The organism is Williamsia sp. Y853 (assembly GCF_056786495.1).
The window spans coordinates 2,231,777-2,344,429 of sequence record NZ_JBXCJC010000001.1; the positions used below are offsets into that span (position 1 = coordinate 2,231,777).

110 protein-coding genes, 1 pseudogene and 1 riboswitch (2 of these 112 only partly in view) are annotated in these 112,653 nt (G+C 64.5%); of the genes and pseudogenes, 68 read left to right on the plus strand and 43 right to left on the minus strand.

Annotation, left to right across the window (positions count from 1 at the left end):
• The 9 genes from AC1TPF_RS10155 to AC1TPF_RS10195 form a co-directional block, all read left to right on the plus strand.
• Nucleotides 1–705, plus strand: the 3' portion of a protein-coding gene (locus tag AC1TPF_RS10155; protein WP_482143693.1) for an SDR family NAD(P)-dependent oxidoreductase. It extends 63 nt beyond the left edge of the window; only the last 705 of its 768 coding nucleotides appear in the window; its start codon lies off the left edge, out of view; its stop codon occupies nt 703–705.
• A 185-nt stretch (nt 706–890) separates the two neighbouring features.
• The gene (betT, locus tag AC1TPF_RS10160) at nt 891–3,059 is read left to right on the plus strand and encodes a choline BCCT transporter BetT (RefSeq protein WP_482143695.1); all 2,169 of its coding nucleotides are present in this window, start codon (nt 891–893) and stop codon (nt 3,057–3,059) included.
• On the plus strand, nt 3,056–4,564 hold the full coding sequence (locus AC1TPF_RS10165) for an aldehyde dehydrogenase family protein (protein ID WP_482135260.1): 1,509 nt from the start codon (nt 3,056–3,058) through the stop codon (nt 4,562–4,564). Before betT ends, AC1TPF_RS10165 begins: the two co-directional genes overlap by 4 nt.
• Nucleotides 4,561–6,132 (plus strand): GMC family oxidoreductase, encoded by a 1,572-nt coding sequence (locus AC1TPF_RS10170; RefSeq protein ID WP_482143696.1) that lies wholly within the window; start codon nt 4,561–4,563, stop codon nt 6,130–6,132. The genes AC1TPF_RS10165 and AC1TPF_RS10170 overlap by 4 nt, the downstream gene beginning before the upstream one ends.
• A 365-nt stretch (nt 6,133–6,497) precedes the next feature.
• The gene (locus tag AC1TPF_RS10175) at nt 6,498–7,589 is read left to right on the plus strand and encodes an NAD(P)H-dependent amine dehydrogenase family protein (protein WP_482135258.1); all 1,092 of its coding nucleotides are present in this window, start codon (nt 6,498–6,500) and stop codon (nt 7,587–7,589) included.
• Nucleotides 7,590–7,656: 67 nt separating this feature from the next.
• Nucleotides 7,657–8,220 carry a type 1 glutamine amidotransferase domain-containing protein gene (locus AC1TPF_RS10180; RefSeq protein WP_482143698.1) on the plus strand — a complete coding sequence of 188 codons (564 nt, stop codon included), beginning with the start codon at nt 7,657–7,659 and terminating at the stop codon, nt 8,218–8,220.
• A gap of 53 nt (nt 8,221–8,273) precedes the next feature.
• Nucleotides 8,274–9,134: an SDR family NAD(P)-dependent oxidoreductase gene (locus tag AC1TPF_RS10185; RefSeq protein WP_482143699.1), complete on the plus strand. Its 861-nt coding sequence runs from the start codon at nt 8,274–8,276 to the stop codon at nt 9,132–9,134.
• Between the two features lie 64 nt (nt 9,135–9,198).
• Nucleotides 9,199–9,834: an LON peptidase substrate-binding domain-containing protein gene (locus AC1TPF_RS10190; RefSeq protein WP_482135255.1), complete on the plus strand. Its 636-nt coding sequence runs from the start codon at nt 9,199–9,201 to the stop codon at nt 9,832–9,834.
• A 68-nt stretch (nt 9,835–9,902) separates the two neighbouring features.
• Nucleotides 9,903–10,277, plus strand: a complete 375-nt coding sequence (locus AC1TPF_RS10195; protein ID WP_482137227.1) for a hypothetical protein — start codon at nt 9,903–9,905, stop codon at nt 10,275–10,277.
• Between the two features lie 7 nt (nt 10,278–10,284).
• Here the strand turns inward: AC1TPF_RS10195 and AC1TPF_RS10200 are convergent, their stop codons facing one another.
• Together AC1TPF_RS10200 and AC1TPF_RS10205 are read right to left on the minus strand one after the other, a co-directional pair.
• Complete coding sequence (locus AC1TPF_RS10200; protein WP_482143701.1) at nt 10,285–10,848, minus strand: DUF4190 domain-containing protein; 564 nt, start codon at nt 10,846–10,848, stop codon at nt 10,285–10,287.
• Between the two features lie 80 nt (nt 10,849–10,928).
• Nucleotides 10,929–11,642 carry a hypothetical protein gene (locus tag AC1TPF_RS10205; RefSeq protein ID WP_482143702.1) on the minus strand — a complete coding sequence of 238 codons (714 nt, stop codon included), beginning with the start codon at nt 11,640–11,642 and terminating at the stop codon, nt 10,929–10,931.
• Between the two features lie 18 nt (nt 11,643–11,660).
• Between AC1TPF_RS10205 and trhO the strand changes: the two genes are divergently transcribed.
• Together trhO and AC1TPF_RS10215 are read left to right on the plus strand one after the other, a co-directional pair.
• Entirely contained in the window at nt 11,661–12,518 is an 858-nt protein-coding gene (trhO, locus tag AC1TPF_RS10210; protein ID WP_482143704.1) for an oxygen-dependent tRNA uridine(34) hydroxylase TrhO, read from the plus strand.
• A 7-nt stretch (nt 12,519–12,525) separates the two neighbouring features.
• Entirely contained in the window at nt 12,526–13,557 is a 1,032-nt protein-coding gene (locus AC1TPF_RS10215) for a CobW family GTP-binding protein (RefSeq protein ID WP_482143706.1), read from the plus strand.
• A gap of 19 nt (nt 13,558–13,576) precedes the next feature.
• On the opposite strand, the gene AC1TPF_RS10220 is transcribed toward AC1TPF_RS10215, so the two are convergent.
• Nucleotides 13,577–14,539 carry a zinc-binding dehydrogenase gene (locus tag AC1TPF_RS10220; RefSeq protein WP_482143707.1) on the minus strand — a complete coding sequence of 321 codons (963 nt, stop codon included), beginning with the start codon at nt 14,537–14,539 and terminating at the stop codon, nt 13,577–13,579.
• A 99-nt stretch (nt 14,540–14,638) separates the two neighbouring features.
• On the opposite strand from AC1TPF_RS10220, the gene AC1TPF_RS10225 reads away from it, so the two are divergent.
• The 3 genes from AC1TPF_RS10225 (at nt 14,639) to AC1TPF_RS10235 (ending at nt 17,783) form a co-directional block, all read left to right on the plus strand.
• Nucleotides 14,639–15,253, plus strand: coding sequence for a TetR/AcrR family transcriptional regulator (locus AC1TPF_RS10225; protein WP_482143709.1), 615 nt, complete (start codon nt 14,639–14,641; stop codon nt 15,251–15,253).
• A 246-nt stretch (nt 15,254–15,499) separates the two neighbouring features.
• Nucleotides 15,500–16,804 (plus strand): N-acetylmuramoyl-L-alanine amidase family protein, encoded by a 1,305-nt coding sequence (locus AC1TPF_RS10230; RefSeq protein WP_482143710.1) that lies wholly within the window; start codon nt 15,500–15,502, stop codon nt 16,802–16,804.
• A gap of 28 nt (nt 16,805–16,832) precedes the next feature.
• Complete coding sequence (locus tag AC1TPF_RS10235) at nt 16,833–17,783, plus strand: SDR family oxidoreductase (protein ID WP_482143712.1); 951 nt, start codon at nt 16,833–16,835, stop codon at nt 17,781–17,783.
• On the opposite strand, the gene nadE is transcribed toward AC1TPF_RS10235, so the two are convergent.
• A complete protein-coding gene (nadE, locus tag AC1TPF_RS10240) occupies nt 17,752–18,576 on the minus strand; it encodes an ammonia-dependent NAD(+) synthetase (protein ID WP_482143714.1) in 825 nt (274 codons plus the stop codon). The two genes, AC1TPF_RS10235 and nadE, sit on opposite strands and share 32 nt — an antisense overlap.
• A gap of 6 nt (nt 18,577–18,582) precedes the next feature.
• Here nadE and AC1TPF_RS10245 point away from each other — a divergent pair, with 6 nt between their 5' ends.
• Complete coding sequence (locus AC1TPF_RS10245; RefSeq protein WP_482143715.1) at nt 18,583–19,389, plus strand: fructosamine kinase family protein; 807 nt, start codon at nt 18,583–18,585, stop codon at nt 19,387–19,389.
• A 26-nt stretch (nt 19,390–19,415) separates the two neighbouring features.
• Here AC1TPF_RS10245 and AC1TPF_RS10250 read toward each other — a convergent pair whose 3' ends face one another.
• The 5 genes from AC1TPF_RS10250 to AC1TPF_RS10270 form a co-directional block, all read right to left on the minus strand.
• Entirely contained in the window at nt 19,416–20,363 is a 948-nt protein-coding gene (locus tag AC1TPF_RS10250; protein WP_482135244.1) for a DUF6542 domain-containing protein, read from the minus strand.
• A gap of 60 nt (nt 20,364–20,423) precedes the next feature.
• Nucleotides 20,424–20,963, minus strand: coding sequence for a hypothetical protein (locus AC1TPF_RS10255; RefSeq protein ID WP_482135243.1), 540 nt, complete (start codon nt 20,961–20,963; stop codon nt 20,424–20,426).
• 149 nt (nt 20,964–21,112) lie between these two features.
• On the minus strand, nt 21,113–22,264 hold the full coding sequence (locus AC1TPF_RS10260) for a DNA recombination protein RmuC (protein ID WP_482143716.1): 1,152 nt from the start codon (nt 22,262–22,264) through the stop codon (nt 21,113–21,115).
• Between the two features lie 88 nt (nt 22,265–22,352).
• Nucleotides 22,353–22,874, minus strand: coding sequence for a methylated-DNA--[protein]-cysteine S-methyltransferase (locus AC1TPF_RS10265; RefSeq protein WP_482135241.1), 522 nt, complete (start codon nt 22,872–22,874; stop codon nt 22,353–22,355).
• Nucleotides 22,871–24,388 carry an AlkA N-terminal domain-containing protein gene (locus tag AC1TPF_RS10270; protein ID WP_482143717.1) on the minus strand — a complete coding sequence of 506 codons (1,518 nt, stop codon included), beginning with the start codon at nt 24,386–24,388 and terminating at the stop codon, nt 22,871–22,873. Before AC1TPF_RS10270 ends, AC1TPF_RS10265 begins: the two co-directional genes overlap by 4 nt.
• Nucleotides 24,389–24,597: 209 nt before the next feature.
• On the opposite strand from AC1TPF_RS10270, the gene AC1TPF_RS10275 reads away from it, so the two are divergent.
• From AC1TPF_RS10275 to AC1TPF_RS10300, 6 genes are all read left to right on the plus strand, one after another.
• Complete coding sequence (locus AC1TPF_RS10275; protein WP_482143718.1) at nt 24,598–24,846, plus strand: hypothetical protein; 249 nt, start codon at nt 24,598–24,600, stop codon at nt 24,844–24,846.
• A 181-nt stretch (nt 24,847–25,027) separates the two neighbouring features.
• Entirely contained in the window at nt 25,028–26,254 is a 1,227-nt protein-coding gene (locus tag AC1TPF_RS10280) for an AI-2E family transporter (protein ID WP_482143719.1), read from the plus strand.
• An 84-nt stretch (nt 26,255–26,338) separates the two neighbouring features.
• Nucleotides 26,339–27,418: a redox-regulated ATPase YchF gene (gene ychF / locus AC1TPF_RS10285; RefSeq protein ID WP_482135237.1), complete on the plus strand. Its 1,080-nt coding sequence runs from the start codon at nt 26,339–26,341 to the stop codon at nt 27,416–27,418.
• Nucleotides 27,411–27,767, plus strand: a complete 357-nt coding sequence (locus AC1TPF_RS10290; protein WP_482135236.1) for a zinc ribbon domain-containing protein YjdM — start codon at nt 27,411–27,413, stop codon at nt 27,765–27,767. Before ychF ends, AC1TPF_RS10290 begins: the two co-directional genes overlap by 8 nt.
• A gap of 590 nt (nt 27,768–28,357) precedes the next feature.
• Nucleotides 28,358–28,786: a DUF4260 family protein gene (locus AC1TPF_RS10295; RefSeq protein ID WP_482135235.1), complete on the plus strand. Its 429-nt coding sequence runs from the start codon at nt 28,358–28,360 to the stop codon at nt 28,784–28,786.
• A complete protein-coding gene (locus tag AC1TPF_RS10300; RefSeq protein ID WP_482135234.1) occupies nt 28,779–29,315 on the plus strand; it encodes a TetR/AcrR family transcriptional regulator in 537 nt (178 codons plus the stop codon). Before AC1TPF_RS10295 ends, AC1TPF_RS10300 begins: the two co-directional genes overlap by 8 nt.
• Nucleotides 29,316–29,440: 125 nt before the next feature.
• On the opposite strand, the gene AC1TPF_RS10305 is transcribed toward AC1TPF_RS10300, so the two are convergent.
• Nucleotides 29,441–30,298, minus strand: a complete 858-nt coding sequence (locus AC1TPF_RS10305; protein WP_482135233.1) for an SDR family NAD(P)-dependent oxidoreductase — start codon at nt 30,296–30,298, stop codon at nt 29,441–29,443.
• 103 nt (nt 30,299–30,401) lie between these two features.
• On the opposite strand from AC1TPF_RS10305, the gene AC1TPF_RS10310 reads away from it, so the two are divergent.
• Together AC1TPF_RS10310 and AC1TPF_RS10315 are read left to right on the plus strand one after the other, a co-directional pair.
• Complete coding sequence (locus AC1TPF_RS10310) at nt 30,402–31,028, plus strand: TetR/AcrR family transcriptional regulator (protein WP_482135232.1); 627 nt, start codon at nt 30,402–30,404, stop codon at nt 31,026–31,028.
• Nucleotides 31,029–31,066: 38 nt separating this feature from the next.
• Nucleotides 31,067–31,408, plus strand: a complete 342-nt coding sequence (locus tag AC1TPF_RS10315; RefSeq protein ID WP_482135231.1) for a DUF1801 domain-containing protein — start codon at nt 31,067–31,069, stop codon at nt 31,406–31,408.
• Between the two features lie 39 nt (nt 31,409–31,447).
• On the opposite strand, the gene AC1TPF_RS10320 is transcribed toward AC1TPF_RS10315, so the two are convergent.
• The 3 genes from AC1TPF_RS10320 to AC1TPF_RS10330 form a co-directional block, all read right to left on the minus strand.
• Complete coding sequence (locus AC1TPF_RS10320; protein ID WP_482135230.1) at nt 31,448–32,425, minus strand: pseudouridine synthase; 978 nt, start codon at nt 32,423–32,425, stop codon at nt 31,448–31,450.
• Nucleotides 32,426–32,489: 64 nt separating this feature from the next.
• A complete protein-coding gene (locus tag AC1TPF_RS10325; protein ID WP_482135229.1) occupies nt 32,490–33,575 on the minus strand; it encodes an SDR family oxidoreductase in 1,086 nt (361 codons plus the stop codon).
• A 335-nt stretch (nt 33,576–33,910) separates the two neighbouring features.
• On the minus strand, nt 33,911–35,308 hold the full coding sequence (locus AC1TPF_RS10330) for a cation:dicarboxylate symporter family transporter (RefSeq protein WP_482143721.1): 1,398 nt from the start codon (nt 35,306–35,308) through the stop codon (nt 33,911–33,913).
• Between the two features lie 105 nt (nt 35,309–35,413).
• Here AC1TPF_RS10330 and AC1TPF_RS10335 point away from each other — a divergent pair, with 105 nt between their 5' ends.
• The 5 genes from AC1TPF_RS10335 (at nt 35,414) to AC1TPF_RS10355 (ending at nt 43,222) form a co-directional block, all read left to right on the plus strand.
• Nucleotides 35,414–36,979 (plus strand): sensor histidine kinase, encoded by a 1,566-nt coding sequence (locus tag AC1TPF_RS10335; protein ID WP_482143723.1) that lies wholly within the window; start codon nt 35,414–35,416, stop codon nt 36,977–36,979.
• Nucleotides 36,976–37,668 carry a response regulator gene (locus tag AC1TPF_RS10340; protein ID WP_482143725.1) on the plus strand — a complete coding sequence of 231 codons (693 nt, stop codon included), beginning with the start codon at nt 36,976–36,978 and terminating at the stop codon, nt 37,666–37,668. Before AC1TPF_RS10335 ends, AC1TPF_RS10340 begins: the two co-directional genes overlap by 4 nt.
• A 215-nt stretch (nt 37,669–37,883) precedes the next feature.
• The gene (locus AC1TPF_RS10345) at nt 37,884–39,095 is read left to right on the plus strand and encodes an HNH endonuclease (RefSeq protein WP_482143727.1); all 1,212 of its coding nucleotides are present in this window, start codon (nt 37,884–37,886) and stop codon (nt 39,093–39,095) included.
• Nucleotides 39,096–39,434: 339 nt separating this feature from the next.
• Nucleotides 39,435–41,504, plus strand: a complete 2,070-nt coding sequence (locus AC1TPF_RS10350) for a heavy metal translocating P-type ATPase (RefSeq protein WP_482144076.1) — start codon at nt 39,435–39,437, stop codon at nt 41,502–41,504.
• Between the two features lie 77 nt (nt 41,505–41,581).
• The gene (locus AC1TPF_RS10355) at nt 41,582–43,222 is read left to right on the plus strand and encodes a hypothetical protein (protein WP_482143729.1); all 1,641 of its coding nucleotides are present in this window, start codon (nt 41,582–41,584) and stop codon (nt 43,220–43,222) included.
• A gap of 302 nt (nt 43,223–43,524) precedes the next feature.
• Here AC1TPF_RS10355 and AC1TPF_RS10360 read toward each other — a convergent pair whose 3' ends face one another.
• Together AC1TPF_RS10360 and AC1TPF_RS10365 are read right to left on the minus strand one after the other, a co-directional pair.
• Nucleotides 43,525–43,815, minus strand: coding sequence for a hypothetical protein (locus AC1TPF_RS10360; RefSeq protein WP_482143730.1), 291 nt, complete (start codon nt 43,813–43,815; stop codon nt 43,525–43,527).
• A 142-nt stretch (nt 43,816–43,957) separates the two neighbouring features.
• A complete protein-coding gene (locus AC1TPF_RS10365; protein ID WP_482143731.1) occupies nt 43,958–45,337 on the minus strand; it encodes an NAD(P)-binding protein in 1,380 nt (459 codons plus the stop codon).
• A 357-nt stretch (nt 45,338–45,694) separates the two neighbouring features.
• Between AC1TPF_RS10365 and AC1TPF_RS10370 the strand changes: the two genes are divergently transcribed.
• From AC1TPF_RS10370 to AC1TPF_RS10385, 4 genes are all read left to right on the plus strand, one after another.
• Nucleotides 45,695–45,874: a hypothetical protein gene (locus tag AC1TPF_RS10370; RefSeq protein WP_482143732.1), complete on the plus strand. Its 180-nt coding sequence runs from the start codon at nt 45,695–45,697 to the stop codon at nt 45,872–45,874.
• Nucleotides 45,829–48,120, plus strand: coding sequence for a glycoside hydrolase family 31 protein (locus AC1TPF_RS10375; protein ID WP_482143734.1), 2,292 nt, complete (start codon nt 45,829–45,831; stop codon nt 48,118–48,120). The genes AC1TPF_RS10370 and AC1TPF_RS10375 overlap by 46 nt, the downstream gene beginning before the upstream one ends.
• Before the next feature lie 165 nt (nt 48,121–48,285).
• Complete coding sequence (locus AC1TPF_RS10380; protein ID WP_482135220.1) at nt 48,286–49,533, plus strand: amidohydrolase; 1,248 nt, start codon at nt 48,286–48,288, stop codon at nt 49,531–49,533.
• 19 nt (nt 49,534–49,552) lie between these two features.
• The gene (locus tag AC1TPF_RS10385) at nt 49,553–49,990 is read left to right on the plus strand and encodes a carboxymuconolactone decarboxylase family protein (RefSeq protein WP_482135219.1); all 438 of its coding nucleotides are present in this window, start codon (nt 49,553–49,555) and stop codon (nt 49,988–49,990) included.
• Nucleotides 49,991–50,048: 58 nt separating this feature from the next.
• Here AC1TPF_RS10385 and AC1TPF_RS10390 read toward each other — a convergent pair whose 3' ends face one another.
• From AC1TPF_RS10390 to AC1TPF_RS10400, 3 genes are read right to left on the minus strand one after another with little or no spacing between them, the layout of a single operon-like run.
• Nucleotides 50,049–50,786 (minus strand): DedA family protein, encoded by a 738-nt coding sequence (locus AC1TPF_RS10390; RefSeq protein WP_482143735.1) that lies wholly within the window; start codon nt 50,784–50,786, stop codon nt 50,049–50,051.
• Complete coding sequence (locus AC1TPF_RS10395; protein WP_482143737.1) at nt 50,783–51,655, minus strand: COG4705 family protein; 873 nt, start codon at nt 51,653–51,655, stop codon at nt 50,783–50,785. The genes AC1TPF_RS10390 and AC1TPF_RS10395 overlap by 4 nt, the downstream gene beginning before the upstream one ends.
• Nucleotides 51,639–52,379, minus strand: a complete 741-nt coding sequence (locus tag AC1TPF_RS10400; protein WP_482143738.1) for a phosphatase PAP2 family protein — start codon at nt 52,377–52,379, stop codon at nt 51,639–51,641. Before AC1TPF_RS10400 ends, AC1TPF_RS10395 begins: the two co-directional genes overlap by 17 nt.
• 102 nt (nt 52,380–52,481) lie before the next feature.
• Here AC1TPF_RS10400 and AC1TPF_RS10405 point away from each other — a divergent pair, with 102 nt between their 5' ends.
• A complete protein-coding gene (locus AC1TPF_RS10405; protein ID WP_482143739.1) occupies nt 52,482–53,906 on the plus strand; it encodes a sensor histidine kinase in 1,425 nt (474 codons plus the stop codon).
• Between the two features lie 20 nt (nt 53,907–53,926).
• Entirely contained in the window at nt 53,927–54,604 is a 678-nt protein-coding gene (locus AC1TPF_RS10410; RefSeq protein ID WP_482143741.1) for a response regulator transcription factor, read from the plus strand.
• Between the two features lie 9 nt (nt 54,605–54,613).
• Here AC1TPF_RS10410 and AC1TPF_RS10415 read toward each other — a convergent pair whose 3' ends face one another.
• From AC1TPF_RS10415 to AC1TPF_RS10435, 5 genes are read right to left on the minus strand one after another with little or no spacing between them, the layout of a single operon-like run.
• On the minus strand, nt 54,614–55,288 hold the full coding sequence (locus AC1TPF_RS10415) for a hypothetical protein (RefSeq protein WP_482143742.1): 675 nt from the start codon (nt 55,286–55,288) through the stop codon (nt 54,614–54,616).
• Nucleotides 55,285–55,953 carry a hypothetical protein gene (locus tag AC1TPF_RS10420; protein ID WP_482135212.1) on the minus strand — a complete coding sequence of 223 codons (669 nt, stop codon included), beginning with the start codon at nt 55,951–55,953 and terminating at the stop codon, nt 55,285–55,287. Before AC1TPF_RS10420 ends, AC1TPF_RS10415 begins: the two co-directional genes overlap by 4 nt.
• Nucleotides 55,950–56,741, minus strand: a complete 792-nt coding sequence (locus AC1TPF_RS10425) for an ABC transporter ATP-binding protein (protein WP_482143744.1) — start codon at nt 56,739–56,741, stop codon at nt 55,950–55,952. The genes AC1TPF_RS10420 and AC1TPF_RS10425 overlap by 4 nt, the downstream gene beginning before the upstream one ends.
• Entirely contained in the window at nt 56,734–57,807 is a 1,074-nt protein-coding gene (locus AC1TPF_RS10430; protein WP_482143746.1) for a FecCD family ABC transporter permease, read from the minus strand. The genes AC1TPF_RS10425 and AC1TPF_RS10430 overlap by 8 nt, the downstream gene beginning before the upstream one ends.
• Nucleotides 57,788–58,963 (minus strand): ABC transporter substrate-binding protein, encoded by a 1,176-nt coding sequence (locus AC1TPF_RS10435; protein ID WP_482143748.1) that lies wholly within the window; start codon nt 58,961–58,963, stop codon nt 57,788–57,790. The genes AC1TPF_RS10430 and AC1TPF_RS10435 overlap by 20 nt, the downstream gene beginning before the upstream one ends.
• A gap of 242 nt (nt 58,964–59,205) precedes the next feature.
• Between AC1TPF_RS10435 and AC1TPF_RS10440 the strand changes: the two genes are divergently transcribed.
• Entirely contained in the window at nt 59,206–61,215 is a 2,010-nt protein-coding gene (locus AC1TPF_RS10440) for an MDR family MFS transporter (RefSeq protein ID WP_482143749.1), read from the plus strand.
• A 9-nt stretch (nt 61,216–61,224) separates the two neighbouring features.
• Here the strand turns inward: AC1TPF_RS10440 and AC1TPF_RS10445 are convergent, their stop codons facing one another.
• Nucleotides 61,225–62,637, minus strand: a complete 1,413-nt coding sequence (locus tag AC1TPF_RS10445) for a family 43 glycosylhydrolase (RefSeq protein ID WP_482143751.1) — start codon at nt 62,635–62,637, stop codon at nt 61,225–61,227.
• Between the two features lie 241 nt (nt 62,638–62,878).
• Here AC1TPF_RS10445 and AC1TPF_RS10450 point away from each other — a divergent pair, with 241 nt between their 5' ends.
• On the plus strand, nt 62,879–63,316 hold the full coding sequence (locus tag AC1TPF_RS10450; protein WP_482143753.1) for a hypothetical protein: 438 nt from the start codon (nt 62,879–62,881) through the stop codon (nt 63,314–63,316).
• Here the strand turns inward: AC1TPF_RS10450 and AC1TPF_RS10455 are convergent, their stop codons facing one another.
• Nucleotides 63,317–64,663: a cytochrome P450 gene (locus tag AC1TPF_RS10455; protein WP_482135205.1), complete on the minus strand. Its 1,347-nt coding sequence runs from the start codon at nt 64,661–64,663 to the stop codon at nt 63,317–63,319.
• A gap of 83 nt (nt 64,664–64,746) precedes the next feature.
• On the opposite strand from AC1TPF_RS10455, the gene AC1TPF_RS10460 reads away from it, so the two are divergent.
• Nucleotides 64,747–65,367, plus strand: a complete 621-nt coding sequence (locus AC1TPF_RS10460; protein WP_482135204.1) for a TetR/AcrR family transcriptional regulator — start codon at nt 64,747–64,749, stop codon at nt 65,365–65,367.
• A gap of 25 nt (nt 65,368–65,392) precedes the next feature.
• Here AC1TPF_RS10460 and AC1TPF_RS10465 read toward each other — a convergent pair whose 3' ends face one another.
• Entirely contained in the window at nt 65,393–65,707 is a 315-nt protein-coding gene (locus AC1TPF_RS10465; RefSeq protein WP_482135203.1) for a DMT family transporter, read from the minus strand.
• Between the two features lie 21 nt (nt 65,708–65,728).
• Nucleotides 65,729–65,796: riboswitch (guanidine-III (ykkC-III) riboswitch) on the minus strand.
• Nucleotides 65,797–65,967: 171 nt separating this feature from the next.
• On the opposite strand from AC1TPF_RS10465, the gene AC1TPF_RS10470 reads away from it, so the two are divergent.
• Nucleotides 65,968–66,864: an SDR family NAD(P)-dependent oxidoreductase gene (locus AC1TPF_RS10470; RefSeq protein WP_482143754.1), complete on the plus strand. Its 897-nt coding sequence runs from the start codon at nt 65,968–65,970 to the stop codon at nt 66,862–66,864.
• 35 nt (nt 66,865–66,899) lie between these two features.
• Here the strand turns inward: AC1TPF_RS10470 and AC1TPF_RS10475 are convergent, their stop codons facing one another.
• Nucleotides 66,900–67,472: a TetR/AcrR family transcriptional regulator gene (locus AC1TPF_RS10475; RefSeq protein WP_482135201.1), complete on the minus strand. Its 573-nt coding sequence runs from the start codon at nt 67,470–67,472 to the stop codon at nt 66,900–66,902.
• Between the two features lie 118 nt (nt 67,473–67,590).
• On the opposite strand from AC1TPF_RS10475, the gene AC1TPF_RS10480 reads away from it, so the two are divergent.
• The 3 genes from AC1TPF_RS10480 (at nt 67,591) to AC1TPF_RS10490 (ending at nt 70,489) form a co-directional block, all read left to right on the plus strand.
• On the plus strand, nt 67,591–68,535 hold the full coding sequence (locus tag AC1TPF_RS10480; protein ID WP_482143756.1) for an SDR family NAD(P)-dependent oxidoreductase: 945 nt from the start codon (nt 67,591–67,593) through the stop codon (nt 68,533–68,535).
• Nucleotides 68,532–69,617: an NADH:flavin oxidoreductase/NADH oxidase gene (locus AC1TPF_RS10485; protein ID WP_482143757.1), complete on the plus strand. Its 1,086-nt coding sequence runs from the start codon at nt 68,532–68,534 to the stop codon at nt 69,615–69,617. Before AC1TPF_RS10480 ends, AC1TPF_RS10485 begins: the two co-directional genes overlap by 4 nt.
• A 77-nt stretch (nt 69,618–69,694) precedes the next feature.
• Nucleotides 69,695–70,489, plus strand: coding sequence for a CPBP family intramembrane glutamic endopeptidase (locus AC1TPF_RS10490; protein ID WP_482143759.1), 795 nt, complete (start codon nt 69,695–69,697; stop codon nt 70,487–70,489).
• A 26-nt stretch (nt 70,490–70,515) separates the two neighbouring features.
• On the opposite strand, the gene AC1TPF_RS10495 is transcribed toward AC1TPF_RS10490, so the two are convergent.
• Entirely contained in the window at nt 70,516–70,701 is a 186-nt protein-coding gene (locus AC1TPF_RS10495; RefSeq protein WP_482135197.1) for a YbdD/YjiX family protein, read from the minus strand.
• Complete coding sequence (locus tag AC1TPF_RS10500; RefSeq protein WP_482135196.1) at nt 70,698–72,965, minus strand: carbon starvation CstA family protein; 2,268 nt, start codon at nt 72,963–72,965, stop codon at nt 70,698–70,700. Before AC1TPF_RS10500 ends, AC1TPF_RS10495 begins: the two co-directional genes overlap by 4 nt.
• 262 nt (nt 72,966–73,227) lie before the next feature.
• Here AC1TPF_RS10500 and AC1TPF_RS10505 point away from each other — a divergent pair, with 262 nt between their 5' ends.
• A complete protein-coding gene (locus tag AC1TPF_RS10505) occupies nt 73,228–74,571 on the plus strand; it encodes a WS/DGAT/MGAT family O-acyltransferase (RefSeq protein WP_482143761.1) in 1,344 nt (447 codons plus the stop codon).
• 14 nt (nt 74,572–74,585) lie between these two features.
• On the opposite strand, the gene AC1TPF_RS10510 is transcribed toward AC1TPF_RS10505, so the two are convergent.
• Together AC1TPF_RS10510 and AC1TPF_RS10515 are read right to left on the minus strand one after the other, a co-directional pair.
• Nucleotides 74,586–75,323, minus strand: coding sequence for a hypothetical protein (locus AC1TPF_RS10510; protein ID WP_482135194.1), 738 nt, complete (start codon nt 75,321–75,323; stop codon nt 74,586–74,588).
• A 56-nt stretch (nt 75,324–75,379) separates the two neighbouring features.
• Nucleotides 75,380–75,964 carry an HhH-GPD-type base excision DNA repair protein gene (locus AC1TPF_RS10515; RefSeq protein ID WP_482135193.1) on the minus strand — a complete coding sequence of 195 codons (585 nt, stop codon included), beginning with the start codon at nt 75,962–75,964 and terminating at the stop codon, nt 75,380–75,382.
• A 257-nt stretch (nt 75,965–76,221) separates the two neighbouring features.
• On the opposite strand from AC1TPF_RS10515, the gene AC1TPF_RS10520 reads away from it, so the two are divergent.
• On the plus strand, nt 76,222–77,694 hold the full coding sequence (locus tag AC1TPF_RS10520; protein ID WP_482135192.1) for a sugar porter family MFS transporter: 1,473 nt from the start codon (nt 76,222–76,224) through the stop codon (nt 77,692–77,694).
• Between the two features lie 18 nt (nt 77,695–77,712).
• On the opposite strand, the gene AC1TPF_RS10525 is transcribed toward AC1TPF_RS10520, so the two are convergent.
• The 4 genes from AC1TPF_RS10525 to AC1TPF_RS10540 form a co-directional block, all read right to left on the minus strand.
• Entirely contained in the window at nt 77,713–78,429 is a 717-nt protein-coding gene (locus AC1TPF_RS10525) for a lysoplasmalogenase family protein (protein ID WP_482143763.1), read from the minus strand.
• Between the two features lie 8 nt (nt 78,430–78,437).
• Nucleotides 78,438–79,622: a lipase family protein gene (locus AC1TPF_RS10530; RefSeq protein ID WP_482135190.1), complete on the minus strand. Its 1,185-nt coding sequence runs from the start codon at nt 79,620–79,622 to the stop codon at nt 78,438–78,440.
• A 34-nt stretch (nt 79,623–79,656) separates the two neighbouring features.
• Complete coding sequence (locus AC1TPF_RS10535) at nt 79,657–80,556, minus strand: hypothetical protein (RefSeq protein WP_482143765.1); 900 nt, start codon at nt 80,554–80,556, stop codon at nt 79,657–79,659.
• A gap of 250 nt (nt 80,557–80,806) precedes the next feature.
• Nucleotides 80,807–81,628: an Rv1157c family protein gene (locus AC1TPF_RS10540; RefSeq protein WP_482135188.1), complete on the minus strand. Its 822-nt coding sequence runs from the start codon at nt 81,626–81,628 to the stop codon at nt 80,807–80,809.
• Nucleotides 81,629–82,006: 378 nt separating this feature from the next.
• Between AC1TPF_RS10540 and AC1TPF_RS10545 the strand changes: the two genes are divergently transcribed.
• The 4 genes from AC1TPF_RS10545 to AC1TPF_RS10560 all read left to right on the plus strand — a co-directional run bounded on the left by AC1TPF_RS10545 (nt 82,007) and on the right by AC1TPF_RS10560 (nt 86,146).
• Nucleotides 82,007–83,032: a thiamine ABC transporter substrate-binding protein gene (locus tag AC1TPF_RS10545; RefSeq protein ID WP_482135187.1), complete on the plus strand. Its 1,026-nt coding sequence runs from the start codon at nt 82,007–82,009 to the stop codon at nt 83,030–83,032.
• Between the two features lie 65 nt (nt 83,033–83,097).
• On the plus strand, nt 83,098–84,681 hold the full coding sequence (locus AC1TPF_RS10550) for an ABC transporter permease (RefSeq protein WP_482143766.1): 1,584 nt from the start codon (nt 83,098–83,100) through the stop codon (nt 84,679–84,681).
• Complete coding sequence (locus tag AC1TPF_RS10555) at nt 84,682–85,761, plus strand: ABC transporter ATP-binding protein (protein WP_482143768.1); 1,080 nt, start codon at nt 84,682–84,684, stop codon at nt 85,759–85,761. It abuts the gene before it with no gap.
• Complete coding sequence (locus AC1TPF_RS10560) at nt 85,754–86,146, plus strand: (deoxy)nucleoside triphosphate pyrophosphohydrolase (protein ID WP_482143770.1); 393 nt, start codon at nt 85,754–85,756, stop codon at nt 86,144–86,146. The genes AC1TPF_RS10555 and AC1TPF_RS10560 overlap by 8 nt, the downstream gene beginning before the upstream one ends.
• Before the next feature lie 26 nt (nt 86,147–86,172).
• Here AC1TPF_RS10560 and AC1TPF_RS10565 read toward each other — a convergent pair whose 3' ends face one another.
• Nucleotides 86,173–86,355, minus strand: a complete 183-nt coding sequence (locus AC1TPF_RS10565; protein ID WP_482135183.1) for a hypothetical protein — start codon at nt 86,353–86,355, stop codon at nt 86,173–86,175.
• 174 nt (nt 86,356–86,529) lie between these two features.
• Between AC1TPF_RS10565 and typA the strand changes: the two genes are divergently transcribed.
• The 6 genes and pseudogenes from typA to AC1TPF_RS10595 all read left to right on the plus strand — a co-directional run bounded on the left by typA (nt 86,530) and on the right by AC1TPF_RS10595 (nt 93,929).
• A complete protein-coding gene (gene typA, locus AC1TPF_RS10570; RefSeq protein ID WP_482135182.1) occupies nt 86,530–88,440 on the plus strand; it encodes a translational GTPase TypA in 1,911 nt (636 codons plus the stop codon).
• 105 nt (nt 88,441–88,545) lie between these two features.
• Complete coding sequence (locus AC1TPF_RS10575) at nt 88,546–90,447, plus strand: ABC transporter family substrate-binding protein (RefSeq protein ID WP_482143772.1); 1,902 nt, start codon at nt 88,546–88,548, stop codon at nt 90,445–90,447.
• Between the two features lie 17 nt (nt 90,448–90,464).
• Complete coding sequence (mshB, locus tag AC1TPF_RS10580; RefSeq protein ID WP_482135180.1) at nt 90,465–91,337, plus strand: N-acetyl-1-D-myo-inositol-2-amino-2-deoxy-alpha-D-glucopyranoside deacetylase; 873 nt, start codon at nt 90,465–90,467, stop codon at nt 91,335–91,337.
• Nucleotides 91,337–91,762, plus strand: a complete 426-nt coding sequence (locus AC1TPF_RS10585; protein WP_482135179.1) for a hypothetical protein — start codon at nt 91,337–91,339, stop codon at nt 91,760–91,762. Before mshB ends, AC1TPF_RS10585 begins: the two co-directional genes overlap by 1 nt.
• A 92-nt stretch (nt 91,763–91,854) precedes the next feature.
• Nucleotides 91,855–93,147, plus strand: a pseudogene (gene cofG / locus AC1TPF_RS10590) (7,8-didemethyl-8-hydroxy-5-deazariboflavin synthase CofG); the annotation flags it as partial.
• 26 nt (nt 93,148–93,173) lie between these two features.
• Nucleotides 93,174–93,929, plus strand: a complete 756-nt coding sequence (locus AC1TPF_RS10595) for a hypothetical protein (protein ID WP_482143774.1) — start codon at nt 93,174–93,176, stop codon at nt 93,927–93,929.
• A gap of 17 nt (nt 93,930–93,946) precedes the next feature.
• Here the strand turns inward: AC1TPF_RS10595 and AC1TPF_RS10600 are convergent, their stop codons facing one another.
• The gene (locus tag AC1TPF_RS10600; RefSeq protein WP_482135177.1) at nt 93,947–94,336 is read right to left on the minus strand and encodes a rhodanese-like domain-containing protein; all 390 of its coding nucleotides are present in this window, start codon (nt 94,334–94,336) and stop codon (nt 93,947–93,949) included.
• A 52-nt stretch (nt 94,337–94,388) separates the two neighbouring features.
• On the minus strand, nt 94,389–94,931 hold the full coding sequence (locus AC1TPF_RS10605; RefSeq protein ID WP_482143776.1) for a cysteine dioxygenase: 543 nt from the start codon (nt 94,929–94,931) through the stop codon (nt 94,389–94,391).
• Between the two features lie 352 nt (nt 94,932–95,283).
• Between AC1TPF_RS10605 and fdxA the strand changes: the two genes are divergently transcribed.
• Nucleotides 95,284–95,610 (plus strand): ferredoxin, encoded by a 327-nt coding sequence (gene fdxA / locus AC1TPF_RS10610; RefSeq protein ID WP_482135175.1) that lies wholly within the window; start codon nt 95,284–95,286, stop codon nt 95,608–95,610.
• The gene (dapC, locus tag AC1TPF_RS10615; protein WP_482135174.1) at nt 95,607–96,734 is read left to right on the plus strand and encodes a succinyldiaminopimelate transaminase; all 1,128 of its coding nucleotides are present in this window, start codon (nt 95,607–95,609) and stop codon (nt 96,732–96,734) included. The genes fdxA and dapC overlap by 4 nt, the downstream gene beginning before the upstream one ends.
• A gap of 93 nt (nt 96,735–96,827) precedes the next feature.
• Here the strand turns inward: dapC and dapD are convergent, their stop codons facing one another.
• Nucleotides 96,828–97,778: a 2,3,4,5-tetrahydropyridine-2,6-dicarboxylate N-succinyltransferase gene (gene dapD / locus AC1TPF_RS10620; protein ID WP_482143777.1), complete on the minus strand. Its 951-nt coding sequence runs from the start codon at nt 97,776–97,778 to the stop codon at nt 96,828–96,830.
• 16 nt (nt 97,779–97,794) lie between these two features.
• On the opposite strand from dapD, the gene AC1TPF_RS10625 reads away from it, so the two are divergent.
• Entirely contained in the window at nt 97,795–98,640 is an 846-nt protein-coding gene (locus AC1TPF_RS10625; RefSeq protein ID WP_482143779.1) for a helix-turn-helix domain-containing protein, read from the plus strand.
• On the opposite strand, the gene AC1TPF_RS10630 is transcribed toward AC1TPF_RS10625, so the two are convergent.
• The gene (locus AC1TPF_RS10630; protein WP_482143781.1) at nt 98,622–99,032 is read right to left on the minus strand and encodes a VOC family protein; all 411 of its coding nucleotides are present in this window, start codon (nt 99,030–99,032) and stop codon (nt 98,622–98,624) included. The two genes, AC1TPF_RS10625 and AC1TPF_RS10630, sit on opposite strands and share 19 nt — an antisense overlap.
• Nucleotides 99,033–99,135: 103 nt before the next feature.
• Here AC1TPF_RS10630 and dapE point away from each other — a divergent pair, with 103 nt between their 5' ends.
• The 11 genes from dapE to AC1TPF_RS10685 all read left to right on the plus strand — a co-directional run bounded on the left by dapE (nt 99,136) and on the right by AC1TPF_RS10685 (nt 108,747).
• Nucleotides 99,136–100,233 (plus strand): succinyl-diaminopimelate desuccinylase, encoded by a 1,098-nt coding sequence (gene dapE / locus AC1TPF_RS10635; RefSeq protein ID WP_482144077.1) that lies wholly within the window; start codon nt 99,136–99,138, stop codon nt 100,231–100,233.
• A 62-nt stretch (nt 100,234–100,295) separates the two neighbouring features.
• Nucleotides 100,296–101,075 (plus strand): LOG family protein, encoded by a 780-nt coding sequence (locus tag AC1TPF_RS10640; protein WP_482143783.1) that lies wholly within the window; start codon nt 100,296–100,298, stop codon nt 101,073–101,075.
• Nucleotides 101,072–101,611: an LOG family protein gene (locus tag AC1TPF_RS10645; protein ID WP_482143784.1), complete on the plus strand. Its 540-nt coding sequence runs from the start codon at nt 101,072–101,074 to the stop codon at nt 101,609–101,611. The genes AC1TPF_RS10640 and AC1TPF_RS10645 overlap by 4 nt, the downstream gene beginning before the upstream one ends.
• A gap of 156 nt (nt 101,612–101,767) precedes the next feature.
• On the plus strand, nt 101,768–103,486 hold the full coding sequence (locus AC1TPF_RS10650; protein WP_482144078.1) for a long-chain-acyl-CoA synthetase: 1,719 nt from the start codon (nt 101,768–101,770) through the stop codon (nt 103,484–103,486).
• Between the two features lie 64 nt (nt 103,487–103,550).
• Nucleotides 103,551–104,429, plus strand: a complete 879-nt coding sequence (gene folP, locus AC1TPF_RS10655) for a dihydropteroate synthase (protein WP_482143786.1) — start codon at nt 103,551–103,553, stop codon at nt 104,427–104,429.
• The gene (locus AC1TPF_RS10660; protein ID WP_482143787.1) at nt 104,426–105,442 is read left to right on the plus strand and encodes a glucosyl-3-phosphoglycerate synthase; all 1,017 of its coding nucleotides are present in this window, start codon (nt 104,426–104,428) and stop codon (nt 105,440–105,442) included. Before folP ends, AC1TPF_RS10660 begins: the two co-directional genes overlap by 4 nt.
• 134 nt (nt 105,443–105,576) lie before the next feature.
• Nucleotides 105,577–106,476, plus strand: coding sequence for an SDR family oxidoreductase (locus tag AC1TPF_RS10665; RefSeq protein WP_482135166.1), 900 nt, complete (start codon nt 105,577–105,579; stop codon nt 106,474–106,476).
• Nucleotides 106,473–107,231 (plus strand): acetoacetate decarboxylase family protein, encoded by a 759-nt coding sequence (locus tag AC1TPF_RS10670; RefSeq protein WP_482135165.1) that lies wholly within the window; start codon nt 106,473–106,475, stop codon nt 107,229–107,231. The genes AC1TPF_RS10665 and AC1TPF_RS10670 overlap by 4 nt, the downstream gene beginning before the upstream one ends.
• An 18-nt stretch (nt 107,232–107,249) precedes the next feature.
• Entirely contained in the window at nt 107,250–107,570 is a 321-nt protein-coding gene (locus AC1TPF_RS10675) for a DivIVA domain-containing protein (RefSeq protein WP_482135164.1), read from the plus strand.
• Between the two features lie 131 nt (nt 107,571–107,701).
• Entirely contained in the window at nt 107,702–107,869 is a 168-nt protein-coding gene (locus AC1TPF_RS10680) for a DUF3117 domain-containing protein (RefSeq protein WP_023963302.1), read from the plus strand.
• A gap of 41 nt (nt 107,870–107,910) precedes the next feature.
• The gene (locus AC1TPF_RS10685; RefSeq protein ID WP_482143789.1) at nt 107,911–108,747 is read left to right on the plus strand and encodes a putative RNA methyltransferase; all 837 of its coding nucleotides are present in this window, start codon (nt 107,911–107,913) and stop codon (nt 108,745–108,747) included.
• On the opposite strand, the gene glgA is transcribed toward AC1TPF_RS10685, so the two are convergent.
• Nucleotides 108,720–109,889, minus strand: a complete 1,170-nt coding sequence (gene glgA / locus AC1TPF_RS10690) for a glycogen synthase (RefSeq protein WP_482135162.1) — start codon at nt 109,887–109,889, stop codon at nt 108,720–108,722. The genes AC1TPF_RS10685 and glgA overlap by 28 nt on opposite strands.
• 158 nt (nt 109,890–110,047) lie before the next feature.
• Here glgA and glgC point away from each other — a divergent pair, with 158 nt between their 5' ends.
• Nucleotides 110,048–111,265 carry a glucose-1-phosphate adenylyltransferase gene (gene glgC, locus AC1TPF_RS10695; RefSeq protein WP_482135161.1) on the plus strand — a complete coding sequence of 406 codons (1,218 nt, stop codon included), beginning with the start codon at nt 110,048–110,050 and terminating at the stop codon, nt 111,263–111,265.
• 25 nt (nt 111,266–111,290) lie between these two features.
• Here glgC and AC1TPF_RS10700 read toward each other — a convergent pair whose 3' ends face one another.
• Together AC1TPF_RS10700 and AC1TPF_RS10705 are read right to left on the minus strand one after the other, a co-directional pair.
• On the minus strand, nt 111,291–111,857 hold the full coding sequence (locus AC1TPF_RS10700) for an NUDIX hydrolase (protein ID WP_482143791.1): 567 nt from the start codon (nt 111,855–111,857) through the stop codon (nt 111,291–111,293).
• A protein-coding gene (locus tag AC1TPF_RS10705) for a coenzyme F420-0:L-glutamate ligase (RefSeq protein ID WP_482143792.1) crosses the window boundary here: on the minus strand, nt 111,854–112,653 show its 3' portion. It continues 568 nt past the right edge of the window; 800 of the gene's 1,368 nt are visible here — the last part of the coding sequence; its start codon lies beyond the right edge, outside the window; its stop codon occupies nt 111,854–111,856. The genes AC1TPF_RS10700 and AC1TPF_RS10705 overlap by 4 nt, the downstream gene beginning before the upstream one ends.

Here is a 112,653-nt window from a genome sequence, read left to right on the forward strand (position 1 = left end):
GCTGCCGCCATCGTCGAAGGAGGTGGGCGAGTGGTGATCGCAGACTTGCCGGCATCAGACGGCACGACGACCGCCAAGAGCCTCGGCGACGCGGCGCTGTTCGTGCCCGCAGACATCACGGACGAGGTGTCGCTCACCGAAGCGCTCGACGCAGCCGAAGTTCACGGGCCCCTACGCGGAGCTGTGCACTGCGCCGGTCGCGGCGGAGACCGGATGCGGATCCTCGATCGGGACAAGAACCCGGCCCCGCTCGACAGTTTTCGACATGTCATCGAGGTCAACCTCATCGGTACGTACAACGTGCTGCGGCTGGTGGCCTCTCGCATCGCGCGTAATGAACCGATCGACGGTGAACGGGGCGCAATCGTGCTGACTGCCTCAGTCGCGGCATTCGATGGGCAGATCGGGCAAACGTCGTATACCGCATCCAAGGCCGCGGTCCACGGCATCACTCTCGTATCGGCACGTGACCTCGCCAGTGTGGGTATTCGGGTGAACACCATCGCCCCGGGTGTATTCGACACCCCGATGGTCGCTCGCCTCCGAGAGGACATCCGGGACGGGCTTGCCGCGGACGTTCCGTTCCCCAAGCGGCTCGGCGACCCCGGAGACTACGCGGGAATGGCACTTACCTTGCTACAGAACGGATATGTCAACGGCGAGACCATCCGCCTCGACGGTGCGATTCGGATGGCTCCACGCTGAAACTTCGTGGGGCGACACTCCTGATCGTGTCTACGGAAGTGGGTCTGATCTATTGCTTGCCGCATCCCGGCGAGGTAGGACTCCGAACGCTGATACGTTGTTAAGCGATGATTTGCCAGAGAAAACATTGACTGATTTTGGTTTGAACCCGACGAAGCTTTCGGACAACCACTTGAGGACGCGATATGGCCATTTCGACCGATAACCCCCAGAGTTCGGCCCCATCTGAAGGCTCTGACGCATCGACCAAATCGCCGCAAAAGGTCTCCGTGAACTGGCCGGTCTTCATCGGTTCCAGTGCAGGCATCATCGGGATCATCGTCTGGGCGCTGATCGATCAGGAGGGCGCCGACGACGTCATCGGCACTGCGGTGAAGTGGGTCGCCACCAATCTCGGCTGGTTCTACATCCTGCTGGTCACGGTTGTCCTGGCCTTCGTGGTGTGGGCTGCGCTGTCATCGGTTGGCCGGGTCAAACTCGGGCCCGACCATTCGAAGCCGGTCTACAACCTGTTCTCCTGGACGGCCATGTTGTTTGCCGCCGGAATCGGTATCGACCTCATGTTCTTCTCGGTCGCCGAACCTGTCACGCAGTACCTCGCGCCACCGGAGGGTGAGGGTCAGACAACCGAGGCTGCTCGACAAGCGTTGACGTGGACGCTGTTTCATTACGGGATCATCGGCTGGGCCCTGTATGCGCTGATCGGCATGGCGCTGGGTTATTTTGCCTACCGGCACAACCTTCCGTTGAGCATCCGATCGGCCCTCTATCCGATCTTCGGGAAGCGGGTCGAGGGCGGCCTCGGCAATTTTGTCGACATAGCGGCGCTGCTCGGCGCGATCTTCGGTTTGGCGACCAGCCTGGGAATCGGTGTGGCCCAACTGAATGTGGGGCTCGACGAACTCTTCGGCATCGAACGAGGCACCTGGGCGCAGGCCGGACTCATCGCGGTCGCCGTTCTGATCGCCACGGTGTCGGCGGTTTCCGGCATCGACAAGGGGGTGCGTCGACTGTCCGAACTCAACGTGATCGTCGCCGTTGGCCTGATGCTCTTCATACTCATCGCCGGATCCACCGCGTACCTTTTCGATGGCATCGTGCAGAACACCGGCGACTTCATCAGCCGGTTCCCCGGGATGACCCTCGATACGTTTGCCTACGACCGGCCAGATGAATGGCTGTCGTCGTGGACCCTGTTCTTCTGGGCCTGGTGGATTGCCTGGGCGCCGTTTGTCGGCTTGTTCCTGGCCCGGATCTCGCGTGGACGAACGATCCGCCAGTTCGTGCTCGGTACCTTGACCGTCCCGTTCATGTTCATCCTGCTGTGGATCTCGATCTTCGGAAACAGTGCGATCGAACTGGTCCGTGGCGGTAACACAGAGTTCGGCGACACCGCGGTGAATGTGCCGGAGGAGGGTTTCTATGGCCTGCTCAAGGAGTATCCGGCCGCACCATTCCTGATTGTCGTCGCCACCATCACCGGGTTGCTGTTCTATGTGACCAGCGCAGATTCCGGGGCACTGGTGATGTCGCATTTCAGCTCGCGGATGCCGGACAACGAGTCCGACGGCCCGGCCTGGGTGCGGATCTTCTGGGCCGCGGCCACCGGCGTGCTGACCTTTTCGATGTTGTTGATCGGCGGCATCACCACGTTGCAGAACGCAACGATCATCATGGGTGTTCCGTTTGCCATCGTGATCGTCTTCATCATGCTGGGTTTGTTCAAAGCACTTCAAGTGGAGCAACACTGGGTCGAATCGGCGCGTCTGTCGATTCCGAAGGTGCTGTCCAGCCGGTCGGCAGGCGGGACTCCGCTGCACTGGCGTCAGCGCATCGCGCGTTCGGTGCGATACCCCGATGCCGCCGCGACCGAGCGGTACGCCAAGACCGTGGTCGGTCCGGCACTGCGCGAGGTCGCTGACGAATTGACCTCTGCCGGAAGGGAAGCGACGGTTGGTGAGCAACTGGTCGAATCGAGTGGCATCCACGCGTACCACCTCGATGTGCTGTATGTGGGGGAGCGGGGCTTCCATTACCAGGTCTATCCGACCGAACATCTGATCCCGCAGTACGGACGGCTACCGAAGAGTCCGGGCAAGTTCTTCCGACTCGAGGTCTTCACCGCCTCCGGCAGCAGCGGGTTCGATGTCTTCGGATTCTCCAAAGAACAGCTCATCAGCAACGTGCTCGATCACTATGAACGCCACCTCGAGTTCTTGCGTCGTTCGGTCGGCGGCGATTCGACAACGGTCGACGCCGCACCGGTCATCGACTGGTCCACCGACTTCGAGTCGATGCCCGACGGCGCAGATGACAAAGACGGCACGACACCGACCAGCAAAGAGGAGCCATGACCGCACAAACCCTGTTCATCAACGGCACGTGGGAATCCGCGGCCGACGGGGGCACCCGCGACATCGAGTGTCCCGCAACGCGCGAGCTGGTCGGCACGGTCAGCGAGGCAGGCCCGGCCGACACCGAGCGGGCGATCGCGGCGGCCCGAGCGGCATACGATGACGGCCGGTGGTCGTCGGTGCCCGCTGCTGATCGCGGTGCCTTCCTGCTCCGGGTGGCCGCGACTCTGCGGGAACGAAAATCGGAGTTCGCGCGCGCGGAAACCCTCGACACCGGCAAGCGCCTGATCGAGTCCGACATCGACATGGACGACATCACAGCCTGTTTCGAGTACTTCGGTCGTGCCGCGGCGCAGGATGCCGGTCGCCTCGTGGACGCCGGTAGCAACGAGGTCGTCAGCCGGATCCAGTACGAACCGGTGGGCGTCTGCGGGATGATCACGCCGTGGAACTACCCGCTGCTGCAAGCCGCATGGAAGATGGCACCTGCCCTGGCGGCCGGCTGCACGTTCATCCTCAAACCTGCTGAACTGACGCCACATACCGCGATCTTGATGATGCGGGTCTTCGACGATCTGGGGCTGCCCCCGGGTGTGGCCAACCTGGTCACCGGCACCGGACCCCAGGCCGGCGCGGCTCTGTCGGAACATCCCGACATCGACATGGTCTCGTTCACCGGTGGCCTGGTCACCGGACGGGTCATCGCCGCTGCCGCTGCCGCGACGGTGAAGAAGGTCGCCCTCGAGTTGGGTGGCAAGAATCCGAACGTGATCTTCGCCGATGCCGATTTTGACGCCGCCGTCGACAACGCGCTCAACGGGGCATTTGTGCATTCGGGGCAGGTCTGCTCGGCGGGTGCGCGAATTGTGGTGCAGGACAGCATTGCCGAGAAGTTCACCGATGCGCTGGTCGCCCGGGCGAAGCAGATCCGGCTCGGCGGACCGTTCGACGACTCAGCTGAGACCGGCCCGCTGATCTCGGCCGCGCACCGGGACAAGGTCGACGCGTACATACGCAAGGGTGTCGCAGAAGGCGCACGGTTGCGTTGCGGTGGTGAATTCGGCACCGGCACATCGGGCGAATCCGATCTCGATGCCGGCTATTACTACCTGCCGACAGTTCTGGATCAGGTACGCCGGGGCATGTCCGTGGTGGTCGACGAGGCATTCGGCCCGGTGGTCACCGTCGAGACCTTCACCGACGAAGACGACGCCGTGGCGATCGCCAACGACACCGTGTACGGCCTTGCCGGCGCTGTCTGGACTCAGGACGCAGGCAAAGCGCAACGGGTGGCAAATCGGTTGCGGCACGGGACGATCTGGATCAACGATTATCATCCGTATCTCCCGCAGGCGGAGTGGGGCGGCTTCGGTCAATCAGGTGTCGGACGGGAGTTGGGGCCCATGGGCCTTGGTGAGTACCGCGAGGCCAAGCACGTCTACCAGAACATCGCGCCGGCGGTGACCGGCTGGTTCGAGGACACGAGTTCGGAGAACAGCAAATGAGCACAGAGCGGGTTTTCGACTATGTGGTCGTCGGCGGCGGATCGGCCGGTTGTGCTGTTGCGGCACGACTGTCGGAGGATCCGTCGATCAGTGTTGCGCTGATCGAGGCCGGCCCCGACGATCACGGCATTCCTGAAGTGCTGCAACTCGATCGCTGGATGGAGTTGCTCGAGTCCGGCTACGACTGGGACTACGTGGTGGAGCCGCAGGAGAACGGCAACTCGTTCCTGCGTCACGCTCGGGCGCGGGTGATGGGTGGATGCTCGTCGCACAACTCGTGTATCGCATTCTGGCCACCCGCCGAGGACATCGACGAATGGGAATCGAAATACGGTGCGACGGGGTGGAACAAGGAGTCGGTGTGGCCGTTGATCAAGCGGCTCGAGACCAACGAAGATGCCGGCCCGGAGTATCCACACCACGGTGACAGCGGCCCGGTGCATCTGATGAACGTCCCACCGGCCGATCCCTGCGGTGTGGCATTGCTCCAAGCCTGCGCCGAAGCCGGGATCCCGACCGAGAAGTTCAACACCGGACCCACGGTTGTCCACGGCGCGAACTTCTTTCAGATCAATCGCCGCGCGGACGGCACCCGCTCGTCGTCGTCGGTGTCGTATATCCATCCGATCGCCGATCGCCCCAACTTCACACTGCTGACCGGGCTGCGGGCCAAGAAGCTCGTCTTCGACGGGACCCGTTGTGTGGGCGTCGATGTGGTCGACAACCAGTTCGGCCACACCAAGACGATCCGCGCGAACTCCGAAGTGGTGTTGTCGGCCGGTGCGGTGGATTCGCCGAAGCTGTTGATGTTGTCGGGGATCGGCCCGGCGGATCACCTGCGGGAGTTCGACATCGACGTGCTGGTGGATTCACCGGGCGTCGGATCGCATCTGCAGGATCACCCCGAAGGTGTGATCTCGTGGGAGGCGAAGCAGCCCATGCCAACTGAGTCAACCCAGTGGTGGGAGATCGGCATCTTCGACACCGTCGACGACGGTCTCGATCGTCCGGACCTGATGATGCACTACGGATCTGTGCCCTTCGACATGCACACCGTTCGGCAGGGGTATCCGACGTCGGAGAACGTCTTTGTACTCACCCCGAACGTGACACATGCCCACTCACGCGGGTCGATCCGGCTACGGACCCGGGATTTTCGGGACAAACCGCTGGTCGATCCGCGCTACTTCACCGACCCCGACGGCTACGACATGAGAATCATGATCGCCGGGATCCGACGCGCCCGCGAGATCGTTGCGCAACCGGCGATGGAGCCGTGGGCAGGGGCCGAACTGTTCCCGGGCATCGACGTCCAGTCCGACGAGGATCTCGCCGACTACATCCGCCGTACGCACAACACCGTCTACCACCTGGCGGGCAGTGTCCGGATGGGCGCCGTCGACGACATCGACTCGCCGCTCGATCCAGAACTGCGGGTCAAAGGTGTGCAGGGGCTGCGGGTGGCGGACGCCTCCGTCTTCCCCGAACACACCACCGTGAACCCCAACATCACCGTGATGATGGTCGGTGAGCGTTGCGCGGACCTGATCCGCGCTACCCGCAGCTGACTCCCAAGTGAGCCGGGGGGTCTCGGGGCAGGGTCAGAGCTTGGGCTCGGGACACTCCGGGTTCGTGCACGCCGGCTCTGATTTCGTTTTGTGGATATCGCCCCCGAACGTGCGGAACTCGTGCACCTCGACCTCCATGTGTTGGCCGCAGGCAGGGCAGTGGTGAACGACCTGCTTTCTATATGTCTTGGTAGCCATACCCCACCGTAAAACTGTGACCCCGGTCACGTCCAGTGGAGTGTGGTACCGGTGTCGAAACGTGCTGATCATCAAGGTCTATCGGTGTTGGAACACCGTTCTCGATTCCGAGAAGGGTGCTCTTGGCCGTGTTACGTTGAGTGACCCGACACACACTCAGGAGTCCCATGACGACGTCGCATGCAGAGCCCACCTACCGCGTGATCCAGTGGGCCACCGGAAAAGTCGGCCGCCAGGCGATACGACATTTTGTGGAGAATCCCGCTTTCGAGCTGGTCGGCGTCCTGGTCACCAACCCCGACAAGGTCGGGAAGGACGCCGGTGAACTCGTGGATCTGCCGGACACCGGTGTGATCGCCACGGACGACGTCGATGCCATCATCGCGCTGGACGCTGATTGCGTGCATTTTGCACCCCGAGGAACTCTGCCGGACCTCGACATGGTCTGTCGGCTGCTGCGATCAGGTAAGAACGTGGTCACCCCGATGGGCCCGTTCTTTCGTACAGAGCGCACCAGTGAATTCCTCGACACGGTCGAGGCCGCCTGCCAGGCCGGCGGCACCTCATTCCATGGGTCAGGCCTGCATCCGGGATTCGCGAGCGACCTCCTGCCGCTCACCTTGCTTCGCCTGATGAGCCGGGTCGACAGGGTCCACGTATACGAGACCGCGGACTTCCTCGCCCATCCGTCCAACTACATTCCGTCCCTTGGCTTCGGGCGCGCTCCCGACGATGTTCTCGCCAACCCGAGCCGTTCTCCGGACACCCATCACATCTATGCGCAGTCGATGGAGATGATCGCCCAGACCCTGGGCGCGACGATCACCGACATCACCACCACGCTGGAATTGGCCACCGCCACCAAGGACATCGCTTATCCCGGTGGCGTTGTCGAGGCCGGAACAGTTGCAGGCCAACACTACGAATGGACCGCGTGGGCCGACGGCGCGCCACTGATCACGTTCCACGGTTTCTGGGTCATGGGAGCTGACATCGAACCCCGTTTTGATTGCGGGGACGACACCAACTACCGCGTGGTCATCGAGGGTGATCCGGGGCTGGATCTGAGCCTTTCCCGCGGCGTCCGCACCAACGACGACGACGGTAACGGCGCTCTGCCGTGGACGGGGTATATCGGCGCCAACGCCATCCCCGATGTCTGCGATGCGCAACCCGGCGTGATCACCCATCTCGAACTCGGCATCGTTCGTCCGCGCGGGCTGGTGCGGCCCGCTTCGGCGCCTGCCGTGGCGCGCTGACCGCACCACCTCGGGGTCTTCGTCGGCCCCGAGTTTGCGGCGTCACCGGCGCGGGTACCGAAAGAACATGGCACATGAACTCGACGGACAACAGATCGCGTTTCTCGTGGCACCCGAAGGTGCCGAACAGGTGGAGTTGACGCAGCCCTGGGAAGCGGTCCGCAGCGCCGGTGGCACGCCGCATCTGGTGTCGACGGAAGCCGGGAAGATCCAGGCCTACAACCACCTCGACAAGGCCGACACCTTTACGGTCGATGCCGTGGTCTCGGAGGTTCCATCTGCCGATTTCGATGCGCTCGTGCTACCCGGTGGTGTCGCCAACCCGGACAACCTGCGAACCGACCCCGACGCGGTGCAGTTCATCGCGTCGTTCTTCACCGAGGGCAAACCGGTGGCGGCGATCTGTCATGCACCCTGGACGCTGGTGGAGGCCGACGTCCTCGGTGGGCGCACCCTGACGTCGTACCCGAGCGTGCGCACCGACATCACCAACGCCGGAGGCCAGTGGGTCGATCGCGAGGTCATGGTCTGCACCGAAGGCCCCAACGTGCTGATCACCAGCCGCAATCCCGACGACCTGCCGGCATTCGACGATGCCCTGGTACGCGAGTTCGCGGCCGCCAAGTCCTGACCCGGGTCCGAGGTCTGTCCCATCGGCGGGCGGGTGTGTAAGGGTGGGCAGTCATGACGACAGTCCGGCGCCTCGGCGCGCACCTGGCCCGCTTCGGCCTCGCCCGTCCGCATTCGCTCGGCGACACCTTCATGACCGGTACGCCCGCGCCGATTCGTGGTCGCAAGATCGTGATCACAGGTGCATCGTCGGGGGTTGGTGAGTCCGCCGCACTGGCACTCGGGAAGCAAGGCGCCGAACTCATCCTGGTTGCCCGTGGCGCAGAGGGTTTGCAGGCAGTCCGGGATCGCGTTGTTGCCGACGGCGGTGTTGCGCATTGCCATCCCGCGGACCTGGCCGATGAAGCCGACGTCCGGCGGCTCGTCGATGAGATCCTCGCGGAACACGGCACGCCAGATGTGTTGGTCAACAATGCCGGACGGTCCATCCGGCGTACCGCCATCGACTCGGTCGACCGGCTGCACGACTATCGCCGCACCATGGCGGTGAACTATTTCGGTCCGGTTGGCCTGATGCTGGGGTTCCTGCCCGGCATGAAAGCGCGTGGGAGCGGGCACATCATCAACATCTCGACGTGGGGCGTGCCCGCCGGATCGATGCCGAAGTTCTCGGCATACGCGGGTTCGAAAGCCGCCCTGAGCATCGTCGGCCGGAGCATCGGAACAGAACTCGCCTGCGACGGAATCGTGGTCACCACGGTCTATTTCCCGCTCATCCGGACACCGATGATCGCACCCACCGCCGAATACAACGGGCTGCCCGCGCTGACGGCGGACGAGGCGGCGTCGTGGATCACCCACGCGGTCCGCCATCAGCCCGCCGAGGTGATGCCACGGTATGCGCGGGTCCTGCAGCGGGTGTCGGCGATTCGCGCCGCCGGAACAGACCGGTTGCTGGGCCGTGGCCTCACGTGACCACTTCTGACCAGATCGGCCGGTCGGGCTGTGCCGGGCCGAGTTTGCCAGGCATGCTTGAGTGATGACCGCACACCCGATGTTCCCGCTGGGAATCGCGTTGCTGCCCGGCGAACCGCTGAGTCTGCAGGTATTCGAGCACCGATACCGGCAAATGGTGGCCGACTGTACGGCGATCGACGGAACGAACAGCTTTGGTGTCGTGCTGATCTCGCGCGGCAGCGAGGTCGGTGGCGGCGAAGAACGAGTCGACGTCGGGACACTTGCGCAGATCGAAGAATGCACTGCCCAACCCGATGGGCGCTATCACCTGACGTGCGTCGGCACCGACCGCTTCCGGGTTCGGTCGTGGCTGCCCGACAACCCATATCCGATGGCAGACATCACGATGTGGCCGAGCACCGATCCCATCGCGTACCCGGCAGATCTGACGCCCCTTCGGGAGAGACTCGACGGTCTGTCGTCGGTACTGTCCCGTGTGCGCGGAATCGTTGTCGAAGACCGATTGGTCGAACCGCTGAGCGGCGATGGACCCATCGATGCCAAGGTCTACGACACCGCGGTCCGACTGGGTCTGGGGCCTGCAGACCGGTTGAAGGTCTTGTCTGCACCGGGCACTGTGGAACGGATCATCGAGTTGTGTCAGGCTATCGACGACCTGACCGCGGTTATCGAATTCTCCGGTCTGCCAGAGGATTAGTCACCGGAAACGGATGAGGGGACTGCGACGTGGGTTTGGCGACAGCAGCGGTATTCGTGTGGATCGGCATGGTGTTTGCGATCTCGTTCATCGAGGCGCCGCTGAAATTCCGCGCGCCGGAGGTGACGCTGCGAATCGGACTGGGCATCGGTCGACTCGTGTTCCGCGCGTTGAACATTGCCGAGGCGGTGCTTGCCGCCGCCCTGGTGGCCGGGCTCATCATCGGATCGCCGACGTCGGCCACCGTGGCGGCGGCCGCTGTTGCCATCGGCGCGCTGGTCATCCAGATCGTGGGTGTGCGGCAGGCACTGACCCGTCGCTCGGACCGCGTGTTGGCCGGGGACGAGAGCGGGGCGGGCTCGCGCGCCCACCTGGTTTACATCGGTTTCGAGGTGGTCAAGTTCGCCGCACTGATCGCCTGCGGCGTGCTGTTGCTGTCCTAGAGTCGGATCAGTTCGACGACGCACCGGCCGCGATCAGCAGGATCACGAACAGGGCGATCCCGATCGTCCACAGGGCGACGGCCGCCCATCCGATGATCCGTCCGGCCTGGGCCATCCCGAGTCCGTCCTGGGTGCCGCCCGACGCGTTGATCTCGTCGATTGCCTTGTTGCCGAAGATGATCGCCGGGATGGCGCCGAGACCACAGATCACGAAGGCGGCAATGCCGCAGACGAGCGCGATGATGGCGTTCGAGTTCGTCTCCCGATTGACGGGATATCCGTAACCGCCTGCGGCAGGGTAGCCGGGCTGCTGGTAACCGGGTTGCTGATAGCCGTAGCCCGGTTGCTCGTAGCCGGGCTGAGAGTAGTTCGGCTGCTGATATCCGGGTGCTTGGTATCCCGGTTGTTGATACCCGGGCGCTTGATACCCGGGCTGTTGGTATCCGGGTTGCTGGTAGCCGGGCTGTTGGTACTCGTCACCCGGGGCCGGGGTGCCGCCCTGGGCGTCGGAATTGTCGTCGCGCTTGCGCAGCGGGTCGTTGTTCGGGTCGTACGGCGGGGGATAGGTCATGACCTTCACCTTTCACAGACGTCAACTTCGCCTCCAGCCGAGGCCACATGTGATTCGTTGAAGTCTATAGCCGTTTCTTCTCAACCGGCCGGTGTGGCGATCGGCTCGCCCGGCGCCGGGATCTCGGTCAGCGCCGCAGGTGCCGGGTCGGCCCCGGAGATTGCCCGATATGCGCCGTCCCGCACAGCAAAACCGTTGTCTGACCTGGTATTCAGGCAATACAACCCGCTGGGGGTTGCCAGACACTGGAAGTTCCCGACCGAGATCGTCGAGCCGGACAACAGCGGCTCGCTGCGGACCCATACCCACGGCGTGTCGGTGCAGGTGCCCTGGGTGGACGTCTCCGTCAGCACCACGTAGCCGCCCTCCCAAGTACAGGCAGCCGGCGTCGAGTTCGGTTCGGGCCGCGCGTCCTCCCCGGCCACGTCACACGCCAGGGTGGCGGTGTCGCGGTCCACGGTGGAGCAGTGCACGTCGCCGTCGGCGGTACTGAAGTGGAACTCGGAGGTGTCCTCGACCGGCTTACCCGCGGTGGGGGCCGCCTCGTGGAAGTCGGTGTTGTCGACGCGAGGTGCGATGCTGATCACCTCCCCGATCGTCAGGGCACCGGATCGGGTGGTGGTGGTCAACGTGCCGCGGGAGGACGTGGTGGTCGTGGACGTCGGCCGCTCGGTGGACAACTCGTCGGTGGGCGGTAGCTCCTTGGTACTCGGCCCGTCCTCGGCAAAACATCCCCCGAGGGTGACGATCGCCGCGGCGCACACCAGCACCATCCCGATCGGTGATTTCCCCATGTCAGTACCCTTACCTGTGTGTCGACACCCAAGATCGTGCTGTTTTATGTCTTCACGCCGATCGCCGATCCCGAGGCAATACGGCTTTGGCAGCACACATTATGCGAAGCAGTCGGGGTCACGGGCCGGATCATCATCTCCGAGCACGGAATCAACAGCACGGTCGGCGGCGACATCGGTGCGGTCAAACGCTATGTGCGCGGAACGCGGGCCTATCCGGCGTTCAAGAACGCCGACATCAAGTGGTCCGACGGACTCGGCGACGACTTTCCTCGCCTGAGCGTGAAAGTGCGCCCCGAGATCGTCACCTTCGGCGCACCCGGGGAACTGCAGGTCGACGAGTCCGGAGTGGTCGGCGGCGGCACCCACCTGAGTCCGGAGGGCGTGCACAAGCTGGTCGACGAGCGGGGCGACGACGTGGTCTTCTTCGACGGCCGCAACCATCTCGAGGCCCAGATCGGCCGGTTCCGCGATGCCGTCGTGCCGCCGACCGAGACCACCCGCGACTTCATCGACCTGATCGAGCGTGGCGAGTACGACCACCTCAAGGACAAGCCGGTGGTCACCTATTGCACCGGCGGCGTGCGCTGCGAGGTGTTGTCGGTTCTGATGCGCAATCGCGGCTTCAACGAGGTGTACCAACTCGACGGTGGCATCGTCCGATATGGCGAGAAGTACGGCGACGACGGTCTGTGGGACGGTTCGCTGTATGTGTTCGACAAACGGATGAGCCTGGACTTCTCCGACCACGCGAAGGTTATCGGGGCCTGCACCCGCTGCGGCGCGGAGACGAAGAACGTCGCGAACTATCCCGATCCCGGCGGCCGGGAACTGGTGGTGGTCTGCCAGCAGTGTCAGGCCGACGCCCAGGTATGAGGGACGCGTGAGTGCGATACCGGTTCTGCTGGTCGCCGGATTTCTCGGTGCCGGGAAGACGACGCTCCTCAACAACCTGCTGCGCACGCGGTCCGGATTGCGAATTGGCGTGGTGGTCAACGACTTCGGGTCTGTGAACATTGATGCGATGCTGGTGGCCGGTCAGGTGGACGGCGCCGTCGCACTGGGGAACGGCTGCATGTGTTGCACCGTCGACGACGACGGACTCGATGCGACATTCGAGGCGTTGACGGCACCGAAGGCGGGGCTGGACCTGATCGTTGTCGAGGCGAGCGGGCTCGCGGAGCCGCGCAATCTGATCCGGATGGTGGTGGGTAGCACCAATTCTCGCGTTGAATACGGCGGTTTGGTGTACCTGGTGGACACCGCGAATCACGCTGACACCCGCGCTCAGCACGCCCGCATCGATCAGCATCTGGCACTTGCCGACCTGATCGTGCTCAACAAGGTCGACCTCGCAGACCCCGAGACGATCGACAGGGCACGCGAGGTGGCCCGCAGCCACAATCCCACTGCGCCGATCATCGAAACCCGCGACTCCGCAGTCGATTTGGGATTTTTGACTGATCTGACCCCGCGTCAGGTGCCCGACGACGGTCCGCGCCAACTCGGTCTGGACGAGTTGCTGATGGAGGTCGCAGGCGAAAACGGCGCAGACGACCACTGCGAACACCTGCACCACGACTACCAGGCGGTCACCTTTGCCGAGTCGGCTCCGATGGAGCCCCGATCGCTTGCGGCATTCCTGGAACAACCGCCGACCGGGGTCTTCCGAATCAAGGGATTTGCACATTTCGATGTCGCAGGACATCGGCGCAAGTACCTCATTCACACCGTCGGCAATTACGTCAGTGTGCATGCGCAGAAATGGGAACCGGGGGAGTCGCGGCGCACCGAGATCGTGATCATCGGCGCGGGAATCGATGAGACACAAGTGCTTTCGGGGCTCAGCGGATGCCGCATCGAAGGCGACGTCGACGAGCAGTCGATGCTCAGCATCACCCGCTACCTGCGCTAGGCCGGCCAGGGGCGCCGGGTCACGGCACCAGCACGATCCGACCGAACACCTCGCCTGCATCCATGAGCCGGTGCGCATCGGCAGCAGAACTCAACGGCAGGACGTCCTGGACCACTGCGTGGAGGTCACCCCGAACGGCCGCGTCGAACTGCTCTGTGCGAACGCGTGCGAGTTCGTCGCGGGGCACCGTGTCGAGACTCAGGGTGCCGAATGAGATCGATTTCCGGAACGCGCCGAGTAGCGCGGTACCGAAGTCCACCGGCGGAAACCCGCCGACAACACCTACGGCGATCAACCTGCCGTTCGGGGCGAGCCGGTCGATGAAAGCAGGCAAGGCCGGGCCGCCGACGATGTCGAGGATCACGTCGAACTCGGTGGGCGCGGTCGCATCGCCGTGTCCGGCTCGATCGAGCAGATGGGTGGCCCCAAGTGTGCGAAGTCGTTCTCCGCGTTCGGTGGACGACGTGGTGACCGCGACCGCTGCGGCGCCGGCCCGGGCCGCGAGTTCTACGGCTGCGATGCCGATGCTGCCCGCCGCCCCGCGCACCAGCACGGTCTCACCCTTGGCCAGGTGTGCGCGGCCGAGGCCGAAATGCGCGACGGGCGCGGCGCTTCCGAGGGCCACGGCGTCTACAGACGTGAGGTCGGACGGAAGCGGCACGATGTTGCCAACGGCAGCCACTGCCTGCTCGACGTATCCACCGGTGGTGCCCGTGAACGCCCAGACGCGTCGGCCGATCCACGACGAGTCGACCCCGTCGCCGACCGCGGTCACGGTACCTGCGACCTCACTGCCCGCGATCATGCCTTCGGCGAAGTCGGGCCCGCCGAGCGTGCCCCGCCGGATCAGGACGTCGACACCGCCGACCCCGATCGCGTCGGTGTGGATCAGTACTTCGCCGGAGGCCGGGTGCGGCTCCGGCAGATCGACGAACTCCATGCCGTTCGGGTCGCCGAAGGTTCGAATGGTCACTGCGCGCATTGGGTTGCTCCTCAACTGATTCCGCGAAAAGTTGTCGGGGGGATGCCCCCGGATCGAAAGTTAGTGGACGCAGGCGTCCGCATCGTTAAAGTGAGAGAGATGGACGAGACATTGCCTCAGGTACTTCGCGTAGACGCGCAAGAGAACCGGGATCGCGCCTTATCCGCGGCGCGCGAGCTGTTCGCCCGCGATGGACTCGATGTCACGATGGGCCAGATCGCTCGCCACGCCCAAGTCGGTCCGGCGACGCTCTATCGGCGATTTCCGACCAAGCACGCGCTCATGGTCGAAGTCTTCATGGACGAGCTCGATGCTTGTCGCGGGATCGTTGGCGACGCCGTAGATGATCCCGATCCGTGGCGGGCATTTTGCACAGTCATCGAGCGTCTCGCTGTCCTCAACGCACAGAACCAGGGGTTCACGGATGCGTTCATGTCGGCCCAGCCGGAGCTGTTCGACTTCGCGACGCATCGCCGCGAGGTGTTGCACCAACTGGCCGGTATCGCCCGTCGAGCCAAGGATGCCGGCGCGCTTCGCGCCGATTTTGTCGTCGACGATTTTGTCCTGGTCCTGCTCGCCGGTCGGGGACTGGCCACGGCGCGAATGGAGGGGCGGACCGCTGCCGCCCGCCGATTCGCCGCTCTCGCGATCGACGGATTTCGAGCCGCGGATTCGAACAGCCCGCTGTCCGCGCCCGCGCAGGCTACCCGGTGACAACCGCGTCGTCATCGGCTGCGACCGAACGATTGAGCATCGGCAGGGTCACGACCTGACAACGGTTTCGGGCGTATCGGACACCCATTTCCCAAAAGTCTCAAGGACTGGTTCACTGTTACAGAAGTGAATTCTGTGACTGAAGTTGCGTAAGTGGCGTCCGAGTCGAGTCCTGGCCGGCCACACCATCAACCGATCGGTCCGAAGGCCGCGCCGGCCCTTTTCGGCGCACGCGAAAGGAACACCGTGACCAAGAAGAACATGCGCGCCGCCGGGCTCACCACCTTGGCCCTCGCCGCTTCACTGATCGCGATGCCGACGACGGCGTCAGCCGAGCCCGCCCCGGCACAGGGCGATTCGCTTGTCGGAAAGACAATCTTCATCGACCCCGGACATCAGGGGTCGTCGGCGGGTCAGGACCTGAACAAACAGGTACCCGACGGTCGGGGTGGAACCAAGGACTGCCAGACGACCGGCGCCACCAGCCCGAATGGGGTGGCCGAACACAAGGTCAACTGGGACATCTCGCAGCTCGTGAAGGCCGGTCTGGAAAGCCAGGGCGCCAAGGTGGTCCTGAGTCGCCAGGACGACACCGGCTGGGGCGGGTGCATCGACGAGCGGATCAACGCCGCCAATGCCTCGAATGCCGATATGGCAGTCAATGTTCACGCCGACTCGACCTCTCCCGGAGTCGACGAGAGCAAGAGTGGCTTCCACATCATCGTTCCGCAGCTCCCGGTGCCCGATGCCACGGTGCAGCAGGTGCAGTCCGGTCCCGGCCTCAACGCCGCCGGACTGATGCGTGACGCGTTCAAGGATGCCGGACTGGCGCCCGCGAACTACGCCGGTGCGCAGGATGGCCTGCAGACCAGATCGGATGTCGCCGCGCCCAACCTCACCAAGGTGCCCAACGTCTTCGTCGAGCTGGGCAATCTGTCCAATCCCGCAGACGCCGCGGCTCTCACCGGTCCAGATGGCCAGCTCAAGTACGCCATCGGTCTGATCGACGGAATGATCAGGTTCTTGCTGACCGGGGACTCGGCCACCGCAGCCCCGACCACCGCCGCACCGACCACCGCCGCACCGACGACTGCAGCACCGGCAGCACCAGCACCGGCCGCAGCCGCGCCGACGACCGCTGCACCGACCACCGCAGCGCCGACAGCACCAGCGCCGACGACCGCAGCGTCGAGCCCGTCCGCCGCTGCTCCGGCACCGAAGGCTTCGACACCCACGACCGCGGCACCCAAAACGACAGCACCCAAGACCACGGCACCGACACGCACGGTCGCTCCGGGTATGGGCCTGCCGAGCCAGCCGCTCGGTACTGAGAACGGAACGACGGCGCCGGGGTCCGCGGCCGGGTCCGAAGGAATCGATCTGACCGGTCTACAGTCGCTTCTGCCTCTGATCAGTTCGCTGCTCGAGGCCGAGGACTCGGAGGGGATCGAGGGGTTGTTGGCGACGCAGGGCAACGATGTGGCGTCGCAGGTCCTGGAGGCGATGCTCTCGGTCGTCTACGAGATCTTTGGCGGCAAACTACCCATCTGAGTACAGGTATGACCCGTAGGGTTGAGGCATGAGTGTCAAAGACCTACTGGTGATGAAACCTCCTGTGAAAGACCTGCGAGCCAAGCGGGTACTGATCACCGGTGCCGGAAGCGGGATCGGCAAGGCCACCGCGTTGGCGGCGGCCAAGGAGGGTGCGGCACTGGTACTCACCGACATCAACGTGGCGAACCTCGACGAGACGGTTGCGCAGGTGCGTAGCGCCGACGGCAAGGTTGTCTTCCACCGCGCCGGCGACGTCTCCGACTACGAGTGGGTCAAGCGGTTCGCCCAGCAGGTCGACGCCGAGGTCGGCGTGATGGACGTCGTGATGAACATCGCGGGTGTATCCGCTTGGGGCACAGTGGAAAACCTCGAGCATCGCCATTGGAAGCAGATGGTCGATGTCAATCTCATGGGGCCGATCCACATCATCGAGTGCTTTGTGCCGCAGATCGTCCGGCGGGGTCGCGGCGGCCATCTGGTCAACGTGTCATCGGCGGCGGGCCTGTTGGCACTGCCGTGGCACGCTGCCTACAGTGCAGGCAAGTTCGGGATCCGCGGTGTGTCCGAGGTTCTGCGAATGGACCTGCGGCGGCACAAGATCGGCGTCTCGCTCGTCTGTCCGGGTGGGGTCGACACCCCGCTGGTCAACTCCGTCGAGATCGCCGGGGTCGACCGTGACAACCCGGTCATCGCGCGGCAGATCGGGCGATTCCACAAGGTTGCGGTGACCCCCGAGAAGGCGGCAGACGCCATCCTCAAGGGCGTTCGCAAAAACCGGTTCATGGTGTACACGTCGTTCGACATCCGGTTCGGGTACTGGATGTCCCGGAAGTTCGCGTTGCCCTACGAGATCGTCATGCGGATCGCGAACAACCAGTTCGATCACATTGCGCGGGTCAGTGCGCGGAGCCTCGAAGCGTCTGCCGCTGCGTCGGATTCGGGTGCTAGCTCTTCCACCAGTCGTCAAAAGGGGTGACCGGAACGGTGCGTTTGTGCGCCGAGCGCAGGAACAACGATTCGATGCGTTCCGCGACCGCGGCATCGACCTCCAGGCCCTCGAGATAGTCGTCGATCTGGCTGTATGTCACTCCGAGGACTTCTTCGTCGGGCAGTGCCGGACGGTCGTCCTCGAGGTCGGCGGTCGGGACCTTGGTGGTGACCGATTCGGGGGCACCCAGATGCCAGAGGATCTGGGCGCCTTGACGTTTCGTGAGGCCGGTCAACGGCGTGACGTCGACGCCGCCATCGCCGTATTTCGTGAAGAACCCGCTGACCGCCTCAGCGGCGTGGTCGGTTCCGACCACCAGGAGGTTCTCCTGCCCGGCAACCGCGTACTGCAGGATCATCCGTTCGCGGGCCTTGATGTTGCCGCGCACCAGGTCTCGGAGAGGCTCACCGAGGGTCTGCACAACCACTTCGGCGGTGGCGTCGGAGCCGGGCTTGACGTTGTAGACCTCTGAGCGATCGGGGTCGATGAACTTGAGTGCGATCTGGGCGTCTTCTTCGTCGGCTTGTTCGCCGTAGGGCAGCCGCACCGCGACAAACGTTGCGCTGCCACCCTCGGCACGCACGGATTCCGCGGCCAATTGGCAGAGTCGGCCGGTCAGGCAGGAGTCTTGCCCGCCACTGATACCGAGGATGAACCCGCTGGTGCCGGTGCTCAGCAGGTATTGCTTGAGGAAGTCCACCCGCCGGTCCACCTCCTGCTGTGGGTCGATGGTCGCGGAGACGTCGAGTTCGGCGATGATTCGCTCTTGCAGGCTGGCCATTCACAAATGGTAGTGGGACCGGTACCGTTCCGGCACGCTGGAGCCGTGACCCCACGCGAATTCCGTAAACATCGATCCGACGCACCCCGCGACTTCTTCGCTGCCGAGGCAGCGGGCCTCCGATGGCTTGCCGATGCCGGGGCCCCCGTCCCCGAAGTGCTCGACGTCGGGGACGACCACATCACGCTGCGCCGACTGGCCACTGCGGCACCGACGCCGCGACATGCGCAGGAGTTCGGCGCGGTGCTGGCCCGGATGCACGGATGTGGTGCCGATGCGTTCGGTAGTGCTCCGGCCGGATTCACCGGTCAGATGTTCATCGGGAACCGGCCCATGCCATCGACCCCGACCGCGCACTGGGGTGAGTTCTACGCCCAGCAACGCGTGCTTGCCTTTGTCGATGATGCAGTCGCTGCCGGGAACCTGGGCCGCGCCGACGAATCCGACACCCGCGAGGCCTGCGAGCTCATCGCATCCGGGGTGTTCGATGACGGGCAGCCGCCGGCCCGTATCCACGGTGATCTGTGGAACGGCAACGTGATGTGGACACCCGATGGCGTGGTGATGATCGATCCGGCGGCCCATGGCGGGCATCGCGAGACCGACTTGGCGATGCTCGCGCTGTTCGGTTGCCCGGCCCTCGATGCGGTCATCGCGGGCTATGAAGCGGAGTACCAACTGGTCGACGGTTGGCCCGAACGCATCGCGCTGCACCAGCTACATCCGTTGGCGGTACATGCGGTTGGCCATGGTCCGGGTTACGGCGTCGAGCTGGGGCGGGCGGCTCGGCAGACTCTCGAACTGGCGGTCTGACCTGAAGAGGGCCGGGCGGCCACGCGTCAGCGCAGGTCGCGGTCGCGGATCCGGGGTGGTGGCGCGTAGATGATTTCCTCGGGCGCACGGTAGGCCCGCGCGCCGGGCGGCGGCGGCTGCCGGTCGTCGTACGGTGCTGCGCGACGAGTGCGGGCCTCGGGTACCTCTGGGGCCGCGCGTCGGCGCCGCGGCGGGCCGCCCAGATCGTCTCCGCGTTCAGGGATCCGGGATTCAGGGATTCGGGGTTCGGTTGCCCGGGGGCGTGGATCGGTGGTGCGGACGGGCGGCCGGGGAGCCTGGGGCACGCGGGACCTGGGTGTCGCGGTGGGTGCCGATCCGTCGCCGTCGATCACTGCGGGACGGGGTTGCGGTCGGGGCGCCTTCGCGGCACTGCTTCGGGTCTTGTCAGTTCGGGTCGTGCCGGGGACAGGCCGGGCTTTGTGTGCGGAGCGTGCCGTCGACTTGTCTGCGCTCTTCTTCGGCGACTTGGACGCGGAGGTCCTGCCGTCGCCGGTCTTGACTACCTTCCCGGCGTTCTTGGGATGGGTCAGCCAGACCCGCGCGGCGGCGATGGCCAGGACGATGAGGAACGTCCACCCCATCACCGGGAACAGTTTCGCCACGGGCAGAGCCACATTGAAGACGAGCTTCTTCAGTCCCGAATCGGCGGCCGACACCAGGAAGTACAGCGTGATGACTGCCACACCGAACAGAACCAGCGGTGGCTGTGCGACGGCGGTGAACAGTGCTCGGCGCCGTACGGCAAGCACCGCAGCGACGCAGCCGATCATGTAGAGCGCCTTGAATGTAAAGCCGAGTGCAACGTCGTCACCTGCGACCACGATCACTGCTCCGACCGAGGTCAGGCCGACTGCCAGCAGCACAGCGCCCCACCATGGCACACCGGGTGCGGTGGGAAGTGCGGATTGCTCGTCGAGGGGAACCCCCGAACGCGAGCGTGGCCCAGAAATCACATACCGACCGTACCGGTAAATCCTGAGAATTCTGGTACCGAACACAGGTGATGCCGTGGGTCACTTCACCGCCGGTTCCGTTTGGACGGGACGTGAAGCCCCGGCCGCCCGGCCCGATGAGGGTGCAGAGACCCCGCTGAGGTTCAGCTTCGGTGAGGAACCAACGCGGCACGCCGAGGCAGTGATCCGGGAGATGCTCGCCCCGCTGTGGATGTGGGTCGATCGGGACGTCAGCTCGCGGTCGCTCACCCGCTGCACACTTTCGGTGGTGGAGGTCGTCGCGCCCGCACCGCAGGTTCCCCGGGGAGCAGCGGGTGTGGCAGGCGTTTCCGGGTCCGGGGTAAGGGTGTTGTCCAGGCCGGTCTCGTCGATGCGTGGTGAGGTCCGGCGTGCGGCCGAGCGGGTGGCCGACAGGCTCTGGTCGAAGGAGGCACCCGATTGGCTCACCAGGACTGCGTCGTGTCCGTCGCGCAGGGTATCGCCGGTGGTGAACGCAAATGCCGCGACGGCGGCCATGGTGAGGAGCCATCCTCCGACCACAACACTGCCCGAGCAGGTGCTGGCCGTGACATCGGACCGACGATCGTGGCTGACATACATGTGAACGACTCCAGGTGTGAAGGGCGACTGGAATCAGGTTGTCCCGAGCCGCTTGGAGTGGGCTTGAAGTTCACTAGGAGAATCAGGGCCGCGCATCCAAGTTGCTCAGTCAAGTGGCTTGGATACGACGAAATCCGCAGCCGATCGGGTCAGCTGAGGCCGATTCCGGCACGCCGGGGCTGCGCGTCGATGGCCACCGGAGGCTGCAGGTCGTCAAGATCGGAGAAGGCGTCGAGGTCGGAGAGTTTGCGCGCAGTGACCGTGACGCGCGAATCGATGGTGCCGATTGCGCTGTTGTACGACTCCACAGCTTTCGTGAGCGATCCGCCGAGTTTGTCCATGTGCCTGCTCACCATGCCGATGCGCTGATACAGCTCTTTGCCGAGTTGATGGATCTGTTGGGCATCGCGGGTCAGCGCCTCGTGCCGCCAGCCGAGCGCAATCGTGCGCAGGAGCGCCACAAGACTGGTGGGGGTGGCGATCACCACGTTGTTGGTGAAGCCGTAGTCGATCAGTTCGGGATCCGAGCGGCAGGCCATTTCGAGGATCGCCTCACCCGGGACAAAGAGGACCACGAACTCCGGCGAGCTCTGCAGTGCTTCCCAGTACGCCTTGGACGAGAGCTGCTGGACGTGTGTACGCAGCGCTTTGGCGTGTGCGCGGTAGGCCTTCGCACGTACGGCGGGATCGGTGCTGTCGGAGGCTTCGAGGTACGCAGACAGTGGGACCTTCGCATCGATCACCACATCGCGTCCTCCCGCGAGGTGCACCACCAGGTCGGGGCGCACCCGCGCGGAATCGGCGGTGGTGCCGCTGACCTGCGTCGTGAAATCGCAATGCCGTTGTAGCCCGGCCGCCTCGATGACCCGCTCGAGGTGGAGTTCGCCCCACCGTCCGCGGGCCTGAGGTGAGCGCATCGCGCCTGCCAGTTGCTGCGCTTGATGTCCGAGGTGTTCGGAGGTCTCGCGCATACCGCTGACCTGCTCGGTCAGCCCCGCATACGCGGCGATCCGATTGTGTTCGGTGCGCCGCAGTTCCCCGGCCAGCGAATCGAGCGTCTCGCGTAGCGGTCCGACGATGTGGGAGACCTGCTGCCCGATCGCGCCAGACTGCCGGCGTGCGGCGTCTTCACTGGCGGCCGACAGCGATCGGACCAGGAGTTCGTGGTTGGCGTGGGCGGCGTCGGCTTCGGCGCGGGCGACAGCCACCTCGGTCCCGGACCTGTTGGCGTGGACCAGCCAACCCAAGGCGAACCCGACTGCCAGTCCGACGATCAGCAGTACGACTGCGGTGATACTCATGGTGTTGATGGTGCATCAGAGGTCTGACACACCCCGTCGCGACTGGTTCGAGATTGCAGTTGTGAAGAGATCTACTCGGCCGATGCCTTCACAACTGCGGACTCGGGGTGTGTGGTTCCTCGTGAGCCAACAACCAGGACTTGATGGGAAGGCCGTAGCGGAACCCGCCCAGCGACCGGTCGGAGCGCAGTACGCGATGACAGGGCACAAACAGGGCTGCGGCATTGCGGGCGCAGGCACTCGCAGCTCCTCTGATCGCGGCCGGACGACCACTGAGGGCGGCGTATTCGGTGTAGCTGACCGGCGATCCGGCCGGGATCGTGCGCAGCACCTCCCAGGCGTGCTCGAGGAACTCGCCCGACCGTTGCCGGACGGGAATGTTGTCGATGGCGGCCAGGTCGCCCTGGTGGTACCGCTCGGCGGCGGTGGTGACCGCGCCCAGGTCGGGCTTGTTGACGAGCGTCAAGGGACGAATCGACTTGTGTATCAGGACATTGAGGTACTCGGCATCGTCGGACCAGCCCGATGCGAGGACCTCGGCGTCGTCGTTGACGATCATCGTGAACGGACCGGTGGGGGTGGCGATGGTGGACCAGGCTGCGGTGCTCATGAGACCTGCTTTCGTGGTGGAACGGATGTCGAGCCGTTTGAGAGGGAGGGTGAATTGCGGGCGATGATGTTGTGCCACAGATGCATCGACACATAGGAGCGCCAGGGCGACCAGTGCGCAGTGTTGTCGAGGTCGATGCCGAGTTCGGCCGCCGACCGTCGGACCACGAGGTCGGTATGCAGCAGCACGTCCGGATCGTTCAGCAGGCGCATCGCGACGTAGTCGGCTGTCCAGATACCGATTCCGCGTTGTGCGACGAGTTGGGCGCGCACGTCGGCGGCGGGCATTCCGGCATGCATCACCAGGGCTCCGTCGGCGATCTCGCGGGCGACGCCACTCACGGAGGTGGTCCGCGCGGCCGGGCCCGTCAAGACCTCGCTTCCGTGTTCGGCGATCGCCGCGGCCGTGGGGAACAGGTGGGTGATGTCGCCGAGCGGATTTTCCAGCGGCTCGCCGAGCGCGGCCACGAGCTTTCCGGTGTGGGTGCGCGCGGCAGGCAACGAGATCTGCTGGCCGATCATGGTGCGGATCAACAACTCTGTCGGATCGATGCTGCCGGGCACGCGGATGCCGCGCATGCGCTCGATCAGGGGGATCAGCGAGAGGTCGGCGCAGAGTGCCTCGTTGGCCGCCGCCACATCGGCGTCGAGATCGAGGAGTTGGCGGATCCGGTGGACCGCGACCCCGAGATCCCGCATGTCGTGCAGTGCGATGTCGGCCCGGACGTGATCAGGGTTGATCTGCAAGGCGACCACGCCCGGTCCGTGGGGTAGGGCCATCGAACGCCGGTAGAACTCACCGTCCCAGCTCTCGATGCCCGGCACCGCGTGCGCGGACAGGAACCAGTGCAACCAAGGCGGTGAAAAGGGTTGCCGAACAGCAAGCTTGAGGGTCACCGCAGCGCCGGTGGCAGCCGCTTGACGCGGTGCGCCCTTCGCGCGCAACTGGGTGGGTGTCTGCGCGAAGACCTCTCGAATGGTGTCGTTGAACTGGCGGATGCTGGCGAATCCGGCGGCAAAGGCGATGTCCGACATCGACATGGTTGTGCACTGGATCAGCATCCGGGCGGTCGTCGCGCGATAAGCGCGGGCCAATACGAGGGGTCCGGCCCCGATCTGTTCTCCCAGCACCCGGCCCAGCTGACGCGGCGAGTAACCCAGGTGGTCGGCCAGGCCGGTCACGCCGGCGCGGTCGACCAGACCGTCCTCGATGAGGCGCATCGCGCGGGATGCCAGATCCGAATTGACGTTCCAGCGCGGCGACCCGGGCACCGCGTCGGGAAGACAACGACGGCAGGCCCGGTAACCCTGTTGTTGGGCAACGGCCGCGGTCAGGACAAACGAGACGTTCGTGGGCTTGGGGGTGATGGCCGGACATGAGGGCCGGCAATAGATGCCGGTGGTTCGGACGGCGACAAAGAACTGACCGTCGAATCGTGCATCCCTGGCCTGGAGGGCACGAAAACAGGCATCGAAATCGAGCTGCCTCGGATTCGTCGCGGTGTCGGTGGGCATGGGACCACTGTCCCAGTCTTCGAGGCGCAGGACTAGCGGAAATCGGACGCGACAATTCGAGCATCTGGAGGCTGGACAGCACCCGCAAAATGTGCTGTGGCGCACATCACAATGAGACCTCGCCCCGATCTGGGACCTCCGTCCCGGATTTAGACTCTTTCCGCAGGAAAACGGGGACAAAGCGCGTATGAGCGTGCCAGGGTGGTCACATGTACGTAACACGATGGGGACGCAAAGAAGCGCCGTTGTCGCAATTCCCTGGTTGGGGTGTGGAGATCATGATGGGTCTCTACGGCGAACAGTCGGTGCGGACGGCGATCGAAGCGGAAAAGGGTCTGTCCACTCAGCCGGGGGTCGCCGACGAGGTGTCCGCTCAGCCGGGGGATCCGAGCTCGCCGACACGCGATGACGATGCCGTCGGCGGAAAGCTTCGCTGGCTGCAACGCCGCCGCGGCTGAGGCAACTACCGGGACTCGACCGCGCCGCGAAACTCGGCGGCATCGCGCAGCCAGGAGCCGTTTTCGGGTAATTGTCTGCATACCTGCCTCCCTCGCGGTCGCGGTACAAACTGTGGCGGACATCTTGTGCGACTCGGCAGGTCGAAGTGTGTCCGGGCGAGCGGCATGTGAACATCAACGCATGGCAACAACACCGGCGGGCGAACCGGGCAAGAAGCAGCCCGAGAATGAGAAGACGATCGTGTCCGGCGTGCAGGATGCGACGAAGAAGAATCGCGGCAAGATCATCGGGGACGGTGGCCAGTGGCTGGCAAAGCACAGCCTCCGTCTGATCCTGATCGCAGGCGGCGGGTGGGTGCTGGCGTGGATCATCGGCGAGGCCTGGGTCGTCTTGTTGCCGACGGTGCTGGCGATCATCGTTTGCACGGTCCTGTGGCCACCGGTTCGCTGGCTCCGGAAGAAGGGCATCGGCCCGGCGACGTCTTCGCTGCTGGTGGTGTTCCTGGCGATCGGGGTGGTGGCAGGCGTCATCAGCGCGATCGCACCCTCGATTGTCGAACAGTCCGGTGATCTGGCGTCGCAGGCCATCGACGGCGTCGAAGAGATCGAGGAGTGGCTGCAGGGACCACCGTTCCGGGTCAGTGACGAACAGTTGAATACTGCGGTCGACGCGATCACCGACCGGATCCAAAAGTCCAGCACCACGATCGCCTCCGGCGTCTTCACCGGTGTTACCACCGCGACATCGGTACTCATCACGTTGTTCACGGTCTTGTTCCTGACTTTCTTCTTCCTCAAGGACGGACCGAAGTTCCTGCCATGGTTGCGCCGGACCAGTGGCGCGCCGGCTTCCGAGCACATCGCAGAGGTGCTGTCCCGGATCTGGGCGACGCTGGGTGGTTTCATCCGTACACAGGCCCTGGTGAGCCTGATCGATGCGGTACTCATCGGCGCCGGCCTTGTCATTCTCGGGGTGCCGCTGGCGTACGCCCTGGCGATCATCACGTTCTTCGGTGGTTTCATCCCGATCGTCGGCGCCTTTGTCGCCGGCGCCCTGGCGGTGCTGGTGGCGCTGGTCGGCAATGGACCGTGGACCGCCTTGATCGTGCTCGGCATCATCGTGGCGGTGCAGCAGCTGGAGGGCAATGTGCTCCAGCCGTGGTTGCAGTCGAAGTCGATGAATCTGCACGCGGCGATCGTGCTGCTGTCGGTGACGGCAGGCGGCACGCTCTTCGGCATCATCGGCGCCTTCCTCGCCGTCCCGGTGGCGGCGGTGGTGGCCGTTGTGTTGCGGTACCTGAACGAACAGATCGGGATCCGCGCGGGCGAGACAGTGGTCGCCAACGGCAAGGACGCGAAGCTGATCCTTCCCGACGACAACGGCAACGCAGAACCCGAGACGAGCTAGCCGGCGCCGACCAGCGGCCCCCGATCGGGTCGCTGGTCGGACGGCCCGCAGGTGACTTGCGGCGGCGAACTAGACTGGCTGCTCGTGAGCCTTACCCTCGGAATCGTCGGATTGCCCAACGTCGGCAAATCCACCCTGTTCAACGCACTGACCAACAACGATGTGCTGGCTGCGAACTACCCGTTCGCCACCATCGAGCCCAACGTCGGTGTGGTTGAGCTGCCCGATTCGCGGCTGAACCGCCTGGCCGAGATCTTCTCGAGCGAGAAGATCCTGCCTGCGACCGTGTCGTTCGTCGACATCGCCGGCATCGTCAAGGGTGCGTCTGTTGGTGAAGGAATGGGCAACCAGTTCCTGGCCAACATTCGTGAGGCCGACGCCATCTGTCAGGTGGTCCGGGTGTTCTCCGACGACGACGTGGTGCACGTCGACGGTCGCGTCGACCCGGTCTCCGACATCGAGGTGATCGAAACCGAGCTCATCCTCGCCGACATGCAGACGCTGGAGAAGGCGCTGCCACGGCTGGAGAAGGAATCGCGCAAGAACAAGGAACTCGTCGAGGTCCTCAATGCGGCGCAGGAAGCGCAGAAGGTCCTCAACGAGGGCAAGACGCTGTTCTCGCAGAAGGATTCGCTGGACTTTGCGAAACTGCGTGAGCTGCACCTGATGACCACCAAGCCGTTCCTGTACGTGTTCAACGCCGACGAGTCGGTGCTGACCGATCCCGAGCGCGTCGCAAAGCTCAAAGAGCTTGTGGCACCGGCAGATGCGGTGTTCCTCGACGCCAAGGTGGAGAGCGAACTCCTCGAGCTCGACCCCGAAGATGCCCAGGAACTCCTGGACTCGATTGGCCAGGACGAGCCCGGCCTGCACGCACTGGCACGCGCCGGCTTCCACACCCTGGGTCTGCAGACCTACCTGACCGCCGGACCAAAAGAGTCCCGAGCCTGGACAATTCACAAGGGCGACACCGCTCCCAAGGCTGCAGGCGTCATCCACACCGACTTCGAAAAAGGCTTCATCAAAGCCGAGATCGTCTCCTTCGCTGACCTCGACGCCGCCGGTTCGATGGCTGCTGCCAAGGCTGCAGGCAAGGTCCGGATCGAAGGCAAGGACTACGTGATGGCCGACGGCGACGTGGTCGAGTTCAGGTTCAATGTCTGACGTTCTACCTCCGTGTCCGGCCTGTGCGAGTGAGTTCGCGTACGAGTCCGGCGCGTTGCTGGTCTGCTCGATGTGTGGTCACGAGTGGGCGCCCGGTGCGGACGATGCTGCCGATGTGGGTGGCGTCGTCACTGATGCGGTCGGGAACGTCCTCGCCGATGGCGACACCGTGACCATCGTCAAGAGCCTGAAGGTCAAAGGTGCCGGTGGTGGGGTCGTCAAGATCGGCACCAAGGTGCGCGGCATTCGGCTGATCTCCGATGGTGTGGGCGATCACGATATCGATGCGAAGGTGCCGGGTTTTGGGCAGATGCAGTTGAAGTCGAGCGTGGTGAAGAAGGTTCTCTGAGCGTTGGCGGCGAAAGCGCCTGTCGTGTAGGAGGTCTGGATACCCCGTCGAGGGCCTGACGGGTTCGGCTTGTTGCCACGGCCGCAAAGGTCTCACGCTCGAAACCGCGAGAATCCGCTGTCTGCATTGTGGCGTCCTTCGCGGGCCACGACAATTCAAGGCGGCTGGACTCGTCGCATCGCACAACATCGAGTGGCTCTGGTTCTGGAGGGTCTACGCGGGGGGCTTTCGCGTACGAGGTGATGCCGGGGTTATTAGCGGCGCTCATGGCGTCTTCACATTCAATGTCGGTGATGCTCGGTGACGGTGGTGCTCGTCCTCGCCCGTGTGGCCTTTGGCTCACATGCAGGGGGCCGTCTCAGCAAAGCAAGATTTGCGGACGTGTGCGTGTCTGTCGGCAGGGTCGACGAGGTGATGACCTACCCCGGAATCCACGGAGGCCGCGACGACCAAGCCACTTACACCACGTCGCCACCAGAGTTTGTCGATGTAGTTCGGTCGCCACTTGACGGCTAACTGTGTTAGCCATACCGTGTGGCTAACGGTGTTAGTCATCACGCGAGAATCGGCATGAGTCACGAGGAGTCGCCATGTGCAGCACGCTTTCCCCGAAGGGTTCCACCACCTCCGGTGCCACCCCGGGCCTGCATGCTCGCCGTGCAGGATGGGGCCTGTGGGCCGCGTTTTTACTTGCATTCGCGATCCTGGAGGGCGTCAACCACGGCGCAGGCGCCTGGATCGCGCTCGCAGTGGGCATGATCGCCCCGGACCTGACCTTCTTCGCGGCGATGGGCGCTCCGAAGCCCACCCATCAGGGACAGCTACCGGCCCGCGCTGTCCCCTGGTACAACACCGCGCACCGCACCGCGATCCCGCTTGCGCTGGCCGTCGCCTACTCCGTCGGCCCGTTCCAGCTCCCCGTCCTGTTCACCTTCCTGCTGGCCTGGATGCTGCACATCGCGGTGGACCGGCTGGCCGGTTACAACCTTCGCACCAAGGAAGGATTGGTTCGTGCCTGACGCACATACTCGCCTGGAGCAGATCGCCTGCGAGGCACGCAGCCTCCTGGAGGCGGAGGGCCCAGTGGCGCTGACGATGCGCCGCGTCGCCGACGCCGTCGGCATCCGTGCGCCGTCCCTCTATAAGCACCTGCCGGACAAGGCCGCTCTCGAAGCGCTGGTGGTGGCGGATGGCTTTGCCGAGCTGGCCGAGGCCTTGGAGAAGGCTGCCTCCGACGCAGGCTCGTCCGACGGCCGCCGGGGGCAGGTTCTTGCCGCCCTCTGTGCCGCCTACCGCCGCTACGCGCTCGCTCACCCCCACCTCTACCGCTTGATGAACTACCGTCCACTCCGCCGCGATCTGCTGCCTGCCGGTCTGGAGGAGCGCTCGGCTCGCCCGCTGGTCGAGGCGGTCGGTGGAGATGAGGACCGTGCCCGTGCGATCTGGGCGTTCGCCCACGGCATGGTCTCGTTGGAGATCGATGAGCGGTTTCCGGACGGCGTTGAGCTGGCCGGAGCCTGGCGCGCCGGCCTCGCTGCCTTCGCCTGAGGTTTGGTCTTGAGCCTGCTCGAGAAGGAGATTCCCGAGGGGGCGCGGAATCGTGGCAGTTTTCACCGCCGATGAGTGTCAGATTCCCGATCGGCCCACAGGACCCGAGATGTGCGGTCCGAGACTCACGAAGGCCAGTTGAAGTCCCTGCGCTCGCCGTAGGAATCCCGGCGGGCCGCGTAGGCCAGAGCGGCATGATCCCGCGCGTCGTCGCCGATCAGTACCCGCAACGGGTGGTCGGGGTCAGCCAGGTGCGCGAGCAGCGCGTCGGCGGCCAGGCGCGGATCGGCATCGGTCGACGGTGAATCGGAATCGGCAGTCGGCCAAGGGATCTCGGGAGTTCCGAAGAATGCCGTGCGGAGTTCATCGTATTCCGGTTTCGGCGCGGCGAACGACATGCTCGACCCGGCCCAGTCGGTCGCGAATCCGCCGAGCTGGGCGATCGTCACCCGGACCCCGAATTGCGCGACCTCAGCGGACAGTGCCTCGCTGAATCCTTCGAGGGCCCACTTGCTCGCGTTGTACAGTCCGAACATCGGCATCGAGCCGATGGCGCCGACCGTCGAAATCTGCACGATGTCGCCACCACCGTTCGCCCGCAGGTGCGGGATTGCGGCCTGGGAAACCCACATCGCACCAAACAGATTCAGGTCCAGATGATCGCGGGCCTGCTGCTCATCGACCTCTTCGAGGGTGCCGACGAAACCGGCGCCGGCGTTGTTGACGACGACGTCGAGGCCACCGAAGGTTTGCACAGCGTGATCGACGGCTGCGGCAACGGCGCTGGCGTCGCGCACATCGAGCTGGATCTCTTGCACCGAGTTCGGGTGTTCGGCCTGTAGCTTTGCCAGCGCTCCGGGGCGACGGACCGTCCCGGCGACGCGATCACCTTGCGACAGGGCGGCCTGTGCAAATGCCTGACCTAGACCGCGGCCTGCGCCGGTGATGAGCCAGGTACGAGTAGTGCGTGATGCTTCGGTCATGGTGTGAATACCTCCAGCGAGACGGTGCGTCTCGTCATAATTGCACAAGGTCTTACGACAGTCAAGACGATGCGTCTCGTCTCGTTGGGGGTAGGCTGACGGCATGACAGCGACCCCGCCGGATCCTGCGCGTTCAGATGCGTCCGGCCCCGACGCCTCCCGGCGCAGCGACCGAGCCCGTCGAGCGATCCTCTCCGCGACGCGCGACCTCGTCGCCGACGTGGGATACACCCGGCTGAGCATCGAGGGAATCGCGGCCGCCGCCGGAGTGGGCAAACAGACCATCTACCGCTGGTGGAAATCGAAGGCCGCCGTGGTCTTCGACGCGATCTTGGAGGCCAACTCCCAGGATGGGGGTTCGGTTGTGCTGCCGGACACCGGCGATCTCGAATCCGATCTTCAACTCGTGCTCCGGGGAACCGTTGCCGCACTGACCGATCCGGCCAACGACCGCCTACAGCGCGCGATCACCGCCGAGATTCAGATCGACGTTGCCGTCGCCGACGAACTGGTGCGACGTCTGCTCCGCCCGCAGCTCGATGCGACCGCCGCGCGCGTCACGGCCGGTATCCGGGCCGGCCAGGTCGACGAGTCTGTGGACGCGGGACTGGCAGTCGAGTTGCTGTTCGGCCCTGTCTTCCATCGCTGGCTGCTGCGAACCGGTGAGCTGGATGACGCATTCGCCGATGGCGTGCTCGCTATGGTCCTGACGGGTATTCGACCTCGCTGATACGAACGTCCGCGGACCGATTTCGCTACTGTGACCCCATGGGTGGCGATTGGCGGGAATCCCGGGTCGACGAGGTGCGGTCATTGATCATGCGGGCCGAGCCCGACATCGTCGAAGAAGCGAAGTGGCGTAAGGCCTCGAATCCCGATGGCGTGCCGACGTTCTCGCTCGACGGTCTCATCTGCACCCTCGAGACCTACAAGGACAAGATCAAGGTGACCTTTGCCAAGGGCGCCTCCCTCCCGGACCCGGCGGAGCTGTTCAACGCAAGTCTCGGCGCGGGCGTCCGGCGCGCCATCGACATCAACGAGGCAGACGCACTCGATGCTGATGCCTTCGTGGCGCTGGTTCAGGCCGCAGTCGCGCTGAATCGGGGATAGCGGCCGCGGGGTTAGCGACGATCAACTGTTGGAGTTCGCTCAGCGCTCCGTCACCGGCGCCTCGGACAACGTCCGGCGGGTGATGAAGCGTTGTGGCAGTCCCGACAGTGGATCGGTGAATTCCAGTTCCCGCGCGAGTAATTGGAGGGGAAGGGAATGATCGTCCGGTTCCTCGGTGAGCAGGTCGGGATACCAACTGTCGCCCAGGATTCCGATGCCGAGTGCCGACAGATGCACCCTCAGCTGGTGCTTGCGGCCGGTGTGCGGACGCAGGACCGTGTGCAGCACGCCGCGTCCTGAAGCGCTGACGCCGTGACCCCGCACCTCGACCACTGTCTCGGCGTTGGGCTCGAGGAGGTCGTCGACGGTGACTCGTAATTCACCGCGCCGCGCTGCGATGTGGTTCCGGTAGATGACGGGAACCGTGCGCCCGGCAATTGCCGGTGCGTCGGGGTTCCACCCCGGCGGCTGCGCCGACACCGCCTCGTAGACCTTCACGACCCGCCGCTTTTCGAAGAGGGACTGATAGGCGCCACGGGTGGCGGGCCGGGCCGAGAACATCAACAGGCCGGCCGTCGCCCGGTCGAGGCGATGGATCGGCGTCAGGTCCGGATTGTCGAGGCGGGTCCGCAATCGGACGAGCGCAGACTCCCGCAGATATCGCCCGCCCGGAGTGGTCGGCAGGAAGTGCGGCTTGTCGATCACGACGAGGTCGTCGTCGACGTGCAGGATCTCTTCCTGGAACGGCACCGGCTCCTCCGCCGGTAGATCGCGGTAGTACCAGACGAACGGGTCCGCGCCCAGCGCTGTGCCGCGACCGATCGGGCTGCCGTCGGTGCCCACGATCTCGCCGTCGTCGAACCGGCGGTACAGGTCGTCGGAGTCCAGGTGGTCGAACGTCGCGACCATGAACTCGGCGACCGTCGTCCACGGCCCCGACGCGGGGATGCGCAGCCTCGTCGGTCCGACCCCGTTCTTGACGGGTAGTGGTGCGGGCATCGGCATGTGGGTCATCATCCCACCGACCTCCGCAGCAGGCCCATGGACATGGGTCTGCTGCGGTCGTCTGCGCCTGAAGGCATCACCTGGTAGGCAGGATGCCGGACTCCCGATAGCGGCTGACCTTGTCGGCAAAGCTCTCTACCGTGGAACGGAAGCCGAGGAACCCGGCCTGCTTGCTCTTGTTCATGTCTGTGAGGCACTCGATGTCGCGACCGAGGTCACTGTCTGTATGCCACCACGACGCGAGCCGTCCCACGTCCGGCTCGGCAAGACCGTACCGCTGCGCGATCTTGGCCCATACCTGCGGTGCGTCGCCCATTCTGTCGTCGAGCGGTCGCGGCGACTGTTCGAACCCGACAGGCTCCACCCCGAACATCTCGGCCACCTGAGGCCACAGCCAGCGCCACCGGAACACGTCGCCGTTGGCGATGTTGAAGGCCTCGTCCTTGCCGTTGGGATCTGTTGCAGCCCAAAGCATCTGTTCGCCCAGGAGGTCCGCGTCGGTCACATCGGTCAACCCGTCCCACTGCGTTTTCGAACCGGGGAACACGAACGGCGCCCCGGTTTCGCGGCAAATCTCGGCGTACACGGACAGGGTCAGCACCATGTTCATGGCGTTACCAACGGCATAGCCGAAGACGGTGTGGGCACGGTGCACACTCCAGCCGAAACCGTATCGCTCGGCGGCTGCAAAGAGCTCGTCTTCCTGGGCGTAATAGAAGTTCGGAGTGTTCAGCCGCGGCTCGTACTCGTGAAAAGGAGTATCGGCCATGACGCCGGTCGCATAGTCGTCGAACGATCCGAGGTAGTGCTTGAGTCCGGTCAGAAGTGCAACGTGGCGTACCGAGTCCTTGTCTCCCAGTACACCCAGGACGTTTCGAACCGTAGCGCTGTTGACCTCGATGTTCTTTTCCTCGGAGTCCTGCTTCATCCACGCTGTGAGGAAGACGACGTCCGGTCTGACATCGGCCAGCGCCTCCGTCAGTGATCCGGGATCAAGGAGATCTGCGGCAACCGGAATGACACCATCCACCGGGTTACGCGATCCCCGCGCCAAACCGTAAGTTGTCCAGCCATTGTCAACCAGCGCAGCGCTGATGGTCTGCCCGGCGATTCCGGTTGCGCCTACGACGAGGGCAACACCGGGCGTGCTGTTAGAAGTCATTTGATCGATCCAATCCGAGATCTGCCGCCCACGAGGACCGACCCACTCGACGAACATTGAACTCGACGTTCTCGGATGCGGTTTTACGCGTCTGGCTCACTGCGGAACCCGTTGACGAGCATGGAGGCGTGCTGGCTGAGAAGATCCCAACAGATCCACTGTACATGCGAACGCGCCGGTGATTTGGCACACATGACACACCCGTATTTGGTGCCACTTCTACTTCGCCGCAACAGGTTTGGGGATAGCGCCGAAGCCATCTCTAGAAGGGGAGAAGGGAATTGGTTCTGCGCCGCGGCTCCCGGGGGAACCGCGGCGCAGCGTTGTCGATCGCCTCAGGCAGTGACTACCGTTTTCGCAGTGGTCGAGTCCTCGGTCTTGTCCCAGCGGTCGTCTCCGTCGTCGACCATGGACAACTCGTCGAAGGGATCCTTGCCGGAGAGGACATTGCCGACCTTCTCCATGTCGACGGTCTTCGTCCAGGAGCCGACGAGCATCGTTGCGACGGCATTGCCGGAGAAGTTGGTGACCGCACGGGCCTCTGACATGAACCGGTCGATGCCGACGATCAAACCCACTCCGTCGAGGAGTTCGGGCCGGTGGCTCTGCAGGCCACCGGCGAGGGTGGCCAGTCCGGCGCCACTGACCCCGGCTGCGCCCTTGGAGGCGACGATCATGAACACCAGCAGCGAGATCTGCTCACCGAGGGCGAGCGGGTCACCCATGGCTTCGGCGACGAACAGCGATGCCATCGTCAGGTAGATCGCGGTGCCGTCGAGGTTGAACGAGTATCCGGTCGGGACAACCACGCCGACGGTGGTGCGCTGGACACCCAGATGTTCCATCTTGGCGATCAACCGCGGCAGGGCCGACTCGGACGACGAGGTGGCGAAGATCAACAGGTACTCGCGGGCCAGGTAACGGACCAGCTGGAAGATCGAGACTCCTGAAACCAGACGCAGCAGCAGGCCGAGGATCACGAAGACGAAGATCGCGCAGGTCACGTAGAAGCCGAGCATCAGGGTCAACAGCTCGGTGATCGCGCTCCAACCGGTTTGGCCGACCACGTTGGCGATGGCGCCGAATGCGCCGATCGGGGCGAGCCACAGGATCATGCCAAGCACCTTGAACACGACCTTCTGGATCAACTCGATCGCCCGCAGGATCGGGTCGCCGCTGCGGGTGGGCAGAGCCTGGATCGCGAAGCCGACGAGCAGAGCGATGAAGAGGGTCTGCAGGACGCTGCCCTCGGTCAATGCCGACAGCATCGAGGTCGGGATGATCGACTGGATGAAATCCATGGTGCCGCCGGCTTCATGTGCCTTGTCGGCGAGTTCTGCGCCGGTGCCCATCTTGGATGGATCGATCGTGAGCCCGCTGCCGGGGCTGAGCAGATTGCCCACCACGAGCCCGATGGCCAGCGCCACCGTCGACATCAGCAGGAAGTAACCGAACGCCAGGCCACCCACTTTGCCGACCGTTGCTGCCGCCCGCACCGAGCCGATGCCCAGGACGATGGTGCAGAAGATGACCGGGCTGATCATCATCTTGATCAGGCTCACGAACATGGTGCCCAGAACACCGAGGTCCTCGCCGACACCGGGGGCGACGAGTCCGACGATCACACCTGCGAACACCGCGATGATCACCGCGATGTACAACCAATGCGTCCGGTCACGCCGCTTGGGAGCCGGTGGCTGCTCTTGTGTCGGACGGTCTTCTGTCGTTGTCATGATCGACTTCCTTTGTGAAGCAGCGAGGAACGGGTCTGAAAGAATGGTGTTCGCCAAAGTGAGCGAGGTCACGGTTAAGTTCATTTCGTTCAGGCGGAGAGGTCGATGACGAGGTTGGTGCCACGCTCTCTGGCAGGTCAGGCGATCGTGTTGCAACTCGTGGTGGTCGCGGTGATCGTGCTCGCGGGGAGTGCGCTGGCTTTCCTCGACGCCCGCCGTGACAGCGACTCGGCAGCGCGCCAACAGGTCCTCGGTATCGCCAGTACCCTGGCCCAGTCGAACTCGACGGCAGCGGCCATCGCATCCGGTACCGCGCCGCAGATCCTCCAACCGGTGACCGGGCGCATTCGCGAGGACACCGGGATCGGATTCATCACGATCATGGCGCCCGATCGGACCCGCTTCACCCACACCAACCCGGCCCTCATCGGCCAGGACTACCTGGGCACCATCGGACCGGCACTGGAAGGCCGAACCTTCACCGAGGTCTACACCGGGACTCTCGGGCCCTCCGTCAGGGCGGTGGCCCCGGTCCGTTCGTCGTCGGGGGAAATCATCGGCCTGGTGTCGGCGGGTATCACCCAGCAGACGCTCGGGCAGCGCTGGCGGGACGAGCTTCCGCAGATCATCCTGGTCGCGCTCGCCGCATTGGGGGTGTCACTTATCGGGATCTGGGCGATCGGGCGACGGTTGCTCCGGCAGACCCACGGACTCGGACCGACCGAGCTCCAAGTGATGTACGAGCACCACGACGCGATCCTGCACTCGGTCTCGGAGGGACTGATCGTGCGCGACCGCCGCGGTGTCGCGTTGGCGAATGACGAGGCCCGGCGCTTGCTGTCGCTGCCGTCGGGCGAGATCGACAACGAGTCCCTGCCGCTCTTCTTGCGCTCCTACTCTCCCGGTGCGCGCGACGAGGTCCACGTGACCGGCGACCGGGTGCTCGTGGTGAACCGTTCTCACGTACGCGGTGAGCGGTCTCCCGACACCGAGGTCGTGACCATCCGGGACCGCACCGAATTGCAGGGCGCGCTGGGTGAACTCGACTCGATGAAGGTGTTTGCCGAATCGCTACGCTCCCAGGCCCACGAATCCGCGAACCGGTTGCACACCATCGTGACGCTCGTCGAGATGGGCCGCGCCGATGAGGCCGTGAAGTTCGCGACCACCGAGTTGGAACTGTCCCAACGTCTGGTCGACCGTCTGTCGGAAGCCGTCGGCGAACCTGCGCTCGCGGCGCTGTTGCTCGGCAAGAGCGCACAGGCCGACGAGCGGGGTATCGGATTCACCATCACCGATGACACCGAATTATCTTCGGACGCAGAGGAAGTGCCGCTGTCAGGGCCAGAGCTGGTCACCATCGTCGGCAATTTGATCGACAACGCTTTCGACGCCTGCGATCGGGACGATCCGTGGGTGGAGGTCACGGTCCGTCTGGGCGGGGACGACCTGCTGATCCAGGTCGCCGACAGCGGCCCCGGCATGGACCCCGCGGAGTTCTCAAAGGCGATGCAGCGCGGCTATTCGACGAAGGGCGGGAGTGAGCACGGGCGGCGTGGACTGGGTCTCGCACTGGTCGCCCAGGTCGTCGATCGGCACCGCGGCACGCTCACCGCGGAGATGACATACGGTTCGGTTGTGACGGTGCGCATCGGTAAGGCGGCGCGATGATCAACGTGCTCATCGTCGAAGACGAACCATTGATCGCCGAGGCTCACAGCACCTATCTGGGGAGAATCCCCGGATTCACCGCGGCTGCGCAGGCCCATACGGCCCGGGATGCAATGCAAGCCGCCGTCGCGGCATCGGCCAGTGGAGCCCCGATCGACCTGGTGCTCCTCGACATCGGCTTGCCCGACGCCACCGGCATCGACCTCGCCTCTGCATTGTCCGGCCTACGCCCCGCGCCGGACATCATCGCGATCACGTCGGAACGCGACCTGCAGATCGTGCGCGCCGCAGTCGCCAACGGGGCGCTGGCCTATCTGCTGAAGCCGTTCACCTTCGCGGCCTTTCGCGATCGGCTCGAGCGCTATCAGCGCTACCGCGCGGCCCTCCCGGCCGGTACCGACGCCGCCAGTCAAGCAGAGGTGGACCGCGCCTTCGCCGAATTGCGCACCGGCGCAGACCGATCCGCCGCACCGAAGGGTGCTGCGCCGGGAACCGCAGACGAGGTGGCAAAGGTTGTCCGCGACACTGTCGGTGGCATCACTGCAGCCGACGCGGCCAAGATCGTGGGGGTGTCGCGGGTGACGGCATGGCGTTACCTCGAACGGCTCGCCGAAGAAGGAACGTTGTTGCGCCACACCGACTACGGCCACGCCGGGCGGCCGAAGATCCGGTATCAGTGGCGTCGTTGATCGGGTGATCTGAACTGGCGGTAGTTCGAGTTGCTTCGGCAAACTATCTAAATATGCTGGTGGTCAACAGGTTTCGCTAAAGACTCCCTTGCGAACATGCGTTCGAGCCGGTACGGTGGAGTCATCGACCACAAGCATCACGTATCTGACGCCTTCCCCGCAGAGACACCCTGGTCGACGACCCCGGTTTTGCTCTCCTTGGAAGGTGCTGTGCCATGCGACTTCTCGAGATGGTCGACGACCTTGTCGACCTAGAGATTCCCGATGACGCGAACGATGCGCTGGGGGTGGTGAAGGATCTGATCACTCTGCGCAACGTGGCCGAGCATCAGATTGCGGTGTGTGCGGCGGTGATCGACGAGTTGGGGATGGTCCGTAAGGCCGGTTCGACTACATCAAAGTTGTTGCAGGCCAACGGTGCGGCGCCGGTGTCGGCGTATCGGTGGTTACGTATCGGTCCGGGTCTGGTCGGTTTGGATCGTACTGCCGGGTATTCGAGGGATGGGTTTCTCTCGTCTGAGCACGTCGATGCGGTGGTCAAAGGTGTCGGGCATGTTGTCGGGCGGTCCGAAGAAGTTGTCACGGCCGAGCAGCGGATCGGGTTCGAGCGGAAACTGTTGAGCCACGCCATCTCCGGAGCGCCACCATCAGAGATCAATGCCGCCGCCCGCGCGCTGGGTAACGAGATTGCCAAAGACACCGGTGGGCCGCCGCCGGCCGAAGACCGGTCACTGAACAGCCTCGAATACAAAGTCCGTGAGGGTCGCTGTGTCGGGACGTTCGATGTGGATGCGGTGATCGGTGAAAAGTTGTTCTCCGCGTTGGACTTCTGGTCCAGAGCACGTCCCGAACCGGATGGTTCCGATGATCCGCGTTCTCCGACGCAGCGCCGGGCTGACGCCCTGCATCAACTGTTGGATTGCGGTGGGGGTGGGCAAACTCTGGTGTCGGCGCCGCGAACCGAAGTGATGGTCACCGTGCCCGCCGATCATCCCGAGGCTGCCACGTTGCCGTGGATGGGCCCGGTCACCGAGGCGACTGCCGCGATGTTGGCCTGCGATTCATCAATCAGCTCGATCACCCTCGACGGGCAGGACGTACCGATCGATATGAGTCCACCGAAACGGTTGTTCAAGGGGTTGGTCCGTAAAGCGATCATCATCCGCGACACCTGCTGTGTGAAATGCGGGGGACATGCGAGTTGGTCTGACTGCCACCACATCGTCCACTTCGTTGACGGTGGTCTCACCACGCTCGAGAACGGGTGCTTGCTATGCCGCACCTGCCACATGGCGGTCCACAACACCGATTGGGACGTGATCATGGGATCGGATGGGCACCCGTGGTTGATCCCACCGGCCGACGTCGATCCGCAGCGAAAACCGTTACCGGCCTACAACCGCCGAACCCTGACCCTCGCGGCCTGATCCTCGCCGCCTGATCCAACCAACTCTTTACTCCCGCACACCCGAGATCTTTCGGGACCGTGCATGCATCCTTGACAACTCCATAGTGTGAAAAACACGGTGCTGCCGTCCAGGCAACTGGGCGGCAGCACCGGTTGCAACACCGGCGATACGGCGCCGGATTCGGTCCAAATTACCCGGAACGCGTGACCGAATGCCCTCCACAAAGACTCCTGTCAGGGGTAGACCTGGCTGATGGACCCAGCACATCGGGACGGCGGGGGTGATCCAGGCGCCGAGGCGGCCGCCGGCCCGGCTGTCGATCACGCCGACCATCCTGACCACGACCACGGTGCCGGCATGCACCCGGCCGGGCACGCCGACCACGGCGGTCCAGGTGGTCACGCTCATCACGTTGCGCAGTTCCGTCGGCTGTTCTGGATCATGTTGATCCTCGCCGTCCCGGTGGTCCTGTGCTCTCCGATGTTCGCCTCGCTGCTCGACTACGAACTGCCCGACTCGGAGGCGCTCGAATGGGTGTCGCCGGTGTTGGGCACGGTGATGTACGTATGGGGCGGGCGCCCGTTTCTCACCGGTGCGGTCAGTGAGATGCGAGCGCGTGCCCCGGGCATGATGCTGCTGATCGCCCTGGCCATCACGGTCGCATTCATCTCGTCATGGGCTGCGAGCATCGGGCTCGTTCATCACCAGCTCGATTTCTGGTGGGAACTGGCGCTGTTGATCGTGATCATGCTGCTCGGCCACTGGATCGAGATGCGTTCCCTGGCGCAGACCACCTCGGCCCTCGATTCGCTCGCCGCGCTACTTCCCGATGAGGCCGAGAGAGTTGACGGTGACACGACCGTCGTCGTGGCGCCGTCCGACCTGCTCGTGGGCGATGTGGTCCTGGTGCGGCCCGGGGCCTCCGTGCCCGCTGACGGAACGGTTGTCGACGGTACGGCCGAGATGGATGAATCGATGGTCACCGGCGAATCGCGCACCGTGGCGCGTGGCGTGGGGGACACGGTGGTCGCAGGCACGGTTGCCACAGATTCTGGTCTGCGGGTGGAAGTTACGGCCATCGGTCAGGACACCGCGTTGGCCGGGATCCAGCGGCTGGTCTCCGAGGCGCAGAACTCATCTTCGCGTGCGCAGCGCCTCGCCGACAAGGCTGCGGGGTGGCTGTTCTGGTACGCACTCGGCGCTGCGGTGATCACCGCAGTGATCTGGACGGTCCTGGACAAGACCGACGACGGGGTTGTCCGCACCATCACGGTGCTGGTCATCGCCTGCCCGCACGCGCTGGGTCTGGCGATCCCATTGGTGGTCGCGATCGCGACCGAGCGTGCCGCCCGTGGCGGTGTGTTGGTGAAAGACCGCCTCGCGCTGGAGAGTATGCGGTCCGTCGACATGGTGCTCTTCGACAAGACCGGGACCCTGACCAAAGGTGAGCCCACAGTGACCAGCCTCCACTCGGTCGGCGCGAACTCCGACAACGACGTGCTCACGCTCGCGGCGGCCGCCGAGGCAGGCAGTGAACATCCACTCGGCAAGGCGATCGTGCGCGCGGCAAATGAGCGCAGCTTGCCCATCCCGCCGGCGAAGGACTTCACTTCCGCCCCAGCAGTTGGTGTTTCGGCGACCGTAGACGGGCGTCGGATCCATGTGGGAGGCCCTCGTCTGCTGGAGAACCACGGGCGCACCGAAGTCGAGGTGGCGGACGCATGGCGGGCGGACGGATCGATCATCCTGCACGTCCTGGCCGACGACGATCTGATCGGGGCAGTCCGCCTCGCCGACGAGATCCGCCCAGAATCCCGGCAGGCAGTCGATGCGCTCCACGACATCGGCGTGACCGTGGTCATGATCACCGGGGATGCCGAGCCCGTCGCACGGTCGGTGGCCCAGGCACTCGGTATCGATCGGTACTTCGCCGGTGTCCGGCCGGAGGACAAGGCGTCCATAGTGCAGGAATTGCAGCACGAGGGACACGTCACGGCCATGGTCGGTGATGGGGTCAACGATGCACCCGCACTGGCGCAGGCCGATGTCGGGATCGCGATCGGTGCAGGCACGGACGTCGCGATCGGCTCTGCGGGAGTGATCCTGGCGAGCGACGACCCGCGGTCGGTCATCTCGGTGATCCGGTTGTCCAAGGCCACCTATCGCAAGATGGAACAGAACCTTTGGTGGGCAGCGGGATACAACCTCATCTCGGTTCCGCTGGCTGCCGGTGTCCTGGCGCCGATCGGATTCGTCCTGCCGATGTCGGTCGGCGCCATCCTGATGTCGGTGTCGACCGTTGTGGTGGCTCTGAACGCTCAGCTCTTGCGTCGTCTGGATCTGCGCCCGGAGGTGAGTGTCGGTGACGAATTGCGTGGTCACATGTACGAGTCGCCGTTGGACAGGACTGTCCGATCCGGCACCTGATAGCGACCAGTGACCGTCTTGCGGTTTCGGCACGTAGAACGGACAACGAGCATGTGACCCCGTGGCATAGTGCTCGCATGCCACGTTCTCTGGTCCGCCGCATCAGCCTTCGATTCGCCGGGATCCTTGTCGCGCTCCTGACAGTCGTCGGCACGGGCACCGCCATCGCATCGCCCTCTGCCGTCGCCGGACCGGCGGGGTGTGTTCCGTTCGGGACCGCACAACTGCCGCCGGGGGCGCCGTCCACCGGTGATCGCACCGGGTTGAACACCTTCGGCACGTACCGCGGTGCAAATGCCCCTACTCGTGTCGATCTGCGTACCGAGCGCACGCAGTTCAACCACTACTGGGAGTTCGCGCTTGTCGACGGGGACTTGCTAACCCGACCGCGGGATGCGGGTGCCCCTTGGCGGATCGTTCGGATGCCGTCGTGTCTGAACGGCGCGATCACCGCCATCTCACTCGATGACGACGAGCTCGTCGGCATTGATCGCGACGGCTGGATCTACACCATGGACAACGTCACCCAGTCACCGTTGCTGTGGAACTGGACGTCGGGTTGGGGCGCGTTGCTGTGGCTGGGACCGGGTCGTACGCTGCCGGACACGCGTGTCGGCGGGTGGGCGCTGAGTGTCACGTCGCCGACTGCTAACCGCGAGTACGCCGACATCGCCGGCCGCGTGCATCCCAGCGGCCAGGCCAAGATGACGATGATCCCGTCGCTCACCGGCGACGGTAGCCGCATCACCTACGCCGATCCGTGGCTACCCAACGACAACAGCTATGAGATCGGTAGCCCGCTGGGTGGACGCTTCCAATCGGTGTCGTTGTCGGCGGCGGCGTCCACCACCTTCGTGATGAACCGCTACGGCGACATGTACACGCGGACCTTCGATTTCGATTCCTCGGGGTCGGACTCGGTGTTCTTCCGCTACAGCTGGGAGCCGCAGACCGGTAAGCCGAGTGCGACGGACCTCAACCAGGAGACCTGGGATCGTTCGACGGCGGCGGTGCAATTGCCCGCGCCGGATTGGACTCACCAACCGAAGATTCCGGGTGAGATCACCTCCAGCATCACCGCGATCTCCACCGGGCCAGGCGTCGAAAAGCGTGAGTTGCGAGTCGAGGGCCGCGACAACGGCCGTACCGGCTTCTGGCGTAAAGATATTCAGGCCTCGTCATGGACGTTCGAGCCCACCGATTCGCCTCTGCAGGGCAGCGCACTCGAGAACTCTGCAGCCGATCGTTCCGCCGATACATTGGCCCCGCCCAAGCCGTGGAACCTGTCGGCGTCGCTGCCGTCGCGTGACGCCGCGGTCGATGGTCAGACACTCATCGACATCGGCCTGCCCTACAGCGTGGTCGACCCGCGGTTGCTCGACGAGGTGGGATTGCACGCCGGACCATCCGGGTACCGGTTGGAGGTCGCGAACTTCGACCCCGCGGTGACCACGCGCGACGCCGTTGTCGTCACCGGGACCGGTACCCGGATACCGGTGCAGTTGCACACTGCGGACGGCATGCGGATGACGCCGGGACACGTGGGCCTGACTTCGACGCCGCGCCATCTCATCGGTGCGATCGAGATCCCGCACGCGGCATACACGCAGCGGGCCGACGACCCCGAGCTGGCACAGTTCGTGAGCACGTGGATGCGCGGAAAGTCGATCGCGCCGATCACCCTGAGTGCCACAACCTCTGATCTGGTGATTCGCTGACGATCCCTGTTCCTTGGGGGCGCACGCGTTGGGCGCAGCCGCTCACGCGGCGAAGGCTGTTTCACTCGCGAACCGATCACAATGGCCGCAACGTGTGCGACTCGGAACACCAAGGACTTCGCTCACACTGGGGTCGAGCTGGTGAACCCATGGATTGCCTGACCGCTCCACTCGACGACGCAGGGGAAATATTTCCTAACCGCCGTGACGCGGTTGAATTCCGTTGAGCGCCATAGCCGGGCCTGTTTTCGCCTTGCCACGCACTCATCGCTCCACCGGATCCAAGCAAGAAACTTTCGCCACTAGGCGCCGAACTTGTGGCCCATCACGCGCTCATATTCACGTTCCCAGATCTGGACGCGGCGTCCGCAATAGATGCACCAACTGGCCATCGCCAGCAGCACACCTAGGAAGCACAACATCACCACGATATTGGTTGTGGAGTTATTGGCTGCGTAGACGTATGCCAATGCTCCGATCAGCATGACGAAGAGCACGATGAACACGGTCAAGCCGTAGAGCCCGCGAGAGCTGTAGATCACCCGCCCGGTGCGGCGGAAAGGAAATGGGGGTGGAGTGGGTGGGTTGTGCATCGTGCTCAAGCGTATGTCGCCGCACCAGACCCGAGTTCCGCGGCTCGGATGGAGCCGTCAGAATCTGAGATCGAGAAACTGTCGCTGCCGTAGTCAAGATACTGAGGCTCAGGATTTCGAGGAGAACCGGCGGAAGAGCCCCTCACACCAGGGCGGGCAGCCGGCGTGTGGCATCGGCGACGTGGGTCACGAATCGCTCTACCCCCGACCGCACATGCGCGTCACCCATCCGCTCGACGAGCCCGCGCATCAGATTGAGGCGACTGCCGTCGATCCAGTGCTGGATGTCTGATTCGGTCTGCCAGATGCGGGCGCCGGCCCAGGTGCGGGTGAGCATGTTCGCCATGTCGGCCGGGGTGCTCGGGAACGGATTCGGACGGGCCAGCCGGTTCTTCTCGGCATCGTCGTCGCGGTGCGCCTCGATGAATCCGAGCAGCGCTGCGTTGAACGTGGGGGAGTTGTGGCGCACCTGCTGCAGCCGGATCGTGTCGCCGTCGAAGATCGGCGCCGCAGGCGAGGGCGCGAGGCCACGTGCGGAACAGTCGACGACGAGCGTGTCCGGCTCGGTCGGGATCTCGCCATCATCGAGCCGGATGTGGCTCGGGCCCACGGCGCGCACGTGCCCGAGCCGAACCACGTCCTCGATGCCTCTCAGCTCATCCAGCTCCCGCCGACTCAGCATCGTGCCCCGGTACATGGTCGGCTCCACGTCGGGATCGAGTCGCATCAGCCGGCCGACGTCCTCGAGCAGGCGGCACAGGTCGATGAGGTCGTGCGCCTGGGCGCCTGCCTCGGCCTCATCGGCCAAGCCGTGCATGAGTGCACCGACCTGATCGAGCGGCTGCAGCCCGGCCCGGTCGTTGAACCACATGTCGCGCGGCCTGATCCAGCGGATCCGGTCGGCAGCGATGCCGTGATCGAGTAGCCAGAGGCCGGCATCCGCCGCAGTCTTGCCGCCGCCGATGACTGTGAACCGGCGATGGTCATCAGCCCGCTCCGGTAGCAGCCCGATCGGAACGAATCGAGCATCCGGCTCGACGCTGAACGACGGCGTGTGCGTCGCAGGCACGGAGGCCTCTTGATAGCGCGCGTCGACGACCCGTCGGCGCACCGTGACATCGGTGACGGCTCCGGTCGCCGTGTCGCGGAGGTGTGCCACACCGTCGTCGCTGCCCACGAAGTCGTGTCGTCCCAAGAACGCCACCCGTCCGGATGGCGCGAGCCCTTCAGAGAGGACCCGCGCGAAGTAGTCCTGGATCTCGGGGCCGGACGCCTGCTCGTAGAATCCGCTGTTGCGGCCGGACCCGATGATCCGGTCTTTCCCGAGTGGCCTGGAACCGACACCGTAATACGCCGACGGCGAATGCAGCTGTACGAACGGGTAGGTGTCGCGCCAGTGCCCGCCCACTTCGGTGCGTCGGTCGACGAGCAGCATCTCGGCATCCGATTCGTTCAGCAGGGAATCGGTGAACGCGAGCCCGCTGGCGCCCGCCCCCACGACCAGATAATCGGTGGTATTCACAGGACCTCCTGCTCGGATTCTCCCACTGCCGCGTCACGGAGATAAGGAAACTCTGCGCACAGGCGGATGGGCTCCGGCGTGGTCGTCAGTTGGCGCGCGCGATCCTGGGCGAACTTCTCGCCGCCACTTGCTGACGGCGAGCGAGATTGTCGACGCCGCGACCAATGTGAACATGGTTGTTGCCAGGACGATTTCGAAGACTTCGACGCTCATGATTGACAGTGTGCAGTCGGCAGGATGCCGACACCATTGGCTGAAATGACAACCTTCGAAAAGATTCAGCCAAGGGCCTGTGGTTGCCGATTCGATTCTGTTGAAGCCGAGAATCGCCGCAGGTCCGCAGGTAGCCTCCGCCGTGTGGAAGACACTGGTGCACCGGGTGTGCACGCGGGCATCAGTCGGCGACAGGCGATTGCGGGAATCGGTCTCACAGCGGCGGCGGGGGCTCTGTCGCTGTCGGGTGGCACGGCTGCTGCCGACCGATTGATCTGGTGGACGACGGTCAAGGTCTGGTCACCGTGGGCAATGTCCGGCTGACCGTCATCACGCCAGGTCTGGTCCGATACGAATACTCGCCGAACAGGCAGTTCGAGGACCGTCCGACGATGCTGGGCCATCACCGCGACGCGCGGACGCCGGAGTATCGGGTACGGCAGTCGGGAGATGCCGTCCGATTCGAGACCGACGTGATGACGATGAGGTGTCCGGTGTCGCGGTTCGAAGCCGATGCGCCACAGGTCGATCTGGTGCATTCGGGTGAGACAGTCACTCCCACATGGCTTTCTGAACAGTATGTGCCGGAAGTGACTGGCATCGTCTTTCTCGCCAATCTCGAAGTCTGGACCGCGTCGATCCCGCCGCTGCCGCCGGACAACCTCGGCGGCTGGCTGCGTTGCCTCGACTCGGTTCGTGGTGAGACGTCGCTGCAACCGGGACTGCTCTCGCGCGCCGGATGGTTCTTCATCGACGACACCCGATCCGTCCTCGTTCCTGACGACGGGGACGAATATGTCCCTCGCCGCAGCGTCGCGGGATACCGCGACGGATACATCTTCGCCTACGGCGCCGACTACAAACAGGTACTGGCGGACTACCGAACCCTTTCCGGGGCAACACCTCTGCTGCCGCGACAGGCCTTCGGGAATTGGTTCTCGCGGTATGCGCCCTACGACGAACACTACTACCGAACCGAACTGGTGCCGAAGTACAAGTCGGTGGGAGCATCGCTGGACGTGCTGATCATCGACACGGACTTCAAAGAACCCAACTCGTGGAACGGGTGGGGCTGGAATCGCAGACTGTTCGCCGACCCGCAGCGGTTCCTGGCCTGGGCGCACCAGGAGAAGATGGCGGTCGGGTTGAACATCCATCCCAGTATCGCCGGCAACGACAGTCGTTTCGGTGACGCCTCGAGTCGGGCGGGCGGCACATTGCAGCCGGCACTGACCCCCGCGTCCCGGTTCTTCTCCGCGCTGGAGCTCGACGTTGCCGGTGCATTGGGTCCCTCGTATGTCTGGGACCTTGGCAAGCGCGGCCATATTGATTCCTTTATGCGGCTGCATGATTCGTTCGAGGCCGACGGTGTCGACTTCTGGTGGCTGGACTGGATCATCGACGAGTCGTGTGTCGGAGCGGGTCCAGCAGAAATCGCTGACGATGTATGGATCGCGCGGGCGTATGGCCGCCGACCGAAAGCGTCGACAAACCGATGGCTACTCCTGGCCCGCAACGGTGCATCGTACTGGGACATGGTGGGTACCCGGCCGGGACCATGGGGCGGGCACCGGCACACAATCCATTTCACCGGCGACACCTATTCGACGTGGGAGACCCTCGCATTTGAAGTGGTCTTCACCCACGCCGAGGGCAACGTCGGTATGGGTTACGTGTCGCACGATATCGGCGGTTTCAAAGGCGACACCGATCCCGAGAGATACGTTCGCTGGATGCAATTCGGCGCATTCTCGCCGATCATGCGAATCCATTCCCAGAACATCGGCACCCCACGCCTGCCGTGGGAGTTCGCGCCGCCCTTCAACGATGCCGCCGCAGAGACATTGCGGATACGGTCGGCATTCGTACCGTATCTCTACACAGCGGCGCGGGTGATGCACGACACCGGATTGCCGATGGCCCGTGGCATGTATCTCGACTGGCCAAAACACCAGCAGGCGTACGAGTTCCGCCATCAGTACATGCTCGGTGATGATCTGCTCGTGGCCCCGGTGGTGCGGCCGCGCAGCGCCGGCGGCGGGGTGAAACGCATCTGGTTCCCGGAGGGTGACTGGGTCAACATCTTCGATGGTTCAGTGATCGAAGGTCCCGCGGTCAGAGATGTTGCCGTCACGCTGTTCGACATCCCGGTGTACGCGCGGGCCGGGGCCACGGTCCCGACACTGGCCAATGCCGCGGCTCCGGCGGCCGACAGTGCGGAACCGTTGTCGCTGAAGGTGGTCGCCGGTGCCAACGCTTCATCGCGGCTGTATCAAGACGACGGCCACTCGAACGAGCATCTCGTGGAAGGGTACTCCTGGACAATGTTCAGCTGGGACGATGCCACCCGTGAACTCACCGTCGAGACGTCGTCGCCGGGATCCGGTACTCGGACACCCAGGCCGCCGATCCGCCGCATCGAACTGATCGGCGTCGACGCGGCGCCGACGGGTGTGCGGGTCAACGGAGTTGCGGTCGCGAACGGGCGGTGGCGCCACTTGCCAGAGAGACGAACCGCCATTGCCGAGGTGGGCATTCCGGACACTGCCGATCTCAGATCTGTGTTGTAAACGCTTTCTCTTCACAGCGACTGCCGCAGCCGGTTTCTCAAATCTTGCTTTCCGAAGTGTGGTTCGGTCGTAGGGTTGTTTCACGGGGTCTGTGTGGTAGCAACGCCGCTGCCGACGGCGCCCGGGTGTGAACCCGTAGTCGGGCAAATAGGGAAGGACCATCCCATGGCCATCCACGACGACATCGCGATCGATCCGGCGCTACAGGACCTGTACAAGGATATCCATAGCCACCCAGAACTCGGTTTCCAGGAGCAGCGCACCTCCGGGATCGTGTCGGATCGGCTCAGCGCCCTTGGCTTTGAGGTCACCACCGGGATCGGCGGGACCGGGGTCGTCGGGGTGCTGAAGAACGGGTCAGGCCCGGTGGCATTGCTCCGAGCCGACATGGACGCTCTTCCGGTGAAAGAGGATACCGGGCTCGACTACGCGAGCACTGTCACCGCGACCGACGAGCACGGCAAAACCGTTCCGGTTGCGCATGCCTGCGGGCATGATCTGCACACCACGTGCCTGCTGGGCGCGGCGCAGGTCTTGTCGACCGGAACCGACACGTGGCGAGGCACATTGGTACTCGTCTTCCAGCCGGCCGAAGAATTGGGTGCCGGCGCGCAGGCCATGGTCGACGACGGGTTGTTCGACAAGATCCCGAAACCGGATGTCGTTCTCGGCCAGCATGTCGCCCCGCTGCCTGCAGGGAAGATAGCCGGTCATGCCGGGGCCTCATACGCCGGATCGGATTCGCTTCGAGTCCATCTCGTCGGCAAAGGCGCGCATGGGTCGATGCCGGAGGCCTCCGTCGATCCGGTGGTCCTGGCCGCCGCAACGGTGCTTCGGCTGCAGACGATCATCTCCAGGGAGATCCCGAGCACCGCGACCGCAGTCCTGACGGTCGGCTCCATTCACGCCGGTGACGCTGCGAACGTCATCCCCGGCGACGCCGAATTGCAGCTTAACATCCGGTCCTACGCCGAACCGGTGCGACAACGCGTGCTCGACAGTGTCGACCGGATCGTCAAAGGTGAGGCTGCGGCTGCCGGGGCACCGAAGGAACCGACGATCACGGAGATCGAACGATTCCCCGTTGTCACCAACGATGCGGCTGCATTGGGTAAGACCCTGGACGTGTTCGCCGACTGGCTGGGAGCGAGCAACATTCTCGATCCCGGAGCCGGTGCGGGCAGCGAGGATGTGGGGATCTTAGCCACGAGTTCAGGTGCGCCGCTGTCCTATTGGCTACTCGGCGGGTCCGATCCGTCGTTGTTCACGACGGGCGACATGACGGATCCCGCGCTGCTCAAAGTGCCGTCCAACCATTCGCCGCACTATGCTCCCGTCATCGATCCCACCTTGTCGATCGGGGTCAAGGCGCTGGTTGTGGCCGCTCGTACCTGGTTGCCGGCCGCGGCTTAGGCGGAAGGAGGGTACCGCGATGGGCAACGTGAATCTGAGCAAGCAGCACCCGGACGCGTATGCGCTCGTCGCCGAACTCGACAAGGCCGCCGTCGGGGCGGCAGCCGCTGCAGACCTTGATCCGCTGCTGATCGAACTGGTGAAAATCCGTGTCTCACAACTGAACGGGTGCGCGTTCTGCCTGCGGATGCACACCCGGGATGCACTCGCGAAAGGTGAAACCGCCGATCGCCTCGCGGTCATCGCGGCATGGTGGGAGTCGCAGTACTTCAACGACCAGGAGAAGGCGGCCCTGGGTCTGGCCGAGGAAGTCACCAGGCTGTCTGTTCCGGCGCGCGATGATTGGGACAACGGGGCGTTGAACGACGAACAGATCTCTGCCGTCAGCTGGCTGGCAATCGCGATGAATGCGTGGAATCGCATCGCAATTCGAAGCCACTATCCGGTGAGGCCCTGACGTTCAGGCAGTCGCTTCACGAGATCCGCACTGCCCCAGTTGGTCTGCCATCACATCGTCACCGACTGTCGGGCAATACCCCGTCCGCCTCCTTCCTGTCCCGGCGCGAGCGCCGACGTGCGACGGCCTCCCCGGCGAAGGGCAGTATCGAGATCGCCGCGATGAGGATGAAGATGGGTTCGATGAGGTTCTGGATGAAACCGAATTGACCGAGCCAGTATCCCAACAGCGTGATCCCGCAGCCCCACACGACTGCCCCCACGACGTTGTACAGGAAGAACACGCGGTACTTCATCTGTGCGGCACCGGCGACCAGCGGTGCGAGCGTCCGGATGACGGGCACAAATCGAGCCACGACCACGGTTGTCGGGCCGTGCTTGTCGAAGAACTCATGGGACTCGTTGATGTACCTCTTCTTCAGGATGCGACTGTTCTCGGTGAACATCGTCGTACCCGCGTACCGGCCGATCCAGTAGCCGATCTGGCCACCGATGACGGCAGCGAGGGGTACCAATATCAACAACTGCCACAGGGCGGCAAAGGAGTCGATGCCTCGGGCACCTCCGGATGCCACCAACATTCCGGCGACGAACAGCAATGAATCCCCTGGCAACATCGGGAAGAGAACGCCGGATTCGACCAGGACCACAACAAGCAGGCCGACCAGGGCCCATGCGCCGAAGTGTCCGAGCAGCGTGAACGGATCGAGAAACCCCGGAAGCAACGCCACCGCATTCGATTTCGCGGCGGCCGTCTCGATCGCCGCATCGACGAATGTCAGCAGTGGGTCAGTCATGACTGCTGTCCGGCGAGCAGTGGACGGTCACCGTCCTGTTCGAGCCGATCGACCTTGCTGTATGACAGGTATCCCACGAGGGCCACGATGACCGCGAGGAATACCAGATTGACCGCCGCAGTTCCGATGCCGAGTCCGCCGTTCTCGGTGGGCTGGGTCAACAGATCGCCCAGTGAGGCGCCCAGCGGTCGGGTCACGATGTACGCAGCCCAGAACGCGAAGACGGCGTTCAGTCGAATGCCATAGTGCATCACGGTGATAACCGCGATGACGGAGGCAAAGATGACAAGCGACGCGGTGTAGCCGACCGCGAGCTTCTCGGCGATCAGATCGCCGGCGGCGGTACCGAGGGCAAAGGTCATCAGGACTGCGAGCCAGTAGAACATCTCCCGGCGGGGAGTCCGGATGGAATGGATCGACAGGGTGCCTTCGACGAGATACCAGGCTGTGAAGACAACCATCAGCGCGAGGGCAAAGATCGTGGTGGTCACCACCAACGAAATGCCGAGATTGTCAGTCAGATTGTCGGTGATGAGCGTTCCCGTGACGCTGATGACAACTACGGTCCACCAGTAGATGACCGGCACATAGCGGCGGACCGAGAATTGCGCGACGAGACTCGCGATCAACAGCACCACGGTGATGATCGTTGTCGACGTCAGGCCCCACCCGAGGGTGGTGTTGAGGTAATCGGCAGCCGTTTCCCCGACGGTGGTCGCCAGGATCTTGATGATCCAAAAATAGATCGTGACCTCGGGAACCTTGCTCCATGCACAACGCAACCGTGTCGAGTTGTCCGATGATGCAACGGAATTGTGTGAGGCGGCCTCTGGTGTCGATGCCTGCGCACTTCTATGACGGAGTTGCATGGTGCTTGCCTTCCGGTTGGTGCTGCGGAATTGTGGCTGCATCGGCGGAAGCGATGTACCTGCGCGAAGTTGGCGGTAGCCGACCTTGGATGCCGTCCAATGCGCGAGGCACCAACATCGCAACGACCAGGGCAACCGATAGGGACAGTGCGATTGCGGCCAGCGTGTCCGAGAGCCAGTGGACACCGAGATACAGTCGTGTCGTCGCGGCGATCACCGAGATGGCAAGGGCCGCAGCCAATGCAATGTTCTGAAGTAGCCGGGTCGAGGTCGCGGTGAGAGCCAGCGCGATCGCGAAAACCAATGCGGCGGTGCCGATCACGTGACCCGACGGGAACGAGTGCGCGGCCTCGTATGCGGTTGCCTGATCGGAAAAAGGTGGTCGTGGCCGGTTGAAAACCAACTTCAGAGTCCATCCAAAGATCCCTGCGATCGCCACCGTTGCGGCCACCGCCGCTCCACGACGCACGTTCTTGTCGAACAGGATGAAGGCGATGACGGTGGCCGCGGTCCAGACGAACACCCACATCGGTCCGAACAGATTGGTCACGCCCGCGACCGCACTGGTCAGTGCGGGCGTGCGATGAGCGACCATCGCATCGAGCACCGTCCGGTCGATCCAGCTCAACGGGTTGTGGTGTGTGGTCACGATGGCAACACCCAGAACAAGGGTCAGGCAGAAGAGCAGCAGGCTGGTCGCCGAACGCGAATGGTTGCGGTGCACAGGACCAAGGGTGGCGGTGTGGTCCTGTGAGGACGCTGCGATCTCCTGAGCAGACGCTGAGTCCGGTTCCGTCGATCACCGCTGCACGTATAGATTTCGGGAATGGATGCCCGGCGGATCTTCGGTTGGACCGCATCCGCTGTGGCCAGCGTTCGGGGTCGGCTGACCATCCTGGCCACCACATTGCTGGCGCTCGCTCTGGCATTGGCAGCTGCCATCCTGCTGTTCGTCCTCTATCAAACGCTGCTGAACTCCGCAGATTCCGCGACGTCGGCACGCGCACATGAAGTCGCAACCACCATCGAGGACGAAGGCCTTGCGGGCTTGGACGAGTCGGTCCTTCTGCCGACCGAGAACCTGGACGTCATCCAGGTGATCGACAGCAGCGGGCGGGTGGTCGCGGCCAGTCCCGGCACTCCGCACGTGCCGCTGGTCTCGCCGCTGGCCGTCGACGTCCGCCGCACCGCCGACGGTGTGACCTTTCCGGGGCGCGATGCCGAATATCGGGTCACGGCGATGGGTGTCGCGTCCGGCAGTGGTGACGTGACCGTGGTGGTCGGTGCGGCCGAAGGTCCGATCCACAAGGTTCTGGCAACCGTGGCAATTCTGCTGTGCCTGGTGTTTCCGTTCCTCTTGTTGTTGATCGGCGTTGCGACTTACTATCTGGTCGGCCGAACCCTTCGCCCCGTCGAAGAGATCAGGGCGCAGGTCGCCGCCATCACCAGTACCGATCTGCGCAAACGAGTGCGGGTTCCGGGTACCAGGGATGAGATCTCGACCTTGGCGACGACGATGAACGACATGCTCGGTGGTCTCGAGGACGCCAGACAGCAGCAGCTCCGGTTCATCGGCGACGCCTCTCACGAATTGCGTAGTCCGTTGATGACGCTGGTTGGCCTACTCGATCTCTCACGGACCACGGGTAATTCGATAGATCCGGACACCGTGGAAGACATCTTGCTGCCCGAGGCGAGACGGCTTTCTCAGATGGTCGACGATCTGTTGTTGCTGGCCCGATCCGACGAATACGGCGTCCCGGTCAGTGCCGAAGACGTTGATCTTGACGAGATCGTGGACGCCGAAGCTTCCCGGCTGGAAGCTCTCACCTCACTTGATGTGCAGGTCGACATCACGCCCATCAGGGTTTGCGGTGACGCCGACAAGCTGACCCGCGCGGTGCGCAACATCGCCGACAACGCTGCCCGGCACGCCGACGGGGTGGTCCGCTTCGAGATGGAGATCGATGAGAAGTCTTGTCGGGGTCTGCTGAGAATCATCGACGACGGACCCGGTATCCCGGATTCGGACAAGGCCACCGTGTTCGATCGGTTCGTCCGGCTCGATACCGATCGGGATCGGTCGCGTGGTGGAAGCGGGCTTGGGCTCGCGATCGTCGACGAGATCGTCCGCGCGCACCATGGGACCGTCGAGATCAGCGATACCGCCGGGGGCGGCACCACGGTGACCATTGCCCTCGACATCGACCGTCCAGACCGTTATTGGCCCGCGGCCCCGGAGTCGTTCTAGCCGAATCAGGAGACGAAGACATGCGAGTGCTCGTGGTCGAAGATGATCGCAACGGCGCCGAGACACTTCGGCGGACATTGGTCGCCGAAGGCTGGGTTGTCGAGGTGGCCCACAACGGCGAAGACGGTCTCGCGCTGGCGATGCAGGGCACCTACGATGCGGTGGTCTGCGACATCATGATGCCCAGACTCAACGGTTATGAACTGGTGCGCCGCCTCCGTGGAGAATCCGTGTGGACTCCGGTACTGATGCTCACCGCCAAAGACGGGGAGTACGACCAGGTCGATGCCTTCGACCTCGGCGCCGACGACTACATCGTCAAACCGTTCTCCGTCGCGGTCCTGGTGGCGCGGCTGCGTGCCCTCGTTCGGCGGGGGGCGCCGGAACGCCCCACCGTGCTTGCAGCGGGCACCCTGTCACTCGATCCGGCCGCACATGTGGTCAGACGCGGCGACACCGAGATCACGCTGACGCCGCGAGAGTTCTCGATGCTCGAGTTCCTCATGCGGAACAGGGGTTCGGTGGTGAGCAAAGCGGAGATCCTGCAGGCGGCGTGGGACGTCAACTATCGGGGCGATGAGAACGTGGTGGAGGTCTACGCCGGGTATCTGCGACGTCGAATCGATACGCCGTTCGGCTGCAAGTCAATTCAAACAGTTCGGGGTGTCGGGTATCGACTCTCCGCATCCGGTGAATGAGGACACCGATCAGGTGCGGTCGACCCAGCGCAGCAGGGCGTACAGGAACCGCGTCGAGCCAGGCATGAAGTTGTTGCCGTGGTGGTAGGTCGGATCCAACGTGGTGGCGATGATGCGGCCGCGGGTGGAGGTGGTGTCCTCGAAGAGCATCATCCCGGCGTCGTGTGAATCACCTTGTGCATCGGGTTCTTCGGAGACCAGTAGCGGCACCACATCGGCATCGGTGTGCAGCAGTCCGTGGTGGTGCCAGATCACCGCCTTGGTGGTCAGGAACTTCCACGCCTCGTGGTCTTGGCTGCGGGTACGGATCAACGGATCTTCACCCGTGCGCCACCACCAGAAGTTGGTGGGGCGCGGACTCCACGAGACACCGGGCAACCATGTGTGCGCGGCATTCTCACCGAGGACCACGAGGGTTCCGCCACGTTGTGCGACGGCCAAGAACTCGTCGGCGTGCGCCCGCAGGAGTTCCGGATGCAGACGGTCGGCCAGGATCAGCGTGGTGACGCCGTCGAGGTCGCCTGGCTTGATGTCCGGTAGATAATGGAATTCCGGCTGAAAAGCCTTGACCGCCGGGTCTTTGATCGTCTGCAGATGGAAATGGGATCCGCCGTGGACGATCGCCAGCGTGCCGGTCGACAGGGGAGCGCGGTCAGTGCGGTTGAAGGGTTCGACGGTGGTCATCGGTTGTCCTTTCCATCAAGTCGGGCAAGCCAGGTCAGCAGTTGACCGAACACACGCGACGATGTGTTCGGATCATCCTGGTAGACAGCGAGATCGATGCCGCCGTGGACCAGGACCTCGCCGTCGCCGAGTGGGTACACGTAGTCGACCGGAAGGAGGTGCCTGCCGATGAAGTTCGTGACGATCGCACCTTCCGGCAGTTTCTGGCTGTATCCGCGACCGTAGAATCCGGACACCTCTCGCCGGAAGCTCAGGTCGGCAGTGTCCACACCTGCCCAGACCGGATGGGGGGTACCGGCGTGGATCGCGAGGTCTTTCGGGCCGGAATATTCAAACTTGCGCCATTGTCCGAGTCCGGGAAGGAAATCGGTCAGTGGATGGCCCATCACGGCAACGCGGCCGCCGGTGGTGACGAAGTCGATCAGGATGTCCCGCTTGCGTTCGAGGAAGATCTGATCGCAGTTGCCGTTGATGATCAGTCCGCGTACCGAACTCAGGTCGACCGATCCCAGTGAGTAGATGTCGATGTTGGACGTCAGTCCGGAGGTGGTGGGTCCCCCCGACATCCCGGTATTGGATCCCATCACCAGATGTAGGACGGGGGTGGTGGTCAGGGCGTCGGAATCGGCTGAAAAATCAGGGGCCGTCAGACTTTCGGCTGTCATTGCAGTGCACTTTCCTTGGTGCGGTGGCCATTGTCGGCCACCGCGATGTTGTCGTAGCGGGTGTACACCACCGTCCGCGGGTTGCCCCGGTCGATGATGGTCTCGGTCGCGACGTCGATGTCGTAGAGCCGCGAGAGGTTTTCGCCGGTCACCAGATCTTCCACGGTGCCGAGTTCGATCTCTTCGGCGCTGTACATCACGATGGCGTCGCCGCTCAGATGCAGCGCATGGTCGGGGTGATGGGTGGTCAGCAGAATCCCCATTCCTTCTGTCGCGAGTTCGCGAAGCAGTTGCAGAACCCGGGCTTGGTTGTTCAGATCGAGCGCGGAGACCGGCTCGTCGAGGATCATGAAAGTGCACCCGGTGGTCAGGGCGCGCGCGATGAGTACCAATTGTCGTTGTCCGCCAGATAATTCGGCGAAGCTCAAGTCGGCGAGGTGCTCGATCCCAACCCGTTGTAGGGATTGGCTGGTCAGCGCCAGATCAGCCTTGCTGGGCGTGCCGAATACCGACACCTTCTTGGCGCACCCCATCAGCACCATGTCGAAGACCGTGTATCCGACATTCGACAGTGTCGCCTGCGGTACGTATCCGATATTCGCATCACGGACCACGCTGCCCTCCTGCGGGCGGGCGAGACCGGCGATGCACCGGAGCAGCGTGGTCTTTCCCTTGCCGTTGGGACCCAGGATCGAGGTGATCGCACCGGACGCGATGGACACATTGGTATGACGGAACACCCAATCTTGCTGGGGGTAGTGAAATCCGAGATCTTGTAGCTCAAGCACTGATGAATGCCTGCCTGTTCGATTTGCGGAGGAGGACAACAAAGACCGGCGCACCGATGACCGCGGTGAGGATCCCCAGGGGGATTTCGCTGGGGCTGATGGTGCGTGACAGTGTGTCGATGATCGTCAGGTATGCGGCGCCGAGCACAAAGGTTGTCGGCATGGAGATCCGGTGATCGGGTCCGACCCAGAGCCGGGCCAGGTGGGGGATGACCAGTCCGACCCATCCGATGACGCCGGAGACTGCCACCGCGCCCGCGGTCATCAGGGCAACCATGACCAGCAGCAGCATGCGCATCCGGTGTGGATTGACCCCGAGTGTTTCGGCGTCGTCGTCGCCCAGTGAGAGCACGTTCACGCGCCATCGCAAGCCGAGGATGACCGTGCTGCCGAGCAGGATCGGGATGGCCGCGATGACCACCTTGCCCATATCGGCGGTGGCCAGTGATCCCATGAGCCAGAACACAATTGACGGTAGTGTGCTGTAGGGGTCGGCGAGGTAGGTGACCAGCGAGACGAGCGCTGCGAAGAATGCACTGGTCACCACGCCGCCGAGCACGATCATGAGAACGGAACTGCCCGTGCGGGTTTTCCCGATCGCCATGACCATCATCAACGCGGCCATGCCGAACAGGAATGCGCCACCGACGAGAAACACCGAACCCAGGCCGAGCATGATCACCAGGACGCCGCCGAATGATGCACCCGACGAGACGCCGAGTACCTGCGGACTGACCAGGGGATTGCGGAATACGGCCTGTAGTGCCGAACCGCCCAGTGCCAGTCCACCTCCGACCAGCATCCCCAGGAGCAGGCGCGGGAATCGAACGCCCAGGACAACCTGTTCCTCGACCGCGGTCCACGTCTGATCCAGCGGGACGACCTCATTGATCATGATGCGCGCGACCTCATTGACCGGAATTGTGTAGCGGCCCAGTGCAAGTGCGGCCAGCGCAACAGTGATGAGGCCGACGGTCAGGACAACCGGTACCACGAAGGTGTTGAGATTGCGCGCCCTATTCGGTATGAATTCAGGAGCTCGGGCCTCAAGCGTGGAACGTGTCATAGCCCGTGCTCACCGAATTCTTCTCCAGGTGCAAGATGCCGTCGATCTGGGTTTCGGACACGTCGAATGCGTAGAGCGACTTGTATGTTTCGCGAATACGGGCGCGGAGGTCCAGGTCGAGATCGGTGTCGGGGTAGAAGACCTGAGCCACCCACAGCCACATCAGGTTCGACTCGTTGCATGGCGGGTCCCATGAGAAGCCGCCGATGGGTGCCTTGTAGACGCGCTTGTTCTTGACCGCCGTCAGCGACGCCCAGGTGGAATCGTTGTAGATGTCCTGGGGTGTTGTGGGGTCGAAGTTGCCGAGGACGACGATCTCCGGATCCCAGGTCAGGATCTGTTCCTTGGTGACGGCGACGCTGGTGCCCTTGCCGGCTCCGAGGGCGACGTTCTTTCCGCCGGCCAAGGTGATCCAGAAGTCCATGTAGGTGTTGTCTGCCGACACCTTGGTCTCGGGTGTGTTGTAGAAGTACATGACGCGAGGCGCTTTGGCGGTGTTCGCAGCGGCGATGGACTCGACGGTCTTGCGGTCGGTGGCCATGGCCGCGAGGATCGCCTGGGCCTGCGGCTTCTTGTCGATTAGGTCGCCGAAGATGTTGATCCAGGCCTCGAGGTCTTCCTGGGTGCCGTATTTGAGCAGGATGACCTTGAGCCCGGCATTGCGCAGCGGCGCCACGATGTCATCGCCTTTGTCGCCCCACTGGATCACCACGTCCGGGTTGAGCGAGAGCACCTGCTCGACGTTGGGAACGAAGTCGGGGCCGGAAACCACTGGTGTGTCGAGGAATCCGGGGAACATGGTGGCGAGCATGCCGTTCTTGGCCAACGCGATCGCGCTCGAGTTCACACCCACGTTGCGGGCGATCGACTGATCGGAACCGGCGATCATGGACGGCACCGGGATGATGATCGAGACGATGCGTCCGACCGGGGTGTCGAAGGCGATGGTGTTCTGGTACTGATCGACCACCGTGAAGGGTGTGAAGGGCCCGCCCGCGCCACTCGAGGCCGCGGCCTCGTTGACCGGTGTCCGATTGGAGCATGCAGCCGTCGCGCCGAAGGCCGCGAGTGCGGTGGCCGCCACACCCAGCGATTTGATCATCTGGCGACGCGACATCGCGCCGCCCAAACTGGGAGTGTTCTCCGACAGGCGCATTTGTTCTCCGGAACGTGTTGTCCCCGCGGCATTTACCGTGGTGGGGCTGGGGCAACCCAGCAGTTGTTAGGCAACCATAACTTAGGTGAGCCTACGCTACTGGTTGGGGGCCGCAGGGACAAGTGGGGGTTCGACGCCGTTGGTCCGGTACCGGGTTTGGAATCGGTTTTCTGGCATATGCGCCGCGGCTACCTGCGAGACTCAAGAGGTCAATACCGGGTCGACGAGGACAGGACCGGAACATGACCGAAGCCAAGAGTGCGGACGCGGACGCGCCCACTGGTGAACTCGAGAAGCGGAAGATCTACGCGATCTTTGGCGGACTGATGTTGGCGATGCTCCTGGCGGCGCTTGACCAGACAATCGTGTCGACCGCGCTGCCGACAATCGTCAATGATCTCGGTGGAGCCGACCACCTCACCTGGGTCGTGACCGCGTACATGCTCGCCACCACCGTGACCACACCGCTGTGGGGCAAGCTCGGAGACCTGCTCGGACGCAAGCCTCTGTTCATCCTCTGCGTGGTGATCTTCCTGGTCGGTTCGGCTCTGTGTGGTCTCGCCGGCTCCATGTGGCAGCTGATCGGCTTCCGGGCACTGCAGGGTGTCGGCGGCGGCGGCCTGATTGTGCTGGCGCAGGCCATCATTGGTGATGTGGTCTCTGCGCGTGAACGTGGCCGCTATCAGGGCATGTTCGGCGCGGTCTTCGGATTGGCCAGTGTCGCCGGACCATTGCTCGGCGGCTTTTTCGTCGACAGTCTCAGCTGGCGGTGGGTCTTCTACGTCAACCTGCCGATCGGCGCGATCGCTCTGGTTGCGGTCTTCTTCGTCCTGCCGAACACGACAGCGCAGGTCAAACCGAAGATCGATTATCTCGGGGTGTTCCTGCTCGCTGCTGCCGCGACCTCCATCGTGCTGGTGACCAGTTTCGGTGACCGCTGGGGTTGGACATCGGCGCTGATACTGGGGCTCAGCGCACTCGGAGTTGTGTGTATTGCGGCGTTTGTGTATGTCGAGAAGTACGCGACGGAGCCGGTGATCCCACTGCGGCTGTTCGCCAACCGGGTGTTCGCGGTGGCGTCATCGGTGAGCTTCGTGGTCGGGTTCGCGATGTTCGGAGCCATCACGTTCATGCCGTTGTTCCTGCAGACCGTGCGTGGGGAATCGCCGACCGAGTCGGGTCTGAACATGATCCCGATGATGATCGGCTTGTTGATCACCTCGATCGGCAGCGGTCAGATCATCAGTAGGACGGGACGTTACAAGGTGTTCCCGATCCTCGGCACCGCCGTCTTCACCGTTGGTCTGTACCTGCTGTCCACGATGGAGCGTTCGTCATCGGATATCGCGATCGCGCTGTACCTGTTCGTGCTCGGTCTCGGCCTCGGCATGGTGATGCAGGTCTTGATCCTCGCAGTTCAGAACGGGATCGAATATCGAGATCTCGGGACCGGGACCAGCGGCGCGACGTTCTTCCGCACGATCGGCGCAGCGGTCGGTGTGGCCGTTTTCGGCGCGGTCTTCAACTCCCGATTGAGTTCGGAGCTGGCAGGCAGCTCGCCCGAAGGTGCCGTGGGCCGATGTTCGGGAGAGGTTCTGGAAGCATCGTCGTCGGCGCTGCGCAGTTGTCCACCAGGCGTTCAGAATTGGTTCCTGGATGGCTATACCGACGCGTTCGGAACGGTGTTCATCGTGGCCGTTCCGATCGGCGCGCTGGCGTTTGCGCTCTCCTGGCTGTTGCCCGAGGTTCCACTGCGTGAGGTCACCAAGATGCCGGATGCCGGGACATCGTTCGGCATGTCCGGTGAGAGATCATCCCTGGAGGAGTTGCGGCTGCAGATCTGGCGCACACTCGCCCGTGAGGACAAGCTGCGGGCGTGGGAGGTGGTGGTCGATGCCGCGAACAGCCCGCTGTCGCGCGGCGAGGCGTGGATGGTCAGCAGGGTCGCAGAGGAAGGTACCCGCGACATCCGTTCGATGTCCGAGGTCTCGCAGACCCCGCTGCCCAAGGTCGAGGAGACAGCGCGTCATCTGGAGGAACGCGGACTGATCACCGTGGGCCACGGCCTGGCGGTGATCACCCCGGCCGGGTTGAAGGAAGCCGAAAGACTGTTGGCGGCGCAGCGGCAACGACTTGCGGAGTTCGTTGCCGACTATCCGGGTGGCGAGAACGCGGACGTCGGCGAGTTGCTCGACGAGATAGCCCGGCGCCTGCAAGCCGAGGCACCTGAACCTGAACATGCACCCGCTTGAGCCGCGCCGTCAGGCGAGCGAGGAGTTCGTCCCGCCCGGGTTCGGAGGCAGGGCCTGCCCGTCCTTCACCAGGGTGATCGTCCCCATCTCCGCAGGTGCCTCGACAGTCGGGCCGGCAAAGCCGAACACGCCGTAGATGCCGCCGGGGGATTCCGCAGGCACCGTGTAGGAGATCGCCCTTTCGATGGTCTGGCCGGCCGGGACGTCGACGGTCTCGGGGCCGAAAATCGTTGTCGCAGTGGTACCGCCCGGAGTCAGGACGTTGACCCAGACCCGCCCCGTGTAGGCCTGGTCGGCAGGTGCGGTGATCATCAGCTTGGCGTTGACCGGGCCACCGGCCTCGGGCAGTCGGGTGGGGGTTTGCGGCGTGAGTGTCACGCGGACGGGAAGTTTAACGTCCGGCGATGCCGGCCCGGTGGAGTTCGGCGAACCGTCGCCGACCTCGGGCCATCCGTTCGCCCACACGACGCGGTCGATCATGCCCTCGCGCCGCTGAGCGCCACTGGGCAGTTTCAGATCCGCGCGTGGCACCGCGTGGTAGATCATCCAATCGGTACCGCCGTCGTCGGTGACGACGGAGTTGTGCCCGGGTCCGGCCCAGGCCTGGTTTCCGGCGAGCAGGAGAGCACCGCCGCCGGTGTTGAGGTCGTCGCCCTTGCGGTCGAGATAGGGGCCCGCCGGCGATTGGGACCGGCCGGCCAGGACCCGGTACGCGGTGTCGGCGCCGTTGCAGCAGTTGCCTGCCGAGACGAAGAGGTAGTAGTAGCCATCGTGGAAGACGATTTCGGGACCTTCGAAACGCTCGTCGGCGACCTTGATCGGAGTGCCTGACGGTGCGGTCCCGTCGGCGTTCAGCGGGACACCGTAGATGCCGTGAAAGTTTCCGACAAACAACGTCTTCGACGTTCCGTCGTCCCACAGGAACGGGTCGATGGTGCCCTTGATGCCGACATCATTCGCGCAGAACACGGGTCGGCCGAGATCGGCCCATGGCCCGATCGGGGATTCGGAGGTGGCCATGCCGATACACGGATTGGTCACGTCATACAGCGAGTAGTACAGCGTGTACGTGCCGCCTGACTTGTGTATCGACGGAGCCCAGCCCAGGTTGCCGGGGGGATGCCACGAGGGCGCGGTTGGAAAGACGTCGCCGACGTAGGCCCAGTCGACGAGGTCGAACGAGGTGAACATCGTCATGTTGTGTGCGCCTTGACCGTCGCCCCAGTCATCGGCGGTTGCGTACATGTAGTACCGGCCGTCGTCGGCGCGGATCACGCTCGGATCGGCGGCAACCGGTTGGACGATGGACTGTGCGCTTGCCGGGGAGACCGGCATCAATACCAGGGCGAGAAGGGCTGCGATCGCCACCACCACAGCTTGCCGAGCGCGAATCGAGATACCTACGTGCCCGGACTTGTGCATGGTGCTCCTCTTCAGCGCGCGATGCGCAGGTCCCGGCAAACATATAAGTCTGAACCCGAACTTGAGAGTTTGCGACGCCCGATGAGGCCGGGCTGTGATCAAAACGTGCGAAGTCCGAGATGTCCGGGCGTTTTTGTGGCCCCCTTCGCTGTGCGGGTGACAAGATGGCACACTTTGGTAAAGAATGCAGCGCATAGCTAATTCATCTGAGGGATCGCCAACCGCCGGAGGATGGTCACTAATGTTCGAAGGGGATGGCCCCCAAGGCTTTGATTCGCTGACGCGTATCGAGAGCAGTGGGGGTGATAGGTGGCGGCCGGAATCGGTGGACCTGCGCGGTGGCGAACTGCGGACGAGAGCGTTGGTATCGGTCATTCGCCGCCTGGCATCACCGGCGGCCGATCAGATCGCGTTCCTCGAGCGCCTGGACGTTGGCGTCGACGAACTCGCCCTGCAGTTCACCGAGCTCACCACCTCGATGCCGTGGGGGCTCAGCGAGGCCTGTGGTCGCGATCTGGCGTCCCTTGATCGACTCCTGGCGGAGATCTCCTCGCCGGACAATTCTCACCTGGTGGCCTTCGACGCGCTCGAGTCGGCGCCGGAGTGGACGCGGGTCCGCATCCTCGCCGACAACTTCCTGGCCGACCTGGCGCTTGCAGCGGCCGCAGACCGCTCGTGATCAGCTGATCCGGCGCAGATCGACCGGCATGCCGTCGGTCGGATAAGGCAGTGAAACCCAGCTGAGTTGTGCGGGCCTGTCCGCGGGCACGGTCCACCGGAAGTTGAGTAGGTAGTGGTGCAGCACCGACCGCACCTCGAGATCCGAGAACACCTGACCGAGGCATCGATGCGCGCCACCGCCGAACGGGTTCCACGCGAACTTGTGCGCCTTGTCCTCCTGCCGCTCGTCTGAAAAGCGTTCGGGATCAAAGCGGTCCGGATCGGTCCATAGTTCGGGCAGGTGATGGTTGTGATGCAAACCCAGTGCGACCGGCGTGTCCTTGGGGATGTGATGGCCCGCGATGATGGTGTCCGCGCGGGCTCGTCGCACGATCACCGGGACCGGGGTGATCAACCGTTGACACTCTTTGATCACGAGCGTCGCCGAACGCAGTTCGCCGAGCTGGTCCGGGTTGGGGGAGTCGGTCTGCAGCGCCATCGATTCCTGGCGGCAGCGTTCCTGCCACTCCGGATGCTTCCCGAGTTCGAAGAGGACCGTGCTCAGGGTGCTGGTGGAGGTGTCGTGGGCGGCCATCATCAGGAAGATCATGTGATTGATGACGTCGCGTTCCGACAGTCGCTCACCGTCGGCCTCGACCCGGCACAACACGCTGAACACATCGTCGCCGAGGCCTTCTCGACGCGACGGCAGATACCTCGCGAAGAACTCCTCGAGCGTTGCCCGGCCACGGACGCCCCGGCGCCAGCGGGTGAAGGGGAGTGGATAGCGCACGATCGAGGTCGCTGCCTGGACGCAACCGATGAACGACCGGTTGACGCGGTCGATCTCCCCGGGTTGCAGGTCCTCTGCGCCGCCCATGAACAGTTCGGTCGCGATGTCGAGGGTGAGTTCCTTGAGGGTCGGGTACGCGAGGTGGTGCTCCGACTCGGGCAAGGTGCGTACGTGTTCGGCGATCGTCGGCTGCATCAGTTCGGTGTAGGCGGCCAACCGCTCCCGGGTGAACGCCTTCGCCAGGATGCGTCGGTGGCTGCGATGTTCGTCGCCGTCGAGCAACATGAGGCCACGATCGAAGAACGGACCGATCAGACTGCGCCAACCGGCCCCGTTGACCAGTGCGCCGTCGCGGTTGATCAGGGCTTCCCCGAGGGCGTCGGGGCCGAGCACGAGCGCCCATTTCTGGCCAAGGAACGACAGCTCCGACACCGGACCGATGGTCCGATATTGCTTGTCCATCAACTCCAGTGGCCTGCGGAAATAGGCGTAGGAATGCCCCAGAAACGGCACGCTGCGACTACCGGCGATGGGTTTGGTGCCGACCGGCGCGGGCGATGTTCGATGGGTCATATGAATCACTTTCCTATCTGACAGGCATGCCTTCCTGATTACGTAGCGTGCATCACATGGGGGTGGGGTGTCAACATTGTGCGGTGGCGGTATCAGAGCGAAAGTACGGCGGCGCAAGCGCGCACGAGCGGGTGAGCCGTCGGCGCAGGCAATTGCTCGATGCCGCATTGGAGGTCGTCTCGTCCGTGGGAGCGGAGCGGGCGACGATGACCGCGGTCTGTCGGTCGGCGGGGCTGAGTGAGCGGTATTTCTACGAGAGCTTCGGTGGACTCGATGCGTTGATGGGCGATCTGCTCGACGAGCTCGCCTCAGAGGTCCGGGCGGCGGTCCTGGATGCCTTGTCGGACGACCCGGATGCCGCGCCCGAGCAGCAGATTCGTTCGGCGATAAGCGCTTTCATCGCAATCATGACCGAAGATCAGCGCAAGGGGCGGGTGGTGCTCACCGAGTCTCTGGGCCTGGCCGCCACCCGCGAACATCGCCGCGCGATCGTCAACGAGTTTGCAGGCCTGCTCGCGGCCAGGATTCCGGAGATTTTCGGCGACGACGCGGTGCCGGTGCAGGATCGCCGGCCCTTGGCGCTGTTGCTGGTCGGCGGGATCGCGGAACTGACCGCCGAGTGGGTGTCGGGGGGCTTGAACGCGACACCGGACCGGATCGTCGATGTGGTCACCCGCCAACTGGCGCTCAACCGGGTCGGCTGAACGCACCCGCGATGCGCGATCGAGGTCAATGCGCCAGTTTGAGGCCGACCACGGCGCCGACGATGATCAGGATGAGCGCGATCTTGAGTAAAGACGCGGTCTCTGTGCCGGTGACCATCGCGTAGGCGACGGTGAGGGCGGCGCCGATGCCCACCCAGATCGCGTAAGACGTACCGATGGGGAGTGTGCGCATCGCGTACGCGAGTCCGGCCATCGAGATGATCAGTCCGATCCCGAAGACGATGCTCGGCTGCAGTCGGGTGAACCCTTCGGACTTGCCCAGTGCTGTTGCCCAAATTGCTTCGAACACACCGGATGCAATCAATACGAGCCATGCCATGACGTTTCGGACCTCCCCGAGGAAGTACCGTCTTGTCGCTGCCCGGGTACGGTTTCGATCGTCCGGTATTGATCGTCGTTGATCTCCGATCGACCATACCCACATTTGCGCGGCGTGCGCCATGGCCGCGATCACCACCGGCGACTTCTGCCCGCAGCGACCCCGCAACAGGTTAGATTCGGGGGACACCGGATTTCGTCTGCCACCGGGAAGGGTGCGCTGTGATGCCGGACACCTGTTGCAACTGGAACCTGCGTTCGATGCCGGATCAGACCGGCAAGCGGGTGGTCATCACCGGTGCCAGCAGTGGGCTCGGCGCGATCATGGCCCGGGAGCTGTCCAAGCGGGGCGCCGAGGTGTTGATGGCCGTCCGAGACGTCGTCAAAGGCCAGCGGGTGGCGGAGGCAATTCGGGCGACGCGATCTGATGCGAGGGTGCAGGTCGGGCAGATCGATCTGACCAGCCTGCGGTCGGTCCGCGCCTTTTCGGATCGAATGACCCCCTCGGACAAGCCGATCGACTGTCTCATCCTCAACGCAGGCATCGGCAACCAGCCCCACGTCGTCACTGCGGACGGTATCGAGAGCACCTTCGCGGCCGACGTCGTCGGACATTTTGAGCTGACCGGCAAACTGTTGCCGCTTCTCGAACGGGCAAGCGCGGGGCGGGTGGTCAGCGTCGGCTCCAACCTCTATCGCCGGGTCAAGATGGAGGTCGACTTCAGCGACCTGACCTTTGAGCATGATCATTCGCCGCACGGTGCCTACGTCAGGGCGAAGGTGGCCACGGTGTTGTTTGCTGTCGAACTCGAGAAGCGACTACGCGAAAGTGGTTCGTCGGTAAGGAGTTTCGTTGCACACCCGGGGTTCACCAAGACCCCCATGCACAACACGGTGACCGGTGTTCTGCCGAGGGCGGCGATGGCGGTGGCGCATGCGACGGTGGCGCGTGAGCCGGAGGAAGGTGTCCTGCCGCTCCTTTTCGCCGCGACCAGCGAGCAGGCCGAGACCGACCGGTTCATCGGCTGGCACCTGAGAAGGGGTGACAAGCGGATCTGGAGCGACGAGATCAGGGGCGTCGGCCTCGATCGTGAGTTGGCGCTGCAGATGTGGGAAGCGATCGAGGCGGTGACCGCGGGCTCGGCCCAAGACGAATGACGTGCCGGGCGGGGGTCGATGTCCGGCAGTGACGTTCAGGCGCGTAGCCCTTTGACGAGCACCTGGACGTAGTTGTCCAGTGAGTCACGGCCGGCGGTCCGGACCGCAAACGCGGTGCCGCAGATCAGATGTTTGATATCGGCCGCATCGAGTGTCGCCGATATGACACCCTCTTGCACCCCGCGCGTGAGAACCTGCGAAATCAGTTGTCCCAGTTCGCCGAACAGCTCCTTGGTGTCCGGGCAGGCGGGGGTTTCCGATGCCAGCACCGCGGCCAGGCCGGGGTCGTCGAGCTGGAACTCGATCGCGGATCCGATCAGTTGCGCCAAGGCGTGCACGGTGTCGGGATCCTCGGCGATTTCGCGGGCGATCAGCACCAGCTTGTCGAAGGAGTCGACGGCCAGGGCCTCGAGGAGCACCTGCCGGTTGGGGAAATGTCGGTACGCCGTCCCGACCCCGACTCCGGCGTCTTTGGCCAGTGCGTTCATCGCGAGGGTGTCGTCGCCGCACGCGAGGCAGTGGCGGGCCGCGGCCAGCAACGCGTCGCGATTGCGCACCGCGTCGGCGCGGAGGCCTTCGCCTCGATGTGCGTGCTGGATGTCGTCCACAGGCCGAGTGTACCGGAGGAGAAATCCATTCGGATGATCTATCCACTTCTGCTAATGTTGCCGAAGCGGATCAATTATCCGAATCAGTTCGATCTCGATTCCACGACCAGGAGAAGCGATGAGCGAGAACACCACCCACTGGACGCTGGATCAGATGCCCGACCAGACCGGCAGGCGAGTGATCGTCACCGGAGCCAGTAGCGGTCTGGGCGCGATCGTGGTCCGGGAGTTCGCGGCACGCGGGGCAGAAGTGGTGTTGGCGGTCCGTGATCTCGACAAAGGGGAGCGGGTGGCAGCTGCGGTACGCGTTGCGCACCCGGAAGCGCGCTGCCGGGTCGACGAACTGGATCTGGCCGACCTCGCTTCAGTGGACGCATTCGCTGCCCGGATGCTGGATGACGACATCCCGCTGGACGTCCTCGTCCTCAACGCGGGCATCGCGAACCAGCCGCATGTGGTCACCGTCGACGGCATCGAGAGCACCTTCGCCACCAACGTAGTCGGACACTTTGTTCTGGCCGACCGGCTGTTGCCACTGCTCGAACGCGGTGATGATGCCCGCGTGGTAAGCGTGGGTTCCAACCTCTATCGCCGGTTCCGGGCCGACCTCGAGTTCGGGGACCTGACGTTCGGTCATGACCACTCACCGAACGGTGCGTACGTGCGCTCGAAAGTTGCGAGCGTGCTCTTCGCCGCCGAACTCGAGCGGCGATTGCGTGGGACGGGGTCGTCGGTCCGCAGTTTCATCGCACATCCCGGCATGAGCACCACGCCCATGCACGACGCGGCAACCGGCATCCTGCAGAAGACGGTCATGGCGCTCGCGCACGCGACCATCTCCCGAGATGCCGACGAGGGCGCCCTCCCGATCCTGTACGCCGCGACGAGTGATGAAGCACACGTCGGACGTCTCATCGGGTGGCATCTGCGCCGGTCGGACAAGCGGATCTGGAGCGATGAGTTCGTCGGCGCCGGCCTGGATGTGTCACTCGCGCAGCAACTGTGGACCCGGCTGTCGGCCGTCGGAATCGATGACGACTCCCGATCGTTGTGGAGCGTATGACTCTTCCCGCGCTCTTCACTCCGATCACACTTCGCGAACTGACGATCGCCAACCGGGTGTGGCTGGCGCCGATGTGTCAGTACAGCTGCTTCGCAGAGGACGGCCTGCCCACCGACTGGCATCTGGTCCACCTGGGCAGCCGGGCAACCGGTGGGTTCGGCCTCATCATGACCGAGGCATCGGCCGTGAGCGCTGACGGCCGGATCAGCCCGCAAGACGCCGGGATGTGGAGCAATCGGCACACCGAGGCGTGGCGACGGATCGTCGACTTCGTCCACGATCAGGGATCAACGATCGGGATGCAGCTCGCGCACGCCGGACGCAAGGCGTCGACCTACGCGCCGTTCGCCGAGGCCAGTGGGTCGATCTCGCCTGCGGACGGGGGGTGGGTGACCAGCGCCCCATCGGCGATCGCGTTCGACGGATACAACACCCCGGAGGCCTTGAGCCACAAGGGGATCGGTGACCTGGTCCAGGCGTTCGTCGCTGCAGCCCGCCGCGCCGACGAGGCCGGGTTCGACGTCATCGAACTCCATGCGGCCCACGGGTATCTGATCCACCAGTTCCTCTCACCGCTGTCCAACAAGCGCGACGACATGTACGGCGGCGATTTCGCCGGTCGCACACGTTTTCTGATCGAGGTCGTCGAGGCGGTACGCGCGGTGTGGCCGCCGGACAAGCCGCTGTTCGTCCGGCTCTCGGCCACCGATTGGACCGAGGGCGGCTGGACACCCGAGGACAGTGCGGAGCTCGCAAGCATTCTCGAGACCCGGGGCGTGGACCTCATCGATACGTCGACGGGCGGCAACGTCGCGGCGCAGATTCCGGTGGGTCCGGACTACCAGGTGCCGTTTGCCCGGACCATTCGTGAGCAGTCGGGGGTGCCGACTGCCGCGGTCGGTCTGATCACCGAGCCAGGACAGGCCGAGAAGATCCTCGCCTCCGAAGCCGCCGACGCGGTCCTGCTGGGCCGCGCCGCCCTGCGCGAGCCGGCCTGGCCCCTGCGCGCCGCGCACGAACTCGGCCTCGATACGGCCCAGGCGCCATACGCACCCCAGTACGTCCGTGGTGCGTGGCGGTGACCGAGGTCGGTCAGCACCGGACCTGACGTTTATCGGCGGCGCACCGTTAGCCTTGCGTAGTGAAAACACCGAAACCCATGACTGCACCGCGAATCGGCGGGCGACAACTTTCCTACATTGCGTTCGCGGTCGTCGTCATCGCGTACCTGGTGATCATCCAGTTCGGTGGCCGACTCATCGCGGGTTGGGGTGACGAGGACGACACCCTGACCACCCGCGGGGTCGTCTTCACGATGGTGATCCCACTCGGGCTCGCCCTGGCGTTCACGTATGCCGTTGTCGCAGCGTTGGGTTGGTGGCGACCGGTGATCAAGGACGACCGCCCGGTCAGCCGCTGGGTGTGGGTGGTGCCCATCGTTCTGCTTGTCGCCATCCTGATCGGCATCGACTACAGCGCGCTCGCCGACAAAGGGTGGCTGTTCATCGTTGTGCTGCTCGTTGCGACCCAATTCGTCGGGTGGGGCGAGGAAGGTATGTTCCGCGGTATCGGTGTGACCATGCTGCGCAACCACGGCCTGCGAGAGGGCCGAGTTGCGTTGTGGTCCAGCCTCATCTTCGGTGCAGTCCACCTGACAAACGTCTTCGGCAATGGTGCGTCCGCGATCCCTCAGGCGATCATGGTCAGCTTCGCCGGCTACTTCTTCTATCTGACCCGCCGGGTCTCGGGCAACAACGCCCTCAACTCGATACTGCACGGACTCTTCGACTTCGCACTGCTCAGCGGGTCAGCGATCCTCCTGGACCAGCAGAGCTACGTCGGGGCCTTCGCCCCCATCCTCGTGTACCCGATCCTGGCCATCATCTTGTTCGTCAAACGGCACGACATCGAACCGTCCCGCCGCGACGGTACCGCGGTCAAGTCTGCCGCGTAGCAGGCGTTCTCGCGGTCGCCGACGAATCAGCAGCAGCGGCCTTGCGGATTGTTGTCCTGCGCGGCGTAGCGATGTCGCCAGTAGTCACGCTCGGTCAACGGCGCCGTGTCCGGATGTCGTGAGCGGTGGTATGCGATGTAGCGCTGATAGTCGTTGTCACCCATGACCGACCCGATGTACCAACGCACCGCCCGGATGCCGCGCCGCGTCATCGAACCACTGGTGGTGGCTTCTCCTTGAGGTACTCGTCCCATTCTCGCTGCACCTCCTTTTCTGCCGGTGTTGCGATCATCCCGCTGGGTGCGAAGATGCTGGACTCGGTCGGTTCGTCCTCGGTGGTGGGGAGGCCGCGATTGCGAATCGCCTTGATGGACACGAATATTGCCGCAATGACGACGATCAGGACGAGCACCGCAAACACGATCGACAACGTGCCCTGGATGAACGTATTGCGGATCACGGCATCGATCTCTCCGGATGTTTTCGCGTTTTTGAAGACGGTCAGGCCTGAATCCTTCGCATCGACAAAATCTTGATGCTGTTGCCAATAGCCGATGGCCGGATTGTTCGAAAAGATCTTCTCCCACGATGCGGTCATGGTCACGACCAGATCCCAGACCAGCGGAACACCGGGGATCCACGCCCATTTGAACAGTCCGCGTTTGAGCACGATCACCAGCACCACCGTCAACGCGATTGCAGCCAGCAACTGGTTGGCGATGCCGAAGAGCGGGAATAGGGTGTTGATGCCGCCGAGGGGATCGGTCACACCCATCAGCAGGATCGACCCCCACAGGCCCACCACGATCAGGGTGCACAACCAGGCGCCGGGACGCCACGAAGGATCTTTGAAACGCTTGCCGCCCTTCACATTGCTGAGCCCGTCCGAGAGCATGAACCGGGCGACGCGGGTCCCGGCGTCCACGGTTGTCAGGATGAACAATGCCTCGAACATGATCGCGAAGTGATACCAGAAGGACCGCAACGATTCTCCACCGAACGCACTCTGCATGGTGTCGGCCATGCCCATCGCCAGTGTTGGTGCGCCACCGGTCTTGGAGATGATCGACTGTTCGCCGACTGCTCTGGCCGCTTCCTCCAATTGCGCGGCGGTGGCAGGTTCACCCCGCAGGCCCGGCAGGCCGTTGACGTATTCCGCAGCGGTTTCCGGGGTTCCACCGGTGACCGCCGCCGGTGCGTTCATCGCGAAGTACAGGTGCTGATTGAGGATGCAGGCGGTGATCAACGCCATGATCGCCACAAACGACTCGGTCAGCATGCCGCCGTATCCGATGATCCGCGCCTGACTTTCCTTCTCGAGCATCTTCGGTGTTGTCCCCGAGGCGATCAGCGCATGGAAGCCCGAGAGTGCGCCGCACGCGATGGTGATGAAGAGGAACGGGAACAACGCTCCGGCAAAAGCCGGACCCTCACCGTTGCTCGCGAACTCGCTGACCGCCGGTGCTTGCATCACCGGTCGTGCGATCACGATGCCCAGTGCCAGCAGCACGATCGTGCCGACCTTCATGAAGGTCGACAGGTAGTCGCGCGGTGCCAGCAGCAGCCAGACGGGCAACACCGCCGCGGCGAATCCGTAGATGATGATGCACCAGCTCAGGACCACGGGTGAAAGGCTGAAAAGGTCGCGGCCCCAGCCTGATTCACCAACCCAGCGTCCTGAGATGATCGCCAGTATCAGCAGTGCGAAGCCGATCAGCGAGACCTCTGACACCCGGCCCGGCCGCAGAACGCGCAGATACACACCCATGAACAGTGCGATGGGGATGGTCATGGCGATCGAGAAGACACCCCAAGGACTTTCGGCCAACGCGTTGACAACCACCAGGGCCAGCACCGCGATCAAGATGATCATGATGGCGAAGACGGCGATCAATGCTGCAAATCCACCGATATCTCCGAGTTCGTCGCGGGCCATCTGCCCGAGGCTTCTGCCTCGTCGCCGCACCGAGATCGAGAGCACCAGGTAATCCTGGACGCACCCGGCGAGCACCGCGCCGATGATGATCCAGATGGTGCCGGGCAGGTAGCCCATCTGCGACGCCAGCACCGGTCCCACCAGCGGCCCGGCGCCGGCGATGGCCGCGAAGTGGTGGCCGAACAACACCCGTCGATCGGTGGGCATGTAATCCTGGGCGTTGTCGAGGACCTCGGCCGGGGTGGCGTGATCATCGCGCGGACGGACGATCTTCATCTCGATGAGCCGCGCGTAGAACCGGTAGCCGATGATGTACGTGCAGATCGCGGCGATGACAAACCAGACGGCGTTGACGGACTCGCCACGCACAAACGCGATGATCGCCCAGGCGAACGCGCCGACGATGGCGATCACCGCGAAGATGACCCGCTTTCCGACTGTCATCGGGCTGCGATCGATGACCGCCACCGGCGGTAGATCGGGGTCGGTGCGGATCAGATCGATGTTTGGGTCCGGTCGGCGTTCCTGGGTGTCGGTCACCGTGACTCCTGGGTGCGTTGTGGGCGGTAGGAGGCTACCTCCCCATTGTGACGCGCATCACACAATGCTCGGTCCAGATCAGTGATCTTCACCCTTCCGATCGATGGTCGCTGCGCTCATCGGGTGATGGTGCTCTTGCCGAGCGCCCGCGACGCGGGTGTCGGTGGGTCCCGGGACTGAGCCCCATGCGGATTGTCGGGTGGCCGGATCAGGGAGCGCGGAACCTCGTGTGCGTGCCTCACGGCTTCGGTAGGTTCTCCTCATGGAGCGAATGGCGCCGGTCGACGCCCAGATGTACTGGATGTCGGACAAGATCCCCAACGACCAGTTCCTGCTCTACGCCTTCACTGGCGTGCCGCGCCAGATCGATGCCGCGATCGACGATGTCCTCGAGCGGGCGCGGGCGGTGGCAGATCTGGGTCTTCGGATCGCCGACGTCGACTGCGCTCTCGACTACCCGTACTGGGTCCGCGGCGGCGTCGACCGCGACCAGATCGTGGTGCACAGCGAAGGATCCACCGAGTGGTCCGATTGTCTACGGGTGGTGGCGGGACTGGCCGATGACCAGCTCGACGCACGGGAGTGCACCTGGCGGCTGCATCTGTTCGAGGCCGTGGAAAGAGTGCCGAACTGTGGCCTCGCGGCCACCGTGGCAGTGCTGCAGGTGAGCCACGCGCTGGCCGACGGGCGCCGATCATCTGACCTGGCCCGTGCGATCTTTGCGCCGCAGGATCCCGGCGAATCGGTCACCGCCGAGGTCGATACGCCCTATTCGGTGGTGCACGCTGCTGTGCTTGCGGCCGTCCGCCTACCCCAACAGATCGGGGTGCTGGGCCTGCGGGCGGTGGAGGCCACCCGCACCTATCGCCGGCTGGTCGACGACGTCGCCGCCGGGGCGGTGCCTCCGCCATCGGAAGGTCGACCGCTGCTGTCGACCAACACCCGTCCGGACGGCGACCGGGCGATCCGCACCCTGGTGCTGCGCCGCGACGACTTCCCCGGTCCGACGGTGACCATCAGCGCGCTCACCGCGATCTCGCTGGCTCTGTCCGATCACTTGCGTTCGATCGGCGAGGATCCCACCACTCTCGGCGCCGAGGTGACGATGGAGAAGTTCGGGAAACCGATGGCGCGTAACCACTTTCGAAACGTCGGTATCGGATTGTTCTCGGGGACGGCCGCGCTGGATGATCGGACGGCGTGCATTGCGCAGGCACTGGGGGAGCGGCAGCTGCGTAACAGCCATCCGGCACTGCGGGCCTCCGACGAAGCCTTCGCGGCGATACCGGCACCGCTACTGCGTTGGGGTGTGGCGCAATTCGATCCTGCCGTGGTCCCGAAGACGGTCAATGGCAACACCGTGGTGTCGAGTGTGAATCGGGGTGGCGCCGACCTGAGATTCGGGGGGCGACCAGTCGCGTTCACCGCAGGCTATCCGGCGCTCTCGCCGGTGATGAGTGTGACGCACGGTGTGCACGGCATCGGCGACACAGTAGCGATCAGTGTCCATGCCGCTGTGTCGGCAATGGACGACATCGACGGCTACATGGATATGTTGCAGGCCTCGATCGCTTGGAATCAGATCGTCAGGGCTTCCGGCCGCTAGTGCTGCGAGCCGCTCTATTCGTGGCCGTTCTTGCTGCGCACCAACCGTTTCGGCAACCGTCCGACGAGTTCTCCGAGCGGTGCGACGGCGTCATTGAGCGCCTCAGCGGCAGAATTGAGTTCCAGCACCGTCTCCTGGAGGCTCGCGATACTCGGGGGCAGCTGAGCCAGCATCTCGACGAGTTCGGACAGGCGGTCGATGGGGCCGCCCGGGACGATGGCCCGTTCCAGGGCGCCGCCCTCGCCGACGAGTTGTTCCAGCAGGCCCTCTTCGACGGTCAGCCGATCGAGGAAACCTTCGTCCTCGGAGATCCGGTCGAGTAGACCACCCTCTTTGGTGAGTTTGGCGAGCACCCCGTCCTCGGACAGCAGGCGATCCACCGGCCCGCCCCGCGACAGCAGCCGGTCGAGTGGGCCGCCGGCCTCGGTCATCTGGTCGAGCACCCCATCGTCGGCCAGGACGCGTTCGACCAGGCCGTCCTCGGCGAGCAGGCGGTCGAGTGGGCCGCCGCGCGCGAGGATTCGTCCGAGTGAGCGGTCTTCTTCGAGCAGTTCACCGAGCTGGTTGAGCAGCTGCAACGGGCTGCGGAACGCAGGTGTCTCCCGCATGCCCATCGTGACGGCGATTTCGTGGTGTGCGTTCTCTACGGCGATCCGGCTGAGCGCAACGGTGGCCTCGACGGCGCTGAGCGCGGCGCCTGCCACCGCAAAGCCCAGCCGCGTCGGGATCTCGATCACCAATCTGGCATCCATGACTTCACCCTAGGGGTTCGGCATAACTCGCGGACACATTCACCGCCTTGGCCGGCTCAGTCGGCTTTTGCCGCCTTGGCTGCAGCTTTCGCCTTCTTCTTGAACTCGCGGACTTCCTGCAGGCTCACATTGTCGACGACATCAGCTACCGATCGGCGTTCGCCGTCGTTGCCGTAGTCCCCGGCAGCCTGGCGCCAGCCCTCCGGTTCCACACCCACCTGCTTGCCGAGCAGTGCGAGGAAGATGCGGGCTTTCATGTCGCCCCAGCCAGGCAGCGATTTGAGGCGTTTGAGCACCGTCTTGCCGTCCGGATCGCCCTCAGTCCAGATGGCCGAAGGGTTGCCGTCGTAGTTGTCGACGATGAAAACCGCGAGATCATGGATGCGCTTGGCCATCGAACCGGGGAAGCGGTGGATGGCCGGGGTCTGCGAGCACAGGGCCACGAACTCATCCGGATCGGAGGCAGCGATCTTCTGCAGATCGAAGCCGTCCATCCGCTCGGCGATTTTCTGCGGGCCCTTGAATGCCGCTTCCATCGGGAACTGCTGATCCAGGGTCATACCGACAACCAGCGCGAAGTCGTCGACGGACAGGAGCTTGTCGGCTTCTGGTTCTTGCGCGATACAGATGTGGCGGGTCATGCGGACCTCCGGTGGCCGGGAAAATTCTGCCAGTCCAGCTTATCGGCAGTGCTGCGAGCGGCCCAGAGCGTCCCGGCGAACCGGTTGGATGCACAAGAGTTGGGTCAATCCGCAGTGCTCGGTCGGTGGTGGTCGAGCCAGAGATGGATTGTCTTCTACCGACTTACGGACTCGTAGGGGACTGAGGGCGTAACGTCAGCTGGTGGCGAAACCTGTCAGAGCCGGCAGCCGCCGCCCGGAAGGTAGGTGTGATTCCTATGTCCACTGGTGCTGCGCAGGACCCAAGGTCGGCGGCGGCCGGAGAAGCCCACGTGGCCAAGGTCATCGGGGTCACCGTGGCCGCTGCAGTGGGTGGTTTTCTTTTCGGCTTCGACAGCTCTGTGGTCAACGGCGCCGTCAACTCCATCCGCGACCAGTTCGAGCTGAATCACTTCATGCAGGGTTTCGCGGTCGCGATCGCGCTGCTCGGATGTGCCCTCGGTGCCTGGTTCGCGGGCCGGCTGGCAGACATCTGGGGTCGCAAGAAAGTGATGTTGCTTGGCTCGGCGTTGTTCATCGCGTCGGCGATCGGCACCGGTCTGGCGTTTGCGGTCCTGGACCTGTTGTTCTGGCGTGTGATCGGTGGCCTCGGGATCGGTATCGCGTCGGTGATCGCCCCGGCCTATATCGCGGAGATCGCCCCGGCCCGTTACCGCGGTGCACTCGGATCACTGCAGCAGTTGGCCATCACCATGGGCATTTTTGTTGCCCTTCTCTCGGACGCACTGATCGCCGACAGCGCAGGCAATGCCTCCAACGACTTCTGGTTGGGTCTCGAGGCCTGGCGATGGATGTTCATAGTCGGCGTCATCCCGGCACTGGTCTACGGGGTGCTGGCGCTCCTCATCCCGGAGTCACCGCGTTATCTGGTGGGTAGCAATCTCGATGAAGAGGCCGCGCGCATTTTGACCGAGGTGACGGGGGAGGTCGATCCACTGGCCCGCGTCAAAGAGATCCGGTTGACCCTCAAACGCGAATCTGCGGTGTCCATCAAGGACATTCGTGGCCCGTCGTTCGGCCTGCATCCGCTGGTGTGGGTGGGTATCTGGATTGCTGTGCTGCAGCAGTTCGTCGGGATCAACGCAATCTTCTACTACTCCACGACGCTGTGGCAGTCGGTCGGATTCAGCGAAAGCGAATCGTTCCGGACCTCGGTCATCACGGCCGTGATCAACGTGGTGATGACCTTCGTTGCGATCATGTTCGTCGACCGGATCGGCAGGCGACAGCTGTTGCTGATCGGCTCTGTGGGCATGTTCATCGGACTCGTGATGGCGTGTGTCGCGTTCACGCAGCAGATCGGGTCCGGTGACAACATCTCGCTTCCCGACCCATGGGGTGTGGTCGCACTCATCGGTGCCAACCTGTTTGTGGTCGCATTCGCGGCCACCTGGGGCCCGGTGATGTGGGTGATGCTCGGAGAGATGTTCCCCAACCGCATCCGCGGTGTGGCATTGGGTGTGTGCACGGGCGTGAACTGGCTTGCCAACTTCACCATCTCGCTGCTCTTCCCCGAACTCAACAGCGTGCTGGGACTGGCATGGATCTACGGATTCTTTGCATTCTGCGCGTTCGCGTCCTGGTTCTATGTGCACAGCAAGGTGCCCGAAACCAAGGGGATGGAGCTCGAAGACATGGATACACTCGGAGAGGTGGAGGCAGCTCTCAAGAGACAGAAGAAGGCACAATAGCGCCGCCCCGGCGTGAGTTCACCTGGCGGCGTGGGCGCGTCGGCTGACGCTGTCCAGGCCGTCGAGGAGCAACATCTGTGCCACAAAATATGTCGACAGGACCGATGCCTCTGCGACTGCACGAAGGCCCTTGTTGCGCAGCAGGTATCGACGATTCATCAGGATCGCATCGGAAGCCATGAACGTGATTCCGCCCAGGGCCAGTCGGCGTGTGGGGTCATTAGAGTCTCCACCGGTGAGTACCGGATCGCCTGCGGTCGCCGCCATGGTCGCCAACGTCGCGCCGTATGTTCCCAAGACCGGGAGCAGGCGGGGGGAGTTGAGTACCAGCAGTGCGGTGACCTCGTTCATCAGCCCGAAGCGCGCGAGCAGTCGGCGTTTGTCCGGCCGGGCGCCGTGCCGCGTCAGCAAACCGAGATAGGACAGATGCGCGAGCCCGAACATCGTTGCACCGGTTTGGATTTGCCGATCCTTCTCGGGACCGGTTGCGAACTCCTCGCGGTACATGAAGTAATCACCTGCGGCCGACGCGGCGATCGCAGCGGTCAACAGTGCATTGTCGACCCCGGACCGCTCACGTGCACCGCGCGCTACACCCACGGCCAATGCGGCCAGGGCAGCGGGTTTGGCGACGGCCACACCGGGCCGCCATCCCGCGGCGCCGGCGGCCGAAACCGCCAGCGTCGCAGCGACGAACGCTTTTCGCTCGGGGAGCTCCCAAGCCGGTAGGCGCATCTGCGTGTCTACCTGGCGAACAGTGCGGTCACAAAGGCGGAAGCGTCAGGCAATGCTGCCGCGGCCGTTCCTTGTCCGTCCACCGGGTAGGTACGGATGGTTGTCGACTGGCTCGACGTCTCGACCCGGCCCAGGAAGTCCAGCGTGTACGGCAGGATCACCTGGGTATCGAGCAGGCCCTGGCCGAAGAACACCGGCTTGACGTACCCGGTGTCGGGCACTCCGAGGTAGGCCTCGACGATGGGACGAAGATTCGGGACCGACAGCACAGGCCGGCTGAACAGCTCGTTCAAACTTGTTCCTGCAACATCCCGTTGCAACTCGGCCGAACACATCGTCACAGCTTTGTCGGCCAGCGACTTACCCGCTGCGGTCAGGTACGAGTCGAGGTTCAGCTCGGGATGCGACCCGCGGATACCGGCGATGGCGTACAGCACCTCGGCGGTCAGGTCGGAAGGCAGTGGCACCGGGATGAATTCGGGGCCGGCGTTGAGCACGAGTTCGCCGAGGTTGGCCGGAACACTGGTGACCGTAGCGCCGCGGAAATCCAGTTCCGGACCCTGGATCTGCGTTGCGCTGCGGGCCGTGGCCAGCGCAGCTGTTGCGCCGCTGCCGTTCCCGTTCACAACCCACTGATCAGAGAGATCGTCGGTGATGTCGTGGGCAGCCCTCACGGCATCAACGATGTTGTGGGCCTTGATGGTTGTCTGCAGGTCGGGGAGTGCACCCTCGACGCCGAGGCCGGCGTAGTCGGAGGCGACAACCGCATAGCCCTTCCGCAGCCACGGCGTGATGTCGTTCCAGTTGGCGGCCGATTCGGTTTTACCCGACCACGACGGTGCGCACTTGTCCGCCAATCCGACGGTGTCATGTGCCCAGGCCACCACCGGCCAGCCACCCTCTGGTGCTTCGCCGCGGGGGAGATAGACAGCGGCACTGCTCAACTCGGTGCGGTCGGTGGCGGCATTCGTCCAATAGGTGAAGCGGTCGGCGGATCCCGCGCCGGTCACCCAACGATCGTCGGGCAGGCCGATGTTGGCAAACACCTTGCCTGCGGTTCCACCCGTCGGAACCGGGTCTGCGGTTGCGATACCGGCGGCACCGAGGCCTCCGGCGACCACCGCGGCAAGTGCGGTGGCGGTGAGGCTGCGGGTACCGATCCGGCGTAGTGCTTGCTTGTGAACACTCTTCATGACTACTTCTCCTACCAAGGTCCGCGTACGCGGACTAAACCTGCGTGATCCCGATCATCGGGAGGAAGAAACAACTGCGGCTACCGTTCTGCACGGTGCCGAATACGGCGGAAAGCACGGTGCCGTTGCCGGTCTCGACCGGGGCCAGTCGTGAACCGGGCAGGCTCATGGCCTTTGTCGCAGGGTTGATGAAAGCGCGAACCGTTGCTTCTTCGCCGGGGGTCAGGTTTCGGACCTTCTTGACCTGTTCGATCAATTTGTCGACGATCGTGGTGCCCACCGGGGCCATGTCCTCGAACCCGCCCTGGAGCGTGTTGACGTTGAACCAGGCGACCTGCATGCCGGTGGCTTCGCCGTCGGCGGTGATCCCGGACGGGAAGAAGCCGAACAGCGTTTCACCGTCGTCCACGATGTTGGGTGAGAAGGTCGCGGGAATCAGGCTTTTGAACAGGTCCGGGATCTTCACTCCGGGGATGACATACGGGCCGGGTGCGGCGCCGCCGACGGCGGGCACGAGTCCGAATGGGTTGTCCTCGGTGGCCTCGACACAGTTGAAGGCGACGGTGGGGTTGATGAAGGATTGGATGCCCAGTTTGCGCAGGGCCTCATCGGCCGCTGCCAGTGACCCGGCGATGTCGGTGGCGTCTGCGACCGGCGTCGCGGTGAGCTCGGCGGCCGGTGTGGACTCGATCTGCGAGGTGCCTCCCAGGAGTGCCTTCGCAGCGGCCAGGGCGGCGGGATCGCCCGCAGACTTTCCGAGCTCGGCGATCGCGGCCGTCAGTGCGTCGTCGCCGGGGATCTGGTTCGGCGCGGTCAGCGTGGCCGTCTCGGGTGCGACCGGTTCTGCGCCGGCTACGGCCGGGGACAGCAGGGCGGCGAACGCCACAACCGCCAGTGTGGCGGCGCTGCGGCGAAACATCGTTGAGCTGGGCATGGATCTCCTTGGACAGACGCGGGGTCGCACCTGTTACGTCTGTGACAGGTGTGACCAATGGTGCTCTTGTTACACAAGACCACGGTGTGGGAGCTCTGTGCAAGTTGCGAGTTCAACCTGTGACTCAACCGCGACCGTTCCGGTGTTCGGCTGTGCATCAACAGATCTGGTGTGGCCGGTGGAGTGTGACGGGCCACAAAAAACAGGCGCCGACCCGAAGGTCGACGCCTGCTGTGGAGTACTCCGGTGGCTAGATGACGGCCAGTCCGACTGTGGGAACGATCGTGCAGCTCACGGTCTTGTCCTCGGTCTTGGTGGTCACGTTGCCGTAGATTGCCGAAATCACGCGGCCCTGACCGGTTTTCACGACCGTGGTGAAGGTTCCGGGGCCGTCTGCGGCATTGATCCGGTCATTGCGGCGCAGGTTCTGCTGTCCGGTCTGGCCGGTGTCGATGTTGATCCAGGCAACGGTCAGCGGAGCAGCGTCGTTGTTCAGTGCCGGGCCGGTGCCGAGGCTGGTGTAGACGTATCCGGCCTCGCCCTTCTTGGGGCCGGGGGCCGGCGCCTGCTGCGGTCCGGCGGTCACCAGTGCGGAACCGATGGAGTTGCCGCCGGGGATGCAGCCCTGGCCGATGGTCGGGTAGAGGAACTGCTGGATGACCGGTGCGCCCGGGCCGGACGGGATGTCCGGGCCGCCGCCGCCGGAGCCGTCGAGGAAGCTGACGACCTTGTCCCAGATCACGGCGAGTTCTGGCGGTAGCGCCGGATCGGCCGCGAGCACCTTGGCGTTGGAGAGCAGGCTGGCATCGACCTTGCCGTCGGCACCGGGGGTGGCGACCGAACCGATGATGGCCGGCACAAACGCGCCGAGCGACTGCAAGGTGGCTTCGTCGATCTCGAGGTTGGCGGGTATCGGCGGGAACGCGGCTTCGTCAGCGGATGCGACAGCGGGCAGTGTCAGCGCCGCTGTGGCGGCGATGGCCACGGTCGTGACCGCGCGGCGGACATTCAGGCCTGTCGAGGCCTTGCGGAAGCGCCCGCGGCTGCGGTCTGCCTGCTGATTCAAAAGCACTGTTCGTGGTGTCCCATCTCGCGTGGAGCCCGACTGATCACGGCTCAACATCTCTATCGCCGTGCTGACGGTAACCGTTTCATTCTTCTGCCGCCAGTAGCCCTAGCCAGTAGGCGGACCTGTTCTCGTCGCCCTGGGACCATACCGTGTGACTGGAGTTACCAGTGGTGCCGGTGATGCAATTGTGATGTCACATTGAGGGCACGAAGGAAGAGTCGGCCTGATCCGAAAGTCGCTGATGGCGCATCAGATGTGATCGTCACGCTCCGCTTCCGGACAACCTCCCCGGGCCTGCTTAGATTCACGAAGACAGAACGAACACGCGATGCAGGGAACCAGGCCCGCTGTTCTCACTGAACAAACCCACTTGGAGGGTCGATGCTTCGACGAATACAGCTCGCCGCAGCGCTCGTTGCATTATCGGTCGGGGCCGGTGTCCTGACTGCATGTGGCGATTCCGGTTCCTCGGACGAGGTGGTCCTGCTGACCCACGACTCCTTCGCGCTACCGGACGAACTGCTGGCCTCGTTCGAGGACGAGACCGGGCTGACCCTCAAGGTGGTCCGGGAAGCAGACGCCGGACAGCTGTCGTCGTCGATCGCGCTCACCGCCGGCTCACCCCGGGGTGATGTCGTCTACGGCATCGACAACACCTTTGCCTCCCGGGTCCTCGACGCCGACGCGATCGAGCCCTATACGAGTCCGGACAACAATCTCGGACCGCAGCAATACGCGCTCGGCGAACCCAATCGGCTGACCGCGATCGACCGCGGCGACGTGTGTGTCAACGTCGACACCGATTGGTTCACCGAACGCGACGTCGCACCACCCGCGAACCTCGAAGATCTGACCGACGCCCGGTACAAGGGGTTGACCGTGGTGATGGACCCGGCCACCTCGTCACCCGGCATGGCATTTCTGCTCGCGACGATCGCCGCCTATCCGGCCGATGGTGCATGGGAAGGATATTGGGAGCGCCTGCGCGCCAACGACGTGAGCGTGGCCCCCGGCTGGACCGAGGCTTACAACCAGGAGTTCACCGCCGGGGAGGGGCAGGGCAGCAAACCCATCGTGGTGTCGTATGCGTCGTCGCCTGCCTTCCTGCCGACCACCAAGGCCCTGCTGAACACGTGCTTCGCGCAAATCGAGTATGCAGGCGTCCTGCGCGGCGCGGAGAACGTCGACGGCGCCCAGCAGGTGGTCGACTTCCTGCTCAGCGAACCGGTACAGGCAGCTCTGCCCGAATCGATGTACGTCTACCCCGTTCGTACCGGAACGCCGCTGCCTGCCGACTGGGCGCAATTCGCACCCCAGCCCGAGTCTGCTGCCACGATGCCGCTGGAGGTCATCGCCGAGAACCGGGAAGCCTGGCAGCAGGAGTGGCGCACCGTCATGGGTCGCTGACCGCGGTGCCCCTTCGCGCAACCACCCGGCACCCACCCTCAAGGTGGGGGTCCGGAGCGGGCATCGTGGCCGCCGCGGGCGCGCTTCCGCTGGTGTTCGTGGGGGTGATGTTCGGGTGGCCGCTGGTCGCTCTGGCCGTACGTGCGTTCGGCGATGGCTCGGGCATCGATCTCATCGGGTTGCTCGACGATGCCAATGCCGCACATCTGTTGTGGTTCACCGTTGCCCAGGCCGCGGCGAGCACCGTGCTCACCTTGATCGTCGGCCTGCCGGTGGCTTGGGTTCTGGCAAACTTCGAACTGCGGGGAGCGCTGGCGATACGGGTCATCGTCACCATTCCCTTTGTGCTGCCCACCGTGGTGGTGGGGGTCGCGTTCACCGCACTACTCGGCGACCGTGGCCCGCTCGGCTGGCTCGACATCGGATCGTCGGTGTGGGCGATCCTGTTGGCGCACATGTTCTTCAACGTTGCGGTTGTGGTGCGCACCGTCGGTTCGGTCTGGGGTCAGCTCGATCCGCGTGCCGAACAGGCCGCTCGGACGCTGGGTGCCGACCGCCTGCACGTGCTGCGAACGGTCACGCTCCCGGCCCTCGCCCCGGCGATCGCGTCGGCAGCGTCGGTGGTTTTCCTGTTTTGCGCCACCAGCTTTGGCGTGGTCCTCATCCTCGGTGGCGGCCGGTACAACACCATCGAGACCGAGATCTACCGGCAGGCCATCGGATTCTTCAAACTGCCTGCTGCCGTGGCCCTGTCGATGATCCAGATCCTCGTGGTCGCGGTGGTGGTCGCGATCAGCGCGGTGTTGAGCAGCCGGGCCCGGGGAGTCGGTGCCCCCCGTCGTCGCCGTCGACCGCAAGGGGCGCAGCGCGTGGTGGTCGGCGCCATCGTCGCGTTCGTCCTGGTCGTACTGCTGGCCCCGCCTGCCGTCCTGGTCTGGCGTTCGGTCCGGCCCACGGTCGGTGGAAGCTGGAATCTGGACGGCTACCGGGCGCTGACGGAACCGATCAACGGTGAAACCCCTTGGGAGACCATGCAGTACTCCCTGATCAGCGCGCTCTGGGCGACCGTGATCGCGCTGGTCCTCGGTCTGCTCGGGGCACTGGCTCTCTCCCGTGCCCGTGGCGTGTTCGGTGGGGTCGCGACGGGGGTTGCGATGCTCCCGCTGGGCGTCAGCGCCGTCACGGTCGGTCTGGGCTATCTGGTGATCCTGACCTCGATGCCTCGTGAGGTCGCGAACTCGCCGGCTGTTGTTCCGGCCGTGCAGGCGCTGATCGCGACGCCGCTCGTGATCCGCATCCTGGTACCGGCGATGGGTCTGGTCGATCTGAGGCTTCGGCAGGCGGCGGCAACCCTCGGTGCCGGGCCCCTGCGGGTCTGGTGCACCGTTGATCTCCCGATCATCTCCAGAGCGCTCTGTGCGGCGACCGGTTTCGCGTTTGTGATCGCGATCGGTGAGTTCGGCGCCACCAGCTTCGTGGCGCGGCCCGACACCACCACGGTGCCGGTGCTGATCGGCACGTCACTGTCGCGTCCCGGAGCGGGTAACTTCGGCACTGCGATGGCCTGTTCGGTGATGATGCTGGTGGTGACCGCGGTGGTGGTGGCCCTCATCGAGGTCGTCCGCCGGGACGAGGGAGGTGAGTTCTAGATGCTCGAATTATCCTCTGTGACAGTGAGTTATGGATCAGAAGTGATCATCGACGATCTGGATCTTTCGATCGGGACCGGGGGAGCGACCATCACGGCGTTGCTGGGGCCGTCCGGATGTGGCAAGTCGACACTGATCCGTGCCATCGCCGGTCTGGAGCCGTTGTCCGCGGGAACGATCACGTTCGACGGGATCGATCTCGCGCCGACCCCGACCCACCGTCGCGACTTCGGGGTGGTGTTCCAGGACGGTCAGCTGCTCCCCGGGCGCAGCGTCGCCGACAATGTCGGATACGGACTGCGGGTCCGACGCTGGCGCAAGCCCGCCATCGCACGCCGCGTGGCCGAGCTACTCGATCTGGTCGACCTGCCCGGCCTCGGCAGCCGGAAGGTGGCCGAGCTGTCCGGTGGTCAGCAACAGCGGGTGGCGCTCGCCCGTGCGCTGGCTCCACGACCCCGGCTGCTCCTACTGGACGAGCCGCTCTCTGCGCTCGACCGGCAGTTGCGTGATCGCCTCGCGCTGCAGATCGCCGCGATCATCGGTGCCACCGGCACTCCGACCATCGTGGTGACCCACGACCATTCCGAGGCCGCGATGATGGCCGATCGCATCGCGGTGATGGACGGCGGCCGGATCGTCCAGGACGATCATCCCGAAAAGCTTTGGCGTGCACCGCGGACCGAGCGGATCGCGCAGTTCATCGGCTGCACGACGGTCTGCGAAGCAAACATCTCCGCGGGTGTTCTGCAGAGCCCGCTCGGTCGTGTTGCGGTCGATCTGCCCGACGGCGCCGTCCGGGTCGGACTGCGCCCCGAGGCGGTCCTGGCCACACCGTTAGTCGACGGGGCAGGCGGCGTCGGCGGCGTCGTCCGGCATGTGGCATCACTGCCCGAGGGGACCCGGGTGCGGGTGACGGTCGCCGGTCTGGATGTCGATGCTGTCGGAGATCCGCGGCTCGCGGTCGACGATCAGGTCTCGATCGCGCTCGACCGCAGCCGGATCGCCATCATCTCCGGTCCGCCCGCCAAATCACTCATCGAGACGGTTGAGGAACAGGGAACAGCGGGCCGCAATGCGTGAGGTCGTGGCCGGTGCGGTCATCAGCGAAGGTCGGTTGCTACTTGCTCAGCGCACGTATCCGGCCGAGGTGGCCGGGTTGTGGGAGCTGCCAGGGGGCAAGGTCGAGGTAGGGGAGACCCGGGCCCAGGCGCTCGAGCGTGAACTCGCCGAAGAGTTGGGGATCACGGTCGCGGTCGCCGGCCAGATCGGAGAGCCCGTACCGCTGCGTACAGATCTGGTTCTGGTCGCGATGGCCGCGACACTGCTCGCCGGCCGGCCGCATCCGCATGAACACTCTGCCGTCGGCTGGGTGGATGCCGACGACCTCCGGCGGATGGCCGGCGACGGGGAGCTGGTACCTGCCGATGCGGTGTGGCTGGGCGACCTGATCGCGATGCTCCGCTGATGAGGTCCGATGTGGTGGCGAGGGGCTCAGGCGGCGCGTGATCGAACTTTTTTGAGGGCTTTGGTCAGCTCTTTGTTCGACAGGCCCGCAGAGGAGTATTTTTGCATCTTGTGGATCACAACCGGGCAGCGAAGGCAACGGGTTGAACTGCGGCAGCACTTCTTTTTCGGCTTCATCTCGCAGACATCTGCCGCCTTCTTCTTGCCCATGTATCCGCCTTCCAAAGGTCCCGCACCTAGTGGAAAGTTAGGTTAGCACCACCTTAATTTGTGGGCTTCAGTGGATTGTGACGCCGCTCTCATTGCGGGACCACGTATCCTTGTGTGGTTTGAGCACCAGGCTCGACTGTTTTGACATGCCCACTTCACGTCCGGAGAACTTCAGTGACTTCTGCCCCCAATTTCCGCAACGTTGCGATTGTTGCGCACGTCGACCACGGGAAAACGACCCTGGTTGACGCGATGCTGCGGCAATCGGGAGTGTTCGAAGAACGAGCGGAACTCGTCGACCGGGTCATGGACTCGGGCGACCTCGAGCGCGAGAAGGGCATCACCATTCTCGCGAAGAACACCGCGGTGCACCGTCGGCAGCCCGACGGCACCGAGGTTGTCATCAACGTGATCGACACCCCCGGCCACGCCGACTTCGGTGGTGAGGTCGAGCGGGGCCTGTCGATGGTCGACGGCGTGGTGCTGTTGGTCGACGCCTCTGAAGGCCCGCTGCCGCAGACCCGCTTTGTGCTGCGTAAAGCCCTGGCCGCGTCGCTGCCGGTGATCCTGCTGGTCAACAAGACCGACCGTCCCGACGCCCGCATCGCCGAGGTTGTCGAAGAGAGCCACGACTTGCTCCTCGACCTGGCGTCGGACGTCGATGACGAGGCCGCCGCAGCTGCCGAACTCGCTCTCGATCTGCCGGTTCTCTACGCATCGGGCCGTGCCGGAGTCGCCAGCACCGTTGCTCCCGAGAACGGTCAGGTTCCCGATGCCGAGAACCTCGACGCCCTGTTCGATCTTTTGCTGTCGTATGTGCCTGCCCCCAAGGGTGATCTCGACGCGCCCCTGCAGGCCCACGTCACCAACCTCGACGCCTCGCCGTTCCTCGGCCGGCTCGCGCTGGTCCGCCTCTACGCCGGCACCCTGAAGAAGGGCCAGACCGTCGCCTGGCTACGTGAGGTCGACGGCCAGCCCGTCACCGAGCGCGCCAAGATCACCGAGCTGCTTGTCACCGTCGGCGTTGCGCGAACCCCCGCGGAAGTCGCCGTTGCCGGCGACATCGTGGCTGTGGCAGGTATGCCGGAGATCATGATCGGTGACACCCTCGCCGACATCGACCATCCCATCGCATTGCCGCGTATCACCGTTGACGAGCCGGCCATCTCGGTGACCATCGGCACCAACACCTCGCCCATGGTCGGCCGCGTGAAGGGCCACAAGCTCACCTCGCGCATGGTCAAGGACCGCCTCGACAGCGAGCTGGTCGGTAACGTCTCGCTGCGCGTCCTCGACATCGGTCGTCCGGACGCCTGGGAGGTCCAGGGCCGTGGTGAGCTAGCGCTGGCCATCCTCGTCGAGCAGATGCGTCGTGAAGGCTTCGAGCTGACCGTCGGCAAGCCCCAGGTGGTCACCAAGCAGGTCGACGGCAAGCTGCACGAGCCGTTCGAGCACCTCACCGTCGACGTCCCCGAGGAGTACCTCGGTGCGGTCACGCAGCTGCTGGCCGCCCGCAAGGGCCGGATGGGCGACATGGCCAACCATGGCAGTGGCTGGGTCCGCATGGAGTTCATCGTTCCGTCGCGTGGCCTGATCGGTTTCCGTACCGACTTCCTCACCGAGACCCGCGGTACCGGTATCGCCAACGCCGTGTTCGACGGCTACGGCCCGTGGGCCGGCGAGATCCGCGCCCGCCACACCGGTTCGCTGGTCTCCGACCGGTCCGGAACGGTCACCCCGTTCGCGATGATCCAGCTCGCCGATCGTGGAACGTTCTTCGTCGAGCCGGGCGCGGACACCTACGAGGGCATGGTCGTCGGTATCAACCCGCGTATGGAAGACCTCGACATCAACGTCACCAAGGAGAAGAAGCTGACCAATATGCGTCAGTCCTCCGCCGACGTGATGGAGACCCTGGCCAAGCCCATCAAGCTCGAGCTCGAAGCCGCGATGGAGTTCTGTACCGACGACGAGTGTGTCGAGGTCACTCCTGAGGTGGTCCGGGTGCGCAAGGTCAATCTCGACTCCAACACCCGCGCCCGCGAGCGGTCAAAGACGAAGTCTCGTAACCAGAGCGTGAGCTAGAAGGACGCCATCGGCGGTCGAGTACCGACCGCCGATGGCGCACTGATCTTGACCGGCGGACAGAGGAATCGGGTTTTGGGTAGACGACGGACAACAGCGACTCCGATGGCCGCGGTCGCGCTGTCCTGCCTGCTGTTCCTGACAGCATGCGTCGCTGATCCGCCGCCGCCGGTTCAGCAGACGAACTCGGTCCCGCCGGAGCCCGCCGAGCCCTCGGGCCGGGTGCTCTACGTGGCAACCGACTCGATCGGCAACGGGTTCAATCCGCATCTGGCCGCCGACCAGTCGGCGGTCACCACCGCAGTCGCGGCGATGACCCTGCCGAGTTCGTTTCGGCCGACAGCGCAGGACGGCCGGGTCGCGTGGCTGATGGACGAGGCGTTGCTGACCAGCGCCGAGGTCACCGGTACCGACCCGTTCGCGGTCACCTACAAAATCCACGAAGACGCGCAGTGGTCGGACGGATTGCCGATCACCGCAGAGGATTTCATCTACCTCTGGCAGCAGATGTCCCGGCAGCCCAACGTGACCGCACCTGCCGGCTACCGCATGATCACCGACGTCCGCAGCTCCGCGGGCGGCAAAGAGGTCACCGCGACGTTCGCGGCGCCGTACCCGGCGTGGCGTGAACTGTTCAACGACCTGCTGCCCTCGCACGTCCTCAAAGGCGCGCCCGGTGGCTTCCAGACCGGCATGGACAGCGGTTTCCCGGCCTCCGGTGGGCCCTTCACGATCAGCGGCATCGACCACAGTCGTGACGAGGTCCGGCTGATCCGCAACGACAGGTTCTGGCTGACCCCCGCCGGCGTCGACCGGATGACCTTGCGCCGCGCGGGAACCACCAGCCAACTGGCCGATTCGATGCGCTCCGGCGACACCCGGGTCGTGGCGGTCAGCGCCGGCGAGGCACTCGGCGCCACCCTCGGCAGCATCGGTGGGGTACTGACCGGCCGCGTCGCGCAATCCCGAACCCTGGGCATGACGGTCAACACCCGCACGAAGTCGATGTCGAACATCGACCTGCGCCGTGCGGTTCTGGGAACCATCGACACCGGACTGGTGACGTTCGCCGCCGCCGACGACACCGAGGTACTCCCGGACACCAACTCCGTCTACGCGCCGTCCGACCCGGGTTACTACCCGGTGGCGCGTCCGGCGGTTTCCCCCGAGCAGATCGAAGGGTGGCTGGCCGCAGCGGGATACCAGCGCGGCCCGGCGACACCGCAACCCGATCCGCCCACTTCTTCCGGCGCACCGAGCACCAGCGCGGCGCCCACGACCACGACGACCACCACCGAGGTGACATCGACGACCGCGCCGAGCGATCTGCCGACGCTGCCCGCCGGCACACAGCCGGTCGAGCAGGGCGACGGGCAGCCGCTGGTGGTCCGGGTCGGCTCGGTCACCGGCGATCTTCGGACGGGCGCTGCGGCGGCCAACATCGTCGACCAACTGAACCGCGCGGGAATCCGTGCCACGAGTGTCGCGATGTCGACCGCCGAGTTGTACAGCTCGAGCCTGACCGGCGGAGACGTCGATCTGGTGGTGGGCTGGAGCCGGGCCGGTGAATCACCGGCCACCGCGCTCGCGTCGAACACCGAATGTCTGAGCACCGAAGAATCCACCGAGACGAGTGCATCGCCGGACTCGGACAGCGAGCCGTCGAACACGTCGGCCCCGGAGCCATCGGCCACCTCTTCACAGGCCCCGACGTCGGAAACCGAAGAGGCCGAACGCAACGAACCGCGTTACACGAGCAATGTCTCGGGCCTGTGTGACCCCGAATTGCAGGAGATCGCGACTCGCGCCATCTCGGCGGAGGATCCGGCAGAGGATCTGCGCACCGCTCAGCGCCTGCTCGATGAACGCTCGGTGTATCTGCCGGTGTATCAGGATGTTCTGACCACCGCCGTCTCTCCTCTTGTCGCCGGCGTCCCGGTCACCGGTCCGGTGCAGACCGGCATCTACGGTGACTCCGCCCTCTGGCGCCAGCAGACCGGTAACTGAAAGCGAACCCGAAATCCATGAATCGTCTGTTGCTCGTTCATGCCCACCCGGATGACGAGACCATCACCACCGGCGGCACGATCGCCACATATCTCGACGCCGGCGCCGAGGTCACCGTGCTCACCTGCACGCTTGGCGAGGAGGGCGAGGTGATCGGTGACCGGTGGAGTGGACTGGTCGCCGACGGCGGCGCCGATCAGCTCGGTGGCTACCGGATCATGGAGCTGACCGACGCGTTGGCCGAACTGAGCCCCGATCCGTTTGCCCCGGTGGAACCGAAGTTCCTCGGTGGCGCCGGTCGCTGGCGGGACTCCGGGATGTCGGGCGCACCATCGAACGAGCACAAGCGTGCCTTCATCGCCGCGGGCACCGAGAAGCCGGCGCAGGTGCTGGCCGACCTGATCCGCGAACTGCGTCCACAGGTGGTCGTCGGATACGACCCCGTTGGCAGCTACGGTCATCCCGACCACATCCAGGTCCACGCCATCGCTCACGCGGCCGTTGAACTCGCGGCCACCGGTGAGCAGGGCTGGTCGGTGTCGAAGCTCTACTGGACCGTCACCGAGAAATCCGCACTCGATGACGGCCTGGCCGCGGCCGCCGCGCGGGTCCCGAAGGGCTGGCGGATGCCGGCACCGGGGGAGCTGCCCAGTCATTCGGATGCGGAGATCACCACCGCCATCGACGTCCGTGAGGTCTACGATCGCAAGGTGCGGGCGCTGAGCGCCCACGCAACGCAGGTGACGGTGTCCGCGTCGGGCACCGAATATGCGCTGTCGAACAACATCATCCAGCCGATTTTTGCCGAGGAACATTTCATGCTGGTCGCCGGGGAGCAGGGACCGACCGATGAGTCCGGGCGGGAAACAGACCTCTTCGGTGGTCTGTGATGGCCACGACCGTGATGAATTCAGTCGGGATGCGCTGGGCCCTGCTGGGTCTGCTGTGGGTCGACGGCTTCCTGGTCGGCGTCCTCGCCCTCGCGTTTCTGCCGCTGCACATCGGGTCGGTGCCGTTCCCCATCAGCGCGGTGCTCGCGGCGATCGCCAATTACATCCTGCTGTGGTGCAGCGCCACCCTGGTCGAAGGGTTCGCCCGCTTCGGCGCATTGATCGCCTTCATGATCGCGTTCTTTGTGTTGGCCGCGGGAGGTCCCGGGGGTGACATCGTGGTGCCGCAGGATCTGACGGTGTTCCTGCTCCTCGGCCTGGGTCTGGTGGTGCCGGTGTTCGCCGCGTTTGCCGGCTTGGTTCCCGACCCAGAGTCCGATGCCACGGCCGCTACGAAGCCGGTGGTGAAGGGGTCGGGGGAATGATCCGGCGCCGATGACGCATTATCTAAAGCGTGACCTCCAAGATCCCCGAAGTCCTCGAGACACCGGATCGGATATTGCTGCCTGATCCCGCCATGCCGCCGCGCGTCACCGGAGCCGCGGAGGAGGTGCGCCCTGATGGCGATGCGATCCGGCAGGTGCTCGCCCAGGTGGAGGAGGGCATCGAACTCGATGTCGACCGGGCTGCGACCCTGCTCGCGGCCCGCGGGGACGAACTGGCCGCACTCTGCGCGATCGCGGCGGGTATCCGTGACGCCGGACTGATCGCCGAAGGCCGCGAGCGTCAGATCAGCTACTCGCGCAAGGTGTTCATCCCGCTCACACGGCTGTGCCGGGATCGGTGCCACTACTGCACGTTCGTCACGGTGCCGGGCAAGCTGGCCCGCGACGGCCAGGGCATGTTCCTGGAGATCGAGGAAGTACTCGAGATCGCCCGCAGCGGCGCCGAGATGGGTTGCAAAGAGGCGTTGTTCACGCTCGGTGACCGTCCCGAGGAGCGATGGCCGGAAGCCCGGCAATGGCTCACCGAGCGCGGGTACACCTCGACGCTGGACTATGTACGGGCCGCCGCGATCCGGGTGCTCGAGGAGACGGGGCTGCTGCCGCATCTCAATCCCGGTGTGATGAGTGCCGAGGAGATGGCCCTACTCAAACCGGTTGCACCCTCGATGGGCATGATGCTCGAGACCACCGCGCGGCGACTCTTCACCGACAAGGGCAATGCGCACTACGGCAGCCCCGACAAAGACCCCGAGGTCCGCAAGCGGGTGCTCGTCGACGCGGGCCGGCTCTCGGTCCCGTTCACCACGGGCATCCTTGTCGGCATCGGGGAGAACCTCACCGAACGTGCTGATTCTCTGATCGAATTGCACAAGGTGCAGCAGGCTTTCGGCAATATCCAGGAAGTGATCGTCCAGAATTTTCGGGCCAAACCCGATACCGCGATGCGCGGCGTCGCCGATGCCGAGTTCGACGAATTCTTGGCAGCGGTCGCGGTGGCCCGGATCATCCTGGGCCCGGGAATGCGGATTCAAGCCCCTCCGAACCTGGTGTCGCGTGCCGAATGTGCGGCGCTGGTCGGTGCAGGCGTCGACGACTGGGGTGGGGTGTCGCCACTGACCCCCGACCACGTCAATCCGGAACGGCCCTGGCCTCATCTGGATTCGCTGGCCACGATCACCGCCGAGACAGGTTATGTCCTGACCGAACGTGTTGCGGCCCAACCCAGATACGTCTTGGCGGGCGCCCCGTGGATCGACGAGCGGATCAGCGACCACGTGTGGGCACTGGCCGATCCGGTGACCGGGTTGGCTGCCGATGTGCTGCCGACCGGTCGTCCGTGGAACGAATCGGGCGACGACCGGGAGCCGGTCGACGAAGGTCTGCATACCGCATGAAACTTCCGCTGCCGCCAGTGAAAGCGCTCTCGGACAACGATGTTGCGCGCATGCTCCACCAAGCCACCGGAGTGATCGATCTGCTCCTCGATGCGGTCGACAGTGACCCGCTCGGCATCAAAGGGCGAACGTTCGACAGTGCCCAGCGAGAATCTGACGAATCTGACGAGGCGCTGGTCGCCAAGGTCATCGGCACCATCGACGGCCCCTTGGTGTGGGCAGCCGATGCCACCGGATTACCGGGTACCTCGAAGTGGGCCGACTGGACGCCGGACCAGCGTCGCAATTGGTGGATCGGCCGGGTCGGAGCCATCACAACTGTTGGAGTGGCGTACCCGGGTGTCTTCGGTGCGCTGGTGAACCGCTTGCCGATTCAGACCGTGCTCGGATTCGGTCACCAGGCGATCCTGCTGTGTGCGGTCGCCCGCGCCTACGGCATCGACGACCGGTATCGCCAGACCGACCTGCTGGCCGAGGTCCTGTGCCGCCGAACCCTGAATTCGCGGACGCTGCTGACCGGCGAGACCGAAGGCAGCGAACGCAGCGCCGAAAACGACGCGCTGGTGAAGGAGATGTGGACCGGTCTCGAGAAATCGCGTGCGGTTCTCGGTGAACTGGAGCGACGGCCGTCGTCGAAACAGCCGTGGCGGCTGTTGTCCGGACTGCCCCTGGTCGGTGCGGTCGCCAGTTACATCGGGGAGTCCGGCGCTCTCCGACGGGCATCGGATGCCGTTGTCCGCGAAGTGGTCTGACCACCGCGAGTGTTTGACTACCGCGAGATTCCGCTGATGCCCGCGGCGACCAGCGCCTCGTAGCCGCCGATCACGTCGGTGGCACGGTGTAATCCGAGTAGTTGCAGCGACGCCGCGGCCAGACTCGAGGTGTAGCCCTGCGAACAGATCACGACCCACGGGACGTCGTGGTCGACGGCTTCGGGGATCCGCGCATCGGATGCCGGATCGAGGCGCCATTCCAGGACGTTGCGCTCGATCACCAATGCGCCGTCGAACTCACCTTCGGCGGCCCGCTGCGCCGCAGGGCGGATGTCGACGACCAGTGCACCGCCCGCGAGTGCGGCCGGTAGATCCGGGGCGTTGATCCGGTCGAGACCGGCCCGGGCCCGGAGCAGGAGATCGTCGATGGTGGTCACAGCGCTCATGCTGCCCCACCGTCGGTGAGAACGGTCTTCGTGCGGCCGAGTGACTGCACATTCATGCCGCGCCGCCATCGGTGAGAACCGTCTTGGTCCGGCGAAGTGACTGCGCGTCGGTGACCTCGTAGTAGGACATCGCGGTCAGCGGCGGGGAGTAGGCGTGGACGCTCAGGGTGGGCTCGCTGGTGACCGGGAGGTTCGGGTTGCGGACCACGTCGTGCACCCAGCCGAGCGGGAATGAGGCCTGATCGCCTTCGTCGAGCGTGCGGGCCCGCAGTTGGCTGCCGGTCCAGCGGTATTCGGTCAGTGCGCCGGAGAGCACGGTCAACGCACCGAGGGAGCCGGCATGGTCGTGCAGATCAGTCGACTCGTCCGGGGTCCAGCTGATCAGCCAGACGTCGACGTCGTCGTCGTAGTGCAATCGCGTGGCCCAGCGATTCTCGCGGTCCCAGCGTTTCGGCAGAAGATGGTCGTAGGTGCCGTCGAGCACGTCGGAGGCACTCTGATCTGTCAGACGCAGCAGGTCAGCGGGTCGCAGCCGCGTCGGCAGGTGGCGGTTGGGAAATCCGGCAGCAGACGGCCGGGACAGGGTGGAGGTCATGCGGTGTGGGGCTCCTGGAAGAGGTTCGAATGAGGGGCGATGTTGCAGTCAGCAACAACACATTCGGTTCCACTGGAGATTCGGTCGCACGGTCACGCTCACCACAGTGCCTTTTCAACATGTTCCGGTCGAGATTTACGCCCTCTCTGATTTGAACCAACGCCCGTCCACGGCAGCAAACGTCGTCGCCCGGTGCTGAGGTGGTGGGGCCGGTTTTGACTTGGAATCGGCGACCCGGATACTGGAAGGCGACAAGCGGGCAGCCGTCGTCCTTCGAGTTCGTAAGGCGTGCCCGCTTTTGAGCGCGTACAGCCCACGCGCACTGAACTGAATTGGTGAGGAGGGGTTGTCGGTGACATACATCATCGCTGAGCCTTGCGTTGACGTCCTGGACAAGGCCTGCGTGGAGGAATGCCCCGTCGACTGCATCTACGAGGGTGAACGGATGCTCTACATCCAGCCCGACGAGTGCGTCGATTGTGGTGCCTGTGAACCGGTGTGCCCGGTCGAGGCGATCTTCTACGAAGACGATGTGCCGGATGAGTGGGAGCCGTACGTGAACGCCAACGTCGACTTCTTCGACGATCTCGGTTCACCGGGTGGTGCCGCCAAACTGGGCAAGGTCGCCTACGACTCGCCGTTTGTGAAGGCTCTGCCACCCATGAACACCGAGGAATGACACCAGCGATGCCGTCGATGCGTGGCCGGACCCCGGTGTCGTCGCGGTTGCCCGTGTTTCCGTGGGACACCCTCGTCGAGGCCAAGGAACGTGCCAGTAGGCATCCCGGCGGCATTGTTGATCTCTCGGTGGGTACCCCGGTCGATCCGGTGGACCCGCTGATTCGCGATGCGCTGTACGCGGCCTCGGACTTCCCCGGCTACCCGGTCACCATCGGTACCGCCATGGTCCGGACCGCGGCCTGCGAATCGTTGGCGCGACGGCACGGGGTCACCGGCCTCGACAACTCGATGATTCTGCCGGTGATCGGCACCAAAGAGGTCATCGCCGGTTTGCCTGCCGCACTCGCCATCGGTGTCGGTGACGACGTTGTCATTCCGGAGATCGCTTATCCGACATACGAAGTCGGGGCGTTGCTGGCCGGCGCTCGACCGGTTCGTGCCGATTCCCTGACCCAGCTCGGACCGAGCACCCCCGCACTCATCTATCTGAACTCGCCGTCCAATCCCACCGGCAAGGTGCTGCCCGTCGAGCATTTGCGCAAAGTGGTGCAGTGGGCGCGCGAACGCGGCACGATCGTCGTCTCCGACGAGTGCTACCTGGGCCTGGCCTGGGATGACGAGCCTGTGTCGATCCTCGATCCACGGGTCACCGACGGTGATTTCACCGGGTTGCTGGCCGTTCACTCGCTGTCGAAGACCTCGAACCTGGCGAGCTACCGGGCCGGTTTCCTCGCAGGCGACCCGGCCCTGATCGGTGAACTGCTCGCAGTCCGCAAGCACGCGGGCCTGATCGTGCCGTTCCCCGTGCAGGGTGCGATGGCCGCGGCACTGGATGACGACACCCACACCGCAGCGCAGCGTGAGCGTTACCGGGCCCGCCGCGAGGTCCTGCGCGCGGCAGTGCTCGGTGCCGGACTGCGCATCGACGAATCAGCGGCCGGCCTGTACCTGTGGGCCACCCGCGATGAAGACAGTCGCGCGACCGTCGATTGGCTCGCCGACCGCGGCATCCTGGCGGCGCCGGGTGAGTTCTACGGTCCCCGCGGAACCCGCCACGTGCGGCTGGCACTCACCGCGACCGACGAACGGATCGCTGCGGCGGCCGAGCGACTGTCCGCCTGACCTGCACCGTTCCCGAATCTGCGGCCACACCCACCTGAATTCACTGCGCCCACCGGCAATTGCCGGTGGGCGCAGCCAATTCGGGTGGGGCGATCAGTTGGCGTGCAGGATGGCGTTGAGCTCGATGCCGTCGCCCTTCCACGGCACGACCTCGACGGCACCGGTGGTGCTGTTGCGGCGGAACAGCAGGTTGCTCTTGCCGGACAGGTCACGCGCCTTGATGACGGTGCCGTCCGGGCCGGTGACCTTGCTGCCTGCGGTGACGTAGAGGCCGGCCTCGATGACGCAGTCGTCGCCGAGGGCGATGCCACAGCCGGAGTTTGCGCCGAGCAGGCAGCGCTTACCCAGGGAGATGATCTCTTTGCCGCCCCCGGACAGGGTGCCCATCGTCGAGGCGCCACCACCGACGTCCGAGCCGTCGCCGACGATGACACCGGCCGAGATGCGACCCTCGATCATCGACGCACCCAGGGTGCCTGCGTTGAAGTTCACGAAACCCTCATGCATCACGGTGGTGCCCTCGGCGAGATGCGCTCCGAGGCGGACCCGGCCGGCATCAGCGATCCGAACTCCGCTCGGCACAACGTAATCGACCATGCGGGGGAACTTGTCGATGCCGTTGACGGTCACCTGGCCGCGGGCCTTCAGCTTGGCCCGGGTCACTTCGAAGCCCTCGACCGCGCACGGACCGAAATTGGTCCACACCACGTTCGACAGCTTTCCGAAGACGCCGTCCATGTTGAGGCCGTGCGGGATGACCAGCCGGTGCGAGAGCAGGTGCAGACGCAGGTAGGCGTCGTGGGCGTCGGCCGGGGCGTCGGTGAGCACGATCGACGTGCGGACGGCGACGGTCCGCACACCGCGGTCGGTGTCGGTGCCGACCAGCGAGGTCAACTCGGCGGGGGTCTCGTCGGCGGCGAGCTCGGTGGTCCCGGACGTGGCGACTTCACCCAGCTCGGGTGAGGGGTACCAGGTGTCGAGCACAGCGCCCGAGTCGGTGATGGTGGCGATGCCGATTGCGGAGGCTCCAGATGCATTGGTCACGCGCAGGAGTTTACGCGTGGCATTTGGTGGCGGGATACTGGAGAGCATGTCGCCGGAGACGCAGCGTAGCGGAGCTCGACCAGTCGGACCGGAGACGCAGCGCAGCGGAGCTCGACCAGTAGTTGGCGATTCCGTGGCGACCTATGAGGAGTGGCGATCGATGCTGGTCCCGGCGACGGTGTGGTCGCGGACCGGTGGAGCCGCGGAGACGCAGCGGAGCGGAGCTCGACCAGTGTTGCCGGTGGCGGAGATCTTGCCCGACGGCTGCATGGACCTGATCTGGACACCCGGTGGGTTGCTCGTCGCCGGCCCGGATACGTCCCCGGTGACCGCGTCCGGCGCCGGTGAGATGGTGGCGCTGCGCTTTGATCCCGGAATCGCGCCACTTGTTCTCGGTTGTGCCGCAGACGAATTGGTGAACAGTCGGATCGATCTGGCCGCCCTTGCCGGAGCTGGTCCGGCGCGGCGTCTGCACCAACGGGTGGCGGAAGCCACCGATCGGGCCGCCGCGTTGCAACGTCATGCGGCCGCCGAACTCGAGTTGAGGCCACCGCCGGGCTGGCTGTGGCCGGCCACGGCGCTGCTGGTGGCGGGTGCCCCGATCACGCAGGTGGCGCAGCGGATCGACGCCAGTCCCCGCCAGCTGCAACGCTGGTCGCGACATCACTACGGTTTCGGCGCCAAGTCATTGCAGCGGATCCTGCGGGTCAACACTGCGATGGCGCGGATCCGCGGCGGCCACGCTCTGTCAGACACCGCGCACCACTGCGGATACGCGGACTATGCCCACATGTTCCGCGACTTCCGGGCGGTGACGCACCGATCACCCGCGGAGTTCGGTGATCAGCCGAGCGCGGCGTAGAAGTCGACGCCGTTGCCGTTCGGGTCTTTGAGGGACGCATACCGCTGACCCCAGAAAGCGTCGAACGGTTCGAGTTCGCCGGTGTGACCGGCCGCGGTCAACGCCGCGTATCTGGCGTCGACTTCCGACGGGCCGGAGCACTCGAAGGCCAGAGAGATGCGCTGGCCGCCGGCAGCAGCCGACCAGCCGGGGTTGAATGTGGCCACACTGGCCGCGGTGTCGAAGAGGATCCGGAATCCGCCGGCGGCAGTGGTCTCGGCGTGCGGGGCGGTGTCGGCGTCGTCGGGGAAGTCGAGGCCGCAGGCGCGGTAGAACGCCAGTGTCGCGGCCATGTCGTCGACAACGATCGAGATCGCGTTGAGGGTCGGCACAGGTGATGTGGAGGACGTCATGTCACCGACGTTATCCGTGCCCCCGGTGACGGGTCATGAACATTTCGGACATCGGGGGACTCGTGACCGCCACGGGTCGGCGACTACGGTGTTCACCGTGACCATCTCAGCCTTGGACCTGCATGCCGATCCGATCGAACTGACTGCAGCGCTTGTCGACATCGCCAGTGAAAGCCACGACGAGGCTGCGATTGCCGATGCCGTCGAGGCGGCGCTGCGAGAGCAGACCAAGGGTTTTGAGGTGCTACGCCACGGCAACTGCGTTTTGGCGCGTACGAACCGCGGTCTCGATCGGCGCGTGGTGCTGGCCGGTCACCTCGACACCGTGCCCATCGCCGACAACGTGCCGAGCCGGCGCGAGCGCGACAGCCCCGAAGGCGATGTGCTCCACGGCTGCGGAACCGTCGACATGAAATCCGGCGACGCGGTCTTCTTGCATCTGGCGGCCACGCTCGACGAACCAACCGCCGACCTCACGCTGATCTTCTACGACTGCGAGGAGATCGCGGCCAAGTACAACGGCCTGGGATTCATCGAACGCGAACTACCCGACTGGCTCGCGGGCGACGTAGCGATCCTCGGTGAGCCGACGGCCGGTCAGATCGAGGCCGGCTGCCAGGGCACCTTGCGGGCCCGGCTGACCGCATCGGGCACCCGCGCGCACTCGGCCCGTTCGTGGTTGGGGGACAACGCCATTCACAAACTCGGGTCGGTACTGCAGACGATGGCCGACTACACGCCGCGCTGGGTCGACATCGACGGATGCGAATATCGCGAGGGTCTGTCCGCGGTTCGCGTCGACGGCGGAGTCGCAGGCAACGTGGTGCCCGACGCAGCGAGCGTGGACGTCAATTTCCGGTTCGCGCCGGACCGCTCGGTGGAACAGGCCACGGCGCATGTTCGTGAAGTCTTCGCCGCCGCAATCGATTCCGGCGCCGTCACGTTCGAGATCACCGATGCTGCAGGCGGTGCGCTGCCCGGTTTGTCGAATCCGGCGGCTGCGAAGCTTGTCGATGCGGCGGGCGGCCGGTTCCGGGCGAAGTACGGATGGACCGATGTCTCGCGGTTCTCGGCGCTGGGTATCCCGGCGGTCAATCTCGGGCCCGGTGACCCGAACCTCGCGCACAAGCGCGACGAGCGGGTGCCCACCGCGCAGATCACCGAGGTCACCGACATCTTGCGGCGATATCTGCTCGGCTGAGGTCTGCTGCGCCGGGGTTGCCTGTCGGGCGCGGTACATTGCACATTGCTAGCGTCTTTGTCATGGCACCTCCCGATCGCGACACCCGGTTGAGTTATCGCGGCGCGGCGCGGATCCGTGAAGATCCGCACGCGCTGACCCAGACCACCGACCAGCGTTTGCTGAGGTCGGCGGACTCTGCTCGTGACCCTTGGCGGGTGCTGCGGATCCAGTCCGAGTTCGTCGAGGGTTTCGACAACATGTCGACGGTGCCGCCGGCCGTCACGGTGTTCGGGTCGGCCCGCACCGCGCGCGACACCCCGTACTACAACCTGGGCCGTGAACTCGGTGCAGCTCTGGCCGAGGCCGGATATCCGGTGATCACCGGAGGTGGACCGGGCCTGATGGAGGCGGTCAACCGGGGCGCCTGCGAGGGCGGCGGACTGTCCATCGGTCTGGGCATCGAGCTCCCGTTCGAACAGGTGCTGAACGAATGGGTCGATCTCGGGGTCAACTTCCGATACTTCTTTGTCCGCAAGACGATGTTCGTGAAGTATGCGAAGGCCTTCATCTGTCTGCCGGGCGGCTTCGGCACGCTCGACGAGCTGTTCGAGGCTCTCACATTGGTGCAGACCCGGAAGGTCACCCAGTTCCCGATCGTGTTGCTGGGCACCGAATTCTGGGGTCCACTGCTCGACTGGATCAAGGGAACGCTGACCGAACAGGGCTTTGTGTCCGCGGCGGACGTCGAATTGCTGCAGGTGACCGATTCCGTCGCCGAAGCGGTGGAGATCGTCATGGCGTCGCGGCAGCGGGAGCACGAGGTGCAGAAGCAGGCCGGCATCCCGGAGGACCCGACATGAGCGCGATCTGTGTGTACTGCGCATCCGGCCCGGTCGCCGACCACCATCTGGCGCTGGCCACCGAACTTGGCACCGCACTCGGTGCAGGCGGGCACACCCTGGTCTCCGGTGGTGGCAACGTCTCGATGATGGGTGCGGTTGCCCATGCCACCCGCGCTGCCGGTGGACACACCATCGGGATCATCCCAAAGGCTCTGGTGGAGAGGGAAGTAGCAGATGTCGACGCCGACGAATTGGTGGTCACCGACACGATGCGCCAGCGCAAACAGCTGATGGAGGACAAAGCCGACGCCTTCATCACGCTGCCCGGTGGCATCGGCACGCTGGAAGAGCTGTTCGAAACCTGGACCGCCGGCTACCTCGGGATGCACACCAAACCGGTGGTACTCCTCGATCCCGACGGTCACTACGCGCCGCTGCTCGGCTGGCTGGAGACACTGATCGAACCGGGGTTTGTCTCGAGATCAGCGCTGAACCGATTGGTGCGGACCACAACGGTGACCGAGGCCCTGGCAGGTTGTGCGATTCATCTCTGATTATCTGTAACCTTCATCACCGGGGGTCCTACCGTGATAGTTCAGCGAGCACCCCGACAGTTGGGCCCAGGACAAATCACGAGCATCGGAGCTTATGTGGTCAGCGAGAACCGGACCAGTGTTGGACTAGTCGACGTGGCCAAGGGGGCACTGGCGATGGTCCCGGATCTTCCTGGCGTCATCCGGCACGCGCCGGGTCTGGTTCTGCGACGGCCGAAGGCGCAGGACACCATCGGCTCGGTCTTCAACAAGGTGGTCGCCAAGCACCCGGACCGTCCCTTCGTCCGGTTCGAGGGCGCATCGATCACCTACGGTGAGGCAAACCGTCAGATCAATCGGTACGCAGACTTCCTCTCCCGCAAAGGTGTCGGTGTCGGCGATGTGGTCGGGGTCCTGGCCAAGAACCATCCGCAGACATTGATGGTGATGCTGGCGACGGTGAAACTCGGCGCTGTCGCCGGGATGCTCAACTACAACCAGCGCGGGCAGGTCCTGTCCCACAGCGTTGGGATCCTGGATGCGGTCGTGCTGGTGGTCGACCCGCAGGTTGCCGACGTGCTCGATTCGGTCGACGAGGCGCAACTACCCTCCGTCACAGTCGACTTCACCGAACTCGATGCGCAATCCGAGGGTTTGAATGAGAGCAACCCCGAGATCACGGCCGAGCTCCCGGCGTCGACCAAGGCTTTTTACATCTTCACCTCCGGCACAACGGGTTTGCCGAAGGCCAGCATCATGTCGCACTACCGTTGGATGACGAGCATGGACGGTATCGGCGGGATGGGCGTCCGCCTGCGGCACACCGACACGATGTACTCGCCGCTGCCGCTCTATCACAACAATGCGCTGACGGTCGCGCTGTCATCGGTGCTGGCCTCTGGTGCCTGCCTGGCGATCGGCAAGTCGTTTTCGGCCTCGGGCTTCTGGGACGATGTCGAACTCAACCGGGCCACCGCGTTCTGCTACATCGGCGAGTTGTGCCGTTACCTGTTGGCGCAGCCGGAGAAACCCACCGACGCCACCAACGGGATCAAGACCATTGTCGGCAACGGCATGCGCGCGGAGATCTGGGACGACTTCGCCAAGCGTTTCAGGATCGAGCGGGTGGTCGAGTTCTACGGCGCCTCAGAGCTGAACCTGGCCTTCATCAATGTCTTCAACATCGACCGGACGGCCGGGTTCTGTCCGCTGCCCTTCAAGATCGTCGAATACGATCACGAAACCGGTGAACCCGCGCAGGATGCGAAGGGCCGGTTGACCAAGGTTGCCAAAGGCGAAGCGGGCCTGCTGATCTCGGAAATCTCTTCCAAGGTTCCGTTCGACGGGTACACCGACTCCGACGCTTCGAACAAGAAGATCATCACCAATGCCTTCAAATCCGGGGATCGCTGGTTCAACTCCGGTGATCTGGTCCGCGACCTCGGGATGAGTCACATCGCATTCGTCGACCGTCTCGGCGACACCTTCCGCTGGAAGGGTGAGAACGTGGCCACCACCGAGATCGAGGCCGCACTTGGTGGCGTCAGCTCGATCGAGCACGTGGTGGTCTACGGCGTCGAGGTCCCGGGCTGCGATGGCAAAGCCGGGATGGCGGCCATCACCCTGCGTGACGGCGCGGAACTCGACCCGAAGGAATTGGGCGCCTATCTGTACGAGCAGTTGCCGTCGTATGCGATTCCGCTGTTCATGCGGGTCGTGCCGGAACTCGAACAGACGTCGACCTTCAAGAACCGGAAGGTCGAGCTTCGTGAGCAGGGATTCACCGACGTGGGCGATGACGATCTCTATGTTTTGACCGGACGCGGCGAAGGGTATGTCAAGTTCTACGATGACTATCCAAATGATGTCGCCGGAGCGAAAGTACCCAGAGGCTAGCTTGCGTCCCAGTGATGCTGGGGCGGGTTCCGGCCTGCCCGGGACACCGATATCGGGGGCACCGATGTCGGAGGCTGCGGTGTCACCGACTCTGTGTGGCCGTCCGGTCGCCACCGATCGCGCGCTGGTGATGGCCATCGTCAACCGCACTCCGGACTCGTTCTATGACCGTGGCGCGAGCTTCACCGACGACGCCGCCAAGTCGCGGGTCGATCAGGTGGTCGCCGAGGGCGCCGACATCGCCGACATCGGGGGTGTCAAGGCCGGTCCGGGCGACCTCGTGGACGCCGCAGAAGAGATTCGGCGCGTGCTGCCGATGATCGCCTGGATCCGCGACGCTCATCCCGGCCTCATCATCAGCGTCGACACGTGGCGGGCCGACGTGGCCCGCGAGGCGGTTGCGGCAGGCGCGGACCTGATCAATGACACGTGGGCTGGAGCCGACCCCGATCTGGTGTCGGTGGCAGCGGAACTGTCCGTCGGGATCGTCTGCTCCCACACCGGGGGCGCGGTTCCGCGCACCCGCCCGCACCGCGTGCGGTACCCCGATGTGGTGGCCGACGTCCTCGCCGAGGTGACCGGCGCCGCCGATCGAGCACTTGCGGCCGGCGTGAATCGCGATTCGATTCTTATTGATCCGACTCACGATTTTGGGAAAAATACCCATCACGGGCTCGCTTTGTTACGTCACGTGAACGTTCTCGTTAATACCGGTTGGCCTGTCCTGATGGCGCTCAGCAACAAGGATTTTGTAGGGGAGACTCTGGGTGTAGGCCTGGAAGATCGGTTGGAGGGGACTCTGGCCGCGACGGCACTGGCAGCCTCCTCGGGGGCCCGGGTGTTTCGCGTTCATGAGGTAGCCGCTACACGAAGGGTGGTCGACATGGTGGCCGCGATAGTGGGCACCAGGCCACCTGCCCGAACAGTAAGGGGTTTGGCATGACCGCTGGGAAGCAAGTCACCGGAAAAACCGAACGTGCATGGTCGCCGATCGCATCGGCACCGCAGGACTCACCTTCGGCCCGCTGGGCCGCCGACCACAGTTGGGACCGTCCGGATTGGACCGTCGAGGAACTTATCGCGGCCAAGAACGGCCGCACCGTGTCGGTTGTACTGCCGGCATTGAACGAAGAAGACACCGTCGCGGACGTGATCGCCTCGATTCGCCCGCTGGTCGGCACCCTCGTCGACGAGCTGATCGTGCTCGACTCCGGATCCACCGATGCCACCGCTGAGCGGGCGACTGCCGCCGGTGCCCGGGTGGTCAGCCGGGAAGAAGCGGTCCCGGAGATCGAGCCCGTGCGTGGCAAAGGAGAGGTGCTCTGGCGCTCGCTGGCCGCGACCACCGGCGACCTGATCGCATTTGTCGACTCCGATCTGATCGATCCCGATCCGATGTTCGTACCCAAGCTGCTCGGACCACTTCTCATCAACCCCGAGATCCAGTTGGTGAAGGGGTTCTACCGTCGCCCGCTGCGCACCGGAACGGGTGAGGACGCCAATGGGGGTGGGCGGGTCACCGAACTCGTCGCCCGTCCGCTGCTGGCCTCGTTCAAACCCGAACTGACCGCGGTGCTGCAGCCGCTGGGCGGGGAGTACGCAGGCACCCGCGAGTTGTTGTGTGCGGTGCCGTTCGCGCCGGGCTACGGCGTGGAGATCGGCCTGCTGGTCGACACCTACGACCGTTACGGCATGGCGGGTATCGGCCAGGTGAACCTGGGCGTTCGGACACACCGCAATCGTCCACTGGTCGAGCTCGGAGTGATGAGCCGTCAGATCGTCGGCACGTTGATGGGTCGCTGCGGGATCGTCGATTCCGGCGTGGGTCTGACACAGTTCAAGATCCAGCCCGATGGCACCTTCATCCCGAAGACCACCGATGTCCACCTGACCGATCGGCCTGCGATGAACACGCTGCGCCCACGGGTCCCTGTCCGCAGTCGCCGGGCCTCATAGCGTCGCCCACAAGACGAGCCAGTACTACGAAGACGAGCCGCATTACGTGGCTCGTCTTCGTGTATGTGGCTCGTTTGCCGGCTGAGCCAGCTACCGTAGTTAGAACATGTTCTAGTTCTACGGGGAGTGGGTCGATGTCGGATTCAATGGTGGGTAAATCAGTTCTGGTCACCGGTGGTGGCAGCGGGATCGGCGAGGGGATCGCAGCACTGCTCTGCGAGCGCGGTGCGCAGGTCACCATCGTCGGCCGCGGCGCCGAGCGCCTCGAGAGGGTGGCCGCCACGCTCAACGCGGGCGCCGAAAACGGCGCCGTGTTCGCGCACCCCGCGGACATCACGTCCGAGGAGCAGGTCGCCGGGGCGGTGGCCGCGGCAACACAACGCACCGGCCGCCTCGACGGGATCGTCGCCTGTGCCGGTGGCAGCGAGACCATCGGGCCGATCACCCAGATGGACACCGAGGCCTGGAAGCGAACCGTCGACCTCAATCTGAACGGCACGATGTACACAATCAAACACGGTGCGCGCGAACTTGTTCGGGGCGGTGGCGGTTCCATCGTCGCGATCTCGTCGATCGCTGCGAGCAATACGCACCGATGGTTCGGTGCCTACGGGGTCACCAAGTCCGGGGTCGATCATCTGGTCGCGTTGGCCGCAGACGAATTGGGCGCGAGCAATGTTCGCGTCAACGGCATCCGCCCCGGATTGACGCGGACCGAGCTCGTCGGGCTCGTCACACAGGATCCCGCACTCAGTGAGGACTATCGGATCAGTACGCCGCTGCAGCGGGTGGGCGAGGTCGAGGACGTCGCCGGGCTGGCTCTGTTCTTGCTCGGCGCCGAATCGACCTGGATCACCGGCCAGGTGATCAACGTCGACGGTGGCCAGATGTTGCGTCGTGGGCCAGACTTCAGTTCGATGCTCGAACCACTCTTCGGCACTGAAGGATTGCGTGGCGTCGTCGAAGTTTCGACCGCTTCAGGAGACGAAGCGGAGCGGAGCTCGACCAATTCTGAAAGTGCGGTGACCTCATGACGACGTATGAGGTGCTCGGTACCGAGGTGCAGATGCCGGTCCGGATCCGTCATGCGAGCTGTTTTGTGGCCGGGTTCACAGCGTCTGCCGTTGCGGCACAGGCGATGATCGACGACACCGGGCTCCGGGTGATGCAGGTCAGGCCGGGTAGGACGATGTGCATGCTGGTATTCGTCGACTATGTGGACGGAGATCTCGGCCCGTACAACGAGTTTGGGGTGTGCATGCTGCTCGAGGATCCCGACACGCCCGGGCAGTCGACAATTTTGGGAAATCTCCGGGCGCTGGCGACCGGGCAGGCCCGCGCCCTGGTGCATCGTCTCCCGGTCGACGGAGACTTCACACTCGCCGCAGGCCGTGCGATCTGGGGTTTTCCGAAAACGTTGGCAGACTTCGACGTCGACCATTCGTCGGCAACGAAGCGGGGTGCCGTGAGTGAAGCGGGAAAACTGATTGTCGCGCTCACGGTCCAGCCGGGGTTCAAGGTTCCGGATTCCGATGCGACGGCGGTGCTTCGGGCGTACTCGCACATCGGCGGTGTGACGCGCGAGACGCCCTGGGTGCTCAATCGGACCGCTGATACGCGAACCCGGCCCGGGGGTGCGAGGCTGCAACTCGGATCACATCCGATCGCAGACGAGCTACGGCAGCTGCAGCTGGGTCGGCATGCGCTGATGACTTCGTCGGTCGGTCACATCGAGATGACCTTCGAGAATGCCCAGGAGCGTAGCGGCCCGCGACACCACCTCGGATGACCTGGAATAGTGGATGACGTGCTGACACTTCTGCTGTACCTGCTGATCATGGTTGTGGTGATCGGTGTGGTGTTCGCCGTCGTCTGGTTGGTATTCGGTCGTTCGGAGGATCTTCCCCCGCTGGAGCGGGGGACCACCCTGACCCGTTTACCCCGAGCCGGAATCACCGGTGAGGACGTGCGGTCACTGCGCTTTGCACAGGTGACCCGTGGCTACAAAACCGGTGAGGTCGACTGGGCGCTCGAGAAACTCGCGCGTGAAATCGACGAGCTCCGAAACGCACTGCACGATCTTCAAGCTCGTGAAGAGGCCGAAAGCCCTGCGCAACGGGAAGAATAACGGCTCCGTGGTCCGTAGTATGGAGCGCGACCACGCAGCACCGAAAACATGCGGTGTCAGCAAACACTGGCATCGACCTAATAAGATCAGACTCGACGCCGACTGCGGCAGCGAATCTGAAGGGAGCAGAAATGGCGGCGATGAAGCCACGGACCGGGGACGGTCCCCTTGAAGCAACCAAGGAGGGGCGAGGAATCGTTGTTCGCATCCCCATCGAGGGCGGTGGCCGACTGGTTGTCGAGCTGACCTCGGACGAGGCGGCAGCACTTGGTGAAGAATTGCGCGGGGTGACCGCCTGAGTACCACGCCGTAAAGGCAACTGAAGGAGACGATCGAACGCGTGTTGACCACTGTGGTCGATCTGTTGAGTTGCCCGGTATGCCGAGGATCGCTAGAACTCGCCGACCGCACCCTGTGGTGCCCGGCGGGTCATAGCTTCGACCTCGCTCGACAGGGGTACGTCACTCTGTTGGGCGGGGCCGGTAGCAATTTTCGCTCAGACACCACCGACATGCTGGCCGCGCGAACCCGATTCCTCGACAAAGGATTCTTCGATCCGATCATGTCGGCCGTCGCGCGGCAATGCATTCCGGCGGCAACAATTCTCGACGTCGGTGCCGGCACCGGCCACTATCTAGCCGCCGCCGTCAAAGCTTGTGGCGGACGCGGTGTGGGACTTGATCTTTCCAAATCGGCTGCACGTCAGCTGAGTCGTCTATCCGATTCCATCGGAGCCGTGGTGGCCGACGGATGGCAGCGGTTTCCGATCGCAGATGACTCGATCGACGTTGCGTTGTCGGTCTTTTCGCCCCGAAACGTCTCCGAGTTCGCGCGGGTACTGCGCCAGGGCGGAATGTTGGTGGTTGTGTCCCCGACGCCCCGGCACCTGGGTGAATTGGTGTCGGAGGTCGGGATGATCGGCGTCGACAAGGACAAGTCGGAACGTATCGGCAACAGCATGTCCGGGCATTTCGTCCGCACCGACCGATCGCTTGTGGAATACCAGATCGAACTCACGCACGACGACGTCGCGGACGTGGTGCTGATGGGCCCGTCGGCCTTTCACCTCACCAGGGCCGATGTCGATACGAAATTGGCCGCGTTGCCCGATCCGGTGACAGTCACCGCGTCGGTGACCGTTGCGGTGTATCAGACGGTCTTGCAGACGGATTCGTAGATCCGCAGGGTCTGCTCGGCGATCGAATCCCAGGAGAAGTCGGCAATCGCACGCGCTCGTCCTGCCTCACCCATCGACCGGGCCAGTTCGGGATCGGCGATCACCCGGTTGACTGCATGGGCGAGATCTCGTTCGAAGTCGCGGGTTCTGTCTTCGTCGTAGTGCACCAGCAGGCCGGTGATTTCGTCACGCACCACCTCGGGAATCCCGCCGACATCCGAGGCGACCACCGCAGTCCCGCAGGCCATGGCCTCCAGGTTCACGATGCCCAGCGGTTCGTAAATCGATGGACAGACAAAAACTGTTGCTGCAGAGAGTATTTCGCGGATCTTGTCGGTGGGCAGCATCTCCCGGATCCAGAACACCCCCGAGCGTGCCTGCGAGAGTTGTTCCACGGCCGCGGCGATCTCGGCCCCGATCTCAGGGGTGTCGGGTGCGCCGGCGCACAGGACGAGCTGCAGATCGGGGTCCATGTGATGGGCGGCCGCGACCAGATGGCGCACCCCCTTCTGTCGCGTGATCCGGCCGACGAACGCCGCAATCGGACGATGTGGATCCACACCGAGCGCGGCCAGTGCGGCATCCGATTCCGCCGGATCCACCGGGTGCCAGTTCTCGGTGTCGATGCCGTTGCGAACCACGTGCACGTTTTCCGGATCCAGGCGAGGATAGGCGTCGCAGACATCGATGCGCATACCCGAACTCACCGCGATCACGGCGTCGGCGTACTCGATGGCGTTCTTCTCGACCCAACTCGACACCCGATATCCGCCGCCGAGTTGTTCGGCTTTCCACGGCCGCCGTGGCTCCAGTGAATGTGCCGTCAGTACATGGGGTATTCCGTGCAATTGCGCGGCGAGATGTCCGGCCAGACCCGTGTACCAGGTGTGGGAGTGCGCGACCTGAGCGCCTTCGGCGGCAACCGCCATCCGCAGATCCGATGACAGTGTGGTGATGGCCGGATTGGCGCCGATCAGCGCCGGATCGACGCCGTGGACTTCGGCGCCGGGGCGCTGCGCACCCATGCAGTGCACGTCGACGGTGGCCAGCGTGCGCATGTGCCGGACCAGTTCGGTGACGTGAACTCCGGCCCCGCCGTATACCTCAGGCGGATATTCCCTGGTCATCATTGCCACGCGCATGACCTTGACGCTAGCCGGGTGGACAGAGGTACGCCATCGGTGGCAGGAAAGATCACAGAGCCCGGGGCCGACAAGTGTAATCAGGTGGGGCCAAACGATTTCGAAAAGATCTGCACCTCTCTATGGCCGCACAGTCGGTTGGCGGATAGGTTGAGAGGGTGATTTCTCAGCGCCACGTCCTTGGGATCGTTCTTGCGGGCGGCGAGGGCAAACGGCTCTTTCCCCTGACGATGGACCGCGCCAAGCCTGCCGTCCCCTTCGGTGGCGGATATCGTCTGATCGATTTTGTGCTCAGCAACCTCGTCAACGCCGGGTATTCGCGGCTTTGTGTGCTCACCCAGTACAAGTCGCATTCACTCGACCGGCACATCTCCCAGACGTGGCGGCCGTCCGGTTTCAACGGTGAATACATCACGCCGGTCCCGGCCCAGCAGCGGCTCGGTCCACGGTGGTACACCGGTAGCGCCGACGCGATCTTCCAGTCGTTGAACCTGGTCTATGACGAGCAACCCGACTACATCGTGGTCTTCGGTGCCGATCACGTCTACCGGATGGATCCGGAGCAGATGGTGGAGGCGCACATCGCCTCCGGTGCGGAGTGCACGGTTGCCGGAATCCGGGTCCCGCGTGATGAGGCGACCGCGTTCGGATGCATCGATTCCGATGACAGCGGCAAGATCACCGGGTTCCTCGAGAAGCCCGAGAATCCGCCCGGCACCCCCGACGACCCCGACGCCACGTTTGCGTCCATGGGCAACTATGTCTTCACTGCCGACGCTCTGGTCAGGGCCATCAAGCTCGACGCCGACAACAGCGACTCCGATCACGACATGGGCGGCGACATCATCCCGGCGTTCGTCGCGCGTGGTGAGGCGTTCGTCTACGACTTCAAAGACAATCAGGTACCCGGCGCGACCGACCGGGATCGTGGGTACTGGCGCGACGTCGGAACCCTCGACGCGTTCTACGACGCGCACATGGACTTGGTCTCGGTGCACCCGATCTTCAACCTGTACAACCGGCGCTGGCCCATCCACGGGTCGGCCGATTACCTGGTGGCACCTGCGAAGTTCGTGCAGGGCGGACTCGCACAGGAGTCGATGGTCGGGGCAGGCAGCATCATCTCCGCCGCCACCGTCCGCAACTCGGTGCTCAGTTCCAACGTCATCATCGAGGACGGCGCCACCGTCGAAGGCAGTGTGCTGATGCCTGGTGTTCGGATCGGCAAAGGCGCAGTGGTCCGAAAAGCCATCCTGGACAAGAACGTTGTGGTCACCGACGGCGAGATCGTCGGCGTCGACGAACAACGCGACCGCGAACGTTTCGCGTTCAGCGCCGGCGGCGTGGTCGCGATCGGAAAAGGGATCAGGGTCTGATCCGCAGGACCCGTGGGTCGGGCGGTCAGAACCGGTTCAGGGCCGCGGTGATGAGCTCCGGTATCGCCGGAAGTTCGGTGTTGTCCGGCAGCGCGTCGATCGGCCACCACGCCAGGTCGACCGATTCGTCGCTCTGGACGAACTCGGGCAGTGAGCCATCCGGCAGGTCGTCGGCGAACGCCGCGAAACGCAGATCCAGATGCCGGGTCGGAACGCCGAGTGAACAGGTGATCGGGTGGGTGTGGATCTGCACCAGCTCATCGATGACCTGCAGGTCGCCTATACCGGATTCTTCCCGGGCCTCGCGGGTGGCCGCGTCGGTGATAGTGGTGTCGCCCTCTTCGCAATGACCACCGAGCTGGATCCACTTGCCGACCCGCGGATGCAGCGTCAGCAGTGCGTGGGTGCGCGCCGAGTTGAAGACGATCGTCGAAGCGGTGATGTGGCCGGCAGCGGATTCACGCAGACACCCGTCGGGGGCGGCCGCCAGAAACGCCAGAATCGTGTGCCGCAGCGAATCCTGGTGTGGATCAGGTGTTTGCCAGCGGGTGAGGAGGTCGGTGGCCGAGGCGTGCAGGGTTTTTCCGCTCACAGTTCCACCACCAGTGAATCGATGGCCGCGGCCGGGCGGGGCCGGTCGGTGGGGTCGGTGGGATAGCCGATCGCGACGGCGCCCAGCGGCTCCCAGTCGGCAGGCAGGTCGAGCTCGCTGCGGACGACTTCGGGAGCGAAGATCGTCGACCCCACCCAGCAGCTACCCACCGACCGTGTTGCGAGCGCGACCAGCAGACCCTGGACCGCGGCGCCGCCTGCCACGGTGAACATGGTGTGCTCGGCCGCTGTGCGCTCATCGTCGGGGTAGTCGTGACGGCCGTCGCCGGTCAGGACCGGGATCACCACTTCGGGTGCGGTGTAGAGCAATTGGCCGCGGGCCACGCGCTTGCCGATCGACTCATCGGTTTTGCCGTCGTCGGTCAGATGCTCACGCCAGCGGCGGGCCATCGCATCGAGTAGTGCGATGCGGCGAGCATCGTCGCGTAGCCAGATGAACCGCACCGGGTGACTGTGGTGCGGCGCCGGTGCGGTCAGCGCCTCGGCAAAAGCGGCCCGCATGATCTGCTCCGGAACCCGCTCGTCGGTGTAGGTGCGCACCGACCGTCGCAACAACAATGCCTGCCTGCGCCCGAGATCGAGGGCCTCGGCGGTGCCGAGCCAGAACAGGTCTTCCTCACCTGGACGTACGAGATCCCTTGCCGTGGTCCCATTTTCGCGAGGGTCCAGCCCGCGGACGACGGCCACCGGAATCTCACCGAGTTTGCCCTTGACCAGGTCGGCTGCGGCGGCCAGTTCATCGGCGACCGCGATCTCGCTGACGATGAGTGGGTTCC

What these genes read in the sequence shown, in the direction of transcription:
- AC1TPF_RS10480 (WP_482143756.1), top strand. Translation starts at nt 67,591, where the DNA reads ATGAGCGAGAACACCACCCACTGGACGCTGGATCAGATGCCCGACCAG.
- AC1TPF_RS10470 (WP_482143754.1), top strand. Translation starts at nt 65,968, where the DNA reads ATGCCGGATCAGACCGGCAAGCGGGTGGTCATCACCGGTGCCAGCAGT.
- AC1TPF_RS10180 (WP_482143698.1), top strand. Translation starts at nt 7,657, where the DNA reads ATGGCACATGAACTCGACGGACAACAGATCGCGTTTCTCGTGGCACCC.
- nadE (WP_482143714.1), bottom strand. Translation starts at nt 18,576, where the DNA reads ATGGCCAGCCTGCAAGAGCGAATCATCGCCGAACTCGACGTCTCCGCG.
- AC1TPF_RS10260 (WP_482143716.1), bottom strand. Translation starts at nt 22,264, where the DNA reads ATGAGTATCACCGCAGTCGTACTGCTGATCGTCGGACTGGCAGTCGGG.
- AC1TPF_RS10595 (WP_482143774.1), top strand. Translation starts at nt 93,174, where the DNA reads ATGAAACTTCCGCTGCCGCCAGTGAAAGCGCTCTCGGACAACGATGTT.
- AC1TPF_RS10305 (WP_482135233.1), bottom strand. Translation starts at nt 30,298, where the DNA reads ATGACCGAAGCATCACGCACTACTCGTACCTGGCTCATCACCGGCGCA.
- AC1TPF_RS10450 (WP_482143753.1), top strand. Translation starts at nt 62,879, where the DNA reads ATGTTCGAAGGGGATGGCCCCCAAGGCTTTGATTCGCTGACGCGTATC.
- AC1TPF_RS10340 (WP_482143725.1), top strand. Translation starts at nt 36,976, where the DNA reads ATGATCAACGTGCTCATCGTCGAAGACGAACCATTGATCGCCGAGGCT.
- AC1TPF_RS10195 (WP_482137227.1), top strand. Translation starts at nt 9,903, where the DNA reads ATGGTGTTTGCGATCTCGTTCATCGAGGCGCCGCTGAAATTCCGCGCG.
- dapC (WP_482135174.1), top strand. Translation starts at nt 95,607, where the DNA reads ATGACACCAGCGATGCCGTCGATGCGTGGCCGGACCCCGGTGTCGTCG.
- AC1TPF_RS10605 (WP_482143776.1), bottom strand. Translation starts at nt 94,931, where the DNA reads ATGACCTCCACCCTGTCCCGGCCGTCTGCTGCCGGATTTCCCAACCGC.
- AC1TPF_RS10405 (WP_482143739.1), top strand. Translation starts at nt 52,482, where the DNA reads ATGGATGCCCGGCGGATCTTCGGTTGGACCGCATCCGCTGTGGCCAGC.
- AC1TPF_RS10205 (WP_482143702.1), bottom strand. Translation starts at nt 11,642, where the DNA reads ATGGGGAAATCACCGATCGGGATGGTGCTGGTGTGCGCCGCGGCGATC.
- AC1TPF_RS10320 (WP_482135230.1), bottom strand. Translation starts at nt 32,425, where the DNA reads ATGATGACCCACATGCCGATGCCCGCACCACTACCCGTCAAGAACGGG.
- AC1TPF_RS10165 (WP_482135260.1), top strand. Translation starts at nt 3,056, where the DNA reads ATGACCGCACAAACCCTGTTCATCAACGGCACGTGGGAATCCGCGGCC.
- AC1TPF_RS10190 (WP_482135255.1), top strand. Translation starts at nt 9,199, where the DNA reads ATGACCGCACACCCGATGTTCCCGCTGGGAATCGCGTTGCTGCCCGGC.
- AC1TPF_RS10345 (WP_482143727.1), top strand. Translation starts at nt 37,884, where the DNA reads ATGCGACTTCTCGAGATGGTCGACGACCTTGTCGACCTAGAGATTCCC.
- AC1TPF_RS10175 (WP_482135258.1), top strand. Translation starts at nt 6,498, where the DNA reads ATGACGACGTCGCATGCAGAGCCCACCTACCGCGTGATCCAGTGGGCC.
- AC1TPF_RS10465 (WP_482135203.1), bottom strand. Translation starts at nt 65,707, where the DNA reads ATGGCATGGCTCGTATTGATTGCATCCGGTGTGTTCGAAGCAATTTGG.
- AC1TPF_RS10665 (WP_482135166.1), top strand. Translation starts at nt 105,577, where the DNA reads ATGTCGGATTCAATGGTGGGTAAATCAGTTCTGGTCACCGGTGGTGGC.
- AC1TPF_RS10670 (WP_482135165.1), top strand. Translation starts at nt 106,473, where the DNA reads ATGACGACGTATGAGGTGCTCGGTACCGAGGTGCAGATGCCGGTCCGG.
- AC1TPF_RS10510 (WP_482135194.1), bottom strand. Translation starts at nt 75,323, where the DNA reads ATGGATGCCAGATTGGTGATCGAGATCCCGACGCGGCTGGGCTTTGCG.
- AC1TPF_RS10630 (WP_482143781.1), bottom strand. Translation starts at nt 99,032, where the DNA reads ATGACGTCCTCCACATCACCTGTGCCGACCCTCAACGCGATCTCGATC.
- AC1TPF_RS10555 (WP_482143768.1), top strand. Translation starts at nt 84,682, where the DNA reads ATGCTCGAATTATCCTCTGTGACAGTGAGTTATGGATCAGAAGTGATC.
- AC1TPF_RS10490 (WP_482143759.1), top strand. Translation starts at nt 69,695, where the DNA reads ATGACTGCACCGCGAATCGGCGGGCGACAACTTTCCTACATTGCGTTC.
- AC1TPF_RS10515 (WP_482135193.1), bottom strand. Translation starts at nt 75,964, where the DNA reads ATGACCCGCCACATCTGTATCGCGCAAGAACCAGAAGCCGACAAGCTC.
- AC1TPF_RS10245 (WP_482143715.1), top strand. Translation starts at nt 18,583, where the DNA reads ATGGTAGTGGGACCGGTACCGTTCCGGCACGCTGGAGCCGTGACCCCA.
- AC1TPF_RS10350 (WP_482144076.1), top strand. Translation starts at nt 39,435, where the DNA reads ATGCACCCGGCCGGGCACGCCGACCACGGCGGTCCAGGTGGTCACGCT.
- AC1TPF_RS10545 (WP_482135187.1), top strand. Translation starts at nt 82,007, where the DNA reads ATGCTTCGACGAATACAGCTCGCCGCAGCGCTCGTTGCATTATCGGTC.
- mshB (WP_482135180.1), top strand. Translation starts at nt 90,465, where the DNA reads ATGAATCGTCTGTTGCTCGTTCATGCCCACCCGGATGACGAGACCATC.
- AC1TPF_RS10335 (WP_482143723.1), top strand. Translation starts at nt 35,414, where the DNA reads ATGACGAGGTTGGTGCCACGCTCTCTGGCAGGTCAGGCGATCGTGTTG.
- AC1TPF_RS10560 (WP_482143770.1), top strand. Translation starts at nt 85,754, where the DNA reads ATGCGTGAGGTCGTGGCCGGTGCGGTCATCAGCGAAGGTCGGTTGCTA.
- AC1TPF_RS10255 (WP_482135243.1), bottom strand. Translation starts at nt 20,963, where the DNA reads ATGTATGTCAGCCACGATCGTCGGTCCGATGTCACGGCCAGCACCTGC.
- AC1TPF_RS10660 (WP_482143787.1), top strand. Translation starts at nt 104,426, where the DNA reads ATGACCGCTGGGAAGCAAGTCACCGGAAAAACCGAACGTGCATGGTCG.
- AC1TPF_RS10235 (WP_482143712.1), top strand. Translation starts at nt 16,833, where the DNA reads ATGAGTGTCAAAGACCTACTGGTGATGAAACCTCCTGTGAAAGACCTG.
- AC1TPF_RS10200 (WP_482143701.1), bottom strand. Translation starts at nt 10,848, where the DNA reads ATGACCTATCCCCCGCCGTACGACCCGAACAACGACCCGCTGCGCAAG.
- AC1TPF_RS10650 (WP_482144078.1), top strand. Translation starts at nt 101,768, where the DNA reads ATGGTCCCGGATCTTCCTGGCGTCATCCGGCACGCGCCGGGTCTGGTT.
- AC1TPF_RS10680 (WP_023963302.1), top strand. Translation starts at nt 107,702, where the DNA reads ATGGCGGCGATGAAGCCACGGACCGGGGACGGTCCCCTTGAAGCAACC.
- AC1TPF_RS10530 (WP_482135190.1), bottom strand. Translation starts at nt 79,622, where the DNA reads ATGAAGAGTGTTCACAAGCAAGCACTACGCCGGATCGGTACCCGCAGC.
- AC1TPF_RS10170 (WP_482143696.1), top strand. Translation starts at nt 4,561, where the DNA reads ATGAGCACAGAGCGGGTTTTCGACTATGTGGTCGTCGGCGGCGGATCG.
- AC1TPF_RS10395 (WP_482143737.1), bottom strand. Translation starts at nt 51,655, where the DNA reads ATGCAACTCCGTCATAGAAGTGCGCAGGCATCGACACCAGAGGCCGCC.
- AC1TPF_RS10380 (WP_482135220.1), top strand. Translation starts at nt 48,286, where the DNA reads ATGGCCATCCACGACGACATCGCGATCGATCCGGCGCTACAGGACCTG.
- AC1TPF_RS10290 (WP_482135236.1), top strand. Translation starts at nt 27,411, where the DNA reads ATGTCTGACGTTCTACCTCCGTGTCCGGCCTGTGCGAGTGAGTTCGCG.
- AC1TPF_RS10485 (WP_482143757.1), top strand. Translation starts at nt 68,532, where the DNA reads ATGACTCTTCCCGCGCTCTTCACTCCGATCACACTTCGCGAACTGACG.
- AC1TPF_RS10270 (WP_482143717.1), bottom strand. Translation starts at nt 24,388, where the DNA reads ATGCCCACCGACACCGCGACGAATCCGAGGCAGCTCGATTTCGATGCC.
- betT (WP_482143695.1), top strand. Translation starts at nt 891, where the DNA reads ATGGCCATTTCGACCGATAACCCCCAGAGTTCGGCCCCATCTGAAGGC.
- AC1TPF_RS10315 (WP_482135231.1), top strand. Translation starts at nt 31,067, where the DNA reads ATGGGTGGCGATTGGCGGGAATCCCGGGTCGACGAGGTGCGGTCATTG.
- AC1TPF_RS10565 (WP_482135183.1), bottom strand. Translation starts at nt 86,355, where the DNA reads ATGGGCAAGAAGAAGGCGGCAGATGTCTGCGAGATGAAGCCGAAAAAG.
- AC1TPF_RS10225 (WP_482143709.1), top strand. Translation starts at nt 14,639, where the DNA reads ATGGACGAGACATTGCCTCAGGTACTTCGCGTAGACGCGCAAGAGAAC.
- AC1TPF_RS10415 (WP_482143742.1), bottom strand. Translation starts at nt 55,288, where the DNA reads ATGACCACCGTCGAACCCTTCAACCGCACTGACCGCGCTCCCCTGTCG.
- AC1TPF_RS10440 (WP_482143749.1), top strand. Translation starts at nt 59,206, where the DNA reads ATGACCGAAGCCAAGAGTGCGGACGCGGACGCGCCCACTGGTGAACTC.
- folP (WP_482143786.1), top strand. Translation starts at nt 103,551, where the DNA reads ATGTCGGAGGCTGCGGTGTCACCGACTCTGTGTGGCCGTCCGGTCGCC.
- AC1TPF_RS10535 (WP_482143765.1), bottom strand. Translation starts at nt 80,556, where the DNA reads ATGCCCAGCTCAACGATGTTTCGCCGCAGCGCCGCCACACTGGCGGTT.
- AC1TPF_RS10275 (WP_482143718.1), top strand. Translation starts at nt 24,598, where the DNA reads ATGTACGTAACACGATGGGGACGCAAAGAAGCGCCGTTGTCGCAATTC.
- AC1TPF_RS10420 (WP_482135212.1), bottom strand. Translation starts at nt 55,953, where the DNA reads ATGACAGCCGAAAGTCTGACGGCCCCTGATTTTTCAGCCGATTCCGAC.
- AC1TPF_RS10585 (WP_482135179.1), top strand. Translation starts at nt 91,337, where the DNA reads ATGGCCACGACCGTGATGAATTCAGTCGGGATGCGCTGGGCCCTGCTG.
- AC1TPF_RS10445 (WP_482143751.1), bottom strand. Translation starts at nt 62,637, where the DNA reads ATGCACAAGTCCGGGCACGTAGGTATCTCGATTCGCGCTCGGCAAGCT.
- AC1TPF_RS10600 (WP_482135177.1), bottom strand. Translation starts at nt 94,336, where the DNA reads ATGAGCGCTGTGACCACCATCGACGATCTCCTGCTCCGGGCCCGGGCC.
- AC1TPF_RS10505 (WP_482143761.1), top strand. Translation starts at nt 73,228, where the DNA reads ATGGAGCGAATGGCGCCGGTCGACGCCCAGATGTACTGGATGTCGGAC.
- AC1TPF_RS10520 (WP_482135192.1), top strand. Translation starts at nt 76,222, where the DNA reads ATGTCCACTGGTGCTGCGCAGGACCCAAGGTCGGCGGCGGCCGGAGAA.
- AC1TPF_RS10645 (WP_482143784.1), top strand. Translation starts at nt 101,072, where the DNA reads ATGAGCGCGATCTGTGTGTACTGCGCATCCGGCCCGGTCGCCGACCAC.
- AC1TPF_RS10410 (WP_482143741.1), top strand. Translation starts at nt 53,927, where the DNA reads ATGCGAGTGCTCGTGGTCGAAGATGATCGCAACGGCGCCGAGACACTT.
- AC1TPF_RS10185 (WP_482143699.1), top strand. Translation starts at nt 8,274, where the DNA reads ATGACGACAGTCCGGCGCCTCGGCGCGCACCTGGCCCGCTTCGGCCTC.
- AC1TPF_RS10430 (WP_482143746.1), bottom strand. Translation starts at nt 57,807, where the DNA reads ATGACACGTTCCACGCTTGAGGCCCGAGCTCCTGAATTCATACCGAAT.
- AC1TPF_RS10265 (WP_482135241.1), bottom strand. Translation starts at nt 22,874, where the DNA reads ATGAGCACCGCAGCCTGGTCCACCATCGCCACCCCCACCGGTCCGTTC.
- AC1TPF_RS10220 (WP_482143707.1), bottom strand. Translation starts at nt 14,539, where the DNA reads ATGCGCGCAGTGACCATTCGAACCTTCGGCGACCCGAACGGCATGGAG.
- AC1TPF_RS10355 (WP_482143729.1), top strand. Translation starts at nt 41,582, where the DNA reads ATGCCACGTTCTCTGGTCCGCCGCATCAGCCTTCGATTCGCCGGGATC.
- AC1TPF_RS10325 (WP_482135229.1), bottom strand. Translation starts at nt 33,575, where the DNA reads ATGACTTCTAACAGCACGCCCGGTGTTGCCCTCGTCGTAGGCGCAACC.
- AC1TPF_RS10295 (WP_482135235.1), top strand. Translation starts at nt 28,358, where the DNA reads ATGTGCAGCACGCTTTCCCCGAAGGGTTCCACCACCTCCGGTGCCACC.
- AC1TPF_RS10495 (WP_482135197.1), bottom strand. Translation starts at nt 70,701, where the DNA reads ATGACGCGGCGCGGCATCCGGGCGGTGCGTTGGTACATCGGGTCGGTC.
- AC1TPF_RS10640 (WP_482143783.1), top strand. Translation starts at nt 100,296, where the DNA reads ATGGCACCTCCCGATCGCGACACCCGGTTGAGTTATCGCGGCGCGGCG.
- AC1TPF_RS10360 (WP_482143730.1), bottom strand. Translation starts at nt 43,815, where the DNA reads ATGCACAACCCACCCACTCCACCCCCATTTCCTTTCCGCCGCACCGGG.
- glgA (WP_482135162.1), bottom strand. Translation starts at nt 109,889, where the DNA reads ATGCGCGTGGCAATGATGACCAGGGAATATCCGCCTGAGGTATACGGC.
- AC1TPF_RS10455 (WP_482135205.1), bottom strand. Translation starts at nt 64,663, where the DNA reads ATGACCCATCGAACATCGCCCGCGCCGGTCGGCACCAAACCCATCGCC.
- AC1TPF_RS10525 (WP_482143763.1), bottom strand. Translation starts at nt 78,429, where the DNA reads ATGCGCCTACCGGCTTGGGAGCTCCCCGAGCGAAAAGCGTTCGTCGCT.
- AC1TPF_RS10435 (WP_482143748.1), bottom strand. Translation starts at nt 58,963, where the DNA reads ATGCGCCTGTCGGAGAACACTCCCAGTTTGGGCGGCGCGATGTCGCGT.
- AC1TPF_RS10575 (WP_482143772.1), top strand. Translation starts at nt 88,546, where the DNA reads ATGGCCGCGGTCGCGCTGTCCTGCCTGCTGTTCCTGACAGCATGCGTC.
- AC1TPF_RS10310 (WP_482135232.1), top strand. Translation starts at nt 30,402, where the DNA reads ATGACAGCGACCCCGCCGGATCCTGCGCGTTCAGATGCGTCCGGCCCC.
- AC1TPF_RS10330 (WP_482143721.1), bottom strand. Translation starts at nt 35,308, where the DNA reads ATGACAACGACAGAAGACCGTCCGACACAAGAGCAGCCACCGGCTCCC.
- AC1TPF_RS10280 (WP_482143719.1), top strand. Translation starts at nt 25,028, where the DNA reads ATGGCAACAACACCGGCGGGCGAACCGGGCAAGAAGCAGCCCGAGAAT.
- AC1TPF_RS10385 (WP_482135219.1), top strand. Translation starts at nt 49,553, where the DNA reads ATGGGCAACGTGAATCTGAGCAAGCAGCACCCGGACGCGTATGCGCTC.
- AC1TPF_RS10390 (WP_482143735.1), bottom strand. Translation starts at nt 50,786, where the DNA reads ATGACTGACCCACTGCTGACATTCGTCGATGCGGCGATCGAGACGGCC.